At 70.6% G+C, this 113064-nt stretch carries 108 protein-coding genes and 1 tRNA gene (1 of these 109 running past the window's edge); 37 read left to right on the plus strand and 72 right to left on the minus strand.

From position 1 onward, the window contains the following. The 4 genes from AB0N80_RS01495 to AB0N80_RS01510 form a co-directional block, all read left to right on the plus strand. On the plus strand, positions 1–852 hold the 3' portion of the coding sequence (locus AB0N80_RS01495; RefSeq protein WP_363577129.1) for a sensor histidine kinase. It extends 408 nt beyond the left edge of the window; the window shows 852 of its 1260 coding nt (coding positions 409–1260); its start codon lies off the left edge, out of view; its stop codon occupies positions 850–852. After that, positions 845–1513, plus strand: coding sequence for a response regulator transcription factor (locus AB0N80_RS01500; RefSeq protein ID WP_315994278.1), 669 nt, complete (start codon positions 845–847; stop codon positions 1511–1513). Before AB0N80_RS01495 ends, AB0N80_RS01500 begins: the two co-directional genes overlap by 8 nt. Positions 1514–1783: 270 nt before the next feature. After that, the gene (locus AB0N80_RS01505) at positions 1784–2668 is read left to right on the plus strand and encodes an ATP-binding cassette domain-containing protein (RefSeq protein ID WP_315994277.1); all 885 of its coding nucleotides are present in this window, start codon (positions 1784–1786) and stop codon (positions 2666–2668) included. Further along, a complete protein-coding gene (locus AB0N80_RS01510) occupies positions 2665–3780 on the plus strand; it encodes an ABC transporter permease (RefSeq protein WP_363388742.1) in 1116 nt (371 codons plus the stop codon). Before AB0N80_RS01505 ends, AB0N80_RS01510 begins: the two co-directional genes overlap by 4 nt. A 66-nt stretch (positions 3781–3846) precedes the next feature. Here the strand turns inward: AB0N80_RS01510 and AB0N80_RS01515 are convergent, their stop codons facing one another. The 3 genes from AB0N80_RS01515 to AB0N80_RS01525 form a co-directional block, all read right to left on the minus strand. Continuing rightward, complete coding sequence (locus AB0N80_RS01515; protein ID WP_315994275.1) at positions 3847–4227, minus strand: VOC family protein; 381 nt, start codon at positions 4225–4227, stop codon at positions 3847–3849. A 16-nt stretch (positions 4228–4243) separates the two neighbouring features. Beyond that, positions 4244–4942: a hypothetical protein gene (locus AB0N80_RS01520; RefSeq protein WP_363577131.1), complete on the minus strand. Its 699-nt coding sequence runs from the start codon at positions 4940–4942 to the stop codon at positions 4244–4246. 135 nt (positions 4943–5077) lie between these two features. Further along, a complete protein-coding gene (locus AB0N80_RS01525; protein WP_363577133.1) occupies positions 5078–6850 on the minus strand; it encodes a glycoside hydrolase family 15 protein in 1773 nt (590 codons plus the stop codon). Positions 6851–6964: 114 nt separating this feature from the next. Here AB0N80_RS01525 and AB0N80_RS01530 point away from each other — a divergent pair, with 114 nt between their 5' ends. From AB0N80_RS01530 to AB0N80_RS01540, 3 genes are all read left to right on the plus strand, one after another. Further along, positions 6965–8332 carry a glucose-6-phosphate dehydrogenase gene (locus tag AB0N80_RS01530; RefSeq protein WP_363577135.1) on the plus strand — a complete coding sequence of 456 codons (1368 nt, stop codon included), beginning with the start codon at positions 6965–6967 and terminating at the stop codon, positions 8330–8332. 95 nt (positions 8333–8427) lie between these two features. Next, the gene (locus tag AB0N80_RS01535; protein ID WP_315994271.1) at positions 8428–9012 is read left to right on the plus strand and encodes a nitroreductase family protein; all 585 of its coding nucleotides are present in this window, start codon (positions 8428–8430) and stop codon (positions 9010–9012) included. 200 nt (positions 9013–9212) lie between these two features. Next, positions 9213–9833 carry a YdcF family protein gene (locus AB0N80_RS01540; protein ID WP_315994270.1) on the plus strand — a complete coding sequence of 207 codons (621 nt, stop codon included), beginning with the start codon at positions 9213–9215 and terminating at the stop codon, positions 9831–9833. Between the two features lie 65 nt (positions 9834–9898). On the opposite strand, the gene AB0N80_RS01545 is transcribed toward AB0N80_RS01540, so the two are convergent. After that, complete coding sequence (locus AB0N80_RS01545) at positions 9899–12103, minus strand: AAA family ATPase (RefSeq protein ID WP_363577137.1); 2205 nt, start codon at positions 12101–12103, stop codon at positions 9899–9901. A gap of 354 nt (positions 12104–12457) precedes the next feature. Further along, positions 12458–13456: a helix-turn-helix domain-containing protein gene (locus AB0N80_RS01550; RefSeq protein ID WP_363577139.1), complete on the minus strand. Its 999-nt coding sequence runs from the start codon at positions 13454–13456 to the stop codon at positions 12458–12460. An 87-nt stretch (positions 13457–13543) separates the two neighbouring features. On the opposite strand from AB0N80_RS01550, the gene AB0N80_RS01555 reads away from it, so the two are divergent. Further along, positions 13544–13819 carry a hypothetical protein gene (locus AB0N80_RS01555; protein ID WP_363577141.1) on the plus strand — a complete coding sequence of 92 codons (276 nt, stop codon included), beginning with the start codon at positions 13544–13546 and terminating at the stop codon, positions 13817–13819. A 255-nt stretch (positions 13820–14074) separates the two neighbouring features. Here AB0N80_RS01555 and AB0N80_RS01560 read toward each other — a convergent pair whose 3' ends face one another. From AB0N80_RS01560 to AB0N80_RS01575, 4 genes are all read right to left on the minus strand, one after another. Then, complete coding sequence (locus AB0N80_RS01560) at positions 14075–15370, minus strand: glycosyltransferase (protein ID WP_363577143.1); 1296 nt, start codon at positions 15368–15370, stop codon at positions 14075–14077. A gap of 4 nt (positions 15371–15374) precedes the next feature. Next, a complete protein-coding gene (locus AB0N80_RS01565; RefSeq protein ID WP_363577145.1) occupies positions 15375–16616 on the minus strand; it encodes a glycosyltransferase in 1242 nt (413 codons plus the stop codon). Between the two features lie 236 nt (positions 16617–16852). Beyond that, the gene (locus tag AB0N80_RS01570) at positions 16853–19015 is read right to left on the minus strand and encodes an ABC transporter ATP-binding protein (protein ID WP_363577147.1); all 2163 of its coding nucleotides are present in this window, start codon (positions 19013–19015) and stop codon (positions 16853–16855) included. Further along, on the minus strand, positions 19012–20739 hold the full coding sequence (locus AB0N80_RS01575; protein ID WP_363577149.1) for an ABC transporter ATP-binding protein: 1728 nt from the start codon (positions 20737–20739) through the stop codon (positions 19012–19014). The genes AB0N80_RS01570 and AB0N80_RS01575 overlap by 4 nt, the downstream gene beginning before the upstream one ends. A 160-nt stretch (positions 20740–20899) precedes the next feature. On the opposite strand from AB0N80_RS01575, the gene AB0N80_RS01580 reads away from it, so the two are divergent. Then, complete coding sequence (locus AB0N80_RS01580) at positions 20900–21493, plus strand: hypothetical protein (RefSeq protein ID WP_363577151.1); 594 nt, start codon at positions 20900–20902, stop codon at positions 21491–21493. Positions 21494–21610: 117 nt separating this feature from the next. On the opposite strand, the gene AB0N80_RS01585 is transcribed toward AB0N80_RS01580, so the two are convergent. From AB0N80_RS01585 to AB0N80_RS01605, 5 genes are all read right to left on the minus strand, one after another. Beyond that, positions 21611–22054 (minus strand): MerR family transcriptional regulator, encoded by a 444-nt coding sequence (locus tag AB0N80_RS01585; protein ID WP_363577153.1) that lies wholly within the window; start codon positions 22052–22054, stop codon positions 21611–21613. Positions 22055–22145: 91 nt separating this feature from the next. Further along, positions 22146–23129 carry a DnaJ C-terminal domain-containing protein gene (locus AB0N80_RS01590; RefSeq protein ID WP_315994261.1) on the minus strand — a complete coding sequence of 328 codons (984 nt, stop codon included), beginning with the start codon at positions 23127–23129 and terminating at the stop codon, positions 22146–22148. A gap of 11 nt (positions 23130–23140) precedes the next feature. Continuing rightward, positions 23141–23755 carry a nucleotide exchange factor GrpE gene (gene grpE / locus AB0N80_RS01595; protein ID WP_315994260.1) on the minus strand — a complete coding sequence of 205 codons (615 nt, stop codon included), beginning with the start codon at positions 23753–23755 and terminating at the stop codon, positions 23141–23143. A gap of 9 nt (positions 23756–23764) precedes the next feature. Further along, entirely contained in the window at positions 23765–25639 is a 1875-nt protein-coding gene (gene dnaK / locus AB0N80_RS01600) for a molecular chaperone DnaK (protein WP_315994259.1), read from the minus strand. 359 nt (positions 25640–25998) lie between these two features. Next, positions 25999–27744, minus strand: a complete 1746-nt coding sequence (locus tag AB0N80_RS01605; protein WP_315994258.1) for a DEAD/DEAH box helicase — start codon at positions 27742–27744, stop codon at positions 25999–26001. Positions 27745–27870: 126 nt separating this feature from the next. Here AB0N80_RS01605 and AB0N80_RS01610 point away from each other — a divergent pair, with 126 nt between their 5' ends. After that, positions 27871–29241: an MFS transporter gene (locus tag AB0N80_RS01610; protein WP_363578166.1), complete on the plus strand. Its 1371-nt coding sequence runs from the start codon at positions 27871–27873 to the stop codon at positions 29239–29241. Positions 29242–29256: 15 nt separating this feature from the next. Here the strand turns inward: AB0N80_RS01610 and AB0N80_RS01615 are convergent, their stop codons facing one another. Next, positions 29257–29766 (minus strand): MarR family transcriptional regulator, encoded by a 510-nt coding sequence (locus AB0N80_RS01615; RefSeq protein WP_363577156.1) that lies wholly within the window; start codon positions 29764–29766, stop codon positions 29257–29259. Between the two features lie 107 nt (positions 29767–29873). On the opposite strand from AB0N80_RS01615, the gene AB0N80_RS01620 reads away from it, so the two are divergent. Further along, on the plus strand, positions 29874–30800 hold the full coding sequence (locus AB0N80_RS01620) for a hypothetical protein (protein WP_363577158.1): 927 nt from the start codon (positions 29874–29876) through the stop codon (positions 30798–30800). Between the two features lie 147 nt (positions 30801–30947). Here AB0N80_RS01620 and dcd read toward each other — a convergent pair whose 3' ends face one another. Next, complete coding sequence (gene dcd, locus AB0N80_RS01625) at positions 30948–31553, minus strand: dCTP deaminase (protein ID WP_316003872.1); 606 nt, start codon at positions 31551–31553, stop codon at positions 30948–30950. Positions 31554–31875: 322 nt separating this feature from the next. Between dcd and AB0N80_RS01630 the strand changes: the two genes are divergently transcribed. Together AB0N80_RS01630 and AB0N80_RS01635 are read left to right on the plus strand one after the other, a co-directional pair. After that, positions 31876–31949 (plus strand) — tRNA-Gly (locus AB0N80_RS01630). 407 nt (positions 31950–32356) lie between these two features. Further along, entirely contained in the window at positions 32357–32821 is a 465-nt protein-coding gene (locus tag AB0N80_RS01635; RefSeq protein WP_363577161.1) for a hypothetical protein, read from the plus strand. Positions 32822–32839: 18 nt separating this feature from the next. Here the strand turns inward: AB0N80_RS01635 and AB0N80_RS01640 are convergent, their stop codons facing one another. From AB0N80_RS01640 to AB0N80_RS01650, 3 genes are all read right to left on the minus strand, one after another. Further along, entirely contained in the window at positions 32840–33373 is a 534-nt protein-coding gene (locus tag AB0N80_RS01640) for a cysteine hydrolase family protein (RefSeq protein WP_363577163.1), read from the minus strand. Positions 33374–33413: 40 nt separating this feature from the next. After that, positions 33414–34175: an SDR family oxidoreductase gene (locus AB0N80_RS01645; RefSeq protein WP_363577165.1), complete on the minus strand. Its 762-nt coding sequence runs from the start codon at positions 34173–34175 to the stop codon at positions 33414–33416. Positions 34176–34400: 225 nt separating this feature from the next. Then, a complete protein-coding gene (locus AB0N80_RS01650) occupies positions 34401–34763 on the minus strand; it encodes a hypothetical protein (RefSeq protein WP_363388686.1) in 363 nt (120 codons plus the stop codon). Between the two features lie 124 nt (positions 34764–34887). On the opposite strand from AB0N80_RS01650, the gene AB0N80_RS01655 reads away from it, so the two are divergent. Both AB0N80_RS01655 and AB0N80_RS01660 read left to right on the plus strand, forming a co-directional pair. After that, positions 34888–35478, plus strand: coding sequence for a YdeI/OmpD-associated family protein (locus AB0N80_RS01655; RefSeq protein WP_363577167.1), 591 nt, complete (start codon positions 34888–34890; stop codon positions 35476–35478). Between the two features lie 3 nt (positions 35479–35481). Beyond that, positions 35482–36186: an SGNH/GDSL hydrolase family protein gene (locus tag AB0N80_RS01660; RefSeq protein WP_363577169.1), complete on the plus strand. Its 705-nt coding sequence runs from the start codon at positions 35482–35484 to the stop codon at positions 36184–36186. Between the two features lie 118 nt (positions 36187–36304). Here AB0N80_RS01660 and AB0N80_RS01665 read toward each other — a convergent pair whose 3' ends face one another. Continuing rightward, a complete protein-coding gene (locus AB0N80_RS01665) occupies positions 36305–36742 on the minus strand; it encodes a BLUF domain-containing protein (protein ID WP_363577171.1) in 438 nt (145 codons plus the stop codon). After that, on the minus strand, positions 36739–37020 hold the full coding sequence (locus AB0N80_RS01670) for a hypothetical protein (RefSeq protein ID WP_315994247.1): 282 nt from the start codon (positions 37018–37020) through the stop codon (positions 36739–36741). Before AB0N80_RS01670 ends, AB0N80_RS01665 begins: the two co-directional genes overlap by 4 nt. Positions 37021–37311: 291 nt before the next feature. On the opposite strand from AB0N80_RS01670, the gene AB0N80_RS01675 reads away from it, so the two are divergent. Continuing rightward, positions 37312–38025: a TetR/AcrR family transcriptional regulator C-terminal domain-containing protein gene (locus AB0N80_RS01675; protein ID WP_363577173.1), complete on the plus strand. Its 714-nt coding sequence runs from the start codon at positions 37312–37314 to the stop codon at positions 38023–38025. An 18-nt stretch (positions 38026–38043) separates the two neighbouring features. Here AB0N80_RS01675 and AB0N80_RS01680 read toward each other — a convergent pair whose 3' ends face one another. Further along, positions 38044–38433, minus strand: coding sequence for an ester cyclase (locus AB0N80_RS01680; protein ID WP_315994245.1), 390 nt, complete (start codon positions 38431–38433; stop codon positions 38044–38046). A gap of 170 nt (positions 38434–38603) precedes the next feature. Here AB0N80_RS01680 and AB0N80_RS01685 point away from each other — a divergent pair, with 170 nt between their 5' ends. Next, positions 38604–39911 carry a cytochrome P450 gene (locus AB0N80_RS01685; protein ID WP_363577175.1) on the plus strand — a complete coding sequence of 436 codons (1308 nt, stop codon included), beginning with the start codon at positions 38604–38606 and terminating at the stop codon, positions 39909–39911. A 178-nt stretch (positions 39912–40089) separates the two neighbouring features. On the opposite strand, the gene AB0N80_RS01690 is transcribed toward AB0N80_RS01685, so the two are convergent. The 6 genes from AB0N80_RS01690 to AB0N80_RS01715 form a co-directional block, all read right to left on the minus strand. After that, complete coding sequence (locus AB0N80_RS01690; protein ID WP_363578168.1) at positions 40090–41556, minus strand: amino acid permease; 1467 nt, start codon at positions 41554–41556, stop codon at positions 40090–40092. A 127-nt stretch (positions 41557–41683) separates the two neighbouring features. Next, positions 41684–42682 carry a magnesium and cobalt transport protein CorA gene (locus tag AB0N80_RS01695; protein WP_363577177.1) on the minus strand — a complete coding sequence of 333 codons (999 nt, stop codon included), beginning with the start codon at positions 42680–42682 and terminating at the stop codon, positions 41684–41686. Between the two features lie 60 nt (positions 42683–42742). Further along, positions 42743–42937 (minus strand): hypothetical protein, encoded by a 195-nt coding sequence (locus AB0N80_RS01700; RefSeq protein WP_363577179.1) that lies wholly within the window; start codon positions 42935–42937, stop codon positions 42743–42745. A 49-nt stretch (positions 42938–42986) separates the two neighbouring features. Next, positions 42987–43316 carry a DUF3140 domain-containing protein gene (locus tag AB0N80_RS01705; protein WP_363577181.1) on the minus strand — a complete coding sequence of 110 codons (330 nt, stop codon included), beginning with the start codon at positions 43314–43316 and terminating at the stop codon, positions 42987–42989. Between the two features lie 79 nt (positions 43317–43395). Beyond that, complete coding sequence (locus AB0N80_RS01710) at positions 43396–44304, minus strand: EamA family transporter (protein WP_363577183.1); 909 nt, start codon at positions 44302–44304, stop codon at positions 43396–43398. A 7-nt stretch (positions 44305–44311) separates the two neighbouring features. Next, positions 44312–45583 carry a serine hydrolase domain-containing protein gene (locus AB0N80_RS01715; protein WP_363577185.1) on the minus strand — a complete coding sequence of 424 codons (1272 nt, stop codon included), beginning with the start codon at positions 45581–45583 and terminating at the stop codon, positions 44312–44314. Positions 45584–45770: 187 nt separating this feature from the next. On the opposite strand from AB0N80_RS01715, the gene AB0N80_RS01720 reads away from it, so the two are divergent. Continuing rightward, complete coding sequence (locus AB0N80_RS01720) at positions 45771–46424, plus strand: biliverdin-producing heme oxygenase (RefSeq protein ID WP_363577187.1); 654 nt, start codon at positions 45771–45773, stop codon at positions 46422–46424. 3 nt (positions 46425–46427) lie between these two features. Here AB0N80_RS01720 and AB0N80_RS01725 read toward each other — a convergent pair whose 3' ends face one another. Next, positions 46428–47801, minus strand: a complete 1374-nt coding sequence (locus AB0N80_RS01725; protein WP_363388647.1) for a DEAD/DEAH box helicase — start codon at positions 47799–47801, stop codon at positions 46428–46430. 81 nt (positions 47802–47882) lie between these two features. Beyond that, positions 47883–48410, minus strand: a complete 528-nt coding sequence (locus AB0N80_RS01730) for a MerR family transcriptional regulator (RefSeq protein ID WP_363577189.1) — start codon at positions 48408–48410, stop codon at positions 47883–47885. A 51-nt stretch (positions 48411–48461) separates the two neighbouring features. Between AB0N80_RS01730 and AB0N80_RS01735 the strand changes: the two genes are divergently transcribed. Then, the gene (locus tag AB0N80_RS01735; protein ID WP_363577191.1) at positions 48462–49295 is read left to right on the plus strand and encodes an NAD(P)/FAD-dependent oxidoreductase; all 834 of its coding nucleotides are present in this window, start codon (positions 48462–48464) and stop codon (positions 49293–49295) included. Positions 49296–49337: 42 nt separating this feature from the next. After that, entirely contained in the window at positions 49338–50417 is a 1080-nt protein-coding gene (locus tag AB0N80_RS01740; RefSeq protein WP_363388638.1) for a hypothetical protein, read from the plus strand. A gap of 46 nt (positions 50418–50463) precedes the next feature. Here AB0N80_RS01740 and AB0N80_RS01745 read toward each other — a convergent pair whose 3' ends face one another. Further along, positions 50464–52449 (minus strand): cytochrome c oxidase assembly protein, encoded by a 1986-nt coding sequence (locus tag AB0N80_RS01745; RefSeq protein WP_363577193.1) that lies wholly within the window; start codon positions 52447–52449, stop codon positions 50464–50466. Positions 52450–52526: 77 nt separating this feature from the next. Beyond that, positions 52527–52814, minus strand: coding sequence for an HU family DNA-binding protein (locus AB0N80_RS01750; protein ID WP_013584778.1), 288 nt, complete (start codon positions 52812–52814; stop codon positions 52527–52529). 432 nt (positions 52815–53246) lie between these two features. Here AB0N80_RS01750 and AB0N80_RS01755 point away from each other — a divergent pair, with 432 nt between their 5' ends. Next, positions 53247–54698: a hypothetical protein gene (locus AB0N80_RS01755; protein ID WP_363577195.1), complete on the plus strand. Its 1452-nt coding sequence runs from the start codon at positions 53247–53249 to the stop codon at positions 54696–54698. Between the two features lie 58 nt (positions 54699–54756). On the opposite strand, the gene rpsN is transcribed toward AB0N80_RS01755, so the two are convergent. From rpsN to AB0N80_RS01850, 19 genes are all read right to left on the minus strand, one after another. Beyond that, complete coding sequence (gene rpsN / locus AB0N80_RS01760) at positions 54757–55062, minus strand: 30S ribosomal protein S14 (RefSeq protein WP_022878196.1); 306 nt, start codon at positions 55060–55062, stop codon at positions 54757–54759. Between the two features lie 4 nt (positions 55063–55066). Continuing rightward, entirely contained in the window at positions 55067–55237 is a 171-nt protein-coding gene (gene rpmG / locus AB0N80_RS01765) for a 50S ribosomal protein L33 (RefSeq protein WP_013584775.1), read from the minus strand. After that, a complete protein-coding gene (rpmB, locus tag AB0N80_RS01770; RefSeq protein WP_055832508.1) occupies positions 55237–55473 on the minus strand; it encodes a 50S ribosomal protein L28 in 237 nt (78 codons plus the stop codon). Before rpmB ends, rpmG begins: the two co-directional genes overlap by 1 nt. A 310-nt stretch (positions 55474–55783) precedes the next feature. Further along, complete coding sequence (locus AB0N80_RS01775) at positions 55784–56461, minus strand: DNA-3-methyladenine glycosylase (RefSeq protein WP_363389424.1); 678 nt, start codon at positions 56459–56461, stop codon at positions 55784–55786. Continuing rightward, on the minus strand, positions 56461–57885 hold the full coding sequence (locus AB0N80_RS01780) for a hypothetical protein (protein WP_315994231.1): 1425 nt from the start codon (positions 57883–57885) through the stop codon (positions 56461–56463). Before AB0N80_RS01780 ends, AB0N80_RS01775 begins: the two co-directional genes overlap by 1 nt. Continuing rightward, on the minus strand, positions 57875–58732 hold the full coding sequence (locus tag AB0N80_RS01785) for a DUF1980 domain-containing protein (protein WP_315994230.1): 858 nt from the start codon (positions 58730–58732) through the stop codon (positions 57875–57877). The genes AB0N80_RS01780 and AB0N80_RS01785 overlap by 11 nt, the downstream gene beginning before the upstream one ends. Next, a complete protein-coding gene (locus tag AB0N80_RS01790) occupies positions 58725–59774 on the minus strand; it encodes a permease (RefSeq protein WP_315994229.1) in 1050 nt (349 codons plus the stop codon). The genes AB0N80_RS01785 and AB0N80_RS01790 overlap by 8 nt, the downstream gene beginning before the upstream one ends. Further along, positions 59755–60168: a transcriptional repressor gene (locus AB0N80_RS01795; protein WP_076673009.1), complete on the minus strand. Its 414-nt coding sequence runs from the start codon at positions 60166–60168 to the stop codon at positions 59755–59757. Before AB0N80_RS01795 ends, AB0N80_RS01790 begins: the two co-directional genes overlap by 20 nt. Before the next feature lie 41 nt (positions 60169–60209). Continuing rightward, positions 60210–61070 carry a metal ABC transporter permease gene (locus tag AB0N80_RS01800; protein ID WP_363388624.1) on the minus strand — a complete coding sequence of 287 codons (861 nt, stop codon included), beginning with the start codon at positions 61068–61070 and terminating at the stop codon, positions 60210–60212. Beyond that, positions 61067–61882, minus strand: a complete 816-nt coding sequence (locus AB0N80_RS01805) for a metal ABC transporter ATP-binding protein (RefSeq protein ID WP_315994227.1) — start codon at positions 61880–61882, stop codon at positions 61067–61069. Before AB0N80_RS01805 ends, AB0N80_RS01800 begins: the two co-directional genes overlap by 4 nt. Then, positions 61879–62880, minus strand: a complete 1002-nt coding sequence (locus AB0N80_RS01810; protein WP_315994226.1) for a zinc ABC transporter substrate-binding protein — start codon at positions 62878–62880, stop codon at positions 61879–61881. The genes AB0N80_RS01805 and AB0N80_RS01810 overlap by 4 nt, the downstream gene beginning before the upstream one ends. A 285-nt stretch (positions 62881–63165) precedes the next feature. Then, a complete protein-coding gene (locus AB0N80_RS01815) occupies positions 63166–63579 on the minus strand; it encodes a hypothetical protein (RefSeq protein WP_363577198.1) in 414 nt (137 codons plus the stop codon). 160 nt (positions 63580–63739) lie between these two features. Beyond that, positions 63740–64399: a methionine ABC transporter permease gene (locus AB0N80_RS01820; protein ID WP_315994224.1), complete on the minus strand. Its 660-nt coding sequence runs from the start codon at positions 64397–64399 to the stop codon at positions 63740–63742. Further along, positions 64396–65421 carry a methionine ABC transporter ATP-binding protein gene (locus AB0N80_RS01825; protein ID WP_363388611.1) on the minus strand — a complete coding sequence of 342 codons (1026 nt, stop codon included), beginning with the start codon at positions 65419–65421 and terminating at the stop codon, positions 64396–64398. The genes AB0N80_RS01820 and AB0N80_RS01825 overlap by 4 nt, the downstream gene beginning before the upstream one ends. Continuing rightward, complete coding sequence (locus tag AB0N80_RS01830) at positions 65418–66320, minus strand: MetQ/NlpA family ABC transporter substrate-binding protein (protein ID WP_363577200.1); 903 nt, start codon at positions 66318–66320, stop codon at positions 65418–65420. Before AB0N80_RS01830 ends, AB0N80_RS01825 begins: the two co-directional genes overlap by 4 nt. A 166-nt stretch (positions 66321–66486) precedes the next feature. Beyond that, positions 66487–68742, minus strand: a complete 2256-nt coding sequence (locus tag AB0N80_RS01835; RefSeq protein WP_363577202.1) for a family 78 glycoside hydrolase catalytic domain — start codon at positions 68740–68742, stop codon at positions 66487–66489. Positions 68743–68744: 2 nt separating this feature from the next. Continuing rightward, positions 68745–69584 carry a carbohydrate ABC transporter permease gene (locus tag AB0N80_RS01840; protein WP_363577204.1) on the minus strand — a complete coding sequence of 280 codons (840 nt, stop codon included), beginning with the start codon at positions 69582–69584 and terminating at the stop codon, positions 68745–68747. Next, entirely contained in the window at positions 69581–70522 is a 942-nt protein-coding gene (locus AB0N80_RS01845; protein ID WP_363577206.1) for a sugar ABC transporter permease, read from the minus strand. The genes AB0N80_RS01840 and AB0N80_RS01845 overlap by 4 nt, the downstream gene beginning before the upstream one ends. Before the next feature lie 110 nt (positions 70523–70632). Next, entirely contained in the window at positions 70633–71955 is a 1323-nt protein-coding gene (locus tag AB0N80_RS01850) for an extracellular solute-binding protein (protein WP_363577208.1), read from the minus strand. 175 nt (positions 71956–72130) lie between these two features. Between AB0N80_RS01850 and AB0N80_RS01855 the strand changes: the two genes are divergently transcribed. Then, complete coding sequence (locus AB0N80_RS01855; protein ID WP_363577210.1) at positions 72131–73186, plus strand: LacI family DNA-binding transcriptional regulator; 1056 nt, start codon at positions 72131–72133, stop codon at positions 73184–73186. 60 nt (positions 73187–73246) lie between these two features. Next, the gene (locus AB0N80_RS01860) at positions 73247–74689 is read left to right on the plus strand and encodes an MFS transporter (protein ID WP_363577212.1); all 1443 of its coding nucleotides are present in this window, start codon (positions 73247–73249) and stop codon (positions 74687–74689) included. Here AB0N80_RS01860 and AB0N80_RS01865 read toward each other — a convergent pair. The 5 genes from AB0N80_RS01865 to AB0N80_RS01885 all read right to left on the minus strand — a co-directional run bounded on the left by AB0N80_RS01865 (position 74686) and on the right by AB0N80_RS01885 (position 79621). After that, complete coding sequence (locus AB0N80_RS01865; protein ID WP_315994215.1) at positions 74686–74862, minus strand: hypothetical protein; 177 nt, start codon at positions 74860–74862, stop codon at positions 74686–74688. The two genes, AB0N80_RS01860 and AB0N80_RS01865, sit on opposite strands and share 4 nt — an antisense overlap. Positions 74863–74886: 24 nt before the next feature. Further along, positions 74887–76227 (minus strand): dihydrolipoamide acetyltransferase family protein, encoded by a 1341-nt coding sequence (locus AB0N80_RS01870; RefSeq protein ID WP_363577214.1) that lies wholly within the window; start codon positions 76225–76227, stop codon positions 74887–74889. 91 nt (positions 76228–76318) lie between these two features. Continuing rightward, positions 76319–77296 carry an alpha-ketoacid dehydrogenase subunit beta gene (locus AB0N80_RS01875; RefSeq protein WP_315994213.1) on the minus strand — a complete coding sequence of 326 codons (978 nt, stop codon included), beginning with the start codon at positions 77294–77296 and terminating at the stop codon, positions 76319–76321. After that, positions 77293–78423 carry a thiamine pyrophosphate-dependent enzyme gene (locus AB0N80_RS01880; protein WP_363577216.1) on the minus strand — a complete coding sequence of 377 codons (1131 nt, stop codon included), beginning with the start codon at positions 78421–78423 and terminating at the stop codon, positions 77293–77295. The genes AB0N80_RS01875 and AB0N80_RS01880 overlap by 4 nt, the downstream gene beginning before the upstream one ends. Positions 78424–78544: 121 nt before the next feature. Next, positions 78545–79621, minus strand: a complete 1077-nt coding sequence (locus AB0N80_RS01885) for a histidinol-phosphate transaminase (protein WP_363577218.1) — start codon at positions 79619–79621, stop codon at positions 78545–78547. Positions 79622–79723: 102 nt separating this feature from the next. Here AB0N80_RS01885 and AB0N80_RS01890 point away from each other — a divergent pair, with 102 nt between their 5' ends. From AB0N80_RS01890 to AB0N80_RS01910, 5 genes are all read left to right on the plus strand, one after another. Then, the gene (locus AB0N80_RS01890; protein WP_315994210.1) at positions 79724–80128 is read left to right on the plus strand and encodes a phage holin family protein; all 405 of its coding nucleotides are present in this window, start codon (positions 79724–79726) and stop codon (positions 80126–80128) included. A gap of 58 nt (positions 80129–80186) precedes the next feature. Then, positions 80187–80693, plus strand: coding sequence for a low molecular weight protein-tyrosine-phosphatase (locus AB0N80_RS01895; protein WP_315994209.1), 507 nt, complete (start codon positions 80187–80189; stop codon positions 80691–80693). A 27-nt stretch (positions 80694–80720) separates the two neighbouring features. Further along, positions 80721–82100 carry an adenylosuccinate lyase gene (purB, locus tag AB0N80_RS01900; RefSeq protein WP_363577220.1) on the plus strand — a complete coding sequence of 460 codons (1380 nt, stop codon included), beginning with the start codon at positions 80721–80723 and terminating at the stop codon, positions 82098–82100. Positions 82101–82471: 371 nt separating this feature from the next. Then, positions 82472–85810, plus strand: coding sequence for a discoidin domain-containing protein (locus AB0N80_RS01905; protein WP_363577222.1), 3339 nt, complete (start codon positions 82472–82474; stop codon positions 85808–85810). A 101-nt stretch (positions 85811–85911) separates the two neighbouring features. Continuing rightward, positions 85912–86952, plus strand: coding sequence for a zinc-dependent alcohol dehydrogenase family protein (locus AB0N80_RS01910; protein WP_363577224.1), 1041 nt, complete (start codon positions 85912–85914; stop codon positions 86950–86952). Positions 86953–87119: 167 nt separating this feature from the next. Here AB0N80_RS01910 and AB0N80_RS01915 read toward each other — a convergent pair whose 3' ends face one another. The 5 genes from AB0N80_RS01915 to AB0N80_RS01935 form a co-directional block, all read right to left on the minus strand. Then, a complete protein-coding gene (locus tag AB0N80_RS01915; RefSeq protein ID WP_363577226.1) occupies positions 87120–87527 on the minus strand; it encodes an amino acid transporter in 408 nt (135 codons plus the stop codon). Beyond that, a complete protein-coding gene (locus tag AB0N80_RS01920; RefSeq protein WP_315994205.1) occupies positions 87524–88156 on the minus strand; it encodes an acyl-CoA synthetase in 633 nt (210 codons plus the stop codon). The genes AB0N80_RS01915 and AB0N80_RS01920 overlap by 4 nt, the downstream gene beginning before the upstream one ends. 94 nt (positions 88157–88250) lie before the next feature. Next, entirely contained in the window at positions 88251–89309 is a 1059-nt protein-coding gene (locus tag AB0N80_RS01925; RefSeq protein ID WP_363577228.1) for a DUF916 domain-containing protein, read from the minus strand. Between the two features lie 59 nt (positions 89310–89368). Then, complete coding sequence (locus tag AB0N80_RS01930; protein ID WP_363577230.1) at positions 89369–91360, minus strand: metallophosphoesterase family protein; 1992 nt, start codon at positions 91358–91360, stop codon at positions 89369–89371. Between the two features lie 119 nt (positions 91361–91479). Next, complete coding sequence (locus AB0N80_RS01935) at positions 91480–92691, minus strand: HupE/UreJ family protein (RefSeq protein WP_363577232.1); 1212 nt, start codon at positions 92689–92691, stop codon at positions 91480–91482. Positions 92692–92815: 124 nt separating this feature from the next. Here AB0N80_RS01935 and AB0N80_RS01940 point away from each other — a divergent pair, with 124 nt between their 5' ends. Then, positions 92816–93469 (plus strand): hypothetical protein, encoded by a 654-nt coding sequence (locus AB0N80_RS01940; protein ID WP_363577234.1) that lies wholly within the window; start codon positions 92816–92818, stop codon positions 93467–93469. A 138-nt stretch (positions 93470–93607) separates the two neighbouring features. On the opposite strand, the gene AB0N80_RS01945 is transcribed toward AB0N80_RS01940, so the two are convergent. Continuing rightward, entirely contained in the window at positions 93608–93925 is a 318-nt protein-coding gene (locus tag AB0N80_RS01945; RefSeq protein WP_363388545.1) for an LPXTG cell wall anchor domain-containing protein, read from the minus strand. A gap of 208 nt (positions 93926–94133) precedes the next feature. Here AB0N80_RS01945 and AB0N80_RS01950 point away from each other — a divergent pair, with 208 nt between their 5' ends. The 4 genes from AB0N80_RS01950 to AB0N80_RS01965 all read left to right on the plus strand — a co-directional run bounded on the left by AB0N80_RS01950 (position 94134) and on the right by AB0N80_RS01965 (position 99645). Next, positions 94134–95066, plus strand: coding sequence for a pyruvate, water dikinase regulatory protein (locus tag AB0N80_RS01950; protein ID WP_363388542.1), 933 nt, complete (start codon positions 94134–94136; stop codon positions 95064–95066). Continuing rightward, the gene (ppsA, locus tag AB0N80_RS01955) at positions 95063–97480 is read left to right on the plus strand and encodes a phosphoenolpyruvate synthase (RefSeq protein WP_363388539.1); all 2418 of its coding nucleotides are present in this window, start codon (positions 95063–95065) and stop codon (positions 97478–97480) included. Before AB0N80_RS01950 ends, ppsA begins: the two co-directional genes overlap by 4 nt. Positions 97481–97594: 114 nt before the next feature. Continuing rightward, positions 97595–98314, plus strand: a complete 720-nt coding sequence (locus AB0N80_RS01960) for an ABC transporter ATP-binding protein (RefSeq protein ID WP_363388536.1) — start codon at positions 97595–97597, stop codon at positions 98312–98314. Beyond that, positions 98311–99645 carry an FtsX-like permease family protein gene (locus tag AB0N80_RS01965; protein WP_363577236.1) on the plus strand — a complete coding sequence of 445 codons (1335 nt, stop codon included), beginning with the start codon at positions 98311–98313 and terminating at the stop codon, positions 99643–99645. Before AB0N80_RS01960 ends, AB0N80_RS01965 begins: the two co-directional genes overlap by 4 nt. Before the next feature lie 92 nt (positions 99646–99737). On the opposite strand, the gene AB0N80_RS01970 is transcribed toward AB0N80_RS01965, so the two are convergent. Continuing rightward, positions 99738–101882, minus strand: a complete 2145-nt coding sequence (locus AB0N80_RS01970) for an MMPL family transporter (protein ID WP_363577238.1) — start codon at positions 101880–101882, stop codon at positions 99738–99740. 81 nt (positions 101883–101963) lie between these two features. On the opposite strand from AB0N80_RS01970, the gene AB0N80_RS01975 reads away from it, so the two are divergent. Together AB0N80_RS01975 and AB0N80_RS01980 are read left to right on the plus strand one after the other, a co-directional pair. Continuing rightward, positions 101964–102485, plus strand: a complete 522-nt coding sequence (locus AB0N80_RS01975; RefSeq protein ID WP_363388527.1) for a MarR family transcriptional regulator — start codon at positions 101964–101966, stop codon at positions 102483–102485. Positions 102486–102744: 259 nt separating this feature from the next. Further along, entirely contained in the window at positions 102745–103152 is a 408-nt protein-coding gene (locus AB0N80_RS01980; RefSeq protein ID WP_363577240.1) for an NUDIX domain-containing protein, read from the plus strand. Positions 103153–103218: 66 nt separating this feature from the next. On the opposite strand, the gene AB0N80_RS01985 is transcribed toward AB0N80_RS01980, so the two are convergent. The 3 genes from AB0N80_RS01985 to AB0N80_RS01995 form a co-directional block, all read right to left on the minus strand. Then, positions 103219–104706 carry an SDR family NAD(P)-dependent oxidoreductase gene (locus tag AB0N80_RS01985; protein WP_363577242.1) on the minus strand — a complete coding sequence of 496 codons (1488 nt, stop codon included), beginning with the start codon at positions 104704–104706 and terminating at the stop codon, positions 103219–103221. A 176-nt stretch (positions 104707–104882) separates the two neighbouring features. Next, entirely contained in the window at positions 104883–105029 is a 147-nt protein-coding gene (locus AB0N80_RS01990) for a hypothetical protein (RefSeq protein ID WP_315994191.1), read from the minus strand. A gap of 9 nt (positions 105030–105038) precedes the next feature. Continuing rightward, a complete protein-coding gene (locus tag AB0N80_RS01995) occupies positions 105039–106190 on the minus strand; it encodes an acyltransferase (RefSeq protein WP_363577244.1) in 1152 nt (383 codons plus the stop codon). A 352-nt stretch (positions 106191–106542) separates the two neighbouring features. On the opposite strand from AB0N80_RS01995, the gene AB0N80_RS02000 reads away from it, so the two are divergent. Then, the gene (locus AB0N80_RS02000; RefSeq protein WP_363577246.1) at positions 106543–106938 is read left to right on the plus strand and encodes a hypothetical protein; all 396 of its coding nucleotides are present in this window, start codon (positions 106543–106545) and stop codon (positions 106936–106938) included. Positions 106939–106944: 6 nt separating this feature from the next. On the opposite strand, the gene AB0N80_RS02005 is transcribed toward AB0N80_RS02000, so the two are convergent. The 5 genes from AB0N80_RS02005 to AB0N80_RS02025 all read right to left on the minus strand — a co-directional run bounded on the left by AB0N80_RS02005 (position 106945) and on the right by AB0N80_RS02025 (position 110798). Next, positions 106945–107604 (minus strand): HEAT repeat domain-containing protein, encoded by a 660-nt coding sequence (locus tag AB0N80_RS02005; RefSeq protein WP_363577248.1) that lies wholly within the window; start codon positions 107602–107604, stop codon positions 106945–106947. A 129-nt stretch (positions 107605–107733) separates the two neighbouring features. Beyond that, on the minus strand, positions 107734–108891 hold the full coding sequence (locus AB0N80_RS02010; protein WP_363577250.1) for a GTPase: 1158 nt from the start codon (positions 108889–108891) through the stop codon (positions 107734–107736). A gap of 157 nt (positions 108892–109048) precedes the next feature. After that, the gene (locus AB0N80_RS02015) at positions 109049–109783 is read right to left on the minus strand and encodes a hypothetical protein (protein WP_363577252.1); all 735 of its coding nucleotides are present in this window, start codon (positions 109781–109783) and stop codon (positions 109049–109051) included. 74 nt (positions 109784–109857) lie between these two features. Next, a complete protein-coding gene (pdxH, locus tag AB0N80_RS02020; protein ID WP_363577254.1) occupies positions 109858–110502 on the minus strand; it encodes a pyridoxamine 5'-phosphate oxidase in 645 nt (214 codons plus the stop codon). A 143-nt stretch (positions 110503–110645) separates the two neighbouring features. Further along, complete coding sequence (locus tag AB0N80_RS02025) at positions 110646–110798, minus strand: hypothetical protein (RefSeq protein WP_315994184.1); 153 nt, start codon at positions 110796–110798, stop codon at positions 110646–110648. 225 nt (positions 110799–111023) lie between these two features. Between AB0N80_RS02025 and AB0N80_RS02030 the strand changes: the two genes are divergently transcribed. Next, positions 111024–112100 (plus strand): alkene reductase, encoded by a 1077-nt coding sequence (locus AB0N80_RS02030; protein ID WP_363577256.1) that lies wholly within the window; start codon positions 111024–111026, stop codon positions 112098–112100. 77 nt (positions 112101–112177) lie between these two features. On the opposite strand, the gene AB0N80_RS02035 is transcribed toward AB0N80_RS02030, so the two are convergent. Beyond that, on the minus strand, positions 112178–112552 hold the full coding sequence (locus tag AB0N80_RS02035; RefSeq protein ID WP_363577258.1) for a hypothetical protein: 375 nt from the start codon (positions 112550–112552) through the stop codon (positions 112178–112180). Positions 112553–113064 lie beyond the last annotated feature (512 nt).

Raw genomic sequence — 113064 nt, forward strand, 5'->3', positions numbered from 1 at the left:
ATCGATCCGAGCGTCGAGGGGCCCTTCTCGCGCGCCGGCGCGTTCTCGCCGTTCGTGGCCTATCAGCTGCTGAGCCTCGCGCTGAACGCGCTGTATTTCGGCGGCGCCTACTACTTCGGCAACCGCTCGTATCAGCAGATGCGCGAGCGCGCCGAACTCGAACAGCGAACCGCCGAGCTGGAATCGGAGCGCGAGGTGACCGCGGCCCAAGCGGTGGCACTCGACCGCGTGCGCATCGCCCGCGAGCTGCACGACGTCGTCGCCCACCACGTGTCGCTCATGGGTGTGCAGGCCGGAGTCGCCCGCGCCGTTCTGGCGAAGGACTCCGAGAAGGCGCGCGAGGTGCTCGCGGGCATCGAGGACTCGGCCCGGACGTCGCTCCACGAGCTGCGCCAGCTGCTCGAGACCCTGCGGGCGCCCGGGAACGACGGCGATCCCGACACCGCTCCGACCACGCACGGCTTGACCTCGATCGCCGCTCTCGTCGACGAGGCTTCCGCCGCGGGACTCCCCGCCACCTTCACCGTCATCGGGGAACCGATGCAGGACCCGCCTCCTCTCGTGCAGGTGAACCTGTACCGCATCGCCCAGGAGGCGCTCACGAACGCGCGTCGCCACGCCGGCCCCCACGCCACCGCCGATGTGCGCCTCCGGTTCGACCCGGATGCCATCGAACTCGAGGTCGCGAACACCGGACGCTCCGGCTCCACGACACCGGGGCTCGGACAACTCGGCATGCGGGAGCGCGCGGCGGTGTCGGGCGGCACCATCGAGATCGGCCCACGCTCGCGAGGCGGGTACCTCGTGCGCGTCCGCGTGCCCGCGGCCGAGAGCGAGGTCGCCCATGTCTGAGGTGCGGGTGCTGCTGGTCGACGATCACGCGATGATGCGTGCGGGGTTCCGCACGATCCTCTCGCTCGAAGACGACCTCCGCGTCGTCGGCGAGGCCGCCACGGGGCGCGAGGCGATCGCCGCCGCGGCGGAGCTCCGCCCCGACGTGATCTGCATGGACGTGCAGATGCCCGACATGGACGGCCTGGAAGCGACGCGACTGCTGACGGCGGACCCCGACTCGGATGCCGCGATCCTCATCGTCACGACCTTCGACCGCGACGACTACCTGTTCGCCGCCCTGTCCGCCGGGGCGAGCGGGTTCCTGCTGAAGAACGCGGGGCCGGAGGAGCTCGTCTCCGCGGTGCGCATCGTCGGAGCCGGAGACGCCCTGCTCGCGCCGGAGGTCACCCGCCGGGTGATCGCGCGGTTCGCCCCGGGAGGGTCGCCGGAGCCCGCGGCATCCGTTCCTCCCCCGCTCGCTCTCGTGGAGCCGCTCACCGAGCGGGAGGCGGAGGTGTTGACGCTCGTCGCCGAGGCCCTGAGCAACGCCGAGATCGCCGCGCGGCTGTTCATCGGCGAGGCGACGGTGAAGACGCACGTGTCGAACGTGCTGCAGAAGCTCGGCGCGCGCGACCGCGTGCAGGCCGTGGTGCTCGCGCACCGGCACGGGTTGGCCTGAGGGCGCGGCGAGTTCCGCGGGAGCACGCGAGGACGCACTCGTTCTCGGATGACGCACGCCTTCGCCGCGAAACGGGTGCGGTCTCGACACACGCGTACGCCCTCGCCGGTCCACCCCGCCCTGTGCGACCTCGCACCCCGCCCGAGACGACCCGCCCCCTCGCACGCCCGCCCCTCCCCCGTGGGGCGGAGGCGATGACCCCACCCGCGGCGGAGGCGCCACGGCACCCGCCTCCCTAGCGTGGAAGACAACGAGAAGAAGGGATGCACCGTGCTCGAACTGGACGGCATCACCAAGAGCTACGGCGGTCGCCGCGTGCTCGACGACGTGGGCTTCACCGTGGCCGCGGGGCGGCTGACGGGCTTCGTCGGCGGCAACGGCGCCGGCAAGACCACCACCATGCGCATCGCCCTCGGCGTGCTCGGCAAAGACGCCGGTTCGGTGACCCTCACGGGCTCGCCGGTCACCGCCGCCGACCGTCGTCGCTTCGGCTACATGCCGGAGGAGCGCGGGCTCTACCCCAAGATGAAGGTCGCCGAGCAGATCGCCTACCTCGCCCGCCTGCACGGCTTCTCGAAGGCGGACGCCACGAAGAAGGCGACCGTGCTGCTCGAGCGCCTCGGACTCGGCGAGCGCCTCGGCGACCTCGTCGAGACCCTCTCCCTGGGCAATCAGCAGCGCGCGCAGATCGCGGCATCCCTCGTGCACGAGCCCGAGGTGCTCATCCTCGACGAACCGTTCTCGGGCCTCGACCCCCTCGCGGTCGACGTGGTGGCGGGCGTCCTGCAGGAGAAGGCCGCGGCCGGTGCCGCCGTGCTGTTCTCCTCCCATCAGCTCGACGTCGTCGAGCGCCTGTGCGACGACCTCGTCATCATCGCCGGCGGCACGATCCGCGCCGCCGGGACCCGCGACGAACTGCGCGCGCAGCACGCCACGCATCGCTACGAACTGGTGTCGCGCAGCGACGCCGGGTGGCTGCGCGACGAGCCCGGAGTGACGGTGATCGACTTCGACGGCGGCTACGCCCTCTTCGACACCGCCGACGACACCACCGCGCAGCGCGTGCTCCACGGTGCCGTCTCGCGCGGCGACGTCGCCAGCTTCGCCCCCCAGCGGCCGACCCTGGCCGAGATCTTCAAGGAGGTCATCCAGTGAGCACCACGACCCCCACCCGCCGCGCCCCCGGTGAGGCGCTGAGCATCTGGCTCGTCGCCGAGCGCGAGATCGGCTCCAAGCTGCGGAGCAAGCCCTTCGTCATCTCGACCGCGGTGCTCGTCCTCGCCGCCCTCGCCTCCGTGCTGTGGGGCGGGTTCACGGCCGGCAACGCCGCGTCCAGCGGCATCCCGGTCGCCGTCACGTCGCAGACGCAGAGCGCCGTCTCGGACCTCGACGGCCTGGAGGTGACGGTCGCCGACAGCGATGACGCCGCTCGCGCGCTCGTCGCCGACGGCACGGTGGATGCCGCCCTGGTCTCGGGATCGTCGGAGGCGTCGTTCGACTTCACCGTCGTGGTCAAGGACAGCGTGCCCTCGACGCTGCTGCAGATGCTGAGCGAGACCCCGCCTGTCGACCGCATCGAGCCCGGGTCGAACGCGGCCGACATCCTGCGGTACTTCATCGCGCTCGCCTTCGGCATCGTGTTCCTCATCGCCGCGACGACCTTCGGCGGCACGATCGCGCAGAGCGTCGTCGAGGAGAAGCAGACGCGCGTCGTCGAGATCCTGATCTCGGCCATCCCCGTGCGGGCCCTGCTGGCGGGCAAGGTGCTGGGCAACACGATCCTCGCGATGGCGCAGATCGTGCTGCTCGCAGCGGTCGCGGTCATCGGGCTCGCGGTGACCGATCAGGCGGGGGTGCTCGACGCCCTCGGCGCGCCCATCGCGTGGTTCGCGATCTTCTTCCTCTTCGGCTTCGTGCTGCTGGCGGCGCTGTTCGCCGCGGCCGCGGCGATGGTGTCGCGGCAGGAGGACATCGGGGCCACCACGACGCCGATCACGATGCTGATCATGGCGCCGTACTTCCTGGTGATCTTCTTCAACGACAACCCCGTCGTGCTCACCGTGATGTCGTACGTGCCGTTCTCCGCCCCCGTGGGCATGCCGCTGCGCATGTACCTCGGCGACGCCCAGTGGTGGGAGCCCGTGCTGTCGCTGCTGATCCTCCTCGCCTCGTGCGTCGCGGCCATCGGACTCGCGTCCCGCATCTACCGAAACTCCCTTCTGCGCATGGGGGGCCGCGTCAAGCTCGCGGAGGCGCTGAAGGGCTGACCGGTTCGGGTCCGGTCACGCCGGCGGGATGGATGCCGAGGGCTTCGGCATCCATCCCGCCCGTCGTCATTCCTCGAGGACGGCGAGGACGTTGCCCGCCGGGTCGCGGAACCACGCGATGAGCGGACCGCCCTCGTGCATGATCCCGCGCGAGTCGGTGGGGATGTCGGCGTCGTCGTAGATCTTGGTCTCGACGCCCCGGGCCCGAAGGTCGTCGACGGCCGCCTCGACGTCGGCTACGGGGAAGTTCAACACGGTGAACGACGCCGGCTCGTGGTGGGGCTTGCCGTAGACGAGGATGCTGCCCCCGGATGCCAGGTGCAGGCGCAGGAAGCCCGATCCCTCGAGCACCTCCACCCGCAGGCCGAGGGTGTCGGCGTAGAAGCGATGAGCGGCGTCGAGGTCATCGACCGCGAAACCGGAGAAGGCGCCATCGGGGCGGAACATGTGGGTTCTCCTTGCATCAGCGCGCCACGTACGCCGTGACGCTGTCGGACAGACGGATGGGGATGCCCTCGACGGCCGACGGGTCGGTGTCGCCGACCGCGACGGTCAGGGCGGTGTCGATTCCGAACGCGGCCGACGGACCGGCGCTTCCGGAGGCGCAGCCCACCGACCACGGGCGATTGTCGGATGACGTGAACGTCGCGATGCACACGCCGTCGCCGTCGTCGGGCTGGGCGAGGTAGACACGGAAGTCGCTGACCGTCGCGATGTAGCGGGTGCTGGAGGGATCGATCCCGCTGTCGCGCAGGATGTCGGCGGAGATCACATCTTCCACCGTCTGCGGGAACGTCAGCTCCGGGTAGGTCGCCGCCGCGGGATCGGCCGAGGCGGCGGGCGGGGCGAGATTCGCGCCGATCGCGATGCCGAGCCCGACGAGCGCCACCGCACCGGCCGCGGCGACGGCCCATCGCAGCGCCCGACGAGCACGTCCGGCCGCGGGGCCGGCCTCCGTGTACGCCGGCTCCGGACCGACGGCGTCGGGCGCCGCGGCATCCGCGGCTCGGGGATGCCCGACGTCGGAGACGGAGAGCAGGGGTTCGGCGCGGCGCCGTTCTTCGAGCTCCGCGAGCCGGGCGATCATCTCGGGCGTCGCGCTCGCGCCGTCGACGCCGTAGACCCGCTCGCGCAGCCCCTCCAGCTCGACGTCCTCGTCCATGCGACGACTCTACGACCGCGCGGCGGGGCCGGGGCGGGCTCGCCGCGCGGCGACAGGCGGCGCGAGGCCCCGGCGGTCGCCGAGGGGACCGGAGGCCTCGACGGGCTCAGCCACCTCCCCGCCGGCCCGGGCGGCTCAGCGTTCGGCCGTGGCCTCCAGCGCGTCGGCGGCGAGGACCAGGGCGAGGTGCGACAACGCCTGCGGGGTGTTGCCCGCCTGCCGGCGATCGCGGGGGTCGTACTCCTCCGACAGCAGGCCGATGTCGTTCGCGACGGCCGTGAGGCGGCGCATGAGGGCGACGGCGTCGTCGCGGCGACCGCTGTGGGCGTACTGCCCGACGAGCCAGAACGAGCACGCCAGGAACGGATGCTCGTCGCCCGCGAGACCGTCGACGCCGGTCGTGCGGTAGCGCAGCAGCCAACCGTCGGGCATGAGCGTTTGCTCCATCCGCGCGACGGTGGCGAGCATGCGGGGATCGTCGTAGGCGCAGAACCCCACCTGCGGCAGGATCAGCAGCGACGCGTCGACCTCGTCGGTGTCGTAGTGCTGCGTGAACCACCCGCCCGCGTGCACGCCGTGCGCGTCGATGTCGGAACGGACCCGGTCGCGCAGCGTGCGCCACGTCTCGACGTCGCCGTCGAGACCGTTCTCTTCGACGGCCCGGATGCCGCGGTCGAACGCCGCCCACACCATCGCGCGCGAGTGGGTGAAGAAGTGCGGGTCGCCGCGCATCTCCCAGATCCCGTTGTCGGCACGATCGAACCACTGCACCGACTGCGTGAGGAGGGCGCGCTGAAGGCCCCACGAGAACGACGTCTCGGTGACGCCCGCGCGGCGCGCGGCGTCGAGCGCCACCATCACCTCGCCGATCACGTCGGCCTGGTACTGGTCGACCGCGCCGTTGCCGATGCGCACGGGGCTCGCGCCGTCGTAGCCGGGCAGGCTCGTCAGCTCGCGCTCGGGCAGATCGCGTTCGCCGGCGATGCCGTACATGATCTGCACGTCGGCGGGATCCCCGGCGATCGCGCGCAGCAGCCAGGTGCGCCACCGGTGCGCGGCCTCGAGGAAGCCGTGCTCGATGTACGCGGTGAGCGTGAGGGCGGCGTCGCGCAGCCAGACGTACCGGTAGTCCCAGTTGCGTCCCCCGCCGAAGGCCTCGGGCAGCGACGTCGTCGCGGCCGCCACGATGCCGCCGGTCTCGGCGTGGGTCAGCGCCCGCAGCACGAGCAGCGACCGGGTGACGAGCTCGGCGTGCTCCCCGGATGCCGCGACGCGCGCCGCCCACGCCGTCCACCACTCGCTCGTGCGCTTGAGGGTGGCATCGACGTCGATGGGCGCGGGGGGCTCCTGCCACGACGGCCCCCACGACAGCACCGAGTCCACGTTCTCTCCGGCGACGGTGGTCCACAGCGCCCGGTGGGCGGTGTCGACGGCGATCAGGCGCGGACCGCGCAGGACGACGGCATCCGGCCCCGCCACCGCCAGGACCGCGTGCTCGCCTCCGGCGCCGATCTGCCGGACCCACGGCACGGCGCGCGCGTAGTCGAAGCGCAGGCGCACCTCGCTGACGAAGTCGACCTCGCCCGAGATCCCCACCACGCGCCGCACGAGCGCCTCGACGCCCTCGTCGACGGGCATGGCGTCGTGCACCTCGGCGACGCCGGTCGGCGTCTCCCACCGCGTCACCAGCACGAACGTGTCGCCGTCGTAGTGGCGCGTCGCGGTGGCATCCGGATCGCTCGGGCGCAGCGACCAGGCCCCGTGCGACTCGTCGCCCAGCAGGGCGCCGAACATCGACCCGCTGTCGTACCGGGGCAGGCAGAGCCAGTCGACGCTCCCCCCGCGGGACACCAGGGCGGCGGAGCGGCAGTTGCTGAGGACGGCGTAATCCTCGATCGGAGTCGTCACCCTCGTGATCATGTCAGGTGGCACCGGCACCGCGGCAGAGCATCTCGATAGTGGCATCCCTGTGCCGGCTGCAAGCACCCTGTCGGCGTCGGTGCGGGGCGCTACGGTGGCCGCATGGCGGCGGACACCACCCTGATCATCCTGGGCGCTTCGGGCGACCTCACCTCTCGACTGCTCCTGCCGGCCCTCGGCCAGCTGCTCACGCGCGAACCGGACCGCTCGGTCCGGCTGCACGGCGCCGGCATGGACGACTGGACCGACGACCACTGGCGCGACACCGTGCGGGCCTCGTTCGCGACGATGGGCGGCGAGGGGGCCTTCGAGAAGGTGGCCGAGACGACCTACAGCCAGGTGGACATCACCCGAGCCGCGGACCTCCAGAAGCTCCTGGATGCCGCGGAGGGCCGACCCGCGCTGTACTTCGCCGTCCCCCCGGCGGTCGCCGAGAAGGCGTGCGTCGCCCTCGCCGACGTGACGATCCCCGAGGGGACCGTCCTGGCCCTCGAGAAGCCGTTCGGCACCGACGAGGCGAGTGCCCACGCGCTCAACCAGCAGGTCGCGAAGCTCGTTCCGGAGGACCAGGTCTTCCGCATCGACCACTTCCTGGGGCGGTCGACGGTGCTGAACCTGCTCGGCGTCCGCTTCGCCAACCGCCTCATCGAGAGCGTGTGGTCGGCCGACGACATCGCATCCGTCACGGTCGACTTCCCCGAGAAGCTCGGACTCGAGGGGCGCGCCGGCTACTACGACCGCGCGGGCGCGCTGGTCGACATGATTCAGAGCCACCTGCTGCAGGTGATGGCGTTCGTCACGATGGAACCGCCGTCCTCGCTCGACCAGCTCGACCTGCGGGATGCCACCTCGGCGGTGCTGCGCGCGACCCACGTGTGGGGCGACGACCCGGTGAAGAGTTCCCGCCGCGCCCGCTACACCGAGGGGACGATCGGCGACCGGCACTTCACCTCCTACGCCGACGAGCCCGGCGTCGACGCGTCCCGGCAGACCGAGACCCTCGCCGAGATGACCGTCGAGGTCCGCACGGCCCGCTGGGAGGGCGTCCCGATCGTGCTGCGCTCGGGCAAGGCCCTCGGACCGGATGCCGGCGACCCGGCCGTGACCGTCACGTTCAAGCCCGTGCGCCACCTCCCGCACGGCTTCATCGGCGAGAGCGAGCCGACGGTGATGACGTTCTCGCTCGGCCCCGACACCATGAGCCTCGGGCTGAACGTCAACGGCGCCGACGACCCGCTCGAGCTCGAGCGCGTGACCCTGGGAGCCGACCTCGGCGAGGGCGGCCTGAAGGCCTACGGCGAGGTGCTCTCCGGCATCCTGGACGGTGACGCGATGCTCGCCGTCCGCGGCGACGCCGCCGAGCAGTGCTGGCGCATCGTGCAGCCGGTCATCGACGCGTGGCGCGCGGACGAGGTGCCGCTCGACGAGTACCCGGCGGGCACCGCGGGTCCGGCCTCCTGGGGGCTGTGACTTTCTCCGTCACACGGGAACATCGGGGGGCTCGACGGCGTTCGATGGACTGGGTCAACGGAGCCCCGGCAACGTTCTCACCCTCAGGAGTCCCCATGTCCCACGTTCTCGACCGCACCGCCCAGACCGACGTCCCGATCCTCGACGTCCTCGCCGAGCGATGGAGCACCCGTGTCTTCGACGCGGAGGCCCCGATCGACGAAGACGCCCTGCGCGCCGCCCTCGAGGCTGCTCGCTGGTCGCCGTCGGCCAACAACTCGCAGCCGTGGCGCTTCCTGCTCGCCCGCCGCGGAACCGACGCGCATGCGCAGATCGTGGGCTCGCTCGTCGGTTTCAACCAGGGCTGGGCGCCGGCCGCCGGCGCGCTGCTCGTCATCCTCGCCGAGACGGCCGACGAGGAGGGCAACGCCCGCCCGTGGGCGACGTACGACGCCGGTCAGACGGCCGCCTTCTTCACGGTCGAGGCGCACGCCCGCGGCCTCGCCACCCACACGATGGGCGGCTTCTCCCCCGACGACCTGCGCACCGCGTTCGACATCGAGGAGCGCTTCACGCCGGTGACCGTGATCGCCGTCGGCGCCTTCGGCGACCTCGATGCCGCTGACGAGGCCGTCCGCTCGCGCGAATCCGCGCCCCGCGTGCGTCGTCCGCTCGCCGAGTCGCTGCTGCTCGACGCCTGAGGCCCCGCGGCGTCCGCCGCGCCCCGCCGGCCCGCGGCATCCGTCCGCCCCCGGCCCGTCATTCACGGGACGGGGGCGGACGGCGTTTCCGCGGCGGTCGCCGCGGGCCCGCGGATTCCACGGCCACGGCCCGCCTCACCCGCGGCCGAGCGCGCGGACGAGCGAGCCCGCGCGGGGGCCGGCCGCCTACCCTCGCGGAGGTGACGACCTCCTCCTCCTCCGGCATCGGCACCGCGCGACCACGCCGACGCATCGTCGCCTGGCTGCTCCCGGGTCGACGCGGGCGTCGACTCGCCCTGGCCCTCGGGTCCACGATCCTCCTGATCGCGATCGCGGGACTCCCGGTGTTCGTCTTCCCCCCGCCCGGCGACCCGGGCGACGCGAGCCTCGTCTACGTCATCGGGCCGCCCCAGCAGGAGCGGCTCGACCTCGCCCGCACGCTGCGCGACGCAGATCGACCCGTTCCACTGCTGATCTCCGTGTCCGACTCCGGCACGGGCCACGGCGAGGCCCGCTTCGATGCCGCGGCTCTGGACGTGTGCCGACGGCGCGGGGTCACCTGCGAGACGCCCGACCCGTTCACCACCGCCGGCGAGAGCCGGCTCCTCGACCGCTACGACGCGACGCACGAGTCGGGCAAGACCGTGGTCGTCACGTTCACGCCGCACGTGGCCCGAACCCGGTACATCTTCGCGAAGTGCTCCGCCGCCGATGTCACCGTGGTGGGCGTCGACACCGACCTGACGCTGTTCGACTGGGTGTTCCAGTACGCGTACCAGAGCGCGGCGTTTGTCAAAGCCTGGCTGACGCCCTGCCCCTGACCCCCGCATGAAGAGGGGGGATGCCGCGCGCTGAACGTGGCATCCCCCCTCTCGTGACCTTCCGTCTACTCCACGATCTCGGCCTCGATCACGTCGTCGTCGGTGTCGTCGGTGTCGTCGGCCGCGGGGCCGGCGCTCGCCAGCATGAGCGACTCGCCGTCGCTGGCCACGTCGACCCGAACGACGTCGCCGTCGCGCACGGTGCCGGCGAGGATCGCCATCGCGAGGCGGTTCTGGATCTCGGTCTGGATGAGCCGGCGCAGCGGCCGGGCGCCGTACACCGGGTCGTACCCGCGCTCGGCGAGCCACGACCGCGCGTCGGGGGTGACGGCGAGGGTGAGCCGGCGCTCGCGCAGCCGCTTGTGCAGCGCGTCGACCGCGAGTTCGACGATCTGGGCGAGATCGTCCTGGCTCAGGGCCTGGAAGATCACGATGTCGTCGAGACGGTTCACGAACTCGGGCTTGAAGGCCTGGCGCACGAGCGCCTGCACCTGGTCGCGCTTGGCATCCATCGACAGCGTCGGGTCGATGAGGATCGGCGAGCCGAGATTGCTGGTGAGGATCAGGATGACATTGGTGAAATCGACCGTGCGGCCCTGACCGTCGGTCAGGCGACCGTCGTCCATGACCTGCAGCAGCACGTCGAACACCTCGGGGTGGGCCTTCTCGACCTCGTCCAGCAGCACCACGCTGTAGGGGCGACGGCGCACGGCCTCGGTGAGCTGGCCGCCGGCCTCGTACCCGACGTAGCCCGGAGGGGCTCCGACCAAGCGCGAGACGGAGTGCTTCTCGCCGTACTCCGACATGTCGATGCGCACCATGGCGTGCTCGTCGTCGAAGAGGAAGTCGGCCAGCGACTTCGCCAGCTCCGTCTTGCCGACGCCCGTGGGGCCGAGGAACAGGAAGGAGCCGACCGGGCGGTTCGGGTCGCTGATGCCGGCGCGCGAACGACGGACGGCGTCGGAGACGGCCTTCACGGCATCCTTCTGCCCGATCAGACGTCTGCCGAGCTCGCGCTCCAGGTGCAGCAGCTTCTCGGTCTCGCCCTGCAGCAGACGGCCGACCGGGATTCCGGTCCACGCGGCGATGACGGCCGCGATGTCTTCATCGGTGACCTGCTCGTTCACCATCCGGTCGCCCGCGGGCTCGTCGCGCTCGGCCTTCATGAGTTCGCGCTCGAGCGCCGGGATCTCGGCGTACAGCAGCCGCGACGCGCGCTCGAGGTTTCCCTCGCGCTGGGCGCGCTCGGCATCCACGCGGGCGGCGTCGAGCCGGGTCTTGAGGTCTCCGACGCGGTTGAGCGAGGCGCGCTCGCGCTCCCATCGGGCCTGCAGCTCGTCGAGCTTGGCCTGTTCGGCGACGAGGGTCTCGCGGAGCGTCGCGAGCCGCTCCTTCGAGGCGGCGTCCTTCTCCTTCTTCAGCGCGAGCTCCTCGAGCTTGAGCCGGTCGACGTGACGACGCAGCTCGTCGATCTCCAGCGGGGCCGAGTCGATCTCCATGCGCAGGCGGGATGCCGCTTCGTCGATCAGGTCGATGGCCTTGTCGGGCAGCTGACGCGAGGGGATGTACCGGTTGGACAGGGATGCCGCGGCGACCAGCGCCGCGTCGGCGATGGCGACCTTGTGGTGCGCCTCGTAGCGCTCCTTGAGGCCGCGGAGGATCGCGACGGTGTCTTCGACCGTCGGCTCGCCGACGTAGACCTGCTGGAAGCGGCGCTCGAGGGCGGCATCCTTCTCGATGAACTCGCGGTACTCGTCCAGCGTGGTCGCGCCGATCAGGCGCAGCTCACCGCGGGCGAGCATGGGCTTGAGCATGTTGCTGGCCGCGACCGAGCCCTCGCCGCCTCCCGCACCCATGAGCACGTGCAGCTCGTCGATGAACGTGATGATGCGCCCGTCGGATTCGGTGATCTCCTTGAGGACGCTCTTCAGCCGCTCCTCGAACTGGCCGCGGTACATCGCCCCGGCGACGAGCGCCGAGATGTCGAGCGAGACGAGCTCTTTGTTCTTGAGGCTCTCGGCGACGTCGCCCGCGACGATGCGCTGAGCGAGACCCTCGACGACGGCGGTCTTGCCGACGCCGGGTTCGCCGATGAGCACGGGGTTGTTCTTGGTGCGCCGGGTGAGCACCTGGCTGACGCGGCGGATCTCGCCGTCGCGCCCGATCACGGGGTCGAGCTTGCCCTGGCGGGCCCGGTCGGTGAGGTTGATGCCGAATTGCTCGAGGGCGCTGCGCGCGTCCTCCTGCCCCGGCTGTTGTGTGGCGTTCATGTGTTCTCCTGAAGTCTGTCGCAAAGTTGAGTTGCGTTGACTCAAGTTTAGCAGCGCGTGCTTCGGAGGGCAATGGATGCCACGACTCCCGCGCGCTGCGGCCCCTCGCGCCGACACGGCGAGGGCGGAGCTCCGGCTCTCCGAGGCCTCACCGCCCGCCCCGCACGCCGGCGCCCCATTCCGGACACCGAGAGCGCGCCACGTGCACGGGATCACCCGCTTTCGCGCCGGCATTGCGGGATCTGGGCAGAGAGGGGCCATCTCGACGCACGTCGCACCGGCAGGCCTCGCGCCGGTGCGGGCGACCGTGGGGCGGCAGCAACGTCGCGGGGTGGCGGGGGCGGGGGCGATCGGTCAGGCCGGGATCGCCTCCGGCTCCGGGACGGACGCCGAAACCTCGGCCCCTGTGCACGAGAAACGGGCGCGGTACGCCGTCGGCGTCAGACCCATCGTGCGGGCGAAGTTCTGCCGCAGCACCGCGGCCGACCCGAAGCCGCACTCGGCGGCGATGCGGTCGAGCCCGAGGTCGGTCTCCTCCAGCAGTCGCTGCGCATGCAGCAGGCGCTGGCGCGCGAGCCATGCCGCGGGGGTGGCACCGAGGTCGGCCTTGAACCGCCGGGCGAAGGTGCGGGCAGACATGTGGGCGCGCGCCGCGAGCCGATCGACCGACAGCTCGGCATGCAGGTTCTGCAGCATCCATTCGGTGACCGGGGCGAGCGAGAGCGAGGCGTCGATCGGAATAGGAGAAGCGATGAACTGCGCCTGGCCGCCGTCGCGCTGGGGGGCGACGACCATGCGCCGCGCGATGCGGTTGGCGAGTTCGGAGCCCAGCTCCTGCCGGAGCAGGTGCAGACAGGCGTCGAGCCCCGCCGCCGTCCCGGCGCTCGTGATGATGTTGTCCGATTGCACGTACAGCACGTCGGGATCCACGTCGATCTGCGGATACATGCGCGCCATCGTGTCGGCATAGCGCCAGTGCGTGGTCGCGCGCCTGCCGTCGAGCACCCCGGATGCCGCGATGACGAACGATCCGCTGCACACGCTGAGAAGCCACGCGCCGCGGGCGTGCGCGGCGCGGACGACCTCGATGACCCGCTCATCCACGTGATCCCACTGCGAACGCGGGATCGGCGCGAGCACGAGGATGTCGACGTCCTCCGCGGCATCCAGGCCGTGCTCGACGTTGATCGAGAAGCCGATGTTGGACGACACGGCGCCCGGGTCGGGGGCCACGATGCGGAAGTCGAAGTTCGGGATGCCGTCGTCACTGCGGTCGAGGCCGAAGGCCTCGCAGGCGAGGCCGAACTCGAACGGGGCGAACCCGGGTTGGACGACGACGGCGACCGAGCGCATACGCACCTCCGAAGTGGCAGAAATCTTGCGATGTGCGTCCATCATGCCACTCGTGGGCCTGATTCCTCTACCCGTAGCTTTCCTGCCATGGCTTACTTCATCGCTCTCGGCATCCTGTCGCTCGCCGGAATCATCGGCACCGTGTGGCTCATTCGCACCGACGGCTATGGCCGCATCCCCACCGACCCCTCGCGCCTCGCGTCGACAGAGCGAGCCCGCGCCGTGCCCACGACAAAGGTCGGTCAGCCACTGACGCCCGCGACGGCGGTCGGGCAGCCGGCGCCCGCGACGCAGGTCGCGCAATCCGCGAAGCCCATAACGGCGACGATCGCCGTCCCGCGGCCCGGCGGTCGCCTGGCCTGACCGCCGTTCGGTTCTTCCCCGCCCACTCCCGGGCGCCCGACGGAACAACGAAGACCGAACCCCCGACACGCCGGCCCCCGGATGCCACACGCCGGCGTGTCGCCCGAACCACCCGCCGCCGTGCACACCGCGCCCCGCCGCCGGTGCCCGATCCACGGCGCCGGCGCGGGCGGATGACCCACGGCGCGACGGCGCGGCGGAGAAGCCCGGCGCGGACCGTGGCGGCGAGATCCCGACGCCGGCCGCGGAGACGCGTCAGCGGCCCGCGGCCACGGTCCGTTCGTACACGGCGACCATCGCCGCGGTGCGGGACGACTGGCGGAAGCGCTCCGCGATCGACGGCTCGGGTCGCACGGGCGAACCCGCGGCGATATCGGCGGCGGCGCGGCGCAGAGACTCCGCGAGTGCCGGGACCGTGGCATCCGCGACGGTCCAGGTCCCCCCACCGAGCTCGGCGGCGATGTCGGGGTCGCTGACCACGGCGGGCGTCCCCAGCGAGGCGGCCTCGAAGACCGTCATGCCCTGGGTCTCGAAGCCGATGGAGGTCTGCACCACCGCATCGGCGTCGGCGAGACGGGCGAGGGTCTCGGCGTAGGGCAGTCGTCCCGCGAAGGTCACGTCGGCGGTGGGGTGTTCGCGCTCGACGAGACGCCGCGCGGCGTTCAGCTGTGCGCCGCCGCCGATGATCTCGACCTCGGCATCGATTCCGGATGCCACGACGGCCTCGAGGAAGGGGAGCAGGCGTTTCTCGGGGCTCATGCGCCCGAGCCACACGAAGCGCGGACGACCGGGGCGGCGCGCGGAGGGGCCGAAGGCCAGGGCGGCGTCGAGCACGTCGTCGTCGATGCCGTTCCAGATGACGTCGACCGAGGGGGCCACCCCATGCTGCTCCAGGCGGCGGGCGAAGTGCGCGGACGGTGCCGTGACCGCGCGCGACAGTCGCGCGAGGCGGTGCAGGAACGCCCATCCGTCGACGCGCGACGCCGGGCCGCCGGAGCCCGTGGAATCGCGCGGGGCTCGCAGCCCCTCACCGGCGTCCGGCGAGGACCTTCCGCCTCTGCGCGTGGCGAGCGGTCGGGCGGCGAAGGGAGCGTCCGCGACCGGCAGCGCCCGGCGCGCCCAGGCATTGAGCACACGCAGCACCAGCCCCGGAAAAGGCGCCGTCGCCGCGATCCCCACGTCGACGCGATTGTGCATCGTGTGCACCACCGGCAGCCCGTGTCGCGCGGCGAAGCGGTGGCCGATGAAGGCGCCCCAGAAGTCGGCCTGCACGTGCACGACGTCGGCGGGCAGCCGCGCGCCCATCTCGGCATCCAGGAATCGGTCCGTGCGCGCACCGGGCCACGTGAGCGCGTACTCGCGGTCGGGGGTGATCGCGATCGACGGGAGGTCGAGGTACGCCGGATCGTCGGATGCCGGACGATGCAGGCGCGGAGCGACGACCGTCACGAGGTGACCGGCGCGTTCGAGGAACCGTTTCTGCAGTCGCATCGACACCTGCGCACCGCCCAGCGACTCGAGGTGCTGGTCGGCGAACATCACCACGTGCACGCGGTCACTCCGGCAGCGGGCGGCCGCGATACAGCGCTTCGAAGGTGTCGAGGGTGCGGGTGATGTCGTGCACGGCGACGGCGTCGAGGGACGCCTGCTGCATGCGCAGACGCTCCTCGGGCGACGCGGTGAGCACATCGGTCAGGCGCGCGGCGAGCTCGTCGGAATCGCCCGGCGTGAAGAGGTAGCCGTTCTCACCCTCGTGCACGAGGTGCGGGAGGGCGACGGCGTCGGCGGCCACGATCGGCAGACCGGATGCCATGGCCTCCATCGTGGCGATCGACTGCAGTTCCGCGATCGAGGCGATGGCGAAGACGCTGGCGCGCGAGTACAGGTTGCGGAGCTCGTCGTCGGACGCGTGCCCGTGGAACGTGACGCGCTCGGCCACACCGAGCTGATCGGCCAGCGCCTCGAGCTTGGCACGCTGGTCGCCGCCCCCGACGACGTCGAAGGTGACGTCGAGCGCGGGATCGAGCTTCGCCAGCGCCGCCAGCACCACGTCGATGTGCTTCTCGGTGGTGAGTCGACCGACGAAGAGGATGCGATTCGCATCACGGGGGGTCAGGTCGGGGCGGTAGTTCGAGCGGTCGATTCCGCACGAGATCGGGATGACGCCGTCGATGTCGATCGTCGCCTCGAGGAAGTCGGCCGCCTTACGCGTGGGCGTGGTCACGGCGCGCGTCATCTTGAAGGTGCGCTCCGCATCAGCCCACGCGAGCTTGACGAAGACGCGATCGAGCCAGTCGGGAAGCGTGGTGAAGTCGAGGATGTTCTCGGCCATCACGTGGTTCGTCGCCACGACGGGGATGCCGCGCTTGCGGGCCTCGCGGGCGAGACCCCGACCGATCACGATGTGCGACTGGATGTGCACGACGTCGGGCTTGACCTCGTCGAGCACGATGCGGGCGTAGTGCTTCGAGCGCCACGGCAGCACGTAGGTGATCCAGTCGTGCGGGAGGAAGCGGTAGGCCGGCAGCCGGTGCATCATCATCGGCTGACCCTCGATCGTCTCGATCGCGGTGCCCGCGTTGCTGTGGCCGACGCTCGGGGCGGCGACGTGCACGTCGTGGCCCCGCGCGACGAGACCCGCCGCGAGGCGCTCGGCGAACCGGGCGGCGCCGTTCACGTGGGGCAGGAAGGTGTCGGCGCCGATGAGGACCTTCAGCGGACGGTCGGCGGACGCGGACGAGCCGGGTGACTCGGCGGCGGGCGCGGGGGTGTCGGCGGGCGTCGCAGGAGTGGTCACGTGTGGTGAGGCCTATCTGTGCGGCGGAAAGGTCGCTGGGATGAAGCGGTGCGCAACTGCGCGGTTCACAGCGGTGAACGTGTCATCCACTGTACCCGGGCGGGTTTCCGCCGCCCGGGAGCCGTTCACAGGCGGGCGCCGGGTGAGTCGGATCATCGACGGCCGGGAGCCCGCGCCCCTCGATGCCCGGGGTCGCACGGCGCGGGCCCGCGCCCGCGACGCACGACGCGCCCCTGTCAGCGCCCTTCCGGCGACGGGGAACCGTTCGCCGGCCGCGGCGGCCCGTCGACACCCGCCGGGACCACCACCTCGGAGGACGCGGCCGCCATCGCCGACACCACCTCGCTGTCGCCGGTGATCGGCGCGTGCCGCTGCTCGCCCGGGCGTTCCTGTTCCGCTCCCGCCGTGTCGAGGTCGGCCGCGGCCTGTTCGAACTGCGACCGGTAGAGCCGGTAATACGCGCCCTGCGCGGCGATCAGCTCGTCGTGCGTGCCCTTCTCGACGATGTCGCCGTGCTCCATCACGAGGATGAGGTCGGCGTCGCGGATCGTGGAGAGGCGGTGGGCGATGACGAACGAGGTGCGACCCTCGCGCAGCGCGGCCATCGCCTGCTGCAGCAGCAGCTCGGTGCGCGTGTCGACGGACGAGGTCGCCTCGTCGAGGATCAGCACCGACGGCCGCGCCACGAACGCTCGCGCGATGGTGATGAGCTGCTTCTCACCGGCCGAGACATTGGCGGCATCCTCGTCGAGGACGGTGTCGTATCCCTCGGGGAGAGAGTGCACGAACTGGTCGACACGCGTCGCCACCGCCGCCTCGACGATCTCGTCGTCGGTCGCGCTCTCGCGGCCGTAGCGGATGTTGTCGCGGATCGATCCCGCGAACAGCCACGGGTCCTGCAGCACCATTCCGGTGCGGGAGCGCACATCGTCGCGACGCAGCTCGGCGATGTCCTGGCCGTCGAGCAGGATGCGCCCTCCGTCGAGCTCGTAGAAGCGCATGATGAGGTTGACCAAAGTGGTCTTGCCCGCCCCGGTGGGTCCGACGATCGCGACGGTCTGCCCGGGCTCGACACGGAACGACAGGTCGGTGATGAGGGGCCTCTCGGGCGTGTAAGAGAAACGCACGTTCTGGAACTCGATGACGCCGCGACCCTCGGGGGCTGCGGGCGCGTCGGCCGCGTCGGCCTCCTGCTCGTCGGCGTCGAGGAGGGCGAAGACGCGCTCCGCCGATGCGGTTCCGGACTGCACGACGGCCGCCATACCGCCCAGCTGCGACAGCGGCTGCGTGAACTGCTGCGAGTACTGGATGAAGGCCTGCACATCACCGAGTCGGATCTGCCCGCCCGCCACCATGAGGCCACCGAGCACGGCGATGCCGACGTACGTGAGGTTTCCGACGAACATCATGCCCGGCATGATCATGCCGGAGAGGAACTGCGCCTTGAAGCTCGCCTCGTAGAGCTCCTCGTTCTCGACCTCGAACTTCTCTCGGGCGTCTTCCTCGCGCCCGTAGACCTTGACCAGCGCGTGCCCCGAGAACGACTCCTCGACGCGGGCGTTCAGGCGGCCCACCTTCTTCCACTGCTCGCCGAACGCCTTCTGCGATTTCGGGCCGATCACGCCGAAGATGACCGCCATGAGCGGCAGCGATACCAGGGCCACGAGCGCGAGCTGCCAGGAGATCGTGAACATCATGATGAGCACACCCACGACCGTCAGCACCGAGGTCAGCGCGCTCGAGAGCGACTGCTGCATGGTCTGGGTGATGTTGTCGATGTCGTTCGTCACGCGCGAGATCAGCTCGCCGCGTTGGACCTTGTCGAAGTACGACAGCGGCAGACGGTTGATCTTCGCCTCGACGTCTTCGCGGAGACGCCACATCGTGCGCACCATGATGACGTTGATGACGTAGCCCTGGATCCACGACAGCAGCGACGACCCGACGTAGATCGCGAGGACGGTGACGATCACGACGCGCAGCGCGTCGAAGTCGACGCCCGCGCCGACCTGGAAGCTGTTCATCGCGGAGACGATGTTGGCGACGTCGGTCTGCCCCGATGCGCGCAGCGCCTCGACGACGGCCTCCTTGGACGTGCCGGCGGGGAAGGCCTCGCCCAGCCCGCGCGAGACGACGCCCTCGAAGATGATGTTGGTGGCGTCTCCCAGCACACGCGGGGCCAGGACGGCGAGCACCACCCCGAGAGCTCCGAGTGCGGAGACGAGGGCGAACGCCCACGCGTAGGGACGCAGCAGACCGATCAGGCGTCGGAAGCTCGGCCCGAAGGCAGCGGCCTTGCCGGGCGCGACGCTGTTCCAGTCGCCGGAGTTCTGTCGCGCCTGCTCGGCGAGCTCGAGCTCGGCGCGGTCTTCGTCGGTGAGGGCGTCGGGCACGCTCATGCTTCCACCCCCAGCTGCGATTCGACGATCTCTCGATATGTGGGACTCGTGCGCAACAGCTCGTCGTGCGTGCCGAGTCCGGCCATGCGCCCGTCTTCGAGGACGACGATGCGGTCGGCCCCGGTGATGGTGGACACGCGCTGCGCGACGACGATCTTCGTCACCTCCGGGAGCTCCTGCCAGAGTGCGGCCCGCAGGCGCGCGTCGGTGGTGAGGTCGAGCGCCGAGAACGAGTCGTCGAAGACCAGCACGCGGGGCCGATGCACGATCGCCCGCGCGATCGCGAGGCGCTGGCGCTGACCGCCCGAGACGTTGGTGCCGCCCTGGGCGATGCGCCCCTCGAGCTTTCCGTCCATCGCCTCGACGAAGTCGCGGCCCTGCGCGATCTCGAGGGCGTGCCACAACTCGTCGTCGGTGGCGTCTTCGCGCCCGAATCGCAGGTTGGACGCCACGGTGCCGCTGAAGAGGAAGGGTCTCTGCGGCACGAGGCCGATGCCCTTCCACAGCTCGTCGAGGTCGGCCTCGCGCACGTCGACCCCGCCGACGCGCACCGCACCGCCCGTGACGTCGAACAGGCGCGGGATCAAGGACACGAGGGTGGTCTTGCCCGCTCCCGTCGATCCGACGATGGCCACGGTCTCGCCGGGGGCCGCTCGGAAGGTCACACCCGCCACGACCGGCGACTCGGCGCCCGGGTAGGCGAACGACACGTCGTCGAACTCCACCGCGCCGGCCTCGGCGAAGACGCTGACCGGGTTCTCGGGGCGCTGCAGGGTCGAACGGCTGTCGAGGACCTCGCCGATGCGCTCGGCCGAAACGGCGGCGCGAGGGATCATCACGGTCATGAAGCTCGCCATCAGCACGCCGCCGAGGATCTGCGCGACGTACTGGATGAACGCGAAGAGGGTGCCGATCTCGACTCCGCCGGCGTCGACCTGGATGCCGCCGAACCAGATGACCCCCACGACGGTCACGTTGAGCACGAGCATGGCCAGCGGGAACAGCAGCACGAAGAGGGAGCCCACCTTGCGGCCCACCACGAGGATGTCGGTGTTGGCCCGGCGGAAGCGCTCTTCTTCGATGCGCTCGCGCACGAAAGCGCGGACCACGCGCACCCCCGTCAGCTGCTCGCGCATGACCCGGTTCACGCCGTCGAGCTCGGACTGATAGCTGCGGAACAGGGGCACCATGCGAGCGATGATGAGCCCCGCCGCGATGAGCAGCACGGGCACCGCGACGGCGATCAGCCAGCTGAGCCCGACGTCTTGCTGGAGGGCCATGATGACCCCGCCGACCGCGAGGAGCGGGGCGCTGACGAGCATGGTGGCGCCCATCATCGCCAGCATCTGCACCTGCTGGACGTCATTGGTGTTGCGGGTGATCAGAGAGCCCGCGCCGAACTGCGACAGCTCACGCTCGGAGAATCCGCTCACGCGCTCGAAGACGTCGCGCCGGATGTCGCGGCCGGCGGCCATGGCGGCACGCGCGGCGAAGTATGTGGCGATGACGGATGCCACGATCTGACCGAGGGAGATGACGAGCATCAGGGCGCCGCGCGACCAGATGAACCCCGTGTCGCCCTGCGCGACACCGAGGTTGATGATGTCGGCGTTGAGGCGCGGCAGGTAGAGCGTCGCCAGGGCGGACGCAGCCTGGAAGACGAGGATCGCGACGAGCAGCCATCGATACCGCGACAGATAACGCATGAGGAGTTTGCCGAGCACGGGACCCTCCGGGTGTTCGAGTGCGATCGCGATGACCGCGGTCCCAGCCTGGCACTGACCTCCGACATCGGCGAGGCTTTCCCGCGTGGGAGCGTTCTCTGCTCGCGAACGCCGGCACTCGGCATCCCTCTCCCAGGAGGCGGCTCGTAGGCTGAGGGGCATGTCCCGACTGCAGGCCGACGCCCCCGCCGACCTCTGGGTGCCGGTGACCGGCTCCCTCGGATTCCGCGGCCGCCGCCACCGCAAGGCGGCGATCGGCATGCTGCTGAGCCAGGCGAACCAGGGCACGGGCGCGACACCGCGTCCGGGCGGCGGCGCCTTCGCCTGGATCCTCAGCCAGGCGGCCCCGTTGCTGATGCGCCGCGCCGCCGGTCGCGTGCTGGTGTGGGTGTGGAAGAGCGACCCGGAGCTGCTGGTGGTGATGGCGCAACTGCAGGAGGCGACGCCGCAGCTGCGCACCGCCCGCGCCATGATGCCCATGGAGTACGACGACACCGAGTCGTTCCGGAACCCTCACCTCGGCGTCGGCGAGAAGCTGGCGATGCCCCTGCCCGCCGACCCGAAGACCCCGCCGTTCGCGACGTACACGTGGGACACCGGCTCGCACTTCGTCACCGTCACCGCGGTCTGCGCGGACCGCCAGCGCTTCGGCACGGTCATCGGCGCCGTGGATGACGTCGCCCGCACGCTCCGCGTCGTCGACGACCTGCAGGTCGGGGAGTCGCCGACCGTGCTGCGCATCGATCCGGCCTGATCGGGCAGCGACCCACGGTGGGGGTCGGCACGTCCGCCGGAGCCACCGGGCATGCGCCGCGTTCCGGTCCCTCCGACAGGCTCAGGGACCTCCGCTGCGCAGGCGAGCGTCGCAATCTCAGTCGTCGAGATCGAACGGGCCCGACGGGCGCCAGAGCACGATGTCGGTCGCCCGGCGGACGCGCGCGCCGTGGCGCAACGTCACGACCGAGCCGGTCGCGCCCGCCGCGAAGACGCGCGCACCGGGGCGCGACTGCCGCTCGGCCGAGAGCTGTCGTTCGAGGTCGTTTACACGACGCGCCAGCTCGTGCACGCGCTCCTCGAGAGCGAGCAGGCGCGCGATGGCGGGCAGGCTCATGCCCTCACCGGAGAGCCGCGCGACCTCGCGCAGCTGCTGCACGTGACGGCTGGAGTACCGCCGCGATCCGCCCTGGGTGCGCGCGGGCACCACGAGACCGAGACGGTCGTACTGTCGCAACGTCTGCGGGTGCATGTTCGACAGCTCCGCCGCGGCGGCGATGGCGAAGATCGGGGCGTCTTCGTCGATCTCTCTCTCAGCCACGTCTCACCTTCTTCCGTCGTGGCGGGTGCGACACCGGGTTCTCGGCATCCTGACTCATCGGATGCCGAGAACCACGGCGACGCGCGTGCGTCTACCGCGCTTTGGCCATCAGGTCGGCGCGGGGGTTCTCTTTCGGTTCGAGCGCCTGGTAGCGCTCGAGGGCTTCGCGGGCCGCGTCGTCGAGGTGTGCGGGCACGGCCACCTGGACCTCGGCGAGCAGGTCGCCGGTGCCCTTGGCGGTCGCGATCCCGCGGCCTTTGACGCGCAGCACTCGACCCGAGGGGGTTCCCGGGGCCACGCGCAGGCGAACGGTCTCGCCGCCCAGCGCGGGCACCTCGATCGTGGCGCCGAGAGCGGCCTCGGTGAAGGTGACGGGGACCGTCACCCGCAGGTTGAGGCCGTCGCGCGTGAACACGGGGTGCGGGCGCACCGCCACCGTCACGACGATGTCGCCGCTCTCGCCGCCGTCGGGGGACTTGCGTCCACGACCCCGGAGTCGGATCTTCTGCCCGTCCGAGACGCCGGCCGGGATCTTCACCTTGAACGGGACGTTGTCCTCGCCCTGCAGGGTGATGGTCTCGCCCTTCGCCGCGGTGACGAAGTCGATCGTCGTCCGCGCCGTCACATCGGACCCGCGCTGGGGGCCGCCGAAACCGCGGAACCCTCCCGTCGTCTGACCGAAGCGTCCGGAGCCGAAGCCCCCGCCGCCCTGCTGGTCGAACATCGAGAAGAAGTCGTCGAAGCCGCCCTGGGGCTGGCCGCGACCCTGACCGAACCGACTGAAGACGTCGTCGAAACCGCCGCCGCCGCTCGCCCCCGGAGCGGAGAAGCGCGCCCCCGAGCCCATGGCCCGGATCTGGTCGTACTCCTCGCGCTGCTCGGGGTCGTTGAGCACCGAATAGGCCTCGCTGATCTCCTTGAACTTCGCCTCGGCTTTCGCGTCACCCGGGTTCGAGTCGGGGTGGTACTGGCGCGCGAGCTTGCGATACGTCTTCTTCAGATCGGCAGCGCTGACGCTCTTGTCGACACCGAGGACCTTGTAGAAGTCCTTGTCGAACCAGTCCTGACTCGCCATGCGTCCTCCTCTTAGGCCGGCACGGCGACGACGACCTTGGCCGGTCGCAGCTCGACCGAACCGAGGCGGTAGCCGACCTCGACGACCTCGAGGATCGTCGTCTCGGTCACACCCGGGGTCGGCGCCTGGAAGATCGCCTCGTGCTGCTGGGGGTCGAACACGTCGCCGACGGCGCCGTACGACACCACGCCGAGGCGCTCGGCCACGGCCCGCACCTTGTCGCCGATCGCGGCGAGGGGGCTGCCCTCGACGAGGTCGCCGTGCTTGGCGGCGCGGTCGAGGTCGTCCATGACGGGCAGCAGGCCCTTCACGGCCTCGCCCTTGGCGCGCTCGATCTCGCGCTCCCGCTGCTCTTCGGTGCGCCGACGGTAATTGGCGTACTCGGCCTGCAGGCGCTTGAGGTCGATCAGCAGCGAGGCCTCCTTGTCGGAGGACGCACCTTCTGCGGCCGCCTCGGGCGTCTGCTCGGCGCCGAGGATGTCGTCGATGGTCAGGCCATCGGCATCCGTCCCCGAAGGCTCGGACTGGTCGCCCGACGGCGCGGGGCCGGAGGTGTTCTCCTCCGGCCCCGTCTCGTCAGGACCGGCGCCCGAGCCCGTGGGCTGTTCGTCGTCCTTGTGTGCCATGTTCTCTGCTTACTTCTTGTTCTCGTCGGGGTTCTCGTCGTCGACGACCTCGGCGTCGATGACGTCTTCCTCGGGATTCGGCGTCTCGCCGTTGCCCGGCTGACCCACGTTCGGGTCGGCCTGCTCGCCCGCGGCCTGCGACGAGGCGTAGATCGCCTCACCGAGCTTGCCCTGGCTGGCGTTCAGCTTGTCGAACGCGGTCTTGACCGCGTCGTCGTCGTCGCCGGCGAGAGCCGTCTTGAGCGCGTCGACATCGCCCTGCACCTCGGTCTTGACCTCGGCGGGGAGCTTGTCGTCGTTCTCCTTGATCAGCTTCTCGATCGAGTACGACAGGGTCTCGGCCTGGTTGCGGGTCTCGGCGGACTCGCGGCGCTTCTTGTCGTCGGCCGCGTTCTCCTCGGCCTCGCGCACCATGCGCTCGATGTCCTCCTTCGGCAGCGACGAGCCGCCCGTGATGGTCATCGACTGCTCCTTGCCGGTGCCCTTGTCCTTCGCGGACACGTGCACGATGCCGTTGGCGTCGATGTCGAAGGTGACCTCGACCTGCGGGATGCCGCGGGGAGCCGGGGCGATGCCGGTGAGCTCGAAGGTGCCGAGCGGCTTGTTGTCGCGGGTGAACTCGCGCTCGCCCTGGAAGACCTGGATCGCGACCGACGGCTGGTTGTCGTCGGCGGTGGTGAAGGTCTCGCTGCGCTTGGTCGGGATGGCCGTGTTGCGCTCGATGAGCTTGGTCATGATGCCGCCCTTGGTCTCGATGCCGAGGCTCAGGGGGGTGACGTCGATGAGGAGGACGTCCTTGCGCTCACCCTTGAGGACACCGGCCTGCAGGGCTGCACCCACGGCCACGACCTCGTCGGGGTTGACGCCCTTGTTGGCGTCCTTCCCGGTCTCCTTCTTCACCAGCTCGGCGACCGCGGGCATGCGGGTCGAGCCGCCGACGAGCACCACGTGCGCGATGTCGTCGACCTTCACGCCGGCTTCGCGGATGACGTCGGAGAAGGGCTTGCGGGTGCGGTCGAGGAGGTCCTTGGTGAGGTCCTCGAACTTCGCGCGGGAGAGGGTCTCGCTGAGGGAGACGGGGCCCGAGTCGGTGAGCGACAGGTAGGGCAGGTTGATGGAGGTCGAGGTCGAGCTCGACAGCTCCTTCTTCGCCTGCTCGGCCGCTTCCTTCAGACGCTGGAGGGCGATCTTGTCGCCCGAGACGTCGACACCGGTGGTGTCCTTGAACTGCTTGATGAGGTAGTCGACGACGCGCTGGTCCCAGTCGTCTCCACCGAGGCGGTTGTCACCGGAGGTGGCGCGCACCTGGATGGTCGAGAAGTCGTCGTCCTTGCCCACCTCGAGCAGCGAGACGTCGAACGTTCCGCCACCGAGGTCGAAGACCAGGATGAGCTCGTCTTCCTTGCCCTTGTCGAGGCCGTACGCGAGGGCCGCGGCGGTGGGCTCGTTGATGATGCGCAGCACGTTGAGGCCCGCGATCTCACCGGCCTCCTTGGTGGCCTGACGCTCGGCGTCGTTGAAGTACGCGGGGACGGTGATGACCGCATCGGTCACGCTGTCACCGAGGTACTCCTCGGCGTCGCGCTTCAGCTTCTGCAGGATGCGGGCCGAGATCTCCTGCGGCGTCCACTTCTTGCCGTCGACGTCGAAGCTCCAGGTGGTGCCCATGTGGCGCTTGACGCTCGAGATGGTGCGGTCGACGTTGGTGACGGCCTGGCGCTTGGCGGTCTCGCCGACGAGCACCTCGCCGTCCTTCGTGTAGGCGACGACCGAGGGGGTCGTACGGAAACCCTCGGCGTTCGCGATGACCTTGGGCTCGCCACCCTCGAGCACGCTCACGACGGAGTTGGTCGTACCGAGGTCGATTCCCACTGCACGGGGCATATGTGTCTCCTTGCTTGTGAGCACGGCCGATGCCGCACTCGGGGTTCTGGGTGAAAGTCTCTGCGCGGGTTGAGCCGCGATGACTCAAGGTTATCGAACCCCCGTCGGGAGGTCAAGGCGACTTGATATGAATTGGCTCAACTTCTGGATGCCGCGGTTTCCGAATCACTCCCCACCCCCCCCACGTACCGTTTTGGGGCGCATTCCTCCGTCTGGGGCGCGAAATGCCACGCCCCAACCGCAGAAACGCGCCCCAAATCTTCACCTTTCGCCCCGCGACCACGACGCCCCCGCGACCCGGAAGTCGGCGGGGGCGTCGAACGGATGCCGCGAGCCCGGCGCGGCGGCCGGGCGGAGGCTCAGTCGCGGTCGCGATCGCGGCGCTGCGGCCGGTCGCTGCGCTTGGCGGAGCGACCGCCCTGGTCGAGGCGCAGGTCGATGAGCTGGCCCGAGATGCGGGTGTCGGCGAGGCGGTCGATCGTGTCGCGCGAGAGGTCGGCGGGCAGCTCGACGAGCGAGAAGTCCTGGCGGATCTGGATCGCGCCGAAATCGTTGCGGCGCAGGCCGCCCTCGTTCGCGAGGGCACCCACGATCTGGCGCGGCTCCACGCGCTGGCGACGGCCCACCGCGATGCGGTACGTCGCGAAGCGTCCGCCGCCGCTGCGGCGATCGCCGCGGTCTCCGCCCTCACGAGCAGGGCGGTCACGGTCGCGGTCCCGGTCGAAGCGCGGCTGCTGGATCGTCTCCTCCTCGAGCAGCAGCGGCGTGTCGCCCTGGGCGACCACGGCGAGAGCTGCGGCCACGTCGGCCTCGGGCACGTCGTGGTGCGCGACGTAGTGGGCGACGACGTCGCGGAAGGTCGCGATCGCGGCGGTGTCCTCGAGGGCGGTCGTGATGGCGTCGTCGAAGCGGGTGAGACGCGTGGCGTTGACGTCGTCGACGCTCGGCAGCGACATCTCGGTCAGCGGCTGACGCGTGGCCTTCTCGATCGCGGTGAGCATGCGGCGCTCACGCGGCGTCACGAAGCTGATCGCGTCTCCCGTGCGGCCCGCGCGACCGGTGCGGCCGATGCGGTGCACGTACGACTCGGTGTCGATCGGCAGGTCGTAGTTGACGACGTGGCTGATGCGCTCGACGTCCAGACCGCGCGCGGCGACGTCAGTGGCGACGAGGATGTCGAGCTTGCCCGACTTGAGCTGGTTGACCGTCCGCTCGCGCTGCACCTGGGCGATGTCGCCGTTGATCGCGGCGGCCGTGTAGCCGCGGGCGCGGAGCTTCTCGGCGACCGTCTCGGTCTCGTTCTTCGTGCGGGTGAACACGATCATGCCCTCGAAGTTCTCGACCTCGAGGATGCGGGTCAGCGCATCGATCTTCTGCTGGTACGACACCACGAGGTAGCGCTGGGTGATGTTCGCCGAGGTCGTGGTCTTGGTCTTGACCGTGATCTCTTCGGGGTCGTTGAGGTACTGCGCGGAGATGCGGCGGATCTGCGCCGGCATGGTGGCCGAGAACAGCGCGACCTGCTTGGTCGAGGGGGTGTCGGCGAGGATCGTCTCGACGTCCTCCGCGAAGCCCATCTTGAGCATCTCGTCGGCCTCGTCGAGCACGAGGAACTTCAGCTCGCTGAGGTCGAGGGTGCCCTTGTCGAGGTGGTCCATGATGCGACCGGGGGTTCCGACGATCACGTCGACACCGCGACGCAGGGCCGACAGCTGCTGGCCGTACCCCTGTCCGCCGTAGACGGGGAGCACCGAGACGCCCTTGATGTGCGCGGCGTACTTCTCGAACGCTTCGCACACCTGCAGCGCGAGCTCACGGGTGGGGGCGAGCACGAGGGCCTGCGGGTTCTTGTGGCCGGTCTCCATCTGCGACAGCACCGGGAGCGCGAAGGCCGCGGTCTTGCCGGTTCCGGTCTGGGCGAGGCCGACGACGTCGCGGCCCTGCAGCAGCACGGGGATGGTGGCCGCCTGGATCGCGGAAGGGGTCTCGTAACCCACGTCCTTCAGGGCCTTGAGCACGGCGGCATCCAGTCCCAGGTCGGCGAAGGTGAGCTTTTCGGGGGTGGTCTCGGCCTCAGCGGAGTCGACGGGGGTTTCGGATGCCATGACTCCACGGTAGTCTCCTGCGCGCCCGAGCGCGGGCCGGGGTCTAGCCTGAACCCGCGCGACGTCGTCGTCGCCGCGTCGTGCCGGGGCACCCGGCGTTCACCGAAGGGCCCTACCGTGACCGACATGTCCGCGCCCGGCACCGCCTCCGCCCCTGCCGCCGGCCGACGTCCCGTGCTGGCATGGGCCCTGTGGGACTGGGGCTCGGCGGCGTTCAACGCCGTCGTCACGACGTTCGTCTTCAGCACCTATCTCGCCAGCTCGCTCTTCGTCGACCCGGCCGTCGTCTCCGCCGCCGGGGGCGACGACACGAACCCCGCGCTCGTGCGCGCCCTCGCCGACAATGCCAGCCTCGTCGGCGTCGCCCTCATGATCGCGGGCATCGTCGTCGCCCTCGTGGCCCCCGTGCTCGGTCAGCGCTCCGACGGCACCGGTCGCCGCAAGCTGTGGCTCGGCATCAACACCGGTGTCGTGGTGCTCGCCATGGCGGCGATGTTCTTCGTGGAAGGCACCCCCGCGTACCTGATCCTCGGCGCGACGCTGCTCGCCGTCGGCAACGTGTTCTTCGAGTTCGCGAGCGTCAACTACTACGCGATGCTCACGCAGGTCTCCACGCGCGAGAACATCGGCCGCGTCTCGGGCTTCGGCTGGGGCATGGGCTACGTCGGCGGAATCGTCCTCCTCCTGCTCCTGCTGGTGCTCTTCATCCAGAGCTTCGCGGATCCGGATGCCGGTGGCCTGCTCGCCGTGAGCAAGGACGGCGGTCTGAACATCCGGCTGGCGATCCTGGCATCCGCCGCCTGGTACGCGGTGTTCGCGATCCCGGTCCTCGTTCGAGTGCCCGAGATCCCGGCCCAGCGGCGCCGGGTGCGCGTCGGCTTCTTCCGCTCGTACGTCGTGTTGTGGGGGACGCTCCGCTCGCTCTGGCGCGACAGCCGCCAGGTGCTGCTGTTCCTCGTCGCGAGCGCCGTCTTCCGCGACGGCCTCACGGGGGTGTTCACGTTCGGCGCGATCATCGCGGCCCAGGTCTTCGGGTTCAGCTCGACCGAAGTGCTCTACTTCGCCGTCGCAGCCAACGTCGTGGCGGGCATCAGCACCTTCGTCGCCGGGCGCTTCGACGACCTGTTCGGCCCGAAGCGCGTGATCCTGGCATCCCTGGTCTGCTTGATCGTGCTCGGCACGACGATGCTCTTCATCGGAACGTCGCAGACCGGCTTCTGGATCGTCGGCCTGGGTCTGTGCGCCTTCGTGGGACCGGTGCAGTCGGCGAGCCGGTCGTTCCTCGCGCGCGTGGCGCCCGAGGGACGCGAGGGCGAGATCTTCGGGCTCTACGCCACGACCGGTCGCGCGGTGTCGTTCCTGGCCCCGGGCCTGTTCGCGCTCTTCGTCGGCATCACGGGCGACACCCGCCTCGGCATCCTCGGCATCGTGCTGATCCTCGGGGCCGGGCTGCTGCTGATGCTGCCGGTGAAGACCACGGCGGCCGTGATCCGCTGACGCGGATGCGCCGGCTCAGTCGCTCGGCCAGGCGTCGGCGAACTTCGCCAGCAGGCGGGCGAACTCCGCGCGCTCGGCGTCGCTGAAGGATTCGAGCGCGGAGCGCACGGCATCCCGCCGCCGACCGCGGAAGCCGGAGACGAGCCCCTCCCCCTCGGCGGTGAGGCGCACGCGCGTGCGGCGCGCGTCGTCGGGGTCGGGCTCGCGCGCGACCAGCCCCATCTGCTCGGCCTGCTGCACCAGGCGCGACGCCCGGGGCTGATCCACACCGACCGCCTCGGCGATCTCGCTCACCGACAGCGGACCGGATGCCGCGACGAGAGCATCGAGCAGACGCAGTCGCGCGGGACCCCCGAAGCGTCCTCGCGCCGGATCGGCCCACGGCGGCGCGCCACGACCCCACGGACCTCCGCCGTGCCCACCGTGCGGGTGGTGGTGCGCATCGGGCGGGAAAGGCGGGCGCGGGCGCCGACCGCGCAAGCGCGCGAGCGCCGCAGCGATGTCGTCGGCGGGGTCGGATGCCATCCCTCGACTTTACATGTCGCTTGACAAGCATCAGGAATACATGTCACAGTACATCCGTTGTCATATGACATGCAACGGCGGATCGACCGCCGACGAAAGGACTTCTCATGAACACCTCCACACCTCTGGACGCCCGCGGCCTCGCCCACCGCCTCACGACGGTCGGCCACGCGCTGCACCACCGCCTCTTCGCGCAGCTGCGCGACAGCGGCATCCCTCCCAAGACCCTCTTCCTGCTCAGTGCCGTCGACGGTCGCGTCGACGCACCGTGGATCGCCGCGCGCCTCGCCCGCGGCGGGAAGCGCATCGACTCGCTCGTCGCCGAGGGCTGGATCGCCCGTGGCGACACGGGCTGGACGCTCACCGACGAGGGCCGCGCGGTTCTCGCCCGGGTGGATGCCGCCCGCGCGGCGCTGCTCGCCGACGTTCCGACCGAGGAGCTCGAGCACCTGACGACCGCCCTCGACGCGGTGTCGGCCGCCCTCGGCCTCGACGAGGCCGACGACGACAGCCGTCTCCCCGTCGGACCTGCGGTACCCGGCGCCGGTCGCGGCTTCGGCCCCTTCGGACGCGGCTTCGGGCCCGGGATGCGCGGCTTCGGCCCCCGCTTCGGTGCGGACCCGCAGCCGTTCGGGCCGCGAGAGCACGGCGAGCGCGACGGGCGCGGCTTCGCGCACGGCGACCGCGGCTTCGCGTCCGGCGACCGCGGCTTCGCGTCCGGCGACGCCGGGCGGGGCGCGCACGGTCGTCACGGCTCCGCGCACGGCGAGACGGGTCACGAAGACGCCGGTCACGGGCACCTCGGCACCGCGGACCGCGGCGAGCACGATCGGGCCGGCCGCGGCCGCGGGTGCGACCCGCGCCGTGACGGCTCCGGACACGAGCACGGACACCACCGCGGGCACGGTCACCACGACCGTCGGTCGGCGCAGCGCGCCTACGAACGCGGGTTCGACGCCGGTTTCCGCCGCGGCCGCGAAGCATCGGCATCCGGTGCCGCGTCGGCATCCGGTGACACGTCACCGTCCGCGTGAGGTCGCATAAACGCTCTTCGTGGGTAAAAACGCGCTCACGACGCGTTTCCACCCGGAAACAGCGTTTATCACCGCACGCGCCATCCCCGCAAAGCGCGACAGAACGGCCCCATCGAGGTCTCCTCGACGGGGCCGTTCTCGCGCGGGTCAGCGGCCGGCCGACCCCGCGTCGGTCGTGCCGACGTCGGTGCGGTGGAAGTTGAGCGCCGAGCGCGACGCGGTCGGACCGCGCTGGCCCTGGTAGCGGTTGCCGTACGGGCCAGAGCCGTAGGGGTTCTCGGCGGGCGACGTCAGGCGGAAGTAGCAGACCTGCCCGATCTTCATGCCCGGCCACAGCTTGATGGGCAGGGTCGCGACGTTCGAGAGCTCGAGGGTCACGTGACCCGAGAAGCCCGGGTCGATGAAGCCGGCGGTGGAGTGGGTGAGCAGGCCCAGGCGTCCGAGCGAGGACTTGCCCTCGAGCCGCGCAGCGACGTCGTCGGGGAGGGTGACGCGCTCGAACGTCGACCCGAGCGCGAATTCACCCGGGTGGAGGATGAACGGCTCGTCGGGTTCGACCTCGATGAGGCGCGTGAGCTCGGGCTGATCCTCGGCCGGATCGATGAAGGGGTACTTGTGATTGTCGAACAACCGGAAGTACCGGTCGAGACGCACATCGACGCTGGAGGGCTGCACCATCGCGGGGTCGTAGGGGTCGAGGCCGAGGCGACCGTCGTCGAGGTGGGCCCGGATGTCGCGATCGGAGAGCAGCACGGGATCAGCCTAGGGCGTGTGGTCGGGCCGCAGCGGCTCCGCTCGCCCCGACCGCGTGCGCCCGCGCGCGACCGCCGAGACCGCACGCGATCCGCGAGGACGCACGCGATCGTTCGCACATCGATGCGTTCTCGGCGATGCGATGCGGCCTCGACGGTGCCGATCGCGTCACTCTCGCGAGGTCGGACGATGCGGCCCCACGCACCCGTCACAGCGGGTCGGTCCGGTACGAGCACGCGATCCCGACGCGAGGACGGGCGGGCACGGAACGCGGATGCCGCCGGAGACGCTGTTATGCTGGCCGGGTCGCCGCGAGGCGCACGGGGCTGTAGTTCAATGGCAGAACTTCTGCTTCCCAAGCAGACAGCGCGGGTTCGATTCCCGTCAGCCCCTCCACGGGCCCGACTCACCGCCGCAGGCGGTGGGGCGGGCCTTTCGCGTGAGTGCCGTCCGAAGCGAGGTCGCGTGGGGCCCACGCCGCAGGAAGCCTCGTGCGCGGCGCCGGCGCCTCGTCCGAGACCACCCGCCCATGCGGCAGGGTGGGACCATGCTGAGCGACGCCGAGCGGGAGGAACGCACGCGCCTGTATGCGCGCGTCTATGCCAAGGGCGCGACCACGGACCAGGCGCTCGTGAACCGCCTCCGTGAGCTGGACGACCGCGCGCGGATGCAGCCCGAGACCGACCCCGCGCCGACCGAGGAGTACGCGCGGACGGACGACGACGACACCGATCCGGCCGAGGCGGAGCAGAGCACCAGAGCCCGGTCCGACCTCACCGCGCCGTCGTCGCCTGGCCCTCGCCGTGGAACGTCGCACAGCCGTCATCCCGCTCCTCGCGGCGGTCGCCGGGCTGGTGGGCGGCGCGGTCATCGGCGCGACGTTCACCCCGCCGCGCGCCGGCGGCGACATCCCCGAACTGAGCTACGCCGCGACCTCCGAGGACAGGCTGCCGTTCCCCGAGACGGTGGGCCTGCTCGATCCCGCGTCCGTCCGCTTCGTCGCGAGCACCGAGAACGGACTCGTCTACGTCGGGCGTCAGCCCGACGTCCCCGGCGAGGTGTGCCTCGTGGTCGTGTTCTCGAGTGCGGGCGCCGGCGCCGGCGCCCAGTGCGGTTCCGCCGACGTCACCGCCCAAGTGGATCCGGACACGTGGGTCGTCATCGGCGAACCTTCCACGGCGAAGATGAACGACATCCTCCTCAGCCGGTTCGACACGCGACGGCTGTCGGAGAGCGTCCGCCTCTACACGCTTCGCGACCGGTCCTGACGAGCGTCATCCACCCCGTCAGGCGGCGGCTTCGCTCACGACCCGCGCTCCCGCCCCACCCAACGCGGCGAGGAACGCCGCGTGCACGGCCTCGCCGGACACCTCGACTCCGCCGTAGGCGAGATCGGGGGCGGCGCAGGCGTCACCGACGACCGTGACGGCGTAACCGAGGTCGATGGCGGCGCGGACGGTGGCATCCACGCACATGCTCGTCATCATGCCGACCACGAGCAGCTCGCGCGCGCCGAGCTCGCGCAGGCGCTCGTGCAGGTCGGTGCCGACGAAGGAATTCGGCGCGTGCTTCACGATCACCGTCTCGCCCGGCTCCGGGGCGACGCGGGGGTCGATCTCGGCTCCATCGGTGTCCACCTCGAGGAAGCCGCCGCCGGCGGGGCTTTCGTGCCGCACGTGGATGACGAGCGCCCCGAGGTCACGCTGCCGGGTCAGCACGCGTGCGGCGGCCTCCGCCGCGGCATCCGGGTTCACAAGGGGGTGACGACCTCCGGGGAAGTAGTCGCGCTGGATGTCGATGATCACGAGGACGGGCTGCATGCCCTCCACCCTCTCACCGCCGCGGCGACCGGGCGCCGGTTCAACTGCGCAGGTGCGAGGCGCCGTTCAGGTCGAGGATGGCGCCCGACGCCCACTGCGAGCGCGGCGAGCTGAGGTAGACCACGGCATCCGCCACTTCTTCGGGAGTGGCGACACGGCCGAACGGACTCTGATCCCGGATGCCGTCTCCGGCGGGCCCGTCCAATTTCTGCTGCTGCCTGTCGGTGCCCACGAAGCCGGGGGCGACGCTGGTGACGGCGATGCCGTGCGGGGCGAGGGCGACCGCGAGCGATTGGCCCATGGCGTGCAGGCCCGCCTTGGCGGCGCCGTAGGCGGGGAACTCCGGCTCGCCGCGGAACGCTCCGCGCGAGCCGACGTTCACGACCGCACCGCGCAGACCACGGTCGATCAGCGACCGCGCGACCAGGTAGGTCATGTTGGCGGGAGCGCGCAGGTCGACCTCGACCATCCGCTCCCACGTCTGGTGCCAGGTCGCGTAGTCGACGGTGTCGATCGGATGCAAGGTCTCGGGGCTCGGGGCGATCGCCGCGTTGTTGACGAGAACGTCGATGCGTCCGAACGCCGCGAGCACCTCGTCGACCACGCGCTGTGCGATCGCGGGGTCGGAGAGATCGCCGCCCACGAGGAGATGCCCGTCGCCGTGCAGGAGGGCGAGCGTCTGCTCCGCGGCATCCCGATCGGACCCGTAGTGCACGGCGACGCGGTCGCCCCTCTCGCTGAGGGCCACCGCGATGGCCCGACCGATTCCGCGCGACGCGCCGCTGACGAGGGAGTGCTGCATACGTCCATCCTGCGGGACACCGAGCGTCCGGGCGGCACACGCGAAACGGCGGCGCCGCCCGGACTGTCCGGGGCTCGCACACCGGGCGATGACCGGTCGCTTCCGGTGTGGAGGGCCCACGCTACGTCTGCGGTCGGCGGCGGAGGTGGGGTTGACGAGCTCCCCCCGAGGGTGCGGGGGTCGCCTCAGCGCCGGGCGCCGAGGACCGACCGCGACCGGCGGCGGTCAGGCGCGGGTGAAGCCGTCGAGGTCGGGGTCCCAGAACGCGTCGGGGTTGTCGGTGTCGATGGTCTGCTCGTGCGCGATGGCCGGCGCCTGGGGGAAGCGCTTGTGCTGACGCAGCTCCTCGGCAGCCCAGGAGAAGTCGGGCTCCTCGCCCGCCCAGTCGTGCGCCGGGGCGCTGAGCACGTCGTTCCCGACGCCGATGACGAGTTCGGCTTCCTCGGTGTCGCCCGCCTCGGTCACGATCGGGATGCTGACTGCCTCCGCCTGCCCGTCGGCGGCGATCGATGCGGTGAGCTGCACGAGCGCCTCCGCCACGTCGTCGGTCGTGGTCACGGTCTCGCCGGCGTACGTCACACATCGCATCCCCTCATGCTGGGGGCAGCATCGACGCCGCGGGGGTCGGTTGCCCCCGCAGCGCCCATCCGATAGGGGCGCGGTGTCGGAAGGTCGCGCTAGGGTCCGAAGCATCGCGGAAGGAGCCGAGACCATGACCGACGCACCCGAGCTGACCGTCGACGACGTCGCCGCCTGGCGCGCCTGGCTCGACGCTCACGAGAGCGAGAGCGACGGGGTGTGGCTCGTGCTCGCCAAGAAGGGCACGACCTCGCCCACCACCCTCACCTACGCCCAGGCCCTCGACGAGGCGCTGTGCAGCGGGTGGATCGACGGGCGCAAGCAGTCGAGGGATGCCGCGACCTTCCGCCAGCACTTCACCCCTCGGCGAGCGCGGTCGATGTGGTCGGCGCGCAACGTCGACATCGTGGCGCGCCTGAGCGAAGAGGGCCGGATGCGACCGCGCGGCGCCGACGAGATCGCCCGCGCCCAGGCGGACGGACGCTGGGATCGCGCCTACGCCGGATCCGCCACGATCGAGGTACCCGCCGACCTGCAGGCGGCCTTGGATGCCGTGCCGGCGGCCGCTCGCGCGTTCGCCGCGCTCACCAAGGCGGAGCGCTACTCCGTGCTGCACCCGGTCGTCACGGCCACGACCGACGCCGCGCGCGCGGCCCGGATAGCTCGCCACGTCGCATCTCTCGCCGCGGAGCCGGCGGAGCGACCCGCGCCCGGGGGACACTGACCCGTGCGCGTGCGACGGTCTCTCGGTGTCGGGCTCGCGGCATCCCTGTTCCTCGGCCTCGTCGCCTGCTCCGACCCGAGCCCGGGCCCGACCACGTCATCCGCCGCCGGTGCGGCCGACGGGCCGGTGGTGTCGTTCTACGGCGACTCGTACACGCGCGGTACCGGCGCGAGCTCATCGGAGAAGCGCTGGTCGACGATCGTGTCGGCCGAACGGGGGTGGCAGGAGATCAACCGCAGCGAGAACGGCCTCGGCTTCGTGAACCGCCGCGACTCGATGCTCGGAGGACTCGACGACATCCCCGCGCTCGTGATCGCTGACGACCCCGACATCGTGTTCGTGACCATGGGCCTCAACGACAACTTCAGCTACGACACGCGCGCCGACGACATCCGCGCGACGATCGACAGCGACCTGACCCGTCTGCGCGAGGGACTGCCCGACGCACGCATCGTCGTCGTCGAGCCGTTCTGGTACACCGACGACAGGCCGGCCTCGGTCGACGTCATCGCCGGATGGGTCGAAGACGCTGCGGCACGCATCGGCGCCGATCACGTCAGCGGTGCGAGCCGCTGGCTCGAGGGGCACGATGCCACCGCGCAGGTCAGCTGGATGGCGGGCGACGGTCTGCACCCGAACGACATCGGCTACGCCGTCATGGCGGAGCGGATGGATGCCGCGCTCCGCGCCCTCGATCCGCCGCTCTGATCACCGAGCTTCGGGGCGCGATCTTCCGTTCGGGGCGTGCGATTCACACCCCGAACGCCGGAATGCGCCCCGAACCGGGGTCTCGGGCCGCCAAGCGCGGGGCCGCCCCTCGGGGAGCTCAGGCGGGCGCGGCCGTGCGGGCGCGGAACCAGACGGTCAGTTCGCGGACGGCGCGGATGCTCGCCTCGTCGTCGTCGGACTCGAGGTCGTCGAACGTGTCACGGAACCCCTCGGGCGCCGGCGTCGCGGGCGCGGTGATGGGTTCGTACCCCATCGTCCATTCCTCGAAGCGGCGCTCCTCGATCTCCTCGGTCAGCAGCACCCGAATCTCGTCGTGGCGCGGATCGCGACGGATCTTCGCCATCAGCTCGTCCACGGCGTCCTTCGGCCCCTCCAGCACCTGGAAGAACCGCCCGCGGCGGTAGAGCAGCATGCCCGACAGGTCGTGCTCGTGGTTCGAGCGGCGACTCTGGGCGAGGAGTTCGGCGAGACGGGCGTCATCGAAGGTGTCGATGGCCCGACTGACGTATGACACGGCGGCCAGCGGAGCGCTCATGCGGTGTCCTCCTCGACGGCGCGGGGCGCCGGGACGCGGACCTGCTGAAGGGTGATGACCTCGTCCTGCGGGGGTTGGCCGTTGGTCACCGCGGCCATCGCCGCCGTGAGGGTGCGGAATCGGCCGACGACGCGCGACGAGCCGTCGAAGGCGAGGTAGCCCCCGTCGGCCTGACGGTCGATGTAGCCGAGGAACATGCCCTTTCGGCTGCCGACATGGAAGCCCTCTTCGACGCGGGCCCAGATGACGCCGGCACCGGGGCGGTCGGGAGACACCATGCTCACCGCTCCTTCCGCCCGGGATGACGCGCCGGGCACCAGCGACCGTACCCGGGCCCTCCGACACCCGTCCGCCCTTGACAGATCGCGCCACGCGGCTCCGCCCCTTCCGCCGGGGGCCCGGGCGAGCGGACGCCGATCATCGCTCCGGTCCTGGCTGGGAAGGGAAAACGCCGCGGATCGGGGGAAAACCCTTACGCCGTAAGCCCGCGACACCCGCTCGTCACGGCGCTCTCGGCGGCATCCCGGGACGGTCCGGGGTGTCAAACTGAACCCCCGGAGGTGGATGCGATGACCCAAGATGCGCGGAACGTGCCGCGTTCGAGCGTGCGCCGACTCAGCCGCGACCTCATCGTCACCACCGCTCTCGCGCAGATCGACGGTCGGGGCGCGACGGGCCTGTCGATGCGCACTTTGGCGCAGGAGCTCGATGTCGAGGCGATGTCGCTCTACCGCTACGTCAACGGCAAGGAAGACCTGCTCGAGTCGATCGTGCGCCTCCTGATGCGCGACCTCATGACGGCCCTCCAGGACGCCTCGACGCAGCAGTGGCAGGGCTTCCTGCAGATCACCGCGCACGAGGTGCGGCGCATCGCCGTCGAACACCCGCGGGCCTTCCCGCTCGTCGCCACGCGGCATCCGGCCGCCCCCTGGCTGCGGCCTCCGCTGCGCAGCGTCGAGGTCGTGGAGATCTTCCTCTCGACGCTCCTCGCTCAGGGTTTCACCGACGACCAGGCCGTGAGCGCCTACCGGGCGTTCAGCAGCTTCCTCCTCGGCCAGCTGCTTCTGGAGTCTGCCGTCCGCGGCGCGGAGACGGGGCCCGTGGAGGAGCCGCTCGACGAGGGGAACGCCGACATCCCGGCCCACGACGGCGACGCCACGCTCGCCGACGCCCCCACCGTCCGCCACCTGCGGGCTCTGCTCAGCGAAGATCGCGCCGAGGAGGAGTTCGAAGTCTCGCTCGAATCCCTGCTGGACCGCCTCGATCGAGAGCTGTCGCAGTAAGCCCCCCCCGGGCCTCGCTCAGGCGATCGCGGAGCGGATCTGCGCGGCGTCGTCGGTGCCGGTGGCCTCGACGATCAATCCGTGCTGCACCCGGTACATCGCGAACGATGCGATGCTCACGCGCGTACGCGTCGGCGCGACGAACGCGTACGCACCGGTGTGACTCCCCCCGCCCCGCAGATGCACGGCCAGCCGGTCGTCCTCGACGAGGAGCTGAATGCGCTTCCACTGCCAGTCGGGAAAACCGTGCAGCAGGTTGGCGTAGTCGGCGATCCACGCGTCGGCCCCCGCGGGCAGGTGCGCACGTCGCACGCTCGGGTGCAGGAACTCACGGACCCGCTCGATGTCATGGCGGTTCAGCGCCTCGAGGAAGTCGGCGAACCACTCCCGCATCTCCCACGGTTCCATCGGTCCATTATCGGTGGCGGCCACCTCTCACCGGCCCGCGACGGCCGCGACGGCCGCGACGTCGGGCGTCCAGAGGTGGAGGGCATCGCCGCGCGCGGCACGACTAACACACAGACCGGGCGCGCGCCGCCCCCTCCACGAGCTCCCCGCCGGCATGGAACCGTGGGGACATGGCATCCCCCCTCGCCCTTCTCCGCGACGACTCGCTCTCGCTCCTCGTGCGCGGCTACGGTTTCGGCGCGCACCTCTGGCGGCGCGCCGACCGCGGCGCCCGTGCCGTCCCGTTCCGCCTGCTCGGGCGCGAGGCGCTCTTCGTGCGGGGCGAGGAGGGCGTGGCGCTCTTCTACGACGAGTCCCGCACCCGCCGGCACGGGGCGATGCCCGCGTTCATCCAGGAGTCGCTGTTCGGCCACGGCTCGGTGCACAGCCTCGACGGCGACGAGCACCGCCACCGCAAGGCGACGTTCGTCGACGTGCTCTACGACGACGTCGAGGTCGCGCGCCTGCTCCCCGAGCTCGAGCGGCAGTGGCAGGGCGAACTCGACGCCTGGGTCGGCGGCGGCGACCGGTCGGCGTACGACGCCGCCGTGGGAGCACTGGGGCGCGCGATCATGCGGTGGGCCGGCATCCCGGGCACGGCGGCGGCGCAGACGCGGTGGGCGAAGCGTCAGGCGCAGATCGTCGACGGCTTCGGTGTGCCGTACTCACCCGAGTTCCTGCTGGCCCTGGCCAACCGCCGCTGGTCCGACCGCCATGCTGCGGAGCTCATCGACGCCGTGCGCGAGGGGACGCTCGACCCCGCCGAGGGCACCGCCCTGCACGCCTGGGCGTGGCACCGCGACCGCTCGGGCGACCTGCTGCCCGCGAAGCGCGCCGGCGTCGAGCTGCAGAACAGCTTCCGCCCGATGATCGCGGTCTCGCGTTTCGTCGCGTTCGCCGCGAAGGAGCTGCACGACCGCCCGGAGTGGCGCGAGCGCATCGCCGCCGAGACCGCGGAGCGCGGATCGCTCGTCGGCGGGGAGCTCGCGACGGCCTTCGCGCAGGAGATCCGCCGCACCGCGCCCTTCGTGCCGATGCTGCCGGCGTGGGCCGAGACCGATGTCGAGCTCGACGGGCAGCGCGTGGCGAAGGGCGGTCGGGTCGTGCTCGACATCCTCGGCACCGACACCGACACCCGCGAGTGGGAGCGCCCCTCCGCCTTCGACCCGGAGCGCTTCGTCGGTGTCGACGATTACGAAGCCATCCGCGCTTTCGTCCCCCACGGCGGTGCCTACGTGCGCACCGGCCACCGATGCCCGGGCGAGAAGCTCGCGATCGCCGGACTCGCGGCATCCATCGCGGTGCTCAGCGACCCGCGCCTGCGCATCTCGGGACACGGTCTCGACGTGAACCGGCGACGGATGCCGACGAAGCCGCGCTCCGGCGGTCGTGTGCGCCGCGCGGACGCGCCGTCGGGCTGCCCGTTCCACCGGGGCTGACTCGTCACGGGGACAGGCTGCACCGCGAGAACAGGGCGATCAGCGGCGAGACGGCCTGTCGCGGTGGCATCCCCTGTCCTCACGACACGGATGCCGCGGCTCGGCCCGCGGAACGCACCCGGCGATGCCGCTCGGGCTGAGGCGCGTACCCACGAGCCGAGGAGGGAGAGCGGCCGGCTCAGTCCTTCGTGTCGCGCGGCTGCGGGAACGGGCTCGGCACCACCGGCACCGTGCCCGTGTAGCCCTCGCGCTCGGCGGCGAGCTCGGCGATGCGCTTGCGGCACGCGAACCAGCCCGCGGTGATCAGCAGGCTCGCGACGACGGCCACGACGAGCGTCGCCGGCGAATCGATGAACACCAGCACGAGCACCACGGCCAGGAACACCAGGGTCAGGTATCCCGTGTACGGCGCCCAGAACAGCCGGAACGAGGGGCGTACGAGCTCGCCCCGGTCTGCGAGCTGCTTCAGACGCATCTGGCACACGATGATGGTCGCCCAGGTGACCAGGATGCCGACGGCGGCGACGTTCAGCACGGTCTCGAACGCGTCGCTCGGATTGACGTAGTTGATCACCACGCCGAAGAGGGCCACGAACGCGGTGATGGCGATGCCGCCGTAGGGCACGCCCGCCTTGTTCATGCGGGCGGCGAACTTCGGTGCCGACCCCGCGACCGCCATCGAGCGCAGAATGCGTCCGGTGGAGTAGAGACCGGCGTTCAGCGACGACAGCGCCGCCGTCAGCACGACGAGGTTCATGATGACGTCGACCCCGGGTACGCCGATCGAGGCGAAGAATGTCACGAACGGGCTCTCGTCCTTCGAGTACGCGGTGAACGGCAGCAGCAACGACAGCAGCAGCACCGAACCGACGTAGAACACCGCGACGCGGATGATCACCGAGTTGATCGCGCGCGGCATGACCTTCTCGGGGTTCTTCGTCTCGCCCGCGGCGGTGCCGATGAGCTCGATCGATGCGTACGCGAAGACGACGCCCTGCATGAGGATGATCGCGGGAAGGATGCCGTTGGGGAAGAAACCGCCGTTGTCGGAGATCAACGGGAAGCCGGTGGGCGCGCCCGTGGGGGTTCCGAAGACGACGAAGTAGATGCCGACGAGCAGGAACGCCACGAGGGCGGCGACCTTGATGAGCGCGAACCAGAACTCGAGCTCTCCGAACACCTTCACCGAGACGAGGTTGACGGCGAGCACGGTGACGAGCGCGGCCAGCGCCCAGACCCATTGCGGGACCGCGGCGATCCACGGCACGTACTTGCCGAAGAAGTTCATGTACAGCGCGGCCGCGGTGATGTCGACCATCGTGGTCGTGGCCCAGTTGATCCAGTAGAACCAGCCCGAGACGAATGCGGCCTTCTCTCCGAAGAACTCGCGCGCGTACGAGACGAACGAGCCCGAGGTCGGCCGGTGGAGCACGAGCTCCCCGAGCGCGCGCAGGATGAAGAACGCGAACAGACCGCAGACCGCGTACGACAGAACGATCGCGGGTCCCGCCTGGGCGAGACGGCCGCCGGCGCCGAGGAAGAGTCCCGTGCCGATGGCGCCGCCGATGGCGATCATCTGCACCTGACGAGAGGTCAGTCGCTTGTGGTAGCCGCTGTCCTCGAACTGCACGGTCGAGGTGTGGATCGGTGCGGCCGCGTCGCCGGAGCCCGGGGTGGTGTCAGTCACCTACCCATCGTGCGATTCGCGCAGCGACTGTCCAGGAAGCGCGCCGCCAAGCGCGGCATCCGCAGCCGTCTGCGCCCGCCCCGGATCAGAGCCAGTGCTTGCGCTTGAACGTCAGCCAGAGCCCGAAGGAGGTCGCCGCCATGAGGCCGAGCGCCATCGGGTAGCCGAAGGTCCAGTCGAGCTCCGGCATGTTCCGGAAGTTCATGCCGTAGATCGCGCCCACCAGGGACGGGCCGAAGAGGATCGCCGCCCACCCCGAGATCTTCTTCACCTGGTCGTTCTGCTCGAGCGAGGTCTCGGTCTGACGCTGCGTCACGAGCGTCGCGTTGACGGTGAGGGCGTTGTCGAGGATCGCGCGCAGCGCCGTGAGCTTCTCGCCCTGACGCAGCACGTGGTCGAGCACGTCGCGCAGCGAGCGCTGCAGTTCGATGTCGACGCCGTACTTGTCGGCGCCGCGCAGCAGAGCCTCGAGCATGTCGCGGAGCGGTTCGACCGCACGCTGGAAGTGGATGACCTCGCGCGCGAGCTGGTAGATGCGCTGGGTGAGGTCGGCGCCGCCCTCGCTGAACAGACCGTCCTCGATCTCGTCGACGTCGTTCTGGAGCCCGCGGGCGACCGGGTCGTACTGGTCGACGACCTCGTCGAGGATCGCGTACAGCACCGCCTCGGGGCCGCGCGCGAGCAGATCGGGGTTCCTCTCGAGGCGCCGGCGTACCCGCGCCAGGTCGGGGACCTCGGCGTGGCGAACGGTCACCACGAAGTCCGCGCCGATGAACACGTGCAGCTCGCCGAACTCGACGGTCTCGGTCTCGTCGATGTAGCGCGCGGGACGCAGCACCGTGAACAGGTTCTGCCCGTAGCGCTCGAGCTTCGCGCGCTGGTGACCGGTCAGCGCGTCCTCGACGGCGAGCGGATGCAGGGAGAACTCCGCGGCCACGCGCTCGAGTTCTTCGGGAGACGGGCGCAGCAGGCCGATCCAGGCCATCCCGCCGTGCGCCTCCATGTACTCGAAGGTCTGGTCGAGGCTCGAGGGGTTCTCGATGCGGTGACCGTCGACGTAGACCGCGCTGTCGATGATGGGCATGTCTACCGTTCTACCCCTCTCAGGTGGACGAGGGATGACGCTGACCGCGGCGCCGGCGTCCTACCGCCGCGTGCGCCCCTTGGCGGTGAGTTGCAGCACACCCGCGATCACGAGGATGACGCCCAGAGCGGCCGACAACACATTATTGCCGACGCTCGCGCCCGACGAGATGTCGACGACGGCCAGCACCAGATTGAACAGACCGATGACGACGAGAGCCCAGCCGAGCACGGGTTCGAGATTTCCACGGTTCACAGCTGCACCCTAGCGTCGAAGCCCTCCCGCCTCTCCGACGCGCCGCGGGTCACTTCTTCGGGTCGTGGCCCCAGTTCATCAGCGAGTAGCGCCAATCGGTGTCGGTCACGTCGCCCTTCGGCTTCTGCGCACTGTGCCGCTTGACGTAGCCGACGACCTTGCGCATGTGGGCGAGGTCGTCGTCGGTGAGGTCGGCCTTCTTCTTCTCGAGGATGCGCACGATGTGGCGGCCGCTCTCGTGACCGGTCGATTCGCCGCCGTCCTTCTTCTGCCCCACGGACTTCGACTCGTCGGTGTCGAGCCACTTCTTCAGCTCGCTCGCGGTCATGTTGACCGCGTCATCGAAGTCGCTGCGGGTCTGGTCGTCGTCGTCGCTCATGTCGTCATCCTGGCCAGCGCCCGGGCGCGCGACGGCCCCCTTGCGCCGATGGCGGGGCCATGGCATCCCCTTCGCCCGGTCAGCCGACGGGCTCGCTGAGCGGCTCCTCGGCGTCGGGCCCGGGATGCCGCGACCCCGCGCCGCGCCGCGCGGCGGCGAGCACCGCGCCGATGCTGGCCGCGATGACCAGGGCGATACCGGCCACCTCGAGCAGCGACAGCTTCTGCCCGAGCAGCGCGAAGCCGGCGATCGAGGCCGTCGCGGGGCCGAGGCTCATCATGATCGCGAACGCCGACGCCGGCAGGCGGCGCAGGGCGACGAGTTCGAGCGCGTAGGGGATGGTCGACGACAGCAGCGCGACGGCGGCCCCGAGGGCGAGGATGTCCACGCGCAGCAGCGCGGGCCCCGCCTGCCAGAGACCGAAGGGCAGCGCCAGGCACGCGCCGACCGCCATCGCGAGCGCGAGGCCGTCCAGACGCGGGAACTGTCGCCCCACGCGCGCCGACGACAGGATGTACAGGGCCCAGCTGACGGCCGCGCCGAGAGCGAAGACCACGCCGAGGGCGTCGAGGCGGTCCCATCCGCCGGCGCCGAGCGCGACCACTCCCGCCAGGGCGAGCCCCGCCCACAGCCAGCGGGCCGCCCCCGTCGCGGTGAGGATCGAGAGGGTGAGCGGCCCGAGCACCTCGATCGTCACGGTGACACCCAGCGGGAGCCTCTCGAGGGCGAGGTAGAACAGCCCGTTCATCGATGCCAGCACCACGCCGAACACCACCACCGACCGCCAGGCGATGCCTGTGTGCCCCCGCAGGCGCGGGCGCGCGATCGCGAGCAGCAGCAGCGCCGAGAAGACCAGGCGCAGCATGACGATGCCGAGCGGCCCGGTCTGGGGGAAGAGCATCACCGCGAACGACGCACCCACCTCCTGGCAGGCCAGGCCGACGAACACGAGAGCGGCGGCCGAGCCCTGTCCGCCGCGCGCGCTCATCGTTCGGTCACGAGGCGGGAGGTGCGCAGATCGCGTTCTGGGCGATGCTGTCGCGCATCTGCTCGGCGGTCCACGGCAGGCCCGCCTCGGGCAACGTCTGTCCCTGCGCGGCGGGCGCCTTCGAGGCGATCGCCGCGAGTTCCCACGCCAGCCACGCGCCGGTGAGCTTGTTGCCACCCGAGTTGTTCAGCACCACCGCGACCGACATGCCGGTCTGGGGATCGGCGAAGGCGGCAGTCATGTAGCCCGGCGTCCACCCGAACTGCCCGATGAGCGAACCCGCCTGGAACGTGCCGCCGGCGGCGGTGAACCACGACGGCTGGTCGGGGCCCACGGGCACGGGGGCGGCGAAGCGGTCGCTGTCGGCGGGCAGGAGAGCCTTGGTGGCGAGCGCCTGGGCGTAGCGACCGAGATCGCCGATGGAGGTGACGGCCCCGGCGGCCGCGCCACCGTAGCTCGACGACATCTCGGTGAACTCGGCCGGGTCGGTGCAGTTCCACGCGCCCTCGGCATTCGGCTGCGACCAGTACCCCGGCAGCGAGGACGGGCCGGGGGTCGCCGGGGCGGGCGCCGGCAGCGACGTCGACGAGAGGCCGAGCGGCTCCGTCACGCGCTCCGCGATCAGGGTGGAGAGCGTCTCGTTCGTCGCCCGCTCGGCTGCGAGACCGGCGATGAGGTAGTTGGTCGCCGAGGTTCCGTAGGCGTCTCCGGGCGCGTTCAGGCGCGGGCGCGCGATGCCGTAGGCCAGGAGTTCGCGCGGGTTCCACACGCGGTCGGGGTTGGCGAGCACCGTCGCCTCGAGAGTGGCGGTGTACGAAGCGATCCCCGACGTCCCGTCGCACAGCTCGCGCAGGGTGATGTCGTCGTAGCCGGGGAGATTGCTGACCCACTTGTTGATCGGGTCGCTCATCGCGACGGTCCCGTCGGCCGCGAGACCGTACAGGATGTCGCAGGTCATCGCGCCCGTCACTTCGGCGGCACGGAAGGAGAGGTCGCTGGTGACCTCCGCGCCCCCGGGGCCCTGCGTTCCCACGCCCGAGACCCACGTGCCGCTCCACGGCGCCCACACCCCGACGATCGCTCCGGTCGAGCCCGTCGCGGTCATCGCCGAGGTGACGGCATCCTGCAGTTCTGCGACCGTGGCCTCGGGCAGAGGCGCGTCGACCTGCGCCGGGACGTCGATCGACACCGACTGCTGCGCCGTGCAGCCACTCAGCGCGAGTGCCAGTGCTCCCGCGCTCGCGATCGCGATGGCCGCGGAACGACGCCATCTGGCCATGTGGATACCCCCAGCACTTCCGCACGCGGACACACGTACGCTCCCTCGATTCAAACACACGGCACCTGAGCGCAATCGCCCCTTGCACCGCCCGCCCGTCACGTCTGCATCACGACTGCGTGGTCTGATAGGAACTCGGGCCGCCTCAGGGGTTAGGTCAGCCTAAGTGAATGCGTATGATAGCCGCATGAACGCCGTGGTCCCGTTCTCCCTCGCCCTGCGCGAACGCTCCAGCAGCGCGCACTCCTCGAGCGAGTGCGATGGGTTCATGACCGACCTGCTCACCGGTGCCGGCACCCGCGACGACTACATCGCCCTCATCGCCCAGCACTGGTTCATCTACGCGGCCCTCGAAGACGCAGCCGTGCGCATGCGCCTCGACCCGGTGGCATCCGTCTTCCTCCGCGATCGCACCTCGCGACTGCCCGCGCTCGAGGCGGATCTGGCGTTCCTCATCGGACCGGAGTGGCGCGAGAGCATCCGCCCCCTGCCGACGACGCAGGCCTACGTGTCGCGCATCCGCCGCGTCGCCGCGACCTGGCCGGGCGGTTTCGTGGCGCATCACTACACGCGCCTGCTCGGCGACCTCTCGGGCGGACCATCGATCGGCCGTCTCATGCAGCGCCGCTTCGGCTTCGAGACCAACGGCATCGGATTCCTGCTCTTCGGCGACATCGCCGACCCGCGCGCCTTCAAGAGCGTCTACCGCGAACAGCTCGACACCGCCCCCTGGGACGACGACGAGAAGGAGCGGGTGATCGCCGAGGTGCTGGTCGCCTATCGGTTCACGACGGAGCTCTTCGCCGACCTCACTCGGGCCAAGAGCGCGCACGTCGCCTGAGGCTCACGCCTTCGCCGCCTCCTGGCGCGACAGCCACGCCTGCTTCATGAACCGCCGGACGTCTTCGTCGACGCGGATGTCGCTCGGGCGCAGCGACCGCGACAGGTAGAGCCCGTCGAGCGAGGTGAGGCGGCTGAGGGCGACGTAGGTCTGCCCGGGGGCGAACGCGCCGGCGCCCAGATCGACGACGGCCCGGTCGTACGTCTTGCCCTGGGACTTGTGGATGGTCACGGCCCAGGCGAGACGCAGCGGGAACTGCGTGAACTCCGCGACGATCTCCCGCGAGAGGTTCTTGGTGCCCGGGTCGTACGCATAGCGGTACCGCTCCCAGACCGCGGGCTCGACGTCGTGCTCGACGCCGTCGACCTCGACGCGCACACTGTCGCCCGCGATGCGGGTCACGGTGCCGATCGTGCCGTTGACCCACCGGGGGGCCTCGCCGAACTGCGCACCGTCGTTGCGCAGGAACATCACCTGAGCGCCGACCTTGAGCGTGAGCTCCATCTCGGCGGGGTAGTTCGCCTCGCCGCGGCCGAAGTCGCCCGAGATCTCGGCGTTCGCGGTCTGCGTGCGCCCGATGAGCTCGTCGAGGTGCTTGCGGTTGATGGTGTTGACGCGGTCGTTGCGGGTGGCGAGCGTGATGATCGGGTGCTCGCCGTCGGCCGGGTGCGGCGGCGTGCGGGCACCGGCGGTGTTCAGGATGCCGGCCATCTCGGCCGTCACGCGTCCGTAGCGCACGGCGTTGAGCAGCTGCTTGAACCCGGGGTCGGACTGCCGGTGGATCTCGACGAGCTCGTTGACGTGCAGGTCGGCGCCGTGCCGGCCGATGTCGATCAGCCCGTCGGTGGCGGCCTCGCCGGACCAGACCTTGGCGTCGAAGAACCAGAACGAGCGGTAGTGGTCCTGGATGTAACGCGCCTCATCGCCCCGCGGCGGCACGGGCGCCAGCTGGTAGGGATCGCCGAACATGACGATCTGCGTGCCCCCGAACGGCTCCGATCGACGACCGCGAGCTTGCCGGAGCGAGCGGTCGATGGCATCCATCAGGTCGGCGTTGACCATCGAGATCTCATCGATGACGAGTGTGTCGATCGCGTTGAGGATCTTGCGGGTCGCGTCATTCTGGTCGATGTCGCCGTTCGCGATGAGACCGATCGGCAGGCGGAAGAGCGAGTGGATGGTCTGGCCCTCGACGTTCAGCGCCGCCACCCCGGTGGGCGCGCAGACCGCGATCTGCTTCTTGGTGTTCCATGCCAGGTGCTGCAGCAGCGTCGACTTGCCGGTGCCGGCGCGACCGGTGACGAAGACGTGCTCGCGGGTGTCCTCGATCAGCCGGAACAGCGCCTGCTGCTCGGCGGAGAGGGGCGGCGTGGTCACCGGTTCATGCTAGTTCGCGCCGCGCGCGGCGGCGGGCGCGGTGTGGAACGCGGCCGTCGCACCCCCGCGCGTCCGCCGCGTTCACGCCGGAGCGGATCCGGATGCCACGGCGACCGGGCCGCCCGCGGGCCCGGCGTCGCCGACCGGGCCGCCCGCGGGCTCGGTGCGGCCGACGGGCCCGCCCATCGGCTCCGTTCGGCCGAGGAGCCAGCGCGCCTGTCCCGACAGCACGTCGCCGACGTGACTGCGGAATTGGGGGCACTGCGTGATGTCGTGCGAACGGCACCGCAGAGCGTGCTCGGTCATCGCACGCGCCTGGGCGATGTCGGCGGCGCGACGGTCGAGCTCGGCGATGTGCTCCTCGAGCACCCGGTGCCGGTCGGGCGCTCCCTCGTCGAGCAGCACCCGGATCTGCTCGAGCGAGAGCCCCGCCGCCTTGTTGCGCAGGATCACGGCGATGCGCACGATGTCGTCCTCGTCGAAGCGGCGCCGTCCCGCTGCGTCGCGCGCGGGTTCGAGCAGGCGCTCGTCCTCCCAGTGGCGGAGCACGTGGGTGTCGAGCCCGAACCGCGCCGCCGTGTCGCCGATGGATTCGCCGCTTGACTTCATGTCGACATGAAGTCACACGATGGATCCGAATGCAAGCGGAAGGAGCTCATCGTGTACGACGCGATCATCATCGGAGGCGGCCCCGCGGGACTGCAGGCGGCCCTGACCCTGGGGCGCATGCACCGCCGCACCCTGCTGCTGGACTCGGGCGAGTATCGCAACGCCACCGTGCGCCACGCCCACAACCTGCTCACCAACGACGGCCGCGACCCGGCCGAGCTCCGGCGCCTCGCCCGCGCCGAGATCGCCGCCTACGACACGGTCGAGACGAGGGATGCCGTGGCCACCGACGTCGCCTCGGTCGAGGGCGCCCTGCGGGTCGTCGTCGACGGCGAAGAGCACCGGACGCACGCCGTCATCGTCGCGACGGGGGTCGCCGACGAGCTCCCCGCGATCCCGGGACTCGCGGAGCACTGGGGCGACACCGTCGCCAACTGCCCGTTCTGCCACGGCCACGAGTTCGCGGGGCGCCCGGTCGCCGTCGTGAACGGGTCCGACCACGCGTCGGCTCTCGCCCGCATGCTCGAGCCCGTGGCATCCGAGGTCCACGTCGTCGACCCCGCCGCCGTGCGCGAGGTCGTCGGACGACCCGGGGGCCTGCGGCTCGACCTGGCCGACGGCTCCGAGCTCGAGGTCGCGGGGGCGTTCGTCGCCCCGACCTGGCGGCCGCGCGGTGATCTCCTCGAACGGATCGGCGTGCAGCGCCAGGACTCCGGCGCCGTCCGCACCGACCCGTTCGGCCGCACGAGCGTCGAGGGCGTGTACGCCGTGGGCGACATCGCGCAGCCCGACCATCTGCCCGGGCCCCTCTTCTCGCTGGCGGCGGCGATCGCCGGAGGGCAGCTCGCGGCGGTCGCCGTGGTGCAATCGCGGGTCGCACTGTAACGCGCGCGGCACCTGCCCAGGCGCGCTTCCTACACTGGAGGCGTGGACAACGCAGGCGGGGGCCCCGCGACGCCCAGGGGCGTCAGCGGCGCGCGCACGCGCCTGCGCCGTGAGATCCCCGCGATGATCCTGGTCGCCGTCCTCCTGATCGCCGCCCTCGGCGCGGGGGCCGCCTCGCTCTATCGGGAGTTCTACAGCCCACGCGCCTTCGTGCTGCACTACCTCGAGCTGCTGCAGGAGCACCGCACGGCCGAGGCGTTGGCGGTGCCGGGTGTCGCCGTGGATTCCGCCGAACTGGAGGCGCGCGGACTCCCGGCCACCGCATCCGAGGCGCTGCTGCGCCCCGAGGCCCTGACGACCGTGACGGATGCCACCGTCACCGACGAGACGGTCGATGGAGACCAGGCGCGGGTCACGGTGTCCTACACGACCGGCGGGTACTCCGGCACGACGACGTTCGCGATCGAGCACGACCCCGGCGAAGGTGTGCTCCCCCGCTGGCGGTTCGCCCGCAGTCCCCTGTCGGTCATGGAACTGAACGTCGGGGGGTCGATGCGCTTCTCGGTGAACGGCTTCGAGGTCGACAAGCGGCAGGTCTCCATCGACGGGGCGGATGCCGACCCGTCCGCCGACGTGCCCCTGCTGGTGTTCTCACCCGGTCTCTACTCCGTCGCCGTCGACACCGCGATCTCGGCGACCCCGGGGGTCGCCGTGCTCGCCGACGCGCCGCTCGTCGGCATCCCGGTCGAGGTGCAGGCCGAGCCGACGGAGGAGTTCATCGGCGTCGTTCAGGACCGCGTCGAAGGATTCCTCACCGCCTGCGCCGAGCAGAAGGTGCTGCAGCCCACCGGGTGCCCCTTCGGTTTCACCGTGCGCAACCGCATCGACGGGGCGCCGACGTGGTCGATCGTCGAGCAGCCGGTCGTGACCGTGGTTCCCGACGGTGCCGGATGGCGGATCCCCTCGGCCAAGGCGGTCGCACACATCGACGTCGAGATCCGCTCGATCTTCGACGGCAGCGTCCGCACGGTGGAGGAGGACGTGCCGTTCCGCGTCGACGGTCAGATCACCGTGCTCCCCGACGGCACCGCATCGATCCTCGTCGGCGGCTCCGCCGACTGAGGCGGACCGATTACCCTCCGCGCGGAGCCGACCCCGCGGGTGCGGGTCAGTTGCCGCCGCGCGCGGCGACCCGCGCGTCGCGCTCCGCAAGGCGGGCGAGCTCTTCGTTGTAGGCGTCGAGTTCCAGGTCACCCACGCGATCGACGTGACGGTCGCGACGCCGCTGCTGGCGCTCGTCGCTGCGACTCCACTGGATGGCCACCGCGATCGCGAGGATCAGCGTCGGGATCTCCCCGACCGACCAGGCGACGCCGCCCCCGACGTACTGGTCCTGCAACGGAGTCGCTCCCCACGTGCGTCCCATCGCGCCGAACCACTCCGCGACCATGAGGCCGGAGTTCATCATGATGGCGATGCCGAAGAAAGCGTGCATGGCCATGACGGCGATGAGCACGAGCAGACGCATCGGGTAGGGCAGCCGGTAGGGGACGGGGTCGATCCCGATGAGGCTGAGCACGAAGAGGTACCCGACCACCAGGAAGTGCGCGACCATCCAGATGTGCCCGACGTGGTCGTAGAGCGACCAGCGGAAGAGGTCGGTGTAGTAGAACGCCCACAGCGACCCGATGAACAGGCCTGCCGCCACGTAGGGGTTGGTGAGCACCGTCGCGACCGGGTTGTGCACGGCCCACAGGATCCACTCGCGGCCGCCGCGGGTGCCGTCGTCGCGCTTGCGGATGGCGCGAGCCGCCAGCGAGACCGGCGCCCCGGCGACCAGCATGAGCGGGATCGCCATCGACAGCAGCATGTGCCCGATCATGTGCATGCTGAACAGGTAGTCCTGGTAGACGTTCACCGGTCCCGAGGTCACCCAGAACACCCCGAACATGCCCAGGCACCACAGCACCGTGCGGTAGATCGGCCACGAGTCGCCGCGCCGCAGGAGTCGCCAGACGCCGGCGAGGTAGAAGAACAACCCGCCCACCACGACGAGCGTCCACAGCAGGTCGACGTTGTACGCGGTGAACCAGCGCTCGAGGGTCAGGTCGGGCGGCAGCGGGCTGCCGGTCAGCACCTCGGCGGGCGAGGTGCCGACCAGCGACGCCTCCCCGGGAGGAGGGGTGCGGGCCAGGGCGGCGGCGATGCCGCTGGCGACGCCCATGAACACCAGCTCGAGAGAGACGACGCCCCAGAAGCGCCGCGAACCGGGCTCGTCGGCCATGCGCGCGATGAGGCGACGGCGGTACCACGCGCCGAGCACGCCCATCGCGATCAGGGCACCGACCTTCACCAGCACGAGGACGCCGTACGCCGACCACAGGTTCTGCAGGCCCTGGAGACCGATCGAGGCGCGGACGGTGCCCGAGATCGCGACGACGATGAACGCGACGAGGGCGAGCGACGAATAGCGCAGCAGCGTCGTCTGCAGCTGCGGCCGCGTCATCGCGGGACGCAGCACGACGAGGAGCACGAGGCCGCCGAGCCAGACGGCGGCGGCGACGATGTGCAGCACGAGGGAGGTGACCGCCGCGTCGTGGCTCGTCTCGGCGCCGGTGTGGCCCTGCGTGCCCATGGGGATGAGCGACGCGAGCGCGGCGATCGCCACGAGCATCGTCGGGATCCAGGAACGCACGGCGAAAGTCAGCACCGTGAGCACCGCACCGGCGATGGTGGTGATGAGCCACGCCTGCCCCACGGGGCTCTCGACGAGGAAGCGCCCCAGCTGCTGACCGAACACCGCATCGAGCGTGGGCTTGGCGTTCAGGACGTTGAGGAAGGTCAGGTATCCGGTCGCGGCGGCCGCGACCGTGAACACCGCGGCGCCGATCGAGGCCGTGTCGAGGGCGATCTCGAAAGGACGCTCTCCGGCCTTGAGGGCGAACAGCGCGAGCACGAGCGAGCCGACCATGGTCGCGGCCGCGAGGTTGACGGCGACCGTGGCGATGGGGAGCCCCCACCGCACGACCGGACCGGGATCGGCGAGCTGGGGTGCCGCCGCTCCCCCGCCGTACGCGAGGCCGACGACGACGGCGATCAGCGAGACCACGATCAGGATGACGGGTCCCGCCACGCGCAGCAGTCGGGGATTCACCTTGCCAGCCTACGTCGCGCGGGGACGACGAAGGGGGGATGCCGCTGGCATCCCCCCTTCGATGGTTCGGTGTCGTCTTACTTGACGGCGGCCTTGAGCTTCGAGCCCGCGGTGACCTTGACGCGCTTGCCGGCGGGGATGGAGATCTCCTCGCCCGTCTGCGGGTTGCGGCCCGTGCGAGCCGACGTGGCGACCTGCTCGAAGGCGATCCAGCCGGGGATCGAGACCTTGCTGCCCTTGGCGACCGCCTCGGAGACGGTGGAGAAGAGGGAGTCGAGCACGCCCGACACGGCGGACTGGCTCTGCCCGGTCGCGCTGGCGATGCTCGCGACGAGCTCGGTCTTGGTGATGGACTTGTCGGCCATGTGGTTTGTCCTCCAGGCGACGACGGATGTCGCCTCTCGTTACGCGGACGAGGAGGAATCCTCCTCGGTGGTCGGGAGACCGCCTCGACAGTATCAACCGAACCGCGGAATTACGCGGATTCTGTCGGATTTCGCCCCGATCTGCGCGGCGTGTCGCCGTCGTTCGGCTCCCGACCGACGGCGGGAGGCCGGTCGTCGACGTCGAGCGCAGCCGGTCGATGCCGCGGCCAGGCCGTCCCCGTCACGGACGAGGCGACCCCGCCGACCTTCTCGGGTGAACTGTAGTGCGAACGATCGGGCCCGCCCCGAGCGCTCACGAGTCACCCGGATTCGCTGTGGAACGTGCGAAGTACGATGTCAGCGACCCAATCCGCGGAAGCCACCGCGCGATCGGATGAAGATGTCGGGTGAGCTGAGCCCGGGGGTGTGGGGATGCCGAGCACGCAGACGTCCATCGACGCGCGCGCCGCACTGCGCGCCGCCGTGAACGCCACCGCGTTGCGCCTCGCACCGGGGCACGGTCTGCCCGATCCGCGCCACCTCTCCCTCCTGTCGGAGGTCGAAGCCCCGGCGTCTCCCCGCGTCTGGGCCGATTCGAGCGCTCGCGCGCTGTCGGCCATGTTCGCGGCCCGCGCCCGGCGCGACGCCCTCGGCGACGGCGCCGCCCTCGTCTGGCGCTACTTCGACGGCACCCGGCTGATCCGACCGGCCTCGCTGTCGATGGAGGCGCGCGCGGTCCTCCTGGCCGGCGCCGGCGAGTACCTGTGCGCCGTCGGGCTGCCGCAGGTCGCGGTGCGCTTCGGCCGTGAGGCTCAGCTCTTCGCCGACAGCGACGCGACGCGCTTCTACGCCCTCACGGTGACGGCGCTGGGGTTCGCCCTCAACGGGGAGTACACCTCCGCCGACCCCGTCATGGATGCCGCCTCCGCGCTGTTCCGAACAGGCGGATGGGCCGAGGAGGAGTCGTCGTACCTTCTGCTGCTCGCCGACTCGCTGGTGGCGGCCGCCCGCATGGACCATCTGCGCTTGCGCGGGGTGGCACGAGAGCTCGAGCGCGTGCACCCGACGGACCCGTACTCGCAATACTCGGCCCGGGCGATCGACGCGATGGGCCGGCTCATCCACGGCGAGCACGCCGCCGGTCTCGCCGCTTGTCAGCAGCTGCTGCACGGGAGCGAACGCAGCATGAGCCACCGCTTCATCCGCGACTTCCTGCTCTGCATCCGCTCCGACATCATGCTCGCGCAGGGGCAGTACGCCGAGTCGCTCGCCTCGCTCTCCACCGCGGAGAGCCCGGAGGGGCACGGTATCTGCTTCGCCATGCAGCGCGGCGGCGCACTGCTGCTTCTCGGCCGAGAGCGGGAAATGCTCGCGGAGACCGAAGCGTGCGCGGCCTCCGACTCCGACCACTGCCTGCGGACGCTGACACCGCTGTTGCTGCGGAGGGCCATCGCGTTCCATCGCCTCGGTGACGACCGCCGCGCCGCCCAGAGCATGGAATCGGCTCTCCTGCTCATCGCGCACACGGGGAACTCGATGACCCCGTTCATCATGCTCCCCCCGGAGGAATGCGCCGAGCTCGTCGACGCCGCGGTCTGCACGCACCCCGAACTCGCCGAGACCGCCGCGTACATCCGCACGGCCCTGGCCTCGGTCGGCGCCCCGGTCGAGGCGCCCCGGTTGGCGGACCACCTGCACGGCTTCACTCCCACCGAACGCGCGCTCGCGGAGCTGCTGCTGACGCCTGCCGGCCTCGCCGACATCGCCCGCACGCGCGGGGTGTCGTTGAACACGGTGAAGAGCCAGGTGCGGTCGATCTACGTCAAGCTCGGCGTGGGCGCGCGCAGCGCCGCCGTCGTCGAACTGCGGCGCATCCTGGCATGAGAACGACGAAGGGCGGGGCTCCTCTCGGAACCCCGCCCTTCGTTCGTGTGTCTGGTGCTTACCAGGACGACTTGGTCACGCCGGGCAGCTCGCCACGGTGCGCCATGTCACGGAAGCGGACGCGCGAGACGCCGAACTTCGTGAGGACACCGCGGGGGCGGCCGTCGATGACGTCGCGGCTGCGCACGCGCGCGGGCGACGCGTTGCGGGGCAGCTTCTGCAGACCCACGCGGGCGGCCTCGCGGGCCTCGTCGGTCGCGTTGGGGTCGACCAGGGTCTTCTTCAGCTCGGCGCGCTTCGCGGCGTAGCGCTCGACGACGACCTTGCGCTGCTCGTTGCGCGCGATCTTGCTCTTCTTAGCCATGTGCTTAGCGCTCCTCTCGGAAGTCGACGTGCTTGCGGACCACGGGGTCGTACTTCTTGAGCACGATGCGGTCGGGGTTGTTGCGGCGGTTCTTGCGCGTCACGTAGGTGTACCCCGTGCCGGCGGTCGAACGCAGCTTGATGATCGGACGAACGTCCTGAGCCTTCTTCGCCATTACAGCTTCACGCCCTTCGCCTGCAGGTCACGGACGACGGACTCGATGCCGCGAGCGTCGATGACCTTGATGCCCTTCGCCGAAACGTTGAGCTTGATGTTGCGACCCAGCGACGGAACGAAGTAGGTCTTCTTCTGCACGTTCGGGTCGAAGCGGCGCTTCGTCCGGCGGTGCGAGTGCGAGATGTTGTGACCGAAGCCGGGAACCGCTCCAGTCACCTGGCACACTGCTGCCATGGTGATGTCTCCTTCTGTACCGTGACACCGGACGGTGCCACCCAAGATCCCTTGTCTGCACCCCGTCTGAACACGACGGAAGGCCGGGATCAGAAGGAGGGATGCGAACTGCGTGCTGGAGTGCGCGCAGACAAGGGGTCAGTCTAGCACGGCGTGTCGCCTTGACCTGATCCGGTCATCGAAGCGGGCCGTGGCTCGACAGGCTCAGCCACCTCACCGGGTCCCTGAGCCCGTCTCAGCGACCGGACCCATGCCCGCCCCACCCAGGTCCCTGAGCCCGCCGAAGGGACCCGACAGGGCGCCGGCTCTCTCAGCCCCCTCCGGCGGCGGCCTCGGCGGCTCCCCGTCCCCAGCGGAAGGCCGAGACGGTGGCATCCCCCTCGATCCAGAAGCGCCAGGGGAACGCGGCGGTACCGGCGATGCCGGCCACGCCCACGCGCGGTCCGGTCGCCACGGCCACCGGCGGCGTCTCGGGCAGGTACAGGCGCGCCCGCGCCCCGGCGCGCTCCTGCCCCGTGACCGCGTCGATGCCGTCGTGGAGGGGATGCCGGAGCCCCACGGCGTCGCCGAGACGACCGGGACCCCGCGCGAGGTCGCGGGGCGTGCGCACCGCGCCCCGACGTTCGAGACGGCGCCGCTCGGCGATGTCCGCACCCTCGACGATCTCGCCGCCGCGCAGCAGCACTCCACCGGCCACACCGTCGGGCCCGCACACCACGTTGACGCAGGAATGGATGCCGTGACTGAGGTAGACGTAGAGATGACCGGGCTCTCCCCACATGGTGGCGTTGCGCGGCGTGGGCCCCATCCGCGCGTGGGACCCCGGATCGGGACGGTCGCCCGTTCCCCGTCCGTGATAAGCCTCGACCTCGGTGAGACGCACGACGACCCGCTCCCCCGCGACGACGGTCTCCAGCCGTGCGTCGAGCAGCCGCGGAGCGACCTCGGCCGGCAGGGCGGTGAGATCGGCGCGGGTCGCCGCACGCATCACTGCGGCGGGACCTGGCACCACGACAAGTCGAAGCCCTGCAGGGCCACGACCTCCTGGCCGGTGTCGACCTCGACGAGGTGCGTGAGAAGACGCTGCGGGAGCGGCAGCTGGTAGCGGTCGAAGGGGTTGTCGACCGCCCGGGGGGCGATGAGCACGGCGGCATAGCGCCCGCTCGGCGAGACGCAGGTCTGCAGCACGGTGTCGGTGCCCGGCACGTCCAGCAGCTGCCGCACGGCGCCGTCGGTGTCGACGTGCGCCACGATGGTCGAGCGCGAGACGCCGTCGGAGCTGATGTCGGCGAAGGAGCGGATGGTCCCCGCGCCGGCACCCGGCACGGGGGTGGCCCGACCCGCGAGACCCGGCGGGTCGACGGGGTCGACGAGCCCCTGCTCGGAGCCGTCGGTGAGGTTGATCTCGCGGATGCCCTCGAGCCGCTCGACGACCGCCACCGACGATCCGCGCGCGATGCCGTCGATCGACACGGCGCTGCCGAGAGGGGCCGCGTTCCCACCCTGGGCGTCGGTGAGCAGGAGGCGCGAGTCGAAGGTGAGCACGAGCATGCTGTCGGTGTCGGGAACGAACCGGTAGTCGGCGATGCGCACGTCGCCGCCGTTCAGCCCCACCTCGGTGGGCGGGGAGTCCTCGGCGGCCGACGCCGTGAACAGGCGGCTCTCGCGTCCTCCCGCCGCACTCAAGTCGGCATCCGAGAAGGTGAAGCCGATGCGCTCGCCCCGGTCGGCCGACTGCAGGTTCGTGACGAAGCCCGGCCCCGGCAGGGCGATGTCGCGCTCGTTCTTCCCGTCGGGATCGGTCACGATCACCCGGGCGGTGTCACCGTCGCGCACCGAGATCACGAGATGGTTGGCGGTGGCGCGGAAGTCCTCGATGTGCGGGTGGACGAAGACGGGGAGCCCGGCCTCGCCCTCCAGGTCGGTGCGGAAGATCGTGTCGCCCTCGGGAGTGCCGCGCTGCATCAGGTAGGCCTGCAGCGGCGGCGTGCGGAAGGTCTCGGTGAGGGTCGACGCGGGCCCGGCTCCCAGTCCGTTCACCCCGTTGACGGTGATGCGGTAATCGGTGTCGTCGCGCAACGGGAGCGTGAAGCGCACACCCACGCTGCGCCCCGAGGTGTCGACGGTGAAGGGCGTCGCCGGCTCGACCTCGACCTGCGAGGGGTCGACCGTCTCGAGCGACTGGGTCGTGGTGAGGATGACGCGCGACCCCGAGGCAGCCACCGCAGCGGCCGGGTCCACCTGCACGTCGGTGACGCGCGGCCCCTGCGCCACGGCGAAGATCCCGCCCACCCCGCCGACCACGACCAGGCCCACCAGCACCGCCGCGAAGGCGACCGCGAACCTGCGGCCCCGGCGCGTGCGGGCACGCGAACGTCGGGACTCCCCCGCCCGCCGGGCGTCAGTACTCATACGGGTCCGCCGGCTCGTCGATCGCGGCGACCTCGTCGGCGTGCACCTCGAGCGTGCCGTCGCCGCTCGAGCGGACGGTGCCCGTGACCGTGACCCACTGCCCGGTCGAGGGCGCGTCGACCGCCGCGGCGATCGGCAGGCGGGCGGTCTGCGCGTCGATCACGCAGTGCGTGATGACCAGGCGCGTGAGGTCGAAGGTGGCGCCGTCGCCGCCCGGGGTGATGAAGCCGGTGAGGGTGACCGGCTTTCCGTCGAAGGTCTCCGGGTTCGTCGCGTGTGCGAAGACCGCCGACCAGTCGCCGATGCCGAATTTCGACGTGTCGCCCGAGGCGGCGAGGGTCACGACGTCGGAACCGGCGAACAGCGGAGGGGCCCCCACGTCGCGCGAGACGGCGAGCTCGGCCGACAGAGACGCGGCCGGGGTCAGCAGCACGGCGATCACCGCGCCCGAGGCGAGGACGCCTCCCGTGAACGCGGCGATCCCGCTCGGGGTCAGGCGGGGGCGCGCGGCGAGGTGGTCGTGCGCGGCGTGGTCGTGATCGTCCAGGGCGTCGCTGTGCTCGTGGTCGGCGTGCGCGAAGGCCTCGCGGCGCGCGGAGGCGGCCGCCGGCGCGTGCCCGTGCTCGTGGTCGTGGCCGTGGTCGGCTTCGGCGCCGAGCGGCAGCGCGAACGAGGCGATCGCGCCGACGAGGGCCACGATCGACATCCCGACGGCGAACCAGGCCGAGTCCGGATTGATGTACAGCGACATGCGGCCGGTGACCCAGAGCGTGATGGTGGTGACCGACAGGCACGCGGTCAGGCCCACGCCGAGCCAGCGGGTCGCGAGAGCGCCGGTTCTAGACAAGGAGGTTCACCACCGTTCCGAGCGCGAAGGCGAAGAGCACGACGACCACCGTCATCCCCGCCAGGACGCGGGTCGTGAAGGTCGTGCGCAGCAGCGCCATCATCTTCAGGTCGATGATCGGGCCGACCACGAGGAAGGCCACGATCGACCCCGGGGTGAACGTCGAGGCGAACGAGAGCGCGAAGAACGCGTCGACGTTCGAGCACAGCGACACGACGAGGGCGAGCACCATCATCGCGGCGATCGACAGGGCGGGGTCGGAGCCGATGGCCAGCAGCGCGCTCCGCGGCACGAGCACCTGCACCGCCCCGGCGAGGAGCGACCCGATGATGAGCGCCGGCATGACCGACCGCAGCTCGACGACGAACTGGGCGAGCGTGCGACGTCCGCGATCGCCGCGCTCCTGCACGACGATCTCGCACGTTTCGAGGAACCGCTCCGTGAGCAGCTTGTCGGGATCCGGATGCCGGCTGTACAGCCACCCGATGAGGTTGGCGACGAGGTATCCGCCGATGAGGCGCGCGACGAGGATGCCGTCGCTGAAGCCGAACGCGGCGTGCGTGGAGATGATCACGATCGGGTTCACGATCGGCGCCGCCACGAGGAAGGTGAGGGTGTCACTCACCCCGAAGCCGCGCATGAGCAGTCCGCGGGCGAAGGGCACGTTGCCGCACTCGCACACGGGGATGAACATGCCCAGCAGCGACAGCACCGCCCGGCGCGCCCACGGCGCGCGTGGCATCCATCTCTCGATCGCCCCCGGCGGCACCCAGACCTGGACGATGATCGAGAGCACCACGCCCAGGATGACGAACGGCAGCGACTCGATGAGCACGCTCAGCGCGAGGGTCAGGCCGTCCTGCGCGCGGGTGGGCAGGGGCTGCGAGAAGAAGGTGGGCGCGAGCGCGTCGACGAGGAACAGCGCGGTGACCACGACGACACCCAGGCCGAGCGCGACGAGGGTGCGGGAACCGCCCGAGCGGGGGGCGGCGGAGCGCCGACGGGTCGACGGCGCGGTGCGACTACTCGTCGCCACGCTCACGAGCCCGGGCGCGGGCGCAGTCGGTGCAGATGCCGAAGATGTCGACGACGTGCTCGGCCTCGCTGAAGCCGTGCTGGGCGGCCGTGCGCTGGGCCCACTCCTCGACGTCGGTCGCCGCGATCTCGACGGCCTTGCCGCACGATCGGCAGATGAGGTGATGGTGGTGACCGCGGGTCTCGCACGCGCGGAACAGGTTCTCGCCGTCGGGACTCTGCAGCGAGTCCGCATCGCCCCGGGCGGCGAGGCCGGCGAGGGTGCGGTAGACGGTGGCCAGTCCGATGCCGGTGTTCTCGTCGCGCAGGGTCGCGTGCAGCGACTGCGCGCTGACGAAGCCGCCGGCTCCGGAGAGGGCTTCGCGCACGCGCTCGCGCTGCCACGTGTTGCGCTGGACCATGCCGGCGAGTCTAGCGAGGGGTTCGGTGAATCGGCTGGGTGCTACAGCGCACGGGTCGTGCGATCGCGGCGCGCGCCGATCACGCGGCACACGAGGTAGATCGCGAACGAGATCGTGGTGATGTACGGGCTCACCGGCAACGTGCCCGCGACCGCGAGCAGCACCCCGCCCACCGCCGAGACGAATCCGAACAGCGCCGCGAGCACCGGCACCGACAGGGGCCCGGACGCCACCCGCATGGCGGCCGCGGCGGGGGTGACCAGCAGCGCCATCACGAGCAGGGCGCCGATGATGTGCACCGCGACGGCGACGATCAACCCGAGCAGCAGCATGAATCCCAGCGACACGGCGGTCGTGGGGACGCCACGGGCGGCGGCCGATTGCGGGTCGAGCGAGTCGAAGCGCAGCGGGCGCCAGATCAGCAGCAGCGCGACCAGCACCGCGACGCCGATGACGACCAGCCACCCGAGCTGTCCGCTCTGCACCGACACGATCTGGCCGGTCAGCAGGCTGAACCGCGTCGCGCTGCGCCCGTTGTAGAGCGACAGGCACAGGATGCCGACGCCCAGGCCGAACGGCATGAGCACGCCGATGATCGAGTTGCGGTCGCGCGCGCGGGCCCCGAGCAGGCCGATGAGCGCAGCCGCGATCAGGGAGCCGACGATCGACCCCGACACGACGTCGACGCCGATCAGCAGCGCCACCGCGGCGCCGGCGAAGGAGAGCTCGCTGATGCCGTGCACGGCGAAGGCCATGTCGCGCTGCATCACGAAGACGCCGATGAGTCCGCCCACGAGGCCCAGGACGGCACCGGCGTAGACGGAGTTCTGCACGAGCTCGAGGATCGCGCCGTACTGGCTCACCCCGCCGAACAGGGCGTCGCCGACGTCGGACCAGTTCATGCGTCGTCCTCGTCGTGGTGATGGTGGTGGGAGTCGTCGGCATCCGGAGCTCCGACGACGATGAGCTGGTCGCCCGCCCGCACCACGTAGACCGGGGCGCCGTAGAGCGCGCTCAGCGTCTCGGTCGTGAGCACCTCGTCGGGGGTGCCGAGCGTGAAGCGACCGTGGGCGATGTAGAGGATGCGGTCGACCCTCGACAGCACCGGATTGATGTCGTGGGTGACCAGGAGCACGGCGGCGTCGCGCTCGCGTCGGTGACGGTCGATGAGGCGGACGACGGCCTGCTGGTTGGCGAGGTCGAGACTCGTGAGCGGCTCATCGCACAGCAGCAGGGCGGGGTCGTCGGCGAGGGCCTGGCCCACGCGCAGCCGTTGCTGCTCACCGCCGGAGAGCAGCCCGACCGGGCGGTCGGCGAACGCGGTCGCCCCGACGGCCTCGAGCAGCTCGTCGACGCGGGCGCGGTCCTTCTTGCGCGACAGCGGCAGGCCGAGCCGGTGTCCGTCGACGCCGAGACCCACGATGTCGCGCCCGCGCAGCGGCGTCTCGCGCGGGAGCGGCCGCTGCTGGGGGATGTAGCCGATGCGACGGTTGCCGGCGCGGCGCACCGGCGCGCCCAGCGCCTCGATCGAGCCGGCGCTCAGCCGCTCGAGTCCGAGGATCGCGCGAAGCAGGGTGGTCTTGCCCGAGCCGCTGGGCCCGAGGACGGCGACGAGCTCGCCGGGCTCGACCTCGAGATCGAGCCCGGCCCAGAGCTCGCGTCCGCCCCTCTCGAGGGCGGCGCCGTGGATGCGCAGCGGGGCCGCTGCGCTCACGCGCCCAGCGCGTCGCTCAGCGCCGTGATGTTGCTCTGCATCCACGAGATGTAAGTCTGACCCTCCGGGAGCGTTTCCGTGAATTCGATCACCGGGATGTTCTTCGCCTTCGCCTCGTCCTCGACCTGCGTCGTCTCGGCGCCGCCGGTCTGCGGGTTGACGATCATCACGCGGACCTCACCCGAATCGATCAGCTGCAGCGATTCCAGGAGCGTCGCCGGGGGGACGTCCTGGCCCTCCTCGACCGACTCGCTGAACTCGTTCGGGGTCGCGTTGTCGAGCCCCGCCGCCTCGATGAGGTAGACCGGCACCGGCTCGGTCACGAACACCTTCGCCCCGGCATCCTTCGCCTCGATCTGGGAGAGGGAGTCCTCGAGCCCGGCGATCTGCTGGGTGAACGCCTGGGCGTTGGCGGTGAAGTCGGCGACGTGGTCGGGCGCGAGCGTACCGAGCTCTTCCGCGATGGCCGCGGTGAGGTCTTCGATCGTGTGCGGGTCGTACCAGACGTGCTCGTTGAAGCCCTCGATGTGGTCGTGGCCGTCGCCCTCATCGTGCGCGTGGTCGTCGGCGCTCTCGCTCGGCGCCGGGGTCGCGCTGTCGTCGTGCCCCTCGGCGCCGGGGTAGTCGTGGTTGTACTCGACCGCCGTGAGCACGGGAGCCGAGGTGCCGCTGGCCTCGATGAGCGACTCCATGAAGGCGTCGTAGCCCGCACCGTTCTCGATCACGAGCCCCGCGTTCTTCAGCGTGAGCTGGTCTTGCGCACTCGCCTCGTACTCGTGGGGGTCCTGCGACGACGAGGTGATAATCGACTGCACGTCGACGAAGTCGCCGCCGACGGCCTCGGCGATCGAGCCGTAGACGTCGGTGGATGCCACGACGGTGACCTTGCCGCCGGAGTCGGCGGTCGAGCCGGTCGAGGTCGAGGTGCCGGCGCAACCGGCGAGGGCGAGCACGGACGCCGCGCCGAGGACGACGGGGGCGAGAAGACGACGGGTCATGAAGACACCGTATCGCTGCTGATAATCGTTCTCAAACTCAGGGGCCAGGCCATAGCGGCTTTTCAGGAACCGCGTCGGCGAGACCACGGCGGCGGTGCTCGAGGAGGGCCCGCTCGGCTTCCACCGAGAACCGCAGCCACGTCGCCTCACCCGCCGCGATCGGCGACGCGGCGCCCACCGCGGTCTCGGACCTGCGGGCCGAGGTGCAGACCGAAGCGCTGCGGGCCGAGGTGCTGCCGGCCGAGGCGCCGCGGGGCCGACGCGCACCGGGCCGGCCCAAGCGCCTCAGCGGCCGCGGGTCCTGCGCTCCCGCCAGGCCCGCCACCCCCCGGTCGACCACAGAGCCCAGATCACCAGCAGGGGCTGGAAGAGCAGTCGGATGCCGCGGGCCAGGTCGGTGTCGAGGCCGAAGGCATCGGTACCGCGGACGAACTGCTCGATGTTGCCCGGGAAGATCGCGACGAAGAAGGCGGCCACGGTCCAGCCGACGGCGACGCGCCGACGGCGGAGGATCGCGAGGGCGAGTCCGAGCGCGATCTCGACGATCCCGGATGCCACGACCGTGACGTCGACCGGGAGCGGCAGCCAGGACGGCACCTGGGCGACGAACTCGTCGCGCGCGAACGTGAGGTGCGCGGTGCCGGCGAACACGAGTGCCGCACCGAGCAGCCAGCGGGCGAGGGTGCGGGTCAGGCTCATCTGTCGAGGGTAGGCGTGCCCGGGTTCGCCATGCTCACCACCCGCCGCGGCCGCTCCCCCCTGTTGAGTGTCCGAGACATGCCGCGCACGGGGCGTACCACCGGCGTTTTCTGGACACTCGACAGGGTGAGGGGCTGTCGGGGCTTCGCTGGCGCCCGCGTCAGCGCCGCAGGATGCGCTGGGCCAGGGTGTTGCCGAGCAGCTGGCCGGCCTGCACGATCACGACGATGATCGCCACGGTCACCCAGGTCGCCTGCTGGTTGAACTGCTGATAGCCGTAGATGATCGCGAAGTTGCCGAGGCCGCCGCCGCCGATGTACCCCGCCATGGCCGACATGTCGACGACCGCGATGAACATGAAGGTGTACCCGAGGATGAGCGGGGCGAGCGCCTCGGGGATGACGACCCCGAACAGGACGCCGATCCGGCGCGCACCCACGGCGCGCGCCGCCTCGACGGTTCCGGGATCGACCGCGACGAGGTTCTGCTCGACGACGCGGGCGATCACGACGGTCGCCATGATCGTGATCGGGACGATCGCGGCATCCGTCCCCAGGGTCGTGCCCGTCACCGCGCGCGTGACCGGAGCCACCGCGGTGAGGAAGATGATGAACGGGATCGGACGGATGAGGTTGATCACGAGGTTGGCGACGAAGAAGACGACGCGGTTCTCGAACAGGTTGCCCGGCCGCGTGGCGTACAGGAGCGCGCCGATGACGAGTCCCGCGACGCCCGCGATGAGCAGCGACACCGCGACCATGTAGACGGTCTCGCCGATCGACTGCAGCAGCACCGGGGTGAGGGTGTCCCACTTGTTCATGCGGATACCTCCGCCGCGGGAAGGACGACGTCGGTGTGCGCGCGCAGCTCGGCGACGACGGGTGCGAGATCCTCGGCGTGCACGCGATAGGTGAGGGTGCCGAGCTGCTTGCCGAGCACGTCGGTGACCCCGCCGTAGACGACGGAATGACGCGCGCCGTGGCGGTGGAACACGGCCGAGACGTCCTCGCTCGAGAACTCGTTGACCTCGACGCTCACGAGCGCGCCGCCTCCCGCGGCGAGCGCGGACAGGGCCTCTCCGCTTGGCACGCCCTGCGTCACCGCGGCGACGAAGCGCTTGGTCAGGTCGGCGCGGGGGTGCGCGAAGACGCGGTAGGTGTCGCCGCTGTCGACGACGCGGCCGCCGTCCATCACGATCACCTGGTCGCACAACTCGTGGACGATCGAGATCTGATGCGTGATGACGACGATCGTGATGCCCAGGCGCCGGTTGATCTCGCGCAACAGATCGAGCACCTCGGCCGTGGTCTGCGGGTCAAGGGCGCTCGTGGCCTCGTCGGCGAGCAGGATCTGCGGGTTCGTCGCGATCGCGCGCGCGATGCCCACGCGCTGCTTCTGCCCGCCCGACAGGCGTCGCGGGTACTGCTTCGCCTTGTCGCCGATGCCCACGAAGTCGAGCAGCTCGGCCACGCGCTCGTCGCGGTCGGCCTTCTTCCAGCCGGCGACCTTGAGCGGGTAGGCGACATTCGCCGCGACCGTGCGCGAGGTGAAGAGGTTGAACTGCTGGAAGATCATGCCCACGCGGCGCCGCAGGTCGCGCAGCTTCGCCTCGGTGGCATCCCCGACGTTCACGCCCAGCACCTCGACGGTGCCCGAGGTGGGCTTCTCGAGACCGTTCAGCAGACGCACGAGCGTCGACTTGCCCGCGCCGGAGTATCCGATGACCCCGACGATCGACCCCTCCTCCACGCTCACCGTGACGTCGTCGACGGCGTTCGTGGAGGAGCGGCGATCGGTGCGGAAACTCTTCGTGACGCCCCGCAGCTCGATGACCGAGGTCATCCCTTCTGTGCCTTGAGGGCGTCTTCGAGGCTGGTGAGCTCGTCCTGCAGCTGCGCGCCCGTCCACTCGGTCTGGAACTGCAGGTTGCCCTGGTTCAGCTCGGTGACCGCCGCCTCGACCTCGGGCGAGTGGTACGCGGCGACGAGCTTCTCCCAGCGCGGGTCGTCCTTCTTGTCGTCGCGGGTGACGAAGGCGTTGATGTAGGGCGCGAGCTGCGGGTTGTTCAGGTCTTCCTTGAAGATGATGAGCTCGTCGCCGAGCCCGCCCTTCTGCGCCTGCGTGTTGTTGACGATCGCGGCCTGCGCGCTGCCGTCCTTGAGCGCGGTGACGGTCTGGTTCGTGTCGACGGGCAGCAGTTCGACCTTGGAGGTGACGATGTCGGCCGGGGTCGAGAGGGCCGTCCCGCCGTCCTTCAGCGTGAGCAGCCCCGCCGTCTGCAGGTTGAGCAGACCGCGAGCGAGGTTCGTCGGGTTGTTCGGGATCGCGACCTTGGCGCCCTCGGGCAGGTCTTTCACGTCGGTGTACTGCTCCGAGTACAGAGCGAGCGGGTACACCGCGGTGGCGCCGACCGGCACGAGCGAGCCGTTGTTCTCGACGTTGAACTGTGAGAGGTAGATGAGGTGCTGGAAGAGGTTCACGTCGAGCTCGCCGTCCTGCACGCCCTGGTTGAGCTGCACGCCGTCGTTGATCGTGCGCACCTCGAGGTCGATGCCTTCGCCTGCGAGCTTCTGCTTCAGCACCGTCCAGTGCGCCTCGTTGCCGTCGTCGGCGCCCAGCACGATGCGGGAGGAGTCGTCGGAGGATGCCGCTCCCCCGGCGCACCCGGTGAGGGCGAGGAGGAGGGCTGCGGTGGAGGCGCCGAGGATCGTGGCCAGGCGCGGGGTGCGGTGCGAAGTCATGACACCACGTCAACATGCCCCCGCGCGAGGCTCAAACCGGACCGTTACGGCCCGTAACCGGTCGTCATACGGCGTCATCGATTCGACGGATCGCGCCCTCGGCGGCATCCCCTCGCCGTCGGGGCGTGGCAGGCCGACCGCCGTCACGGACGACCTGCCACGGTGATCACACCGCGACGGTCGGTGCGAACTCTGCGGAGAACCGGTGCACGCCGGCTCCGACTTCGGTGTCGACTTCACCGAGCCACACCTCGGCGACCACACCCTCGGGCACCGTCACCTCGAGATGCACGACGCCGCCCTCGCGGCGCCAGGCGACCGCGATCGTGCCGTGCCTGCTGTCGTACGACGTCGACGCGTCGTCGATGCCGTCGATCGGCTGCGGCGCGACGCGCACGCGGGAATATCCGGGCTCCAGCGGCGCGAGTCCCGCCAGCTCGCGATGCATCCAATCGGCCACCGCGCCCAGGGCGTAGTGGTTGAATGACGTCATCTCGCCGGGGTTGATCGTGCCGTCGGGCAGCATCGAGTCCCAGCGCTCCCACACGGTGGTCGCGCCCATGGTCACGGGGTAGAGCCACGACGGGCACTCGCGCTGCAGGAGCAGTCGCCCCGCGGTCTCGAGATGACCGGTGCTGCTCAACGCGTCGAGGATGTACGGCGTGCCGGCGAACCCTGTCGAGATGCGGTGGCCCGCCGCCTCGACGAGCTCCGCGAGGCGGTCGCCCGCCCATGAGAGCTCCTCGTCGTCGAGCAGTCCGAACACGATGGCGAGCGCGTACGACGTCTCGCAGTGATTTCGCAGCCGCTGCTCGTCGCGGGCGACGTACGCCTCGCGGAAGGCGCGCCGCGTCGCGTCGCGGAGGTGCTCGAGCTCGCAGCGCACGTCCCACCGGCCGAGAGCCTCCACGACGCGGACGGCGAGATCCGCGGACCGGTACAGGCACGCGGTGGCCACCAGCCCCCGGTCGGCCTTGGCCGCAGCGGGGTCCTCCGGGGGCGCGTCGGGGTCGAGCCAGTCGCCGAACTGGAACCCGCGGTCCCACAGACCGGTCTCCGACACGAGCGACGACACATGGCGGAGGTGCGCCAGCATCCCCTCGACGTTCTCGGAGAGCACGCGGACATCACCGGATGCCATCCACACGGCCCACGGCACCCAGACGATCGCGTCGCTCCACACCGCCGTCGAGTCGACGGGGGTGATGTCCTCCGGCACGCCCACGTACTTGAGCACATCGGGCACGACGTACGGCACGACCCCGCCTTGGTGCTGCTGCTCGACGGACACGTCGCGCAGCCAGTCGCGCAGGAAATCGCCGACGTCGAAGAGATAAGCGCTGGTGGGTGCGAAGACCGCGATGTCACCGGTCCACCCGAGCCGCTCGTCACGCTGCGGGCAATCGGTGGGCAGGTCGACGAAATTGCCCCGCGTGCTGTTGACGACGTTCTCGTGCAGCTGGTTCAGCAGGGGGTCGGAGCTCGAGAACGTGCCGGTGCGCCGCAGGCGCGAGCTGATGCGCACCGCTTCGAGTCCACCCCGGCGTACGGCATCCACCCCTCCGGGCCACCCGTCGACCTCCACGTAGCGGAAGCCGTGGAACGTGAAGCGGGGCTCGAAGACGTCGGTGCCCCCGGAGAGGATGAATCGATCCGTTGCGCGGGCCGAACGCAGGGGACGGATGCCGATCTCGTCCTTCTCGAGAACCTCGGCGTGCCGCAGCGTCACCACGCCGCCGGACTCGCCGGTGACCTCGGCGCGGACCCAGCCGACGAGGTTCTCACCGAAGTCGACGATCAGCCGACCCGTGGGCGAAAGCCACGCGTCGCGGACCGGGAGCGTCTCCACGGGGACGACGGGGGGTCCGACATAGGGTTCGAACCGCCCGGAGGGGACGTCGATCACCTCGACCGGCGCCTCGGGCGAGGCGGCTCCGCGACGACGGGCGTCGATGGTCTGCCCGTGGTACAGGTCGTCGGACACCGTGTCGGAAGCCCGGACCGACCACGAGTCGTCGGTCGCCCAGACCTGCGTGCGCCCGTCGGCGAAGACGAGCTCGATCTCGGCGATCGCGGCGAGGCGGTCACCGTAGACACCGGTCGCTCCCATCCAGGTCAGGCTCCCGCGGTACCAGCCGTTGCCGAGGGTGAGCTCCAGCGTCGACTCGGCGGCGACGAGATCGGTGACGTCGGTCTCCGCGACCCGCACGCGCCACTCGTAACTCGACCATCCGGGGGTCAGGAGCTCGTCGGAGACACGGATGCCGTTGATGGCCGCCTCGACGACACCGAGCGCCGAGTACCGCAGGGTGGCGCGCACCGGCTCACCGTGATCGGGGTCGAGGACGAAGCGGCCGATGAGAGTCGGAGCGCCGCCGCCCACGGGCGCTGCCGGGGAGATGAGGAGAGCAGTGGGGAACATGGTCAGCCCTTGATCGCCCCGCTGGTCATGCCCGCCACGATCTGGCGGTTGAAGAAGACGTACATGACGAGGGGCGGGATGGTGATGAGGAGGATGTCGGCGAACAGCAGGTTGAACTGCCCGGCACTGGTCGAGCTCGAGGCATAGGCGTAGAGGGTCAGCTGCACGGTCGCGTTGGCGTCTCCCGGGAGGAAGTACAGCGGGTTGGCGAAGTCGTTGAAGACAGCGACCGACTGCACGACGATGACCGTGACGATCACCGGTTTGAGCAGCGGCAGCACCACCTGGAAGAACAGTCGGATCGGCCCCGCGCCGTCGATGAGGGCGGCCTCGTCGAGCTCGCGGGGGATCGTGGAGACGAAGGCCCGGAACAGCAGGATGCAGAACGACAGGCCGAACGTCGCCTCGATGAGGATGAGACCGCCGAGGGTCTTGAACAGCCCGAGACCCTGAAGAACCCAGATGGTGGGCACGACCGCGGGAGGGACGATCAGCCCCGCGAGCACGAAGAAGTTGATCACGCCGTTCCAGCGCGACTTCTTGCGCTGCAGCACGTAGCCGACCATCGCCGCCAGCACGACCATGACCACCACGCTCGCCACCGTGAGCACGATGCTGTTGGCGAAGGCGCGGATCAGGATGCCGTTGCGATCGGCGAGGACCGCGGCGATGTTCTCCCACAGCTTCCACTCGGTGGGCCAGCTGAAGGCGAGCATCGACGCCTCGGGCGCGGTCTTGGCCGCGGTGACCAGGATGAAGGCGAAGGGCACGAGGAAGACGACGACCGACACGACGATGGCGATCGTGCCGACGGTCCACCGCCGCACGGCGAGGCGGGTCATGCGTCCACGCTCCTTTTGTTGATGAACATCGAGATGGGGATCATGACCGCCGTCACGACGATGAAGAGGACGACGTTGCCCGCGGTCGACAAGCCGTAGAAGCCGGCTTGGTACTGCTTGTAGATCACGGACGCGATGACGTCCGAGCTGAAGCCCGGGCCGCCCTTCGTCATCGCCCAGATCAGATCGAACGAGCGCAGACCACCGATGAGCGACAGGATCACGACCGTCCCGGTCGCCGGCCACGACAGCGGGAAGGTGATGTTGCGGAACACCTTCCACGCACTCGCTCCATCGACACGGGCGGCCTCGAAGTACTCCTGCGGGATCGCGACGATCCCGGCGATGTAGATGAGCGTGGCGATCCCGAGCCCCTTCCACACGTCGACCAGCGCCACGCTGATCAACGCGAGATTCGGATCCGTCAGCCACCCCGGACCCTGGATGCCGAACACCGACAGGGCACCGTTGACGAGGCCGTCGAACGGATCCAGCAGCACCTTGAAGGTCAGGCCCACCCCGATGGTCGAGACGAGCACGGGGAAGAACGTGACGGCCCGCAGGTAACCACGGCCGATGATCTCCGAGGTCAGCAGCACGGCGAGCGCGAGTCCGAGGACCACCTTCAGGCCGCTCGTGACGACGGCGTAGATCAGCGTGTGCAGGAATGCCTGCGAGAGCTGCGGGTCGGAGAAGAACTGGACGAAGTTGTCGAGCCCGATGAACTGGACGTCGAAGAGCGACCATCGGGTGAGGCTGAAGTAGAACGAGGCGAAGGTCGGTACGGCGAACAGCACCACGTACAGGGCGGCCGCGGGAATGTAGAACCACGACGGGTACATGCTGCGCGCTTTACGACCCGCCCGTGTCGCGGGGGGAACGCCTCCGCGCCGGTTCCGCACCTTGGGCGGCACCACATTGGCGAACGTCTGGGCCATCGTCACTCCTTCGTGGGGGAAGAGCGGGGCCGGAGAGGGGGTCTCCGGCCCCGCGATGTGCGGCGGGAAAGGGGGACCGACCGCACGGGGGCGCTGGACTCAGCGCGTTCTCACCAGCCGGCGAGGCCGAGTTGCTGGGCCTGCTTCTTCACGTCGTCGTCGTAGGCGGCGGCGCCGTCCTGCGCGCTAGAGATGCCGGAGCCGACGCTGATGGCGATGTTCTCGAGGTTCGGCCCCTTGACGGGAGAGAGGAACTCGAGGGCGGGAGCGCTCTTGCCCTCGTCGACGTACTTCTGGATCTCCGCGACCAGGGGCGCGGCGTCCGACGGCACAGAGCAGGAGCTGATCGAGAACGGACCGCCCGCGACGAAGTTGGCGTTCTGGACGTCGCAGCCCTCCGACGAATTGACGAAGGAGACGAACTTCTTCGCGGCGTCAAGCTTGGCCCCGTCCGTCGACTTCGGGATGTAGACCGCGTTGGGCTCCCAGACTGTCAGCGTGGTGTTCGCTGCCTTGTCGGCCGGCATGGCGAAGAAGCCGATGTCGTCGACTGCGTCGGGGGTGGATTGCTTGATGTTGCTGAGAACAGCGCTCGAGAGCATCGGGTACATCGCGGCCTTGCCCGTGGCCAGGGCGGCCGAGCCCTCGGCGGCGGTCGCGGTGGCGAAGTCGGCGTTGAAGAAACCCTTGTCGAAAGCGTCCTGGAGGTGGGTGAAACCGGCCAGAGCGGGCTCCTGCGCGAACTTCGCTCGGTTGGCGGTGAAGTCCTCGGCCCACTTCCGGTCCTGCGTGAGGACGTTGCCGAAGTCGGCGAGGAGGAAGAGCTGCGAGGTCCAGGTGTCGCCGTAGGTCTGCTCGATCGGTGTGATCCCCGCGGCCTTGATCTTCTCGGCGGCGGCGACCAGCGATGACCAGTCGGTCGGCACGCTGATACCGAGGTCGGAGAAGACCTTCGTGTTGTAGGCGATGCCGCCCGCCATCGACGTTCCCAGGGGCGCGCCGTAGGTGCCGCTGTCGGTGGAGACGACGGTCTTGAAGTTGTCGGTGACCTCGGAGACCCACGACTCGTCCGCGAGGTCGACGAGCGTCTGGTCGGGGTTCAGCGCCTGGAAGAGCGACCCCGTGTTGTAGAAGAAGACGTCGTCCATCTCGCCGGTCGACAGCTGGGTCTTGACGAGGTTGTCTCCCTCAGTGCCGCCCGGGCGGGTGTTGAGGGTGACGGTGATGTCGGGGTTGGCCTTCTCGAATGCGGAGATGAGCGCATTTCCGGTGGCGATGGAGTCGTCGCCGTTGGTGGTCAGGAAGGTGATCTCGACCTTGCCGTCGGCGGAGCCGCCGCCCGCTCCACCGGAGCAACCGGCGAGGGCCAGGGCGGTGAGGCCGACACCGGCGACGACGATCGTCGCCCGGCGCGGGGTGATGAATGAGGACACTGCTTACCTCCTTGTAAGGGGCCGGGTGCTGGGGACTCCGACCGGTGCGACGCCTCGGGACTCAGGTGCGAGATTGAGTGTAAACCGATCTACACCAGGCGACGAAGCGAGAATAAACCGAGTAGCGGGATTTCGTCAACCGATCTACATTGGGAGCAACGACCGAAGGAGCTCGATGCCGGACAACGCATCATCCGCGGGGCCGCCGACCCGCGCCGCGACGATCGAAGACGTCGCACAGCACGCCGGCGTGTCCAAGGCCGCCGTGTCGAAGGTGATCCGCGACGCCTACGGCGTGAGCGATCGGATGCGCGAGCGGGTCACGGCCTCCATCGCCGCACTCGACTACCGCCCTCGCGTGGCGGCGCGAGCGATGCGCGGGTCGACGGCGACCATCGGCGTGCAGCTCCCGCAGGTCGACAACGAGTTCTTCACGCGCATCCTCACCGGCATCGTGCAGGAGCTCAACGCCTCGGCCTACCGATTGATCATCGCCCCGATGGCCGACCCGGTCAGCGGGACGGCCGCGCTCGAGAGCCTCTACGACCGGCAGGTCGACGGCATCATCGCCGTCGCTCCGGCCGTCCCCCAAGCCTGGCTCGAGGGCCTCGCGCGGCGCGTCCCGCTCGTTCAGGTCGGCCAGCACGACCATCCTCAGCACTACGACGTCGTGGTCGGCGACGACGATGCCGGTGCGCGCCTGGTGATGGAGCACCTCTTCGATGCGGGTCACACCCGGATCGTGCACGTGACGAACGACGAGCGGATCCTCGTCGAACCCCGCACCGACCCGCACCCGCGGCGCCTGCGCGTCTACGAGAGCATGATGCGCGAGCGCGGGCTCGAGCCCGACGTCATCCGTATCGACTCGTCCGATCACGACACACGGCACACGGTGATCGACCTCCTCGACCGCGCGACACCGCCGACGGCGCTGTTCGCGGGTCACGACTCGCTGGCGCTGGCGGCCCTCGAGGTCTCCGCCGAACGGGGAGTGGGCGCCGCGGAGTTCGCTGTCGTCGGCTACGACGACGTGCCGATCGCCAGCCACCCGCTGATCGGGCTCTCCACCGTCGACCAGCACGGTCAGGAGATGGGCGCCACCGCGGCGCAGCTTCTGCTGGAACGGATCGGGGGTCGTCACGACGCGCAGCGCCGCGTGTTCTCTCCGGCCCTGCGGGTGCGGGCGACCAGCGGATCCGGTCCCGCGGGGAGCGATCGGACGCTCTGAGGCCTCCCTCTCCCCCGCCGAGGCCCGGCGCTGTCTCCCGGGCGGCTAGCCTGGAGGGTGATGTCACGGGATGAGAACGCGCGAAGAAGACTCTCCCGGAACAGCCCGCAGGGGCTCGTCGTCCTGGTTCTGGCACTGGCGGGGCTGTGCTCCTCGTTCATGTTCACCCTGGTGGTACCGATCCAGTCGCAGCTTCCGCAGCTGCTGAACGCCTCCCGCGACGACACCGCCTGGGTCGTGACCTCGACCCTGCTGGCGGCGGCCGTGATCACGCCCATCGCCGGCCGGCTCGGCGACATGTACGGCAAGCGGCGCATCGTGCTCGTGCTGCTGGTCGTCATGATCCTCGGCTCGGTCGTTGCCGCCTTGTCGACCGGGATCATCGGCATGATCATCGGTCGCGCTCTGCAGGGCGCCATCGTCGGCGTCGTCCCTCTGGGCATCTCGATCATGCGCGACGTGCTGCACGAGAACCGCGTCGACAGCGCCATCGCGCTGATGAGCGCGACCCTCGGGGTCGGCGGCGCACTGGGCCTGCCGATCAGCGCTCTGGTCGCCGAGAACACCGACTGGCACTGGCTGTTCTGGATCGCCGGAGCACTCGGCGCGGTGGTCTTCGGGCTGATCCTCTGGATCGTCCCGGTCAGCGTGCTGCGCACCGCCGGACGCTTCGACTATCTCGGCGCGGTGGGCCTGGCGGTCGGCCTGATCGGCGTGCTGCTGGCCGTCTCCCGCGGGAACACGTGGGGCTGGACGTCACCGCTCACGCTGTCGCTCGCGATCGGTGGAGTCGTCGTGCTGCTGCTGTGGGGCTGGTTCGAGCTCCGCATCGAGAACCCACTGCTCGACCTGCGGGTCGCCGCGCGCCGCCCCGTGCTGCTCACGAACCTGGCATCCATCGCCATGGGCTTCGCGCTGTTCACCTCGAACGTCGCCTACCCGCAGATGCTCGAGCTGCCGGTGGCGACCGGAGTGGGACTCGGGCTGTCGCTGCTGGCCGCGAGCCTGGTCGTCATGCCGTCGGGGCTGGTGATGATGGTGCTCTCGCCCATCTCGGGCACGCTCGCGCGCACGATCGGGCCGCGGGTGCTTCTCGTCGCCGGGTCGATCTCGCTCATCCTCGCGTACGGATTCAGTCTGATCTTCTCGACCGAGGTGTGGCACTTCGTCGTCGCCAACGTCCTGATCGGTTTCGGCATCGGCTTCGGGTACGCGGCCATGCCGATGCTCATCATGCGCGCCGTGCCGCCGACCGAGACGGGGGCGTCCAACGGCCTGAACGCCCTCGCGCGCTCCCTCGGAACCAGCATGGCCGCCGCGATCGTCGGCGTGGTGCTCGCGACGCTCTCGACCGGCGACGGCGAGACCCGTGTGCCGACGGCGCAGGCGTTCCAGGTGTCGTTCCTGCTGGGCATCGGGGCGGCTGCGGTCGCGCTCGTGCTGGCGCTGCTCATCCCGACGCGGCCGGCACCGCGCGCCGAGCGGTCATCGCTGCCCGATTAGTCGTCGCGGGACGCGCGCCGCCTGCGTCGAAGCCACGCCGACAGACGCGCGGTGTGGCGGTCGGTGAACTCGTTCGACAAGGCGAGGGCCTCGGCGCCGATGTCGGCACCCTCGTCGATCGCGCGCAGCGCACGCAGGGCCCGTTCCTCCGGGCTCTCGGCGTCAGGCTCCATGAAGTCCACGCTACGCGGCCCGCATCAATCCAGCAGCAGCGCCGGCTCCTCCAGCACGGATGCCACATCCGCGATGAACCGGGAGATCCCGTCCCCGTCGACCACGCGGTGATCGAACGAGCCCGACACCGTGGTCACCCAGCGCGGGCGCACCTCGCCGTCGACGACCCACGGCTTCTGCCGGATGGCGCCCAGGGCGATGATGCCGGCCTCACCGGGGTTGATGATCGGAGTTCCGGCATCCACTCCGAAGACGCCGATGTTGGTGATCGTGAACGTGCCGCCGGTCTGATCAGCGGGGCTCGTCTTGCCCTCGCGCGCGGTGAGCGTGAGGTTCTCGAGCGCCTTGGCGAGCTCTCGCGTCTTCATCGCCTGCGCGTCTTTGATGTTCGGAACGAGCAGGCCACGGGGGGTCGCGGCGGCGATGCCGAGGTTGACGTAGTGGCGCACGCGGATCTGCGCGCCGTCTTCGGTGTCGACCCAGGCGGCGTTGATCATCGGCGTGCGACGCAGCGCCCAGATCACCGCGCGAGCCATGATCAGCAGCGGCGAGATCTTGACGTCGGCGAAGTCGGGCGAAGCCTTGAGGCGCTTGACGAGCTCCATCGTGCGCGAGGCGTCGACGTCGACCCACACCGAGACGTGCGGGGCCGAGTAGGCGCTCGAGGTCATCGCGTTGGCGGTGGCCTTGCGCACGCCGCGGACGGGGATCGACTCTTCACGCGCGTCGGCCGCGGGAGCGGCGACGGATGCCGCGGGGGCGGCGACGGATGCCGCGGGGGCGGCGACCGGGATCGTCTCCTCGCGCACCTCGCCCCACGCGGGCGTCTCGATGTTGCGGAACACGCTCGCCTGCTCGGCGTGCTTCACGACGTCGTCGCGGGTGACCTCGCCCGCGGGGCCGCTGGGGGTCACGGCCGAGAGGTCGACGCCGAGGTCGCGCGCGAGCTTGCGGATCGGGGGCTTCGCGACGACACCGACGGAGGCCTTCACGGGGCGCTCCGCGGGCTTGCGCCGACGCGACGACACCGCACCGCCCGTGCCGTAGCCGACGAGCACCGCTCCGCCGGGGTCGCTGGGCTCGGGAACCGTGGCGGGGGCCGCGGGCGCCGGAGTGCCGGCATCCGCAGCCCCGATCGTGATGATCGGCGCACCGACCTCGACGGTGGAACCCTCGGATGCCAGCAGCTCGCCGACCGTGCCGGAGTACGGCGACGGGAGCTCGACGAGCGACTTGGCCGTCTCGATCTCGACGATCACGTCATTGACGGCGACGGTGTCGCCCGGGGCGACGCGCCACTGCACGATCTCGGCCTCGGTGAGGCCTTCCCCGACGTCGGGAAGGACGAAGGTCTGCTCGGTCACGGTGTGTCCTTTGCTCGGGAGCCAGCTTGCCACCGGCGATGCCGCAACGGAATGTTCCGGCGGCGGGAGGGCCTGACGGCCGGAGGGAGGATCAGTACGCGAGAGACCGGTCGACGGCCTCGAGGATGCGGTCGGCGTCGGGCAGGTAGGTGCCTTCGAGCTTCGCGGGCGGGAAGGGCACGTCGAAGCCCGACACGCGCAGCACGGGCGCCTCGAGCGCGAAGAACGCCTTCTCCATGACGGTCGCGGCGATCTCGGAGCCGAGGGACGTGAAGCCCGGCGCCTCCTGCGCGTAGACCAGGCGTCCGGTGCGGCGCACCGAGTCGAGCAGCGGGCCGTAGTCGACGGGCGAGAGCGAACGCAGGTCGATGACCTCGCAGCTCGTGCCCTCGCTCTCGGCGAGCGCGGCCGCCTGCAGCAGCGTCGTGACCATCGCGCCATGGCCGACGAGCGTGACGTCGGTGCCGCGGCGGACGATGCGGCTCGCGTGCAGCGGAAGCGCCGGGGCCTCGAGGTCGACCTCGCCCTTCTGCCAGTACTTGGCCTTCGGCTCGAGGAAAACGACGGGGTCGGGCGAATCGATCGCCTGCTGGATCATCCAGTACGCGTCGTTCGCGTTCGAGGGGCTGACGACCCGCAGACCCGCGGTGTGCGTGAAATACGCCTCGGGGCTCTCCTGGTGGTGCTCCACCGCGCCGATGTGCCCGCCGTAGGGGATGCGGATGACGACGGGCATGCGCACCGCGCCCTCGTGACGGTTCGTGATCTTCGCCAGCTGCGAGGTGATCTGGTCGAACGCGGGGAAGACGAAGCCGTCGAACTGGATCTCGAGCACCGGACGGAACCCGCCCATGGCGAGACCGATCGCGGTGCCGACGATGCCCGACTCCGCGAGCGGGGAGTCGATGACCCGGCGCGGGCCGAAGTCCTTCTGCAGACCCTCGGTCACGCGGAAGACGCCGCCGAGCGGGCCGATGTCCTCGCCCATGAGCAGGACGCGGTCGTTCGTCTCGAGGGCCCGGCGGAGGCCCGCGTTCAGAGCCCGGCTGATGGGCAGGTTCTCGGTCACTGCGCTCCCCCTTCCATCGACGCCTCGTAGTCGTCGAGCCAGCGCTGCTCCTCCTGGATCAACGCGTGCGCCTCGGAGTACACGCTCTCGAACATGTGCACCCGCGGGATGGTGCCGAGCTCGTTCGTGCGCACGCGCACGTCGTCGGCGAGGGCGGCACCCTCGGCATCCGCGTCGTCGAAGAACTGCTGCGAGGCGCCGCGGCCCTCGAGGTACGCGCGCATGCGGGCGATCGGGTCGCGCCCGGCCCACGCCTTCTCTTCGTCGGAGGTGCGGTACTTCGTGGGGTCGTCGCTGGTCGTGTGCGCGCCCATGCGGTAGGTCATGGCCTCGATCGCGCGCGGTCCGAAGCCTGCCCGCGCCTCGTCGAGGGCGGTCTTCGACACGGCGTAGCTGGCGAGCACGTCGTTGCCGTCGACCTGCAGGCTCGGGATGCCGTATCCCTCGCCGCGCTTGTACAGCGGCGAGCGCGACTGCGTCGCGACGGGGACCGAGATCGCCCACTGGTTGTTCTGCAGGAAGAAGACCTCGGGGGTCTGGAAGCTCGCGGCGAAGACCATCGCCTCGTGCACGTCGCCCTGGCTGGAGGCACCGTCGCCGTAGTAGACGATGACGGCCTCGTCGCGCTCGGGGTCGCCCGTTCCGCTCTTGCCGTCGAACACCAGTCCCATGGCGAGGCCCGTGGCGTGCAGCGTCTGCGCGCCGAGCACGAGCGTGTAGATGTGCGTGTTGCCGTTCTTCGGGTCGGTCGGGTCCCACCCGCCGTGGGTGAGGCCGCGCATGAGCCGGATGATGTCGATCGGGTCGACCCCGCGGATACGGGTGACCACGTGCTCGCGGTACGAGGGGAAGATGTGGTCCTGCGCGCGGGCGGCACGGGCGGAGCCGACCTGGGCGGCCTCCTGCCCGAAGGACGGCGGCCAGAGGGCGAGCTGGCCCTGGCGCTGCAGGTTGGTGGCCTGCACGTCGAATGCGCGGATCGAGACCATGTCGCGGTAGAAGGTCTCGAGCTCGGCGTCGGTGAGGGCGTCGATGAGCGGCAGGTAGCGCTCGGCGGCCGGCGTGGGGGCCAGCGTGCCGTCGGCTGCCAGAACGCGCACGAGAGCGGGATCGTCGAGCGGGGTCATGCACCCACGCTAACGCGCGGCCCATGCGCGAGACCGCATGAGGTGCACAACGGACGCGGGGATTCGGCGTGGACGTCGGACAAACGGACGCCGTGCCGTGCGCCCGAGCCGGCGCCGCGCGTCAGCGCGGGGCGGTGGCTGCGGCGACCTCGACGACGCGATCGAGGGACTCCTCCTCGCCGATCGACACGCGGATGCCGTCGCCGGGGAACGGGCGCACGATCAGCCCGGCCTCCTCGAACGCGGCCGCGACCTCGGCCGTGCGCTCTCCGGCCGCGAACCACACGAAATTGCCCTGGGCGTCGGGCACGTCCCACCCGGTCTCGCGCAGGCGCGCGACGAGACGGTCACGACGCTCGGCGATGACCCCGACGCGGTGCAGCAGCTCGCTCTCGGCATCGAGGCTCGCCAACGCGGCGGCTTCACCGGCAGCCGTGACCGACAGCGGGATCGCGGTGCTGCGGGCGGCGTCGAGCACGCCGGTGTGGCCGACAACGTAGCCGACGCGAAGGCCCGCGAGGCCGTAGGCCTTGGAGAACGTGCGGAGGACGACGACGTTCGGGCGCGCCAGCACGGCACGCACGCGACCGCCTTCGACCGAGGAGGTGTCGGTGACGAACTCGGCGTAGGCCTCGTCGAGCACGACCAGCACGTCGCGCGGCACCCGGTCGACGAAGGCGACGAACTCGTCGTAACCGACCGTGGGGCCGGTGGGGTTGTTGGGGCTGCACACGATCACCAGACGCGTGCGCTCGGTGACCGCATCGGCCATCGCGGGTAGGTCGTGGCGGAAGTCGGCGGTCAGCGGAACCTGCACGCTCGTCGCGCCCGCGACGGCGACCAGCGAGGGGTACGCCTCGAACGAGCGCCAGGCGTAGACGACCTCGTCGCCCGGGCCCGAGGTGGCCAGCAGCAGCTGGGCGAGGATCGAGACGCTGCCGGCGGCGACGTGCACCTCGTCGGCCGAGACGCCGTACCGCGCGGCGAGGCGTTCGCGCAGCCGCGCGGCCGTGGCATCCGGATAGCGGTTGAAGGCACCGGCCGCGCGGACCGCGTCGAGGACGCCGGGAAGCGGCTCGAAGGGGTTCTCGTTGCTCGACAGCTTGAACGCGTCGGGACTCGCCTGCTTGCCCTGTCGATACGCGGGCAGGGCGGCGATCTCGGGACGGATACGGGGCAGGACCGGGTCTTCGCTCACATCGCGAGCCTAACCGCGAGAGGTCGTCGCGCGTCAGACCCGGTTCCTCCCCAGGTGGAGGGTTCCCTGCCACTGACGGGCCCCGCGTGCCACGATGAGGGCATGCGCTTCGTCGTCCGCGTCGCCGTCAACGCCTTCGCCCTCTGGATCGTCACCCTGCTGCCCGCGCTGCAGGTGCGCCTCATCCCGTTCGCCCCCGGCGAGTGGCTGCAGGTGCTGCTGACCCTGCTCCTGGTGGGCCTCATCTTCGCGATCGTCAACAGCGTCGTCGGCACCATCGTGAAGATCATCGCGATCCCGCTGTACATCCTCACCCTCGGGTTGATCTCGCTGATCATCAACGGCTTCCTGCTGTGGCTGACGGGCGTCATCACCGAGAACTGGGACTGGGGCCTGCGCACGGGCGAGTTCTGGCTGACGGTGGTCGCCGCGCTGCTCATCGGCATCATCAACGCCGTGCTCGGCGGCATCCTGCGTCCGCGCCGCGACGATCGGGCGCGAAACTGAGGGCCGTCGCACGCAGCCCACTGATGCGCGCGCGCCGCTTCCCCGCCATGATGGAGGGATGACCGCGAGTGCCGACGCGCCCTTCCGCGTCGTGTTCGTCTGCAGCGGCAACATCTGCCGGTCGCCGATGGCCGATGTGGTCTTCCGGCGCATCGCCGAGACGTCGGGGCTGAGCACCCGCGTGTCGTCGAGTTCGGCCGGCACGGGCGACTGGCACGTCGGCGAACGCGCCGACCACCGCACGCTGCACGCGCTCGAGCGCCTCGGCTACGACGGATCCGCGCACCGCGCGCGGCAGTTCTCCTTCGCCGACTTCGACCGCAACGACCTCGTCGTCGCCCTCGACCGCAGCCACGAGCGCGTGCTGCGCGGGTGGGCGCGCAGCGACGACGACGCCGACAAGATCGCTCTGCTGCAGTCGTTCCTGTCCGATGCCGAGACCCTCGACGTGCCCGACCCGTACTACGCCGGACCGCCGATGTTCGACGAGGTGCTCGGTATGATCGAACGCGCCAGCCGCGCCCTGTTCCGGCAGCTCGAGCCCGCCATCCGTTCCGCGGGCTGACCCTTTCGCGCGACCCCCGGGAGACCCGTGTCCGCTCTGCCTCCGCAGCCCCTCAGCCCGCTCGACGGCCGCTACTTCGGCGCCGTGTCCGAACTCGGCGACTACCTGTCGGAGGCGGGCCTGAACCGCGCCCGCGTCGAGGTCGAGGTCGAGTGGCTCCTCGCCCTCACCGATCGCTCGCTCTTCGGCACCTCGCCCGTGTCGGACGTCGATCGCGCGAAGCTCCGCGCGCTCTACGAGGAGTTCGGCGCCGACGAGATCGCCTGGCTCGCCGACAAGGAGGCCGTGACGCGCCACGACGTCAAAGCCGTCGAGTACCTCGTGCGCGACCGCCTCGACACCCTCGGCCTCACCGCCCTCGCCGAGCTGACGCACTTCGCGTGCACCAGCGAGGACATCAACTCCACCGCCTACGCGCTCACCGTGCAGCGCGCGGTGGAGCGCGTGTGGCTGCCGAAGCTCCGCTCGGTCACCTCCGCGCTCGCCGAGCTCGCGGTGCGGCACCGCGACGCCGCGATGCTCTCGCGCACGCACGGCCAGCCCGCCACGCCCACCACGATGGGCAAGGAGATCGGCGTCTTCGCATGGCGCCTCGAGCGCGTCATCCGTCAGCTGGATGCCGGGGAGTACCTCGCGAAGTTCTCCGGAGCCACCGGCACCTGGTCGGCGCACGTCGCGGCCGAGCCCGACGTCGACTGGCCGGAGCTGACCCGCTCGTTCATCGAGTCGCTCGGCCTGGGCTTCAACCCGGTCACGACGCAGATCGAGTCGCACGACTGGCAGGTCGAGCTGTACGACCGTGCGCGCCACGCGGGCGGCATCCTGCACAACCTGGCGACGGACATCTGGACGTACATCTCGCTCGGCTACTTCACGCAGATCCCCGTCGCGGGCGCGACCGGGTCGTCGACGATGCCGCACAAGATCAACCCGATCCGCTTCGAGAACGCCGAGGCCAATCTCGAGATCGCCGGCGGACTGTTCGCCACCTTGGCATCCACGCTCGTCACGAGCCGCATGCAGCGCGACCTCACCGACTCCACCACCCAGCGCAACATCGGCGTCGCCTTCGGGCACTCGCTGCTCGCGCTCGACAACCTGCAGCGCGGCCTCACCGAGATCTCGCTCGCGGAGGACGTGCTGCTCGCCGACCTCGACACGAACTGGGAAGTGCTCGCCGAGGCGATCCAGACGGTCGTGCGCGCCGAGATCGCCGCGGGTCGCTCGCAGATCACCGACCCCTACGCGCTGCTCAAGGACCTCACGCGCGGACGCCGCGTCGGCGGTCCCGAGCTCGCGGAGTTCGTCCGCGGACTCGACATCGGCGACGCCGCGAAGGAGCGCCTGCTCGCGCTCACCCCCGCCGCCTACGCGGGTCTCGCGTCGCAGGTGGTCGACTCGCTGTAAGCACCGCGGTCACGCCGGGGCGGCGCGGCGCCAGGTCGGCCTCGCGCCAAGTCGCACAGCTCCGCCGGCCCGCGGCGTCCCCGTCGCGAGCCGCCCGCGCTCGCCCCCGCAGGGCGGGTACCCGCATCCCCGTTGAGCGTCCAGGACACGCCGCAGGCGGCTCCTCGACGCGGCATGTCGTGGACACTCGACGGGTTTCGCGGGGTGCGAGAGCGCCGGGACTCGGCACGGCGCCGGGTGAAGGCACGACGGGATGACGGCAAAACGGTGGACGTCGCGGCATCGTGCGCTTAGGGTGTTGACGTCAACATCCCCCCTCGGCCTCGGCCGACGTGTGCCGCACCGTCGCGGCACGGAACGGAACAGACGCGATGACGCATCGACACCCCCTCCCCCTTCGACGCCTGCTCGCGGCGGCCACCGCGGCCGTGCTCGCCGGGGTGCTGGCATCCCCCCTCGCGGCCGCCGCGGCGACGGGCGTGCCCACCGACCCGAACGACGGGGTCCCCCGCGTCGACCCTCCGGTCGCCTACGCGAGATTCGAGCCGCTCGCCGATCCGGGACGCGGTTCCGCCGACTACTTCCAGCCGAAGTGGTACGACACCGACGGCCGGCACATCCAGGCGCACGGCGGGCAGGTCGTGACGACCCAGGAGGACGGACAGACCGTCTACTACTGGTACGGCGAAGACCGCACGAACGGGTACTGGAACAGCCCCGGCGTGGCGGTGTACCGCTCGACGGATGCGATGACCTGGACCAATCTGGGCGACGCCCTGCGCAGCATCACGACGCGCGACGACCTGCTGACGCCCTACTTCGAGAACCTGTACGACACGGTCGACGACAACGGCCAGCCGCGCACCGACAAGATCGACGCGCTCGCGTACCACCTCGACTCGCAGCGGTCGGCGGACTACACCGCAATCTTCGAGCGTCCGAAGGTGCTGCACAACGACAAGACCGGTCAGTGGGTCATGTGGTGGCACGCCGACGGGCGCACCGAACCCGGCGGCAGCACCTACGCCCGCTCGATGGCCGCGGTCGCCGTCTCGGACTCGCCCGCCGGCCCCTTCCGCATGGTGGGCGCCTACCGCATGCCCAACCGCACCGACTACAAGGGCTGCTCGCAGTACGCCGTCCCGGGCCAGGCCCGCGACATGACCGTCTTCCAGGACCACGACGGCACGGCGTACATCTCGTACTCGTCCGAGGAGAACTCCTCGCTCTACATCGCCGAGCTCGACGACAGCTACACCAACGTCGTGAAGACGACCGGCTCCGACACCCTCGACGTCCACCAGTACTCCGAGGACGGCCGCTACCCGTATGTCTTCGCCGACGGCACGGCCGACGCGCCGGTGCGCGGACAGGACTTCCAGATCGTCAAGGAGTGCGGCTACCTCGAGGCGCCCGCCCTCTTCGAGCGCGACGGCACGTATACCGCCATCGCCTCCGGAGCCACCGGGTGGGCTCCGAACCCGCAGACCTACTACACCGCGCAGAGCCTCATGGGCACCTGGATCCGCGGCGTGCAGGCAGGCGACGCGAACGAGAACACCTGGTACGCCAGCATGCCCGACGGAGCCGACGGCCTCCTCTCGGTAGGCGACACGAACCGTTCGACCTTCGGCTCGCAGGCCACCAACGTCTTCGAGCTCGAGCCCGGCAAATTCGTCTACATGGGCGACCGCTGGAACGAGGGCGAATCGAACTCGACGTACGTGTGGCTGCCGCTGACGGTCGGCGAGAACGGCCGCCTCGAGATGCACAACCCCGCCGCTGAGGACCCCGCGCGCTACGGCGACGGCTGGGACGCCTCGTACTGGGATGACAAGGGTTTCGGCCACGGCACGTGGAAGGTCGCCGACGGCGCCGTCCCAACGACGGTGCGCCGCGGGACCGTGCCGACGCTGCCCACCTCGGTGAGCGTCGATGTCGACGGAACCTCCGCGCCCGTCGGCGTGACGTGGTCGACGCTGGACACCAGCGTGCTCGGACCGCAGACCGTGACCGGAACACTCGCGGCGGACGCGGACTTCACCGTCGGCCGCACCTTCCACCGCACGATCACCGTCACCGAGCCCGGCATCGCGAACATCGCCCCCGAGGCGACGGTGTCGGCATCCAGCCGCAACGACCTCGTCGGCACGATCGTCGACGGCAACCCCACCGGCAAGGGCTGGGACGACTGGACCGGCAACGGCTACCCGCGCGACAGCTGGCTGCAGTTCGACTGGGGCGTGACCCGCACGTTCGACTCCATCGTCGTGCACACCTACAAGGACGGATCGACGGCGACGTGGCCCTCGCGCATCCAGGCGCAGTACCGCGACGCCTCGGGCGCCTGGGTCGACACCGAGGTGGAGGCGACCCTGTCGCAGGATGCCACGCAGCCGGCGCCCGTGGCCGTGATCGACGCCCGCTCCCTCCCGACGGCGAGCGCGCTGCGCCTGCGGCTGACGAGCGAGGCGAACACCTGGCAGTCGATCGCGGAGGTCGCGGTGTGGGGCAACGCCTCGATCCCCAACGTGTGCCGCGGCGACGACGCCACGGTGTCGGCATCCTTCCACCAGACCAAGTGGGCCACGATGCCTGCTGGGAACGCGTGCGACGGCAAGCAGGACACGCAGTGGTCGACCTGGACCGACGCGGGATACAAGGATGCCGCGACCTTCACGATCGAGACCACCGGCACCCACCGCGTGAACCAGGTCTCGTTCACGAACATCGAAGGGTCCATCGCGGGGGTGACGGCCGAGTATCGCGACGCGTCCGGCACCTGGCTGCCCGTCGCACCGACCGGGGCCGCCCCGACCGTCATCAACGGAACCGAGACGACGCTGTCGTTCGCGCCCGTGCTCTCCACGGGCCTGCGCCTGACCTTCGCCACGCCGGGCTCATACCTGAAGATCCCGGAGATCGCGGTGCCCGAGGCCGCGGGGATCAGCGTCATCACGCCCGCCCTCGACTCCGAGCCGAACGCCGCCGGGTGGCACACCGCTGCGGTGTCGGTGGCGCTGCAGCACGACGGTTCCGCCGGCGTCGTCGTGCAGCACCGCATCGACGGCGGGGAATGGGCCGACGGCACGGGGTTCGAGGTCACCGGCGACGGCGCCCACGTCGTCGACTACCGCGCCCTGCTCGACGACGTCGAGCAGGTGGGCGTCTCCGGGTCGCTGACCGTGCGTATCGACACGACGGCACCGGTGACCGGGGCGGATGTCTCGGATACGGCGTCGATGAGCCGCGCGCTGGCCCTGCCCGATGTCGCGGCTCCGGTCATCGCCGGCGGCAAAGTGGTCACGCTGGTGTCGACCGATGCCGCGTCGGGTGTGGCCTCCACGGAGTACTCGCTCGATGCGGGCGCGACGTGGACGACCGGGACCGAGATCCCGCTCACGGTGGTGGGGACGTACACGCTGTCGTTCCGGTCGACCGATGTCGCGGGCAACGTCGAGGAGATCCGCTCCGCCGAGGTGACGGTCACCGCCCAGGGCGGGACCGACCCGGGAACCGCGCCCGGCGGAGTCGACCCGGGCGCGACGCCAGGCGGGAGCGGCGCCGGCGGGGGCACGACGGCGGGCGGCACCGGCACCGGCGGCCTCGCGCTCACCGGAACGGAGGCGCCGATCGCCGTGACCGTCCTCGCCGTCGCTGCGCTGATCGCGGGCGCCGCAATGATGCACGTGCGGCGTCGCCGCGCCTGACGCGTCGCGATCGCCCCGGGACCGTTCGACGGCGCCCGGGGCGATCGCGTGCCCGGCGTCGTCACGGGCCGCACCCGCGGTCGCTTGAGAAGATGGATGCCATGCGCGCGATGATCATGGACGCCCTGGCCGAACCCCTCGAGGTGCGCGAGGTGGCCGCGCCGTCGGCCCCCGCCGGGGGCGTGGTGGTCGAGGTGCACGCGACCGGTCTGTGCAAGAGCGACTGGCACGCCTGGGTGGGTCATGACGACGTCACCCTCCCCCACGTGCCGGGACACGAGCTGGCCGGCGTCATCGTGGAGGTGGGCGAGGGCGTGCAGCGCTGGAGCATCGGCGATCGTGTGACGGTGCCCTTCGTCATGGGCTGCGGCGCGTGCGAGTGGTGCCTCGGCGGGAACGCGCAGGTGTGCCCCGACCAGCAGCAGCCGGGCTTCACGCAGTGGGGCAGCTTCGCCGAGCGCGTGGTGCTGCGCGCCGCCGACACCAACGTGGTGCGCATTCCCGACGGCGTCTCGTTCGAGGCGGCGGCGGCCCTCGGATGCCGCTTCGCCACCGCCTATCGCGCCCTCACCGGCCGCGCCCGCGTGCAGGCGGGCGAGTGGGTCACGGTCGTCGGCGCCGGCGGGGTGGGGCTGAGCGCCGTGATGATCGGCGTCGCCCTGGGGGCGCGCGTGATCGTCGTCGACCGCACGCCCGCCGCGCTCGACGCCGCCCGCCGGCTCGGCGCGGAGCACACGCTCGCCGCGGGAGACACCGACATCGCCGCGGCGGTGCACGAGATCACCGGCGGAGGCAGTCACGTGTCGGTCGACGCCGTGGGCAGCGCCCAGACCGCGCGCGACGCGGTGCTGAGCCTCCGACGCCGCGGCCGACACGTGCAGATCGGCCTGCTGCCCACCGACGACGGAATGACCGCCATGCCGATGGCCCGCGCGATCGCGTGGGAGCTCGACCTGCTCGGCAGCCACGGCATGGCCGCGGTCGACTACCCCGAGATGCTCTCGCTCATCGACAGCGGCGCCCTGCGTCCTCAGGAGCTCATCGAGCGCGTGATCGGCCTCGGCGAGGCGGCGACGCTGCTACCGGGGATGGATGCCGCCTCCCCGGCCGGCATGACGATGATCGACCCGCGGCGCGCCTGAGCCCCGCGCGGTCGCGCTCGGGGCGCGGCATCCCTGTCCCGGTCATGGCCGGTGCGCGGCGCCCATGCCCACCAGAAGGGCGACACGCACCGCCGCAGGTGGGGCGAGAGGACCGACAAGGCGCCGGCCGATGACCGCGGCGACGCGACGGCGACGGGGCCGGGGGGTCAGGCGCGGGGAGCGGTGCCGTCGTCGGTGGAACGCGGCGGGGTGGCGCCCTCCGACCGCGGCGCGGAGTCCGCGGCACGCGGAGCCTCGGGCTCGGCGGAGGCGCCCGGGGTGGCATCCGGAGCGTCCTTGGGGAGGAGCAGCGGACGGTCCACCGTCGCGGTGACCTTCGACGGGTCGACGGCGAGCAGCATGAGCGCGACGCTCACGAGCACGATGATGAAGGTCGCTCCGGCCGCCACGAGGGCCACGATGAGAGCCCGCTGGATCTGGTCGGCGGGGCGCGTCTGGAAGAACCCCATCGACATGAGCGTGACGAAGCCGGCGAAGAGGGCGGCGACGAACGCCAGCCCGAGCAGCTGAACGGGCTTCATGAGGTCTTTGCGGGTGGTGGGCTTGTCGGTCATGACGCGGCCTCCTCGGAGGGTACGGCCGGAACGGGCTCGGTGCGGCGGGGCGAGAAGCCCGCGATCGCGAGGAACACGGCGACGACCGCCGCGTATCCACCGAAGAGGCCCACGGCGATGGTGATCCCGGTGAGGGTGAACGACCCCGCGCCGGTGATGCTGTAGTCGAGCGCGTACTGCATCGGGGTGAGCAGCAGGACGGCTCCCAGGACGATGCCCAGGATGCCGATGAGCATGCCGTCGCGCACGCCGGCGGTGCGGCCCGCCGAGCGGTCGCGGAGCGCACCGACGAGCTCGATGACGCCCGACACGATCGCCCACGTGATGACCACGCCGAAGAACATGCCGGTGGTGCGCCACACCCCGACGCTCGCGACGAGACCCGCGGCGAACGACACGGCCGCGAGCGTCACCGGGACGGCGCGCTGCCCGGCCGGGAAGACGAGCCACGCCGACAGTGCCAGCGTGAGTCCGGTCGCCAGCACGAAGCCGCTGAAGACGCTCAGGCCGAGCACAGCGGAGTGGTCCGACGAGAACGTGATCATCGCGGCCGCGAGGGCGGCGAACAGGGCGCGCGCGAGCTGCAGATGGCGCAGGTCGAAGGCGCGTTCAGCAGGAGGAGTGGTCACGGAGGGTTCCCGACGGGCGAAAGACGTTGGTATCCAGTCTATTCCTCGGGGGCTGAGCGGCCTCCGTGTGCGCCGACGTCGAGATATCGACCGCTCACCCCGCGTGCGACAGGGCGTCGTCCTTCTCGGCCAGCGAGCGTGCGACGGCCTCGGCGACACGGGCTTCCTCGGCCTCCTGGCGGCGCCGACGACGCGCGCGCAGCCAGCGCGGCGCGAAGACCGCCGCCAGCACGACCAGCGCCAGCAGGACGAGCAGAGGCCAGGGCACGGCCGCGCCGACCGCGGAGGCCTCGACGGGATCGAGGGCGGTGATCGAGCCCGACGCGTCGGTGACCGTGGGCGTCGCCGTCACCGAGGCCCACAGCAGGCCCATGGCCGCCACGCCGGACACGCGGACGTCGCGCGGCCACGTCTCCCCGGGCAGGATCACCGGGGCTGCGGCATCCGGCGCCGCCTCGATGCGTCCGAGGTCGAAGGGCCCCGCGACGGCGTCGCCGTCGTCGGCGGTGAGCGACACGTTGCCGGTGTTGTGCAGGCCGTAATGCACCGTGGCGTCGCCGAACAGGAACGGGACGACGCCGCCGTCCCAGTCCACGCGCACGTCGTCGACCGAGAGCGCGGGCACGAGGTCGCCGCCCACCCGGATGCCGGCACGGATGCCGAGACGACGGTCGACGTTGACGTTCGCGGACTGGTCGGCGACGGTCAGCGAGGTCACGACACCGCCGGCGTAGTCGCCCGGGGTCGCGTCGGCGGGCACGTCGACGGTGAAGGGCACCTCGACGGTCTGTCCGGCGGGCACGGTCACGTGCCGGTGGGGGACGACGATCCACTTGCCCACCCCGGTGGGCTGCTCCGCGGCGAGCCGGAGATCGACCGCTCCCGTCGACGTGGTGTAGCCGTCGGCGGCGTAGACGTCGAGCTCGACCGCTTCGGTGCCGCGATTGGCGACAACGAGACCGTCGTCGAGGTGCGCGCCGGGGTTGAGCGCGTACGAGAAGTTCGTGCGATCGGCGCCCAGGGTGTTCGAGGCGGTGCGCACGGTCCAGCTGACGTCGTCGGTCGCGGCCGAGGCGGGAGACGCCCCGAGCAGCGCGGACGCGGTCGTCAGCGCTGCGAGGGTCAGGGCGAGCAGACGGGGGGACAGGTTCATGAGGGTCCTTCGGGAGAGGCCGGCGGGGAGGAGTGCTCCCCGCCGGCCCGGATCGCTGGTCAGCCGGCCAGCGCGGTGAGGGTCAGGGTCGCGCGGTAGCTTCCCTTGTCGATGGTGTTCGGGATCTTCAGGTCGAGGTCGGCGCCCACGACGCCGGCGCCGCGGTCGTGACCCATCGGCGCGGAGCTGAGCACCTGCGAGGTCGACAGGCCGGCACCGCCGTCGTAGCCCGAGCCGACGGCCGCACCCGCGACCGCGCCCGCACCCGGGGTGACGACCTTCGGCGTCCATCCGAGGTACGTGCCCTGGAAGGTCTTGTCACCGTCGACGAAGTCACCCACGGACGCCGAGACCGACCACGCGGCCTTGCTCGCGCGGGTGTCGGTGACGGAGATCGGATTGATCTGACCGGTCGCCTCGAAGTACTGGAGGTTCTTCTCCTCGGCGGTGCCGAGGTCGACCAGTCCGTTGTGCCCGTTGATCGTCCAGCCGAACTCGCCGGGGGCGCCCGAGGGCACGTCGACCTGGATGTCCTGACCGTCGCCGTGGTTGGGGTGGATGGTCACCTCGTCCTGGATCGACCCCACGGCCTCGGCCGGCTTGGTGCCGTTCTCAGGACCGCACCACAGCACCTTGTTCAGCTCCACGGCCGCGTTCGGGGCCGAGCAGTCGCCGGAACGGATGTTCTGCACGACGAGCTGGTCCTTCTTGACCTGGACCTTGACGTAGGTGCGGACGTGCTCCTGGTTCTGCACGGAGTTGTACCAGTAGTTCGCAGGATTCAGCGGGTCGGCGCCGTTCCCGGCTCCGCTCGTGCCGCTGCTGTCGGGAGCGGTGATGTCGTAGTACTTCGATCCGGATGCCGAGTTCGCGGTGACGTAGACGACACCGCCGGGGCCCTCGAAGACCTCGTCCTGACCGGGCTTCTCGTCGGCGTTCGCCTTCGCACCGTTCTTGATCTCGTACGAGCGCGAGTAGCTGTGGTCATGACCCTGGAGCACGAGGTCGACGCCGAGCTTGGAGAAGGTGGTCGGGAAGTCCACGCGGCGCACCTTGTTGTCGGCATCCTTCGCGTGATCGGCCGGCGAGTAGATCGCGTGGTGGTAGACGAGCACGGTGTACTTCGCCTCGGCGCCGTGCTTGTTCACGACGTCGGTGACGTACGCCACGTGCGCGTCGTCGCCGCCGCCGCCCTGGGAGGTGGCGTAGCTGTTGCTGTTGAGGTCGATGAACAGCGTGTCCTTGTAGATGAACCAGTAGTCGCCGCCCGACTCGGTGCCGATGCTCGCGGCTCCCTTGCGGTAGTACGCGCCGGTGCGGTCGGTGTTGGGCGTGTAGAGGTGCTGCTCGTAGGCCTTGCCGCCCACGTCGTGGTTTCCGATCGTCGCGACCCACGGGATCTGTCGCAGCTGGTCGGGTGCAAGGAACGCGCTCCACTGGTCCTCGCGGTTGGCGGCGTCGACCTGGTCACCGCCCGAGACGAGTATCTCGGCCTTCGGGTTGGCGTTGACGGCGACGTTCATCGTGTCCTGCCAGCCCGCTTGGTCCTTCGCGATGTCGCCCGACGAGCCGATCTGCGGGTCGCCGAAGAACAGGAAGTCGTAGTCCCCGTCGAACGACTGCGTCGAGAAGGCGGCGGTCGGCGACCAGTTGGCGTCCGAGCCGACACGGTACGAATACGCGGTGTTCTCGGCGAGACCCGTGATCGTCGCGTGGCGGTTGTAGCCGCCGCTGCCGGCGATGTTGGCGGTACCGGATGCCGAGAAGGTCGTGGCCGACGCCGGGAACCGGCCGTTCACCAGCGACGAGGTCGGCGCGACCTGCACCGACTGCGCGGTGTCGGCCGAGGAGTACCAGGTGACGATGCGCTGCGCTTCGTCGGCCCCGACGCCCAGGATGACGCCGGAGAGCGTCGCCGTGGTGTCGGCGAGGGCGGCCGGTGCCGTCGTCGCGCCCGAGAGCACGAGCGAGACGCCGACGGCGGCCGTTGCGATCCACGCGGCGCGGCGACGCGTGCGCGTCCCGTGCAACGTCGATGCGGAAAGGAGCATGATGATCCGTTTCTCTCTGTGGGGACCCGCGATCGGGCGGGTGTTCCCACGCTCCGCCCGCTCGGTGACGAGCGCGTGAATGGCGGACGCAGCACAGCCATCGAGTCGAGCAACGCCCATCACTCGACGCCGAGGATGCGTTGGACGAACCACACGAGACCGGCGACGGTGACGACCACCGCGAGAAGGCCGCTCGCCCACATCCCGACGCGGGGGAACCGCCGGCGCAGCAGCACGAGCACCGGGAAGACGACGACGATGAGGCCGATCTGCACCGCCTCGATGCCGATGTTGAACACCAGCAGCGACCACAGCAGCGTCCACGACCACGGTTCGTCGATCCCGAGCGCCGACGCGAAGCCGAGTCCGTGCACGAGTCCGAACAGGAAGACCACGCCGACGCGCAGCCACCCCGCGCGATCGAGACGCAGGAAGCCGTGGGCGCGCGACAGATCCTGATCGACCTCACCCCGGCGCCAGAGGCGCCAGAGGTGCCAGGCGCCGACCACCGCGATCGACAGGGCGATCGTGGGTTCCACGATCGCAGGAGGAGCGGCGACGACGCCCGTCGCCGCGAGGATGAACGTGACCGAGTGCGCCACGGTGAAGGTGGTGGCGGCGACGACCACCTCGCGCAGACGTCGTGACCCGACGATGAGCGCGAGCAGGAACAGGATGTGGTCGATCCCCGTCAGCAGATGCTCGGCGCCGAGGCGGAAGAACTCCCAGAAGCGCTCGAGCGGCGACTGCGCCGTCGAGAACGACGGATGCTCGGCATCCAGCACCGTGCTGCCCTCGTGCAGGTCGAGCGCGTAGGTGAGGATCGTCTTCGTGTCGGTGACGAAGCCCTCGTCGTCGGGGAAGAGCGACGAGACGACCTCGTGCCCGTTCTCGGACGGCGGGCAGGCGTAGTCGACCTCGAGCACGGCGTAGGGCACGCCCTCCTGCTGCGTCATGGCGATGTCGTCGGCAATGGTCGGGGTGCACGCCGCCGCTCCGGCGACGCGGAACCTCCCGGCCACGTACGACGACACGTCATCGCGGTGCGCCTGGAGGGCGGCGACCTGCGCGTCGGCATCCCGGGCGTCGAAGGCGTCGGTCCCGGCCCGGAACAGGGCGTCGTCCTTCGCGGCATCGGCCGCGGACACGACGAGCAGGTCGTACTCGACCTGCAGCTGGGCGTGCACGACGCCCGGTCCCCCGCTCGACAGGTCGGCGTAGACCACCGACCGGATGCCGTGCGCCGACGCCGGAGCAGCGATGGCGAGGAGGGCGACGGCGGTCGCTGCGACGAACAGGGGGCGGAGCACGCGGCGGATCGTTTCTGACATGGGGTCCCTTCCGTCGCCGAGGGTGTCCCGCCGGTGTGAACGGTCGGACGCGGCGGGGCGAACGGAAACGGAACGTGCGCCCGGTGTTCGCCCGCGGGTCACCCGCGTCGCGCAGGGTGACACCGTGAAGCGAAGGATGACGGCCGCGGCGGCGCTCGTGCTGCTGGCGATATTGACCGGCTGCAGCTCGGAGCCCGGGTGGAGCGAGATGCGAGCGGCACCCGCGCCGATCGGCACTCCCGCGGAGGGCTTCTTCCCCCTCACCCCTCCGGCGCCCGAATCGACGCTGAACCCCGAGCCCGGGTCGTGGGGCGGCGTGCGCGCGCCCGCGGGGTACCGCGTCGTTCTGCTGACCGTCGGCGACGACGCCCCCACCGCCGTCCTGGTCGACGCGGTGAGGGAGTGGGCCGACGAGACCCGCGCCGACCTGGAGATCGTGCATGCCGACGACGACATGATCGACGGGGCGGTGGCGGCCATGCGGATGAACCCCGATCTCATCATCAGCGCGGGCGATGCCCTGGTCGACCCGCTGGCCACGGTGACGGCGAACCATCTCGACCGGCAGTTCCTCATCGTCGGCGCGGAGCTCGCCGAACCCACCGAGAACGTCACCGCGGCCGACTGGACCGGAGCCGCCTATCGCGGCGAAGGCCTGGGCACGGCGGCGGCCTACGATCCCGCGTCGTTCACCCCGGAGCGCGCGGCCGCGGCGGTGCGCGCTGGGGTGGCGTCGGTGCTCACGGGGCAGCGCGGCATCGTGCTCTGGATGCAGTGACGGCCCGGGCGCTCCCCCGCACGAGACGCGGGTAGGGCGCGAGGCGCGGGCGCGGCTAGGGCGCGAGGCGGCGGCGCGACGCCCGGGGGCGAGGCCCCGGCGCGAGGCTCGGGCGGCGCGCAGCTCCCGCTCGACACCTCAGCGCGCGCGACGACGCGAACGGGAGATCAGGATGCCGGCGGCCAGCGCCCCGGAGCCGATGACGGCCGCGGCGGCGAGACCCGCGGCATCCCATCCGGTCTCGGGAAGGGACCCGTCGGGCGTCGCGGAAGGCGACGGGCGCCCGGGAGGAGGCGAGGTCGGCGCATCGGTCGGCCCGCCCGTCGGTGTCGCGCGGGCGGCGTCGGGGACCTCGACGACGATGATCTGGGAGTCCCCCGGCGCACCGCCCTCGGGGGCCGGGGTGGGCGCGCCGGCGCCGGCGAGGGTCAGCGCGATCGCGAACGTGACGACCATGATGGTGTCCTTTCCGTCTGTCACGGTGGCGGGTCGACGTGGACGCCGGTCCCTTCCCGACCGACCGGCCGGAGAACGCCGGGCGAAAAGGGTTCCAAGCGGCAGGGTGGTCGGACCACAACCGGTCCCTTAGCGCAGCAGCAAGAATGCGTCTTCTTTCATTCATAACGGTCGCAAAAATGCGCGCGGACGCCCCTAGCGTCATCGCATGGTCCCCCCTTTCGACGCGACGGCCGCGCCCTCCGCCGCGATGACACCGCCCGCGACTTCACCCGGCGAGCGCACCGAGCCCGGCCTCGTCGCCGGCACGCGCGCCGTGTTCTTCGTGTCGGACAGCACGGGTATCACCGCCGAGACGCTCGGCAGCGCCCTGCTCGCGAACTTCCCGGGGGCGCGCTTCGAGAGGCACACCATCCCCTTCCTCGGCAGCGTCACCGCCGTCGACGCGGTCGTCGCGCGGCTCGCCCGTTCCGCGGCCCAGGGGACGGGCGATGCGCCGATCGTCTTCGCGACGGTGAAGGATGCCGGCATCCGGGGACGTCTCGCCGACGCGGGCGCCGTGGTCATCGACCTGCTGGCCGGGCACCTCACCGAGCTCGAGGCGGAGCTCGGTGCGACCGCCGAGACCCGCGCGGGGCAGTATCACGGCCTGGGAGATCTGGAGCAGTACTTCCGCCGCATGCGGGCCGTGGAGTTCGCGATCGAGCACGACGACGGACAGAGCGGGCGCGACCTCGCGAGCGCCGACGTGATCATCGTCGCCCCCTCGCGGTGCGGGAAGACCCCCACCACGATGTACCTCGCCCTGCACTACGGGCTGCTCGTGGCGAACTACCCGCTCACCGACGACGACTTCCCGACCGACGGGCTGCCCCGCATCGTCGCGCCTCACGCCGAGCGCTGCTTCGGGCTGACCACGACCGCCCTGCGTCTCAGTCAGGTGCGGCACGAACGCCGCCCGCACTCGACCTACGCCAGCCTCGCCCAGTGCACCCTCGAGATCCGCCGGGCCGAAGACCTCTACCGCCGCACCCACATCCCGTTCCTCAGCTCCGCGACCCGGAGCGTCGAGGAGATGTCCGCCGTGATCCTGCAGTCCATGAACCTGCGGGACCGACCCCGAGAAAGGCCCACCCCATGACCAACATCCTGCGCTTCGACGAGATCGGCATGAGCGACCTCGCCCAGGTCGGCGGCAAGAACGCCTCGCTCGGCGAGATGGTGTCGCACCTGGCATCCGCCGGCATCCGTGTTCCCCCGGGGTTCGCGACCACCTCCGACGCCTTCGCACGGTTCCTCGCGGAGGGCGGGCTCGACGCCCGCATCCGCGCCGCCGTCGAGGGCATCGACGTCGACGATGTAGCAGCCCTCGCCCAACTCGGCGCCCGCGTGCGCGCGTGGATCGAGGAGCAGCCCTTCCCCGACGACCTCGACGCCGACATCCGCGCCGCCTACGCCGCTCTCGTCGCGAACGAGACCGACCCGGATGCCGTGACCTGGGCGGTCCGCTCCAGCGCCACCGCGGAGGATCTGCCCGACGCGTCGTTCGCGGGGCAGCAGGAGACCTTCCTCAACATCGGCGGGATCGAGAACATCCTCCAGGCGATCCGCCGGGTCTACGCCTCGCTCTACAACGACCGCGCGATCGCGTACCGCGCGCACCACGGCTTCGACCACCACGAGGTCGCCCTCTCGGCCGGGGTGCAGCGCATGGTGCGCTCCGATGTCGGCGCCTCGGGCGTGATGTTCACCCTCGACACCGAATCGGGCTTCGACGACGCGGTCTTCGTGACCAGCTCCTACGGCCTCGGCGAAGCGGTCGTGCAGGGCGCGGTGAACCCCGACGAGTTCTACGTCTACAAGCCGGGCCTGGCCGCCGGCCGCCCCGCGATCCTCAAGCGCAGCGTGGGGGAGAAGGCGATCGCGATGCGGTACTCCGACGGACAGCACGTCGACGGCAGCACGGCCTTCGTCGAGGTGGATGCCGATGACCGCACGCGCTTCTCGATCACCGACGCGGAGGTCGAGGAGCTCGGCCGCATCGCCCTCGTCATCGAGGAGCACTACGGCCGCCCGATGGACATCGAGTGGGGCAAGGACGGAATCGACGGACAGGTGTACGTGCTGCAGGCCCGACCGGAGACTGTGGTGTCGCGGCGGTCGGCGAACGTCCTGAGCCGTTTCGTGCTGGCCGAGCGCAGCGCGGTGCTCGTCGAGGGTCGCGCGATCGGCCAGCGCATCGGCGCAGGCCGCGTGCGTGTGCTCAGCTCGATCGATCAGATGGCCGACTTCGCGCACGGCGACGTGCTCGTGGCCGACATGACCGACCCGGACTGGGAGCCGATCATGAAGCGCGCCTCGGCGATCGTCACCGACCGCGGCGGACGCACCTGCCACGCGGCGATCATCGCGCGCGAGCTCGGCATTCCCGCCGTCGTCGGCACGGGCGTCGCCACGCACGCGCTGACGGACGGCCAGGAGGTCACCGTCTCGTGCGCCGAGGGCGACGACGGCCTCGTGTACGACGGCATCCTGGACTTCGCCGAGGAGCAGACCGAGCTCGACCGGATGCCGGCCGCCCCCGTGAAGATGATGATGAACGTCGGCACCCCCGACCAGGCCTTCGCGTTCTCGCGGCTGCCGCACGCGGGCGTCGGGCTCGCGCGGCTCGAGTTCATCATCAACCGTCAGATCGGGATCCACCCGCGGGCGCTGCTCGAGCTCGACCGCCTCGACGGGGCCCTCGCCGACGAGATCCGCGCGCGCATCGCGGCCTACCCCTCGCCCGAGGAGTACTTCATCCGGCGGGTCGCCGAGGGCGTCTCGATGATCGCCGCGGCCTTCGCTCCCGAACCCGTGATCGTGCGTCTGTCGGACTTCAAGTCGAACGAGTACGCCAACCTGCTCGGCGGCACGCTGTACGAACCCGACGAGGAGAACCCCATGCTCGGCTACCGCGGGGCGGCGCGGTACGTCTCGCCGGAGTTCCGGGCGTGCTTCGACATGGAGTGCGAGGCGCTGCGACGCGTGCGCGACGAGATGGGCCTGACCAACGTGCAGATCATGGTGCCCTTCGTCCGCACGGTCGGCGAAGCGAAGGCCGTCGTCGACCTCCTCGCGCAGAACGGTCTGCGCCGCGGCGAGAACGGCCTGAAGGTCGTCATGATGTGCGAGCTGCCGGCCAACGCGATCCTCGCGGAGCGCTTCCTCGAGCACTTCGACGGCTTCTCGATCGGCTCGAACGACATGACCCAGCTGACCCTGGGCCTCGACCGCGACTCGGCGCTCATGGCATCCGCCTTCGACGAGCGCGACCCGGCGGTGCTGCACCTGCTGGGACTGGCGATCGACGCGTGTCGGCGGCAGGGCAAGTACGTCGGCATCTGCGGGCAGGGACCGAGCGACCACCCCGACTTCGCGCAGTGGCTCGTGGCGCGCGGCATCCAGTCGCTGTCGCTGAACCCCGACACGGTCGTCGAGACGTGGCTCGCCCTCGCGGCGAACGAGCGGCCCAAGGCCGAGATCCTGGCGCAGGCGCACCTGTCGCGATTGTGAGGGAGGCGGGCCGGGGCGCGTGGAGCGTCCCGGCCCGGAGAATCGTCCGCTCGGACGACGGGGATACCTCCCCCGGCCGACGACGCGCGGGGCGCCGCTCGCTGTGATGGAGGCATGACTTCTTCTGCTGTGCTCACCGCCCACGGGCTCGTCAAGAGCTACGGAGACCTGCGTGCCCTCGACGACGTCTCGCTGACCATCCACGCCGGTGAGTCCGTCGCCGTGATGGGTCCGTCGGGATCGGGCAAGACGACGCTGTTGCACTGTCTCGCGTCGGTCATCGCCCCCGACTCCGGCTCGATCGTGCTGTCCGCCCCCGGCGCGGCTTCGCGCGAGCTGGTCGGGCTGTCGGAGGGCGAGCGCGCCCGCGTGCGCCGCGAGGCCCTGGGCTTCGTATTCCAGCAGCACCTGCTGCTGCCCGAACTGACCGCGGTCGAGAACGCGGCCCTGCCGCTGCTGCTGACGGGCACGAAACGACAGGATGCCGAACGACACGCCGCCGTGTGGCTGGCCGCGCTCGGACTGGCCGGGCTCGAGGAGCGCCGTATCGGCCAGCTGTCGGGCGGTCAGGCGCAGCGCGTCGCGATCGCCCGCGCCCAGGTGACGGGAGCGCCGGTCGTCTTCGCCGACGAACCGACCGGGGCTCTCGACTCGGCGACCTCGGCCGAGGTTCTCGACGCCCTGCTGCACGCCACGACGGGTCAGGGGCGCACGCTCGTCGTCGTCACGCACGACGCCGACGTCGCCCGCCGGTGCTCGCGCACGGTGCGGGTGAGCGACGGGCGCGTCGTCAGCGACACCGGCGCGGTCGCGTCGGCCGGGGGCGCGCGATGAGCGTCGTCCTGCCCCTGGCGCGGCAGCTCACGCGTCCCGCGCGGCAGGGTCGAGCCGCCGTCGCGCTGCCGATCGTCGCGTTCGCCGTCACGACCTCACTGCTGCTCGTGGTCGCCGGAGGAGCGCGGATGTTCCTCGTCGACCCGCGCACCGCGGACGGGAACGGCCTCTACGGCATCCTCGCGGTGCTCGCCCTGCTGCTGCTCGCCGTACCGCTCGTCACGCTCGGCGCCGCGGCCGCCCGCCTCACGAGCCGGCGCCGCAACGACCGCCTCGCGACCCTGCGGCTGCTGGGCGCGAGCACGCGCGAGCTGTGGGCGCTCACCGTGCTCGAGGCGACGGCCGTGGCCGCCGTCGGCGCCGTCGCCGGGGTCGCGATCTATGCGGCGCTCCTTCCGCTCGTGGGGCTCCTGCCGTTCTTCGGCGCTCCCGTCGGCGTCGCCGCCGTGGCGATCGACCCACTGCTCGGCCTCGGTGTGCTCGGCGGTGTCATCGTGGTCGGCGCGGCGAGCGCTGCCGCGAGCCTGCGCCGGGTCGCCGTCACCCCGCTCGGGGTGCGGACCCGCAGCGCCGCTCCCCCGTCGCGCACGGCCGCCCTGGTGGTCGGTGGGGTGCTGATCGTCGCCGTCGTGCTGCTGGTGTCGAACTTCTCGGTCGTCGCGCAGCTGCTCGGCCCGGCTGTGGGGATCGCCCTGCTGCTGGGCGTCTTCGCGGGCGCGCTCGCCCTGCTCAATCTCATCGGCGCGCCGATCGTCGCCGCGCGGGGACGATCGCTGGCGCGTCGCGCGCGCACCGCGTCCGAGCTCATCGCGGGGCGGGAGCTCGCCGCGCACGCGGGCCCGGCCTGGCGGCGCGTGTCGGGGATGGCCATCGTCGCCTTCATCGCGGTCGTGGCCGGGTGCGGACTGTCGATCGTCGACGTCGCGGGCGACGCCGGACCGACGACCCTGATGACCGACATCCGCACGGGAGTGCTGGTCACGCTCGGCATCGCGTTCCTCCTGCTCGCCTGCGCCGTGGGGGTGACGCAGGCGGCGTCGGTGCTCGAGGAGCGGGAGCTGATCGTCGGGCTCGATCGTCTCGGCATCCCGGATGCCGAGCTGCGGCGCGCACGTCGACTCACGGTCATGGTGCCGTTGCGGTGGGCCGCGGGAGGCGGTGCCGCGCTCGGGCTGATGATGGCGTTCCCGATCGTGGGGATCAGCCTGATCGTCGCGCCCCTGTCGGTGCTGACCATCGTCGCGACCTTCGCCGGCGGCTTCGCGCTGGTGCGCGCGGCGCTGGCCTCGACCCGGCCGATCGTCGACGGCATCCGCCGCGAGACGGTCTGAGCCCGAAGACCCCCGCCCGCCGCACACGCGAGCGGGCGGGCGAGGCCGCGGACCGGGAGGGTATGTTGGGGGCTCCTCCCGGCCCGCGGGTCTCATCGAACGCCGACGCCCTTCCGGCGTTCGGCGCGGGTCACGGGTGCGGCGATCTTCTCGGGCGCGTCTGTGGTCTGCGCGGCCGCGGCTTCGGCATCCGTCACCTTCGGCTTGCGGGGCCACCAGAACCGGTCGCCGGCGATGAACGCCATGGCCGGCACGATGACCGTGCGTACGAGCAGCGTGTCGATCAGCACGCCGATGCAGACGATGATGCCGATCTGCGTGAGCGTGATGAGCGGCAGCACGCCCAGCACCGCGAACACCGCGGCGAGCAGGATGCCGGCGCTCGTGATCACCGCGCCGGTCGCGGCGAGCGCGCGGATCATGCCCTGCGTGGTGCCGAGCGTGCGGCTCTCCTCCTGCGCGCGGGTGACGAGGAAGATGCTGTAGTCGACGCCGAGGGCGACCAGGAACAGGAAGCTGAACAGCAGCACGTTCGTGTCGATCGCGGGGAAGCCGAACAGCGGCGTCTGGAACAGCCACCACGCCGCCCCCACCGCCGAGAAGAAGCTCGCGACGACGGCCAGCAGTAGCAGGATCGGGGCGAGGAGCGCGCGCAGCAGGATCACCAGCACGATGAACACCAGCACGAGGATCAGCGGGATGATCAGGTCTTGATCGCGCTGCTGGGCGCCGGCGACATCGAGGGCCTGGGCGTCGAGTCCGCCGACGAGCGCCTGCCCCGAGCCGACGCCGTCGAGGTCGGCGCGCAGACGTTCGATCGTCGCGAAGGCCTCGGGCGTCTCGGCGGACGACGACAGCGTGACGTCCACGCGAGCCCAGTCGCCGTTCTCCTCCGCCAAGCGAACGGAGTCGACGCCGTCGATCCCTCCCGCCGCCTCGACGACGGCGTCGACGTCCGCCACCGGGACGACCACGGTCGCGGGAGAGGTGGCCCCGGCCGAGAACGCCTCGGCGAGCACCTCTTGACCCGTCACGGCGTCGGGCTTCTGCAGGAATCGGTCGTTCTGCGACAGCCCCGTCTGCACGAAGAACAGGCCGCTCGCGAGCGCTCCGAGCACGACCGCCCCGCTCAGGGCGACCACGACCGGACGACGCGAGACACCGCGGCCGAGCTTTCCCCACGGGCTGCGCGAGATGGCATCCGGCGAGCCGAAGCGGGGGATGTAGGGCCAGAACAGCCACCGCCCGAACAGCACGAGAGCGGCCGGCAGCACGAGCAGCGCGAACGCCATCGCCACCACGATGCCCACCGCGCACGCGAGACCGAGCGCGCGGTTGCCCGACAGCTCGCCGAGCAACAGGGTCGCCAGCGCCAGGGCCACCGTCGAGCCGCTCGCGATGATGGCGGGCCCGGCTCCCCGCACCGCGCGGCGCATAGCCTCGCGTCGGTCTTCGGCCAGGCGCAGCTCGTCGCGATAGCGCGCGATGAGTAGCAGGGCGTAGTTGGTGCCCGCACCGAACACGAGCACCGACAGGATGCCGGTGATCGACGCGTCGAGCTGCACCCCCACCGCGGCCGCGACGCGGCGCGCGACGATACCGGCCGACGCGTCGGCGGTGCCGATGACGATGAGCGGAACGAGCCAGAGCCACGGGCTGCGGTAGGTGATGAGCAGCAGCACGGCGACGACGATGACGGTGGTCAGCAGGAGGGTGAAGTCGGCGCCGTCGAACACGGCGGCGATGTCGACCTCGAAGCCCTCGGGGCCGGTGAGGTACGTGCGCACCCCGTCGAGGCCGTCGGCGGCGAGCGTGCGGATCTCAGCGGCGCGCTCGGCCTGGGCCTCGACGTCGGCCTCGGGAGCGAGGGGCACGACCAGCAGGGCGACGGTACCGTCTTCCGACACCTGCGGCGGCGGGATGAAACCCTCGGGCGTCAGGTCGACGAGGTCTCCGAACGCCTTCTGCTGGATGGCGGCGACCGTCTCGGCGGGGAGAGCATCGCCGTCGTCGGAGGCGAACACGACCAGCGCCGAGGTGGTGTCGGCATCGGGGAAGGTGTCGAGCACCTTCTGCACCTGCACGGACTCGGCCGTGTCGGGCAGACCCGTGGCCGGTGCCGTGTCGCTCGTCGCGCCCGAGCCGAGGGCGAACAGCGCCGCGACGCCCGCAAACGCCACGACGAGCACGATCCACGACGTGCGGGCCGAGGTGAGGAAACGGAGGAAGCCGGTCATGGGGGGCCTTCGCTAGATTTTGGAGTATCTCGATTATCGAGATACGAGAAAGGTAGCCCAATCACGCGTAGAGTGCCAGTCATGGAAGAGCCGAACCCTTCCTCCCCACCCCCCGTCGTCGGCGGCGTCGCCGTGCCGCCCACGCGGCGCCCGACCGCGCTCGTGCGCGACCTCTTCACCGCCGGATCGCTCTTCGAGAAAGCGCTGCAGCGTGAACTCGCCGTCAATCCGACGGGCCTGGATGCCATGGGCCACCTCGTCATGTCGGGCCCCCTCTCTCCGGGGGAGCTCTCGCGACGCCTCGACCTCACGACGGCCGCCACCACCGCCGCGATCGACCGCCTCGTCGACCTCGGACACGTCACGCGCACCCCGCACCCCACCGACCGCCGGAGCGTCCTCGTGGTGCCCACCGACACCTCGATGGCCCGCGCGATGGGGCACCTGATGCCGATGATCGCGAGCGTCGACGCCGTGCTCGACGAGTTCAGCGACGAGGAGCAGGACGTCATCACCCGCTACCTCGAGCGCGTGATCGCCTCGTACGGCATCCCCGACGCCGAAGCGATCCCGTCGATGGCGGTCCCGCGCTCGACGCACTGACCCGAGCCGCGCGCCTCCCGCCGCCGCGCGCCCGCGCGTTTTGGTCGCCGCCCGCCGCGCGTGCGTCGCCGCCCGCCGCGGGCGCTTCTGCCGCGCCGGCAACGAGCCCCAACATCCCGCCGAGTGTCCACGACACCCGGACGGGATTCTCCGGCGCCCGGGTTTGGTGGACACTCGCTGCGCCCGCGCGGCCGCGGCCGCGCCGGTTCGACGCCCGGCCCCACAGAGGAACCCCCGGCGCGACTGCTACCGTGCGGGAGTGCTTCCGGATGCCCCCGCCCCACGCCGTATCCGCGTCTCGGCCGCGGTGATCACCGACGCCGACGGTCGCCTGCTCGTCGTGCGCAAGGCCGGCACGACCGCATTCATGCAGCCCGGCGGCAAGCCCGAGCCGGGCGAGCACCCGGCCGAGACGCTCGCGCGCGAGCTCGCCGAGGAGATCGGCGTGCGCGTCGCCCCCGACGCCCTCGAGCCGCTCGGAGAGTTCAGCGCCTCCGCGGCCAACGAGCCCGGCTTCGAGGTGGTCGCCGACGTGTTCCGCGTCGACATCGGCTCCCAGCAGCCGACCCCGGATGCCGAGATCGCCGAGCTCCGCTGGGTCACCGCCGCGACGGCATCCGGGATCGAGATCGCCCCGCTTGCGCGGGAGTACTTCCTGCCGGCCTGACGCCGCGGGCGTACCGGTCCCGTCGACAGGCCCAGGGTCCTCACGCCGCGGCGATCGCCCGGCGACTCACCAGCTGCTCTTGCGGTAGTCCTTCAAGAAGATGCCGAACAGGTCTTCGCCGGCCTCGCCGCGCACGATCGGGTCGTACACGCGCGCCGCGCCGTCGACGAGGTCGAGCGGGGCGTGGAAGCCCTCCTCGGCCAGGCGCACCTTGGTGAAGTGCGGGCGCTCGTCGGTGATCCAGCCGGTGTCGACCGCGGTCATCAGGATGCGGTCGTTCTCGAACATCTCGCGGGCGCTCGTACGCGTGAGCATGTTCAGCGCGGCCTTGGCCATGTTCGTGTGCGGGTGGCCGGGGCCCTTGTAGCCGCGGCCGAACACGCCCTCCATCGCCGAGACGTTGACGATGTATTTGCGGTCGAACGTGGATGCCGCCATCGCGGGCCGCAGGCGACTGACCAGCAGGAACGGCGCGGTCATGTTCGCCAGCTGCACCTCGAGCATCTCGAGGGGCTCGACCTGGTCGACGTGCTGCGTCCAGCTGTTGATGCGGTCCTCGTCGGGGATGAGGCCGCCCGCGTCGATCGCCGTCCCGGTCATCAGCCGCTCGAGCGACGACGAGCCCGCCGCCATCGCCTCGGCGGTCAGCTCGTCGGCCGTGCGGGCGGCAGAGGCGAGGATCGGATGCGCCGACACCGACTGCGCGAGCGCGAGCGGGTGGGCGTCGTTCGTGTGGCCGAAGGTGACGAGCTCGGGCAGCGGTCCGTCGGGGAGCGGTGCCAGTTCGGCATCCACCAGGGGTTTGTAGGCTCCCGGCGAGCGCCGCACGGTTTGAGCCGCGTTGTTGATGAGGATGTCGAGCGGACCATCGGATGCCACCGACTCGGCGAGCCCGATCACCTGCGCCGGGTCGCGCAGGTCGATGCCGACCACCTTGAGGCGGTGCAGCCAGTCCGCACTGTCGGGCAGCGACGAGAACCGGCGCACCGCATCGCGCGGGAAGCGCGTGGTGATGGTCGTGTGCGCGCCGTCGCGCAGCAGGCGCAGGGCGATGTACATGCCGATCTTGGCGCGGCCGCCGGTCAGCAGCGCCCGGCGCCCGGTGAGGTCGGTGCGGGCGTCGCGCTTCTCGTGGCTCATCGACGCGCAGTCGGGGCAGAGCTGGTGATAGAACGCGTCGACGAGGGTGTAGTCCTCTTTGCAGATGTAGCAGGCGCGCGCCTTGATCAGCTCGCCCGCGAACGGCATCTCGGTGCGGGCCTGCAGCGGGATGCCACGGGTCTCGTCGTCGATGCGATCGGGAGCGCCGGTGGCGGTGGCGGCCACGACCGCGCGGTCGGCGTCGGCGATGCGCTGGCGCTTCTCCTTGCGCGACTGCCGCTTGACGTCCTTGTAGAGCTTGCCGGTCTGACGGCGCAGGGCGATGTAGGCGGGGTCGTCGTGGTCGAGCGAGGAGGCGGCGTCGATGACGCGCAGCGCGATCTCGAGCTCGTACGGGTCGATGGTGGTCGACCGCGCGGCATCGCGGTCGGGGTCCAGCAGTGTTTCGGGCACGGGGCAGTGTATCGAGGCCTTGCTGAACGACCGGTGGGCCCGGGCGTGTCGCGGACCGGGCGCTGCGGGCCCGCGCGCGACCCCGCGCCTCGCGAGAACAGGCGATCGTGCGAGGACAGGACGGTCCGGCCCCGTTCCACCGCGATCCCCTGTCCGGGCGTGTGCACGCAGACGCGCTACAGCTTCCCCCCGTCGACCCACCGCGTGTGCGCCTTCAGCGCGTGCAGCACGGCGAGGCGCACGACGAAATACAGGGCCGCCCCGATGACGACGAGGCCGACGCCCCACACGAGCAGAAGGATGAGGGCGTGGGCTCCGAACATCCGGCGAGCCTAGCGAACGGACCCGACTCCGGCCACGCGGTTCCTGCGCGATCGGTCGTAGGTCAGCAGCCACCGCTGCGCGGGCACCTCGACCAGCTTGTGCATCACGAACGCCAGGGCGAGCGCGATCCCGAACGCGGCGAGCGCGAGCAGAACCGCACGGCGCCACGGCAGCTGCGGGTGCCCGTCGGGCCACGCAGACGACACCGACGCGATCACCAGCAGATGCACGAGGTAGAAGGCGAACGACACGCGCCCGAGTTCCTGCCAGAGCGGACGGGCGAGGAACGTCGACGAGCGGTGCGCATCGGCCGAGGCCAGCGAGGCCACGAGCAGCGCGAACGCCCCGACGGTCACCGCGAGACCGGGGTGCACGTCGGTGCCGGGCAGCGTCGGCGCCTCCGACAGGGCGTAGCCGACGACCGCGAGCGGCAGCACGAAGCGCACCCGAGGTGGCATCCACGCCCCGCGCTTCACGAGCAGCGCGAGGGTGACGCCGACGACGAACTCCGGCAGCCGCAGGAGGGGAGTGGATGCCGCCGACATCGGCACCGGCGAGAGCGCGGCGATCTGCGGGGCCAGCGCGACGAGCGCGAGTGCGATGCCGACGGTGATCGTCTGGGAACGGGCGGAGAGCCGCACGAGCGGGCGGATGACGAACGGGAAGCTGAGGTAGAAGAACGCCTCGCACACGAGCGACCAGCTGGCGGGGTTGCCGGCCTGCCACCAGTCGGGCACCCACCCGTTGATCAGCAGCACGTTCGCCGCGAGCGGGGCGGCGCCGTCGGTGCGGATCTCGGGCACGAGGGTCGCGGCGGCGACGAGCGCGAGACCGACGCCCACGAGGTGCAGCGGGTAGATGCGCGCGAAGCGGTGCCACCAGAACGAGCCCGCGCTCTGCTGCGGCTTGAAGCCCCAGGCCAGCACGAACCCCGAGAGGATGAAGAAGAGCGTGACGCCGGTCTTCCCGGCCTCGAAGACGAAGGCCCACACGTCGCCGGCTGTTCCGCCGAAGTACTCGACCGCCATGAGGTGGTGACCGAAGATGAGCATCGCGGTCGCCCAGCGAAGGCCCGTGAGCGAGGGAAGGTGGCGCGCCGCCGTCGGAGCTGCGGATGCCGACGGCACGGCCTGGACGCGAGGGGTCGCCATCGTGGTCATGCCGTCGCCTCCCGTCTCGTCGTCGTTCGTCCGGCGCGCGATACGGGCGCTCGTCGACGACGTCGTTGGGTCGACCTGAGCACGTGGAGTCGCGCAGACCGGGTGAGACGGTACTGGACCGGGTTGTGGAGATCCCTGAGAGGGGTGGGGGCTTGACGGAAAGTCTCGCGGCGGGTTTCCGCGGAACCACGGGACGAAATGGCCACCCTCCCCGGCGGGCGGGGGCCGATCGTTCGCCCGCGAGGACCGGCGCGCGCCCCCTCCCCCGGCATCCGATGCGGGCCGGCACCGCCTTCCCCGCCCCGCACCCGTCCCGGTAGCCTGGCGCTTCCATGACGATCGGGAGACACGGATGACGACAGGCTCCCTGCGGAACCTCCCACCCGAGACGCGCGTGCGGCGCGCACGGATCTTCGCGTACGTGGTGGGCGTTCTGTTCGTGGTCGGCGGCGCCGGCTTCCTCGCGATCAGCGGCGGATCCCCGCTCTTCCTCGTCGCCGCGGCGACGATGTTCGCCCTGGCGATCCTGATGATCGTCGCCGTCCACCGCGCCTCCCCCACGACGCGCGCGATCGCTCTCGCCGTGGCCGCGCTCGGCGTGGTCGTGGGCTTCGTCGTGGCGTTCGCGACGTCGTCGACCGACACCGGGTCACCGCTGGTGTCGATGATCGGTGTCGCGCCGGTCCTGCTGATCGGGGCGTTCCTCGTGCACCTGCTCTCGCGGGCCGTCGAGGTGCACCGGGGCTGACCCGGGTCAGTCCTCGTCGGGCAACGCCCGCTGCGCCACCACGCGCCGCGCCTCGACCACCGCTTCGGCGAACTCGGTGTCGGGGTCGTCCATGACGATCGCCGTCGCCCGCGCGTGGGCGCTCACGACGTCGTAGGGCGAGGCGGCCGCGCGCTCGACGGCGGCTTCGGCGCGGTACCCGATGGCCGCGAACGCGCGGCTCAGGCTCCGCTGGGTGTCGTGGTCGCCCCGGCCGAACTGGGTCGCGAGCTCGTCGGCGAGCGACTCGTGGGCGTCGTCGGGAACGAGCCCGGATGCCGTGCGCCACGCCGCCCGCGCCACCTCGGGATGCCGATCGCGCAGCACCACCGGCGTGATCACGGCGAACGCAGCGGGGTCGCCGATCTTCGACAGCGTGTGCAGGGCCTGGCTCCGCGCCTGCGGGACCTCGGATGCCACCTCGGGCAGCAGCTCCGCGACGGTCCGGGTCGCGTCGTGACGCGTGAGCGCCCACGTGAGCATGTCGCGCACGAAGAAGTCGGGCTCGACCGCGCACCGGGCAACGAGCTCCGCGATGTAGCTGTCGTCGGGCCGCGTCCCCGCGGCGAGCGCCGCTTGCAGGCGCGCCGAGGCGTCGGAGTGCGCGAGCGCCGCGCGCAGGCGGTCGGCGGGGGTGGTGTCGGTCATCGTGGTTCCAGGGTTTCACGCCCCGTGGCGGCGAGGGTCGTCAGACGGATGCCGTGACCGACCGGGATGCGCGCAACGGCGGCCTACCGGCATCCACTCGCTGCGTGCTCCGCGTGCCGCCCCGGTGATCTACTTCCGCCCCACCCGCCGCTCGACGAGCTTGCGCGCGACGTCCATGAAGCTCGGCGCGTACTTCGCCCACTCCTGGTCGAGCTTGCGCACGTCGATCTTGCCGGTGTGCAGCAGCTCGCAGATCTTGAGCCAGCTCTCGCCCGTCGCTGCCGTCAGCGCCGCGGCCACGGCCGCGTTCACGACGATCCCCGCGCCCGGGATGAGCTTGAGGAAGCTCGTCGCGAGCGCTCGCCCGGCCACCTGCACGCCGAACTGCGCGAGGGCCCCTGCCGAGAGCATCGTCTTGACCTCGAGGTCGTAGATGGCGGCGATGCGTCCCATCATCGTCAGCTGGATCGGCGCCAGCGTGACAGCATCCGACACAGGAAGCGGAACGGATGCCGCCCCCGCGGCCGCTGCGGACGCCGCGGCGATGATCGGCCGCGCCATCTCCCTCTTCCACGGGAGGTTGAGTCGCTGTGCGATGCGAAAGGCGTCCTTATCGCGGTCGGGGGCGAGTTCGAGGGTCTCCGTGACAAGGTCACCGAGGCCGTGCCCCTTCCCCTTCCCGTGCCGGTCGCGGGTCGAGGTGAGGATGACCTGCCGGTAGGGGATGCGCAGCCGCTCACCGGTGTTCGGATCGACCGGGTCGTTCAACCACTCGACGAACGCCTCGAGGTCTTTCGCGACACCCTGGTGCCCGGTGATCGGGTTCTTGATCCAGTCGACCTTCGTCAGCACGAGGATCACCGGCAGCCCGCGCGCGTCGAGCTCGCGGATCATCGCGATATCGGCGGGGGTGAGCCGGTCGTCGGCGGCCCGCACGCAGTACCAGACGACGGAGATCTGATGGTCGCCGGGGTGGGCGGCGATGGCATCCAGGTGGTTGCGCAGTTGCTGATCCGGCGGAACGGGCGAGCCGATCTCGAACCCCTCGACGTCCCAGATGCCGAGCGAGTCGTCGCTGTAGAAGTGCACGCCCCGCGTGACCGGGAGCCCCCGCCCGACCTTCGCCCAGTCGCGCCCGAACACCGCGTTGACCAGCGACGACTTGCCGACGCCCGACGCGCCGACGATCGCGAGGTTGAACCGGCCGTACCGCGACTTCGCCTCCGACGTCGCCTCGACGAAGGCCTTCTCGTCGAGCTGACGCGCGTCGGTGTTCTTCTTCGCCATGGTCTCGCCTCCCCGAACGTCGGCCTCAGGATGCCGCGACTCGCGCCGCGGGTGAGGTTGTGTCGAATCTACGGGGCGGGGCGATGCGGAACGCGTTTCGCCCGCCCCCTTGTGCTGTCGATGCTTGCGACCTTTAGCCTGGCGTTCAGTGGATCGATCACGCTTCGCCGGACTGCATGCGCCGCGGGTCGTAGTGCTGGTGTTCTTCGCGGCTCGGGCGGTCGAGATCGATGATGGCGACCCGAGGAAGCGGCACTTTTCCCTCGGCGGCCATCAGGTATTTGTAGGGGGTCACCCACGCGAAGCAATCGACCCGAGCATCCTTGAGGATGGCAACGAAATCCCTGTCGGCGAAATGAAAGTGAGGTCGACTCAGCCCATCTTTGGCGAACGCTCCCATTGATTCGAAATACGCTGTCGACTCGTCAAAAATAACGAATGCCAAATCGAACCCGGGTCGCTCCGCGCGATAGGCGTCGCGTTTTTCCGCATGGTTCCTGACGACCTTCGAGAAATGGTGCTTATACGCTCGAAAGCTATGGTCATCCGCAGTCGGAAGCCCCGTGTTCGCGATTACAGTGACAGAGGCGTCGGGCGCCAGGTCGGCAAACCCCGCGGCCTCGATCTCCCGGAGAATGGCGGACTCCTTCGCTCGAGTGGCGTCCTTGCCGCTTCTTCGAGGATGGTCATCTACCCGCATGACCTCAATTAGCAAGCGACCCTCGATGTCTTCAAAATCCGGACGCTCACGTGCTACGAGCGTCTTACCTCTCAGGGACGCGAGCAATCGATGGCCGACTTCCGTTTCCTGTGGGTAGAAGCAGACGCTCGGATTGTCTTGCTTCGCGACGAAATCAATGATCTCGCGCTCTTTCGTATAACTCAGATCCATGCTTCAGACCCCCCTGAGCGATCGATACACCCCGGCTTTACGTTTGTCGGGACGAGCCGCAGCTTCTTGTAACTTTATGGCTGCCGCCGCACCGCGCTCCACTCCCCCGCGGCATCCCGCACGAACACGATCCGGTCGTGCAGCCGCGACGGACGCCCCTGCCAGAACTCGATCTCCCGCGGCTCCACCCGATACCCGCCCCAGCGCGGCGGACGCGGCACCGGCTGGTCGTCGCCGAAGCGGGCCGACACCTCCGCCATCTGCTCCTCGAGAGCGGCACGGGATGCCACGGGCTCCGACTGGTGGCTCGCCCAGGCCGACAGCTGCGACCCGCGCGGGCGCGACGCGAAGTACGCGTCATCCCGCTCGGCGGGCAGAGGTGTGGCCGAGCCGAGCACGATCACCTGCCGCTGCAGCGCGTACCAGGGGAACAGGATCGACACCGCCGGGTTCCCCGCCAGCGCCTGCCCCTTCCGCGAATCCCGGTTCGTGAAGAACCACAGCGCACCGTCGTCGTCGACTCCGCGCAGCAGTACGGTCCGCGAAGTCGGCCGGTGCTCGGCATCCACTGTCGAGACGACCATCGCGTTCGGTTCGGGGAGGTCCGCGGCATCCGTGAGCCACCGCTGGAAGAGAGCGATAGGGGATGCCGTCAGCGCGGCGTCGTCGAGCTCGTCGAGCGTGTAGTCGAGGCGGTGGGCGAGGGGGTTCTCGATCATCGCGCGGTCCTCCGAAGCGTTGCTGGGGGCACCATCGTATGCGCGCGGAGTCCGGCCGCGGACCGATCTCCGCGCGGGACGATTCGCGCTCGGACGCGTGCGCGAGTCGTTCCGCAAGAGACGGCTGGGCGAGGTCGTCGGAATCAGAGCCCGGCGATCCCTGCCGACCGCACGACGAAGTACACGAGCGTCGCCACCACGGCCGCCACGAGCACCACCGCTGTCCAGAACATCGCGATGCGCAGGCGGCGGGTCTGGGCGGATTCGCCCGGACGGTTCCATGGCGCGCGCGCCATCACTGCTCTGCTCCAACTCGTGCGATCCCGGTCGACATCAGCATCCGTTCCCCCCGCGCTGCTCCATGGACGAAAGGCCACGCTAGCCAGCCCCACGTGTGGATGCCAGCACCTGGCGGCAGCCGACGTCAACCCACCGCTGCACAGATGTGCATCCCGTGGAATAGGTCGTCGCCGCGCTCCGTTACGTTCGCGTGGCCCTGTGACCCCCACGAAAGGACTCCCGTGAGCCTGTTCAGCCCCACCACCGTCGGCAGCATCGGCGTGCGCAACCGCGTGTCGCTCGCCCCCATGACCCGCCTGCGCGCGAGCGCTGACGGCGTTCCCGGACCGATCGTCGCGAAGTACTACGAGCAGCGCGCCGGCATCGGACTCCTCGTCACCGAGGGCGTGTTCCCGAGCGCCGAGTCGAAGGCGTACCCCGGCCAGCCCGGAATCGTCACCGACGAGCAGGCCGCCGGCTGGGCGAAGGTCGCGGATGCCGTGCACGCCGAAGGCGGAGTGGTGTTCATGCAGCTCATGAACGGCGGACGCGTCACCCACACCGACATCACCGGCACCGACCGCATCGTCGCCCCCTCGGCGATCGCGATCGAGGGCGACACCCGCCTGGCCGACGGCTCGAAGGTCGCCTACCCCGTGCCCCACGCCCTCGAAACCGAAGAGCTCGCCACCGTCCGCGACGAGTTCGTCAAGGCCGCCCGTCGGGCCGTGGATGCCGGCATCGACGGCGTCGAGCTGCACTCGGCCAACGGCTACCTGCTGCACGAGTTCCTCTCCCCCGCCTCCAACCAGCGCACCGACGGCTACGGCGGATCGCCCGAGGCCCGCGCCCGCTTCGTCATCGAGGTCGCCCGCGCCGTCGTCGCCGAGATCGGCGCCGACCGCGTCGGCATCCGCATCTCCCCCGCGCACAACATCCAGGACGTCTGGGAAAAGGACGACGCCGAAACCCGCGCCACCTACGAGGCCCTCATCGCCGGCCTCGCCCCCCTGGGACTCGCTTACCTCAGCGTGCTGCACGCCGATCCCGCGAGCGACCTCATCCAGGACCTCCGCCGCGCCTTCGGTGGCACCTTCATCGTCAACTCCGGCTTCTCAAAGATGACCACGCGCGACGAGGCCATCACCGCCGTCGACGAGGGCATCGCCGATCTGGTCGCCGTCGGCCGCCCCGCGATCGCCAACCCCGACCTGGTGACGCGCTGGGAGAACAACGCCGACGAGAACGAGGTCGACCAGGCCTCGGTCTACGGCCCCGACGAGCGCGGGTACACGGACTACCCGTTCCTTCAGGACTGATTGCAGGATGCCAGGGCCTCGCGCGATCTGATCGCGCGGGGCCCTTTCAATTCATCTCGTGCGCAGTAGGTATGTGTTCAGCAGTAGGGACAGGATCCGGCCGCCGGAATCTCCACAAAATGTTCGTTGCAGACAGTCGCTGGGCGAGACGTGGGTCTGATTTGCTGCACGGGGTTGCCCTGTACCTCGAACCCGAGCTCGACCAGTCGACCTGCTGCGCCGCCTTTGCCCCCGCTGATCTCTTTGCTGGACACGGAAACGCCGTGTTGACGCTCGTATGCCGCGGCGAAGATCGCCTTCGAGTCGTAGAGGGAGCCGTTGACGATGAGGAAGTACTCACGCGCTACGCCAAAGCCGAAGCGCTTGAGAAACGCATCACGACCGAGCCGATCGAATTCGGATACTGCCCAGTTCACGGCGGCTGTGTCGGTCAGGTCGGAGTAGGAAACCATGCCCTGAGTATGCCCCGAGCCACCGACATTCGTGATTTGCGTACAGCAATGGAGCCAGGGTCTTCCTCTGCAAGGAACCCTCAATCGAGCCTTTGGTATGCGAGCCAAAAGCTCGCATACCAAAGGCCACACGAGGTACATGGAGGTCCAACTTCCGCCACCGCCGGACACGTGTAAGAGTCGGCAGCATGGCACGACTTGACCGACAAAACGCTCTCGCCTCTGCGCTCCAGTTGCTCGACCTCACACCTGGTGGAGCAGTAGCAGCCCCCCGTCTACCAGGGCTTCCCGAGCCCGCCGCGTCGTGGGCCGTGGCGAACTACAAGCAGCTTGGTGGAGTGCTCGAAGCACCCACCCTTCGACCCTTGGGCTGGGATATTCAGACGACGAGTGGACTCATCGTCGAACTCGACGAAGAGCAGCACTTCAACAGGTATCGAGCAGAGACACTTCGAGCGGAGTGGAGTGCCCATTTGCCATGGCGAGCGGATTACCTGCGCCAGTGCGCCGAC

Source organism: Microbacterium sp. NPDC089188 (assembly GCF_040685155.1).
In the GTDB taxonomy this organism is placed as follows: Bacteria; Actinomycetota; Actinomycetes; order Actinomycetales; family Microbacteriaceae; genus Microbacterium; species Microbacterium galbum.

Excerpts from the sequence above, each read along its gene's own strand:
- AB0N80_RS01925 (WP_363577228.1), bottom strand. The coding sequence starts at position 89,309 with ATGAACCTGTCCCCCCGTCTGCTCGCCCTGACCCTCGCAGCGCTGACG.
- AB0N80_RS01710 (WP_363577183.1), bottom strand. The coding sequence starts at position 44,304 with ATGAGCGCGCGCGGCGGACAGGGCTCGGCCGCCGCTCTCGTGTTCGTC.
- AB0N80_RS01650 (WP_363388686.1), bottom strand. The coding sequence starts at position 34,763 with ATGCGATGTGTGACGTACGCCGGCGAGACCGTGACCACGACCGACGAC.
- AB0N80_RS01670 (WP_315994247.1), bottom strand. The coding sequence starts at position 37,020 with ATGGTGTCTCCCGACCGCCCCGGTGCCGGCGTCATCTGGGCCCGCGTC.
- AB0N80_RS01960 (WP_363388536.1), top strand. The coding sequence starts at position 97,595 with ATGACTTCTTCTGCTGTGCTCACCGCCCACGGGCTCGTCAAGAGCTAC.
- AB0N80_RS01605 (WP_315994258.1), bottom strand. The coding sequence starts at position 27,744 with ATGGCATCCGAAACCCCCGTCGACTCCGCTGAGGCCGAGACCACCCCC.
- AB0N80_RS01590 (WP_315994261.1), bottom strand. The coding sequence starts at position 23,129 with ATGGCGAGTCAGGACTGGTTCGACAAGGACTTCTACAAGGTCCTCGGT.
- AB0N80_RS01990 (WP_315994191.1), bottom strand. The coding sequence starts at position 105,029 with ATGTTCGGAGCCCACGCCCTCATCCTTCTGCTCGTGTGGGGCGTCGGC.
- AB0N80_RS01810 (WP_315994226.1), bottom strand. The coding sequence starts at position 62,880 with ATGACCCGTCGTCTTCTCGCCCCCGTCGTCCTCGGCGCGGCGTCCGTG.
- AB0N80_RS01865 (WP_315994215.1), bottom strand. The coding sequence starts at position 74,862 with ATGGAGCCTGACGCCGAGAGCCCGGAGGAACGGGCCCTGCGTGCGCTG.
- AB0N80_RS01780 (WP_315994231.1), bottom strand. The coding sequence starts at position 57,885 with ATGAGTACTGACGCCCGGCGGGCGGGGGAGTCCCGACGTTCGCGTGCC.
- AB0N80_RS01890 (WP_315994210.1), top strand. The coding sequence starts at position 79,724 with ATGCGCTTCGTCGTCCGCGTCGCCGTCAACGCCTTCGCCCTCTGGATC.
- pdxH (WP_363577254.1), bottom strand. The coding sequence starts at position 110,502 with ATGATCGAGAACCCCCTCGCCCACCGCCTCGACTACACGCTCGACGAG.
- grpE (WP_315994260.1), bottom strand. The coding sequence starts at position 23,755 with ATGGCACACAAGGACGACGAACAGCCCACGGGCTCGGGCGCCGGTCCT.
- AB0N80_RS01930 (WP_363577230.1), bottom strand. The coding sequence starts at position 91,360 with ATGCTCCTTTCCGCATCGACGTTGCACGGGACGCGCACGCGTCGCCGC.
- AB0N80_RS01500 (WP_315994278.1), top strand. The coding sequence starts at position 845 with ATGTCTGAGGTGCGGGTGCTGCTGGTCGACGATCACGCGATGATGCGT.
- AB0N80_RS01750 (WP_013584778.1), bottom strand. The coding sequence starts at position 52,814 with ATGGCCGACAAGTCCATCACCAAGACCGAGCTCGTCGCGAGCATCGCC.
- AB0N80_RS01580 (WP_363577151.1), top strand. The coding sequence starts at position 20,900 with ATGTCCCGACTGCAGGCCGACGCCCCCGCCGACCTCTGGGTGCCGGTG.
- AB0N80_RS01520 (WP_363577131.1), bottom strand. The coding sequence starts at position 4,942 with ATGGACGAGGACGTCGAGCTGGAGGGGCTGCGCGAGCGGGTCTACGGC.
- AB0N80_RS01905 (WP_363577222.1), top strand. The coding sequence starts at position 82,472 with ATGACGCATCGACACCCCCTCCCCCTTCGACGCCTGCTCGCGGCGGCC.
- AB0N80_RS01610 (WP_363578166.1), top strand. The coding sequence starts at position 27,871 with ATGTCCGCGCCCGGCACCGCCTCCGCCCCTGCCGCCGGCCGACGTCCC.
- AB0N80_RS01800 (WP_363388624.1), bottom strand. The coding sequence starts at position 61,070 with ATGAACTGGTCCGACGTCGGCGACGCCCTGTTCGGCGGGGTGAGCCAG.
- AB0N80_RS01665 (WP_363577171.1), bottom strand. The coding sequence starts at position 36,742 with ATGAGCGCTCCGCTGGCCGCCGTGTCATACGTCAGTCGGGCCATCGAC.
- AB0N80_RS01825 (WP_363388611.1), bottom strand. The coding sequence starts at position 65,421 with ATGACCTCGGTCATCGAGCTGCGGGGCGTCACGAAGAGTTTCCGCACC.
- AB0N80_RS01755 (WP_363577195.1), top strand. The coding sequence starts at position 53,247 with ATGCCGAGCACGCAGACGTCCATCGACGCGCGCGCCGCACTGCGCGCC.
- AB0N80_RS01515 (WP_315994275.1), bottom strand. The coding sequence starts at position 4,227 with ATGTTCCGCCCCGATGGCGCCTTCTCCGGTTTCGCGGTCGATGACCTC.
- AB0N80_RS01645 (WP_363577165.1), bottom strand. The coding sequence starts at position 34,175 with ATGCAGCACTCCCTCGTCAGCGGCGCGTCGCGCGGAATCGGTCGGGCC.
- AB0N80_RS01695 (WP_363577177.1), bottom strand. The coding sequence starts at position 42,682 with ATGCCCATCATCGACAGCGCGGTCTACGTCGACGGTCACCGCATCGAG.
- AB0N80_RS01640 (WP_363577163.1), bottom strand. The coding sequence starts at position 33,373 with ATGCAGCCCGTCCTCGTGATCATCGACATCCAGCGCGACTACTTCCCC.
- AB0N80_RS01705 (WP_363577181.1), bottom strand. The coding sequence starts at position 43,316 with ATGAGCGACGACGACGACCAGACCCGCAGCGACTTCGATGACGCGGTC.
- AB0N80_RS01820 (WP_315994224.1), bottom strand. The coding sequence starts at position 64,399 with ATGAACAAGTGGGACACCCTCACCCCGGTGCTGCTGCAGTCGATCGGC.
- AB0N80_RS01950 (WP_363388542.1), top strand. The coding sequence starts at position 94,134 with ATGGTCCCCCCTTTCGACGCGACGGCCGCGCCCTCCGCCGCGATGACA.
- AB0N80_RS01550 (WP_363577139.1), bottom strand. The coding sequence starts at position 13,456 with ATGCGCTCGGTCGCCGTCGTCGTCCAACCCGGGTTCGCCCCGTTCGAG.
- AB0N80_RS01855 (WP_363577210.1), top strand. The coding sequence starts at position 72,131 with ATGCCGGACAACGCATCATCCGCGGGGCCGCCGACCCGCGCCGCGACG.
- AB0N80_RS01775 (WP_363389424.1), bottom strand. The coding sequence starts at position 56,461 with ATGCGTGCGGCGACCCGCGCCGATCTCACCGCCCTGCCGGCCGAGGTC.
- AB0N80_RS01880 (WP_363577216.1), bottom strand. The coding sequence starts at position 78,423 with ATGACCCCGCTCGACGATCCCGCTCTCGTGCGCGTTCTGGCAGCCGAC.
- AB0N80_RS02010 (WP_363577250.1), bottom strand. The coding sequence starts at position 108,891 with ATGGCGAAGAAGAACACCGACGCGCGTCAGCTCGACGAGAAGGCCTTC.
- AB0N80_RS01675 (WP_363577173.1), top strand. The coding sequence starts at position 37,312 with ATGACCCAAGATGCGCGGAACGTGCCGCGTTCGAGCGTGCGCCGACTC.
- AB0N80_RS01530 (WP_363577135.1), top strand. The coding sequence starts at position 6,965 with ATGGCGGCGGACACCACCCTGATCATCCTGGGCGCTTCGGGCGACCTC.
- AB0N80_RS01815 (WP_363577198.1), bottom strand. The coding sequence starts at position 63,579 with ATGAGCCTGACCCGCACCCTCGCCCGCTGGCTGCTCGGTGCGGCACTC.
- AB0N80_RS01730 (WP_363577189.1), bottom strand. The coding sequence starts at position 48,410 with ATGAAGTCAAGCGGCGAATCCATCGGCGACACGGCGGCGCGGTTCGGG.
- dnaK (WP_315994259.1), bottom strand. The coding sequence starts at position 25,639 with ATGCCCCGTGCAGTGGGAATCGACCTCGGTACGACCAACTCCGTCGTG.
- AB0N80_RS01910 (WP_363577224.1), top strand. The coding sequence starts at position 85,912 with ATGCGCGCGATGATCATGGACGCCCTGGCCGAACCCCTCGAGGTGCGC.
- AB0N80_RS01555 (WP_363577141.1), top strand. The coding sequence starts at position 13,544 with ATGGCTTACTTCATCGCTCTCGGCATCCTGTCGCTCGCCGGAATCATC.
- AB0N80_RS01965 (WP_363577236.1), top strand. The coding sequence starts at position 98,311 with ATGAGCGTCGTCCTGCCCCTGGCGCGGCAGCTCACGCGTCCCGCGCGG.
- AB0N80_RS01845 (WP_363577206.1), bottom strand. The coding sequence starts at position 70,522 with ATGGCCCAGACGTTCGCCAATGTGGTGCCGCCCAAGGTGCGGAACCGG.
- AB0N80_RS02000 (WP_363577246.1), top strand. The coding sequence starts at position 106,543 with ATGACGACAGGCTCCCTGCGGAACCTCCCACCCGAGACGCGCGTGCGG.
- AB0N80_RS01830 (WP_363577200.1), bottom strand. The coding sequence starts at position 66,320 with ATGACTTCGCACCGCACCCCGCGCCTGGCCACGATCCTCGGCGCCTCC.
- ppsA (WP_363388539.1), top strand. The coding sequence starts at position 95,063 with ATGACCAACATCCTGCGCTTCGACGAGATCGGCATGAGCGACCTCGCC.
- AB0N80_RS01860 (WP_363577212.1), top strand. The coding sequence starts at position 73,247 with ATGTCACGGGATGAGAACGCGCGAAGAAGACTCTCCCGGAACAGCCCG.
- AB0N80_RS01545 (WP_363577137.1), bottom strand. The coding sequence starts at position 12,103 with ATGAACGCCACACAACAGCCGGGGCAGGAGGACGCGCGCAGCGCCCTC.
- AB0N80_RS02015 (WP_363577252.1), bottom strand. The coding sequence starts at position 109,783 with ATGGATCTGAGTTATACGAAAGAGCGCGAGATCATTGATTTCGTCGCG.
- AB0N80_RS01685 (WP_363577175.1), top strand. The coding sequence starts at position 38,604 with ATGGCATCCCCCCTCGCCCTTCTCCGCGACGACTCGCTCTCGCTCCTC.
- AB0N80_RS01795 (WP_076673009.1), bottom strand. The coding sequence starts at position 60,168 with ATGGTCCAGCGCAACACGTGGCAGCGCGAGCGCGTGCGCGAAGCCCTC.
- AB0N80_RS01570 (WP_363577147.1), bottom strand. The coding sequence starts at position 19,015 with ATGAGCGTGCCCGACGCCCTCACCGACGAAGACCGCGCCGAGCTCGAG.
- AB0N80_RS01975 (WP_363388527.1), top strand. The coding sequence starts at position 101,964 with ATGGAAGAGCCGAACCCTTCCTCCCCACCCCCCGTCGTCGGCGGCGTC.
- AB0N80_RS01620 (WP_363577158.1), top strand. The coding sequence starts at position 29,874 with ATGAACACCTCCACACCTCTGGACGCCCGCGGCCTCGCCCACCGCCTC.
- rpmB (WP_055832508.1), bottom strand. The coding sequence starts at position 55,473 with ATGGCAGCAGTGTGCCAGGTGACTGGAGCGGTTCCCGGCTTCGGTCAC.
- AB0N80_RS02005 (WP_363577248.1), bottom strand. The coding sequence starts at position 107,604 with ATGACCGACACCACCCCCGCCGACCGCCTGCGCGCGGCGCTCGCGCAC.
- AB0N80_RS01840 (WP_363577204.1), bottom strand. The coding sequence starts at position 69,584 with ATGACCCGCCTCGCCGTGCGGCGGTGGACCGTCGGCACGATCGCCATC.
- AB0N80_RS01655 (WP_363577167.1), top strand. The coding sequence starts at position 34,888 with ATGACCGACGCACCCGAGCTGACCGTCGACGACGTCGCCGCCTGGCGC.
- AB0N80_RS01995 (WP_363577244.1), bottom strand. The coding sequence starts at position 106,190 with ATGACCACGATGGCGACCCCTCGCGTCCAGGCCGTGCCGTCGGCATCC.
- AB0N80_RS01935 (WP_363577232.1), bottom strand. The coding sequence starts at position 92,691 with ATGTCAGAAACGATCCGCCGCGTGCTCCGCCCCCTGTTCGTCGCAGCG.
- rpmG (WP_013584775.1), bottom strand. The coding sequence starts at position 55,237 with ATGGCGAAGAAGGCTCAGGACGTTCGTCCGATCATCAAGCTGCGTTCG.
- AB0N80_RS01895 (WP_315994209.1), top strand. The coding sequence starts at position 80,187 with ATGACCGCGAGTGCCGACGCGCCCTTCCGCGTCGTGTTCGTCTGCAGC.
- AB0N80_RS01715 (WP_363577185.1), bottom strand. The coding sequence starts at position 45,583 with ATGGCCAGATGGCGTCGTTCCGCGGCCATCGCGATCGCGAGCGCGGGA.
- rpsN (WP_022878196.1), bottom strand. The coding sequence starts at position 55,062 with ATGGCTAAGAAGAGCAAGATCGCGCGCAACGAGCAGCGCAAGGTCGTC.
- AB0N80_RS01915 (WP_363577226.1), bottom strand. The coding sequence starts at position 87,527 with ATGACCGACAAGCCCACCACCCGCAAAGACCTCATGAAGCCCGTTCAG.
- AB0N80_RS01945 (WP_363388545.1), bottom strand. The coding sequence starts at position 93,925 with ATGGTCGTCACGTTCGCGATCGCGCTGACCCTCGCCGGCGCCGGCGCG.
- AB0N80_RS01680 (WP_315994245.1), bottom strand. The coding sequence starts at position 38,433 with ATGGAACCGTGGGAGATGCGGGAGTGGTTCGCCGACTTCCTCGAGGCG.
- AB0N80_RS01970 (WP_363577238.1), bottom strand. The coding sequence starts at position 101,882 with ATGACCGGCTTCCTCCGTTTCCTCACCTCGGCCCGCACGTCGTGGATC.
- AB0N80_RS02025 (WP_315994184.1), bottom strand. The coding sequence starts at position 110,798 with ATGGCGCGCGCGCCATGGAACCGTCCGGGCGAATCCGCCCAGACCCGC.
- AB0N80_RS01720 (WP_363577187.1), top strand. The coding sequence starts at position 45,771 with ATGAACGCCGTGGTCCCGTTCTCCCTCGCCCTGCGCGAACGCTCCAGC.
- AB0N80_RS02035 (WP_363577258.1), bottom strand. The coding sequence starts at position 112,552 with ATGGTTTCCTACTCCGACCTGACCGACACAGCCGCCGTGAACTGGGCA.
- AB0N80_RS01835 (WP_363577202.1), bottom strand. The coding sequence starts at position 68,742 with ATGTTCCCCACTGCTCTCCTCATCTCCCCGGCAGCGCCCGTGGGCGGC.
- AB0N80_RS01615 (WP_363577156.1), bottom strand. The coding sequence starts at position 29,766 with ATGGCATCCGACCCCGCCGACGACATCGCTGCGGCGCTCGCGCGCTTG.
- AB0N80_RS01535 (WP_315994271.1), top strand. The coding sequence starts at position 8,428 with ATGTCCCACGTTCTCGACCGCACCGCCCAGACCGACGTCCCGATCCTC.